Here is an 89029-nt window from a genome sequence, read left to right on the forward strand (position 1 = left end):
CGCCGCCGCGGCGAACTTCCTCAGCGGGGAGGCAGCCGCAGCGGTCGAGGCGGCGGCACCGCCGTCGGCGCAGTTCGCCGACGACGACAAGCTGACCTGGGGCCTGCAGGCCACCGGCGTCGGCAACTCGCCGCAGACCGGCGCCGGGGTCACGCTCTGCGTCCTCGACACCGGTCTCGACCTGCAGCACCCCGACTTCGCCGGACGGCAGATCGAGTCCCGTTCGTTCGTCCCGGGCGAGCAGGTGCAGGACGGCCAGGGCCACGGCACGCACACCGCGGGCACCTCCGGCGGTACCGCCACCCCGAGCTCCGGACGCCGCTACGGCATCGCGTCGCAGGCGAAGCTGCTGATCGGCAAGGTGCTGAGCGACCAGGGCTCCGGTTCGGACGCCCAGATCCTCGAGGGCATCGAGTGGGCGATCAGCAGCGGCGCGCAGGTCGTGTCGATGTCGCTGGGCGCCGACCTCAACGAGGTCTCCGCCGCCTACGAGAACGCCGGGCGCCGCGCGCTCGACGCCGGCACCCTGATCATCGCCGCGGCGGGCAACAACGCCAAGCGCTCCCAGGGCAACGTGGGCTTCGTCGGGGTCCCCGCGAACAGCCCGTCGGTCATGGCCGTCGCCGCCGTGGACTCGGCGCTGGCGATCGCCGACTTCTCCGCGGCCAGCTCCCAGGTCGAGGGCGGGCAGATCGACATCGCCGGGCCCGGCGTGGACGTGTACTCGTCCTGGCCGATGCCCGAGCGCACCAAGACGATCTCGGGTACGTCGATGGCGACCCCGCACGTCTCGGGCATCGCGGCGCTGTGGTCGGAGAAGACCGGGGCGAAGGGCCGCGACCTGTGGACCCAGCTGGTCCAGGCCGCGCAGCGCCTGCCGCTCCCCTCGGGCGACGTCGGTGCCGGCCTGGTCAAGGCGCCGGAGAACTGAGATGTCCGACGAGCGGGTGCTGGTCACCGTCGCCGACGGCGAGAAGATCGACGACGTCGTCGCCCGGCTGCGTGACGCCGGTGTGACGGTGGAGAAGGTGCTGTCCGGGGCCGGGGTGATCGTCGGGACGATCGCCCCCGGGATCCGCAGCACGATCGAGTCGCTGTCCGGGGTCGCCGGGATCGAGCAGGACCGCGAGGTCCGCCTCGACCCACCCGACGGCCCGCAGTAGCACCACCCGTTCCACCCCGTACGACGACGGAGCCCCGCCGATGCGCATCGGCGGGGCTCCGTCTCGTTCCTCGTTCCGGGCGGCCCCGCCGGCTGCCACTCTCAACCGGCGGGACCTGAACCGTGCGCCGCTCCCGGGCCCGGCGACGGCATGGTCGGGGTCTACCCGGCCGGTGCCGCTCTACACCGCGTCGCCGCCGTCGATTCGCTGATGCTGATTCGCTGATGTGGACTCGGCGAGGCCCTTCCCGGCACCGGCCCCGGCACGGGACCGGTCTCAGCGGTGCCCGTGGCAGGGCAGCCCCGCCGGGCGGCCCGCCCCACCGGTGTGGGTGCCGGGCCCCGGCCCCGCGACCGGCGCGGGCGCGGGGCGTGCGGTGCGGGCGCCCAGCACGACGTCGGGCAGCACCGCGCGCGGCGCGATCTCGAGGTACTCGCCGAACGGCGCGGCGCCGGGCTCGGCCGGGGCCACCACGAGCAGGTGGGTGCCCGCCTCCGGCGGGGCGACGGCGAAGTGGCCGCCGGCGTCGGTGACGGCGCGGTCGAGCTGCCGCCCGGCCCGGTCGACGAGCGTGACGGTCGCCGCCGCGGGCAGCCCGTCCGGGCCGCGCACGCGCCCGGACGCCGTCGCGCCGGCCTCGGGTTCGCTCCCGGCCGGGGTGACGAGCCCGAGCAGCGACTCCAGCTCGGCGGCCACCAGCCCGGCCTCGCGGGCCAGCGGGGCCAGCGGGTCACGGGCCCCGGCGAGCGTCACCACCAGCTCGACGACAGCCGTGTAGCTGCCCTCGGGAGGGCGCCGTCCGGCGGCGGCGTCGGTGAGCAGCTGCTCGAGCCGCGAGCATGCCGCGGTCAGCACCGCCGCGCCCGGCCCGCTGCCCGCGACGCCGATCCGTTCGGTGGCCCGGGCGAGCCTGCGGGCGTGCTCGGCCAGCGCGGTGAGCGTCGTCAGCCGCCGCACGTTGTCCGGGTCGGTGACCCCGGTCCGGGTGCGGGACAGCGGGCGGCCCAGCAGCAGCGCCTGGTACAGCGCCGCGTCGAGCGCGCGGGCGGCGGCGCGCAGGTCGTCACGGGGCTCGGCCGGGCGGCGCAGCGCGTGGTCGACCCCCTGCAGCAGCCCGGCGAGTGCGGTGAGCAGTCCACGCCGGGCCGCGTCGGCGGCGACCCGGGTGCGGGTGGGCAGGATCAGCGCCGACGCCAGGCAGCCGGCCAGGCCGCCGACGATCGTCTCCTCCAGCCGCAGCACCATCAGGTCCGGCGTGAAGCTGCCGAGCAGGGCGTACAGCTCACCCAGCAGCAGGGTCAGGAAGAAGATCATCAAGCTGTAGTAGAGCTTGAAGAAGTAGATCGCCCCGAAGATGCTGATCAGCACCACCGGCAGCACGACCTGCGGGGAGGTCCCCAGCAGCGGGACCAGCGGGATCGCCAGGAGCAGCCCGAGCATCGTCCCGCCGATGCGGTGCGCGGCCTTTCGCAGCGTCTCCGCGACCGTCGAGGTACCGGCGAACGCCAGGAACGCCGCGAGGACCGCCCAGTAGTAGCGCTGCTCGGACAGCGCGTCGCCCACGACGATGGCGACGGTCGTGGCAGCGGCGACCTGGACCGCCTGCCGGGTGGTCAGCGAGATCCGCAGCGGGCCCTTCGGCTGCTCCGGGACCTGCTCGCCGTCCTCGGCGGCGGCGCTCTCCGCGGGCGGCTGGTGGATCTTCATGACGGTGCCCGCCGAGCCGGGCAGACCGCCGCCGAACAGCTGCACGGCCGGGACGAAGCCGTCCTCGCCCTCCTCGGCCCCGCCGGACGCGGCGGCCGTCCACTCGCCACGGGCCTGGGTCAGCAGCAGCGCGTCGGCCGCGAGCCGCTGCAGCCCCGCCGGGGCGTCCCCGGGCCGGGAGCCGGCGAGGCGCTCGGCGTGCCGGGTGAGGTCGTCCCACCGGCCGGCACGCAGTGCGGTCAGCACCTCGCGGGCCTCCTCGGGCGAGGTGATCGCCGCGGCGGGGACGGTGCGGGTGAGCGCGGCGGCGACCAGCTCGGCGTCGAACACCGAGCGGCGGACGGTGCGCGCGGCCTCGTCACCGGTGACGGCGTCGGGAGCGCCCAGCTGGCCGTCGATGACCAGGGCGCATTCGTTGAGCCGGGCGAGCAGGCTGCGCAGCCGCGCCGTCGCGCGGTCGTGCTCGGTGCTGCCGGGCTCGGCGTCCATGATCCGCAGGACGGTGCCCGCGACCCCGGAGATCCGGGCCTCGAACGAGCGCAGCATCCGCGCCAGCACCCGGTGGTTGCGGACCGGCATCAGCAGCAGCGACAGCACCATCACCCAGACGACGGCGACGACCACGGCGATCGCGACCCCGCCCAGCTGGGCGATGTGCATGTTCAGGAACAGGGCGAAGAAGTAGCCCATGAACCCGGCCATGCCGGCGCCGAAGTAGCGCAGCCCGAAGCGGCGCAACCACACCGCGACGAACGCGACGACGACGAACATCGCCAGCGACAGCAGCCGGTTCGCGTCGACCAGCACCGCGACGAGCGAGCCCGCCAGCAGGAAGGGCGGGAGCAGGCACAGTGTCAGCGCCTGCCCGCGCCGGGTGGCGTCGAGAACGCCCAGCGTCGCGAGGATCGCGACGACGCCGCCGAGCATCATCGGAACCATCGCGCTCGGCAGGCCCATGAGATGCGCGACGAGGAACTCGACCAGCATCGCGGTGCCGATGGCGACGACGGAGCGGCCCGCGGTGCGCAGGCGGACCATGCCGGGGTCGGCGGCGACGAAGCGGTCCCGGGCACGACGCAGCCGCGCCGGGATCCGGCGGGCACGCTCGTCACCCGGAGCGGGCGGGGCGGGGGTGGCGGGGGCGCTCACCCGCGCCCTCGGACGGCCCCGCGCTCCCGGACGGCACTGATCAGCAGCAGATGTTGCACATGCTAACAATACCGTGCGTGATCCCCTCGCCTCCAGCCGCGGGTGCCGTCGGTCCGATCACCCCGGGACCGCCCGGTGATCACGAGCTGGGAAGGAATGCGGCCACCGTTGGCCGGATCCGCTCCCAACTCGTGATCACCGGGGCAGCCGCCGACGTTCCAGGGCGTGCCGGACCTGGGCGACGACGCGGGCCGGCGCGGTCTGCAGCTCGTGCCAGGTCACGCGCAGCACGATCCACCCCGCGGTGACCAGCTCGTTGCTCTTGCGGCGGTCGCGGCGGAAGCGTTCGACGTCGCTGTGCCACGCCCAGCCGTCGAACTCGATCGCGACGCGTTCGGCCGGGAAGGCGAGATCGAGGGTGAAGGCACCGAACGGGTGCCCGAGGACCCAGCCCGAGATCCGGGCGTCGCGCAGGAGCCGCACCAGCCGGCGCTCGGCGGTCGAGGCCGCCCGGTCCCCCGCCGCGACGAGCAGGGCGCGGACGGCCGGGGCGCCGCGGGCACCTGCCATCCGGCACCACGCCTCGTACACCGCGTCGAAGGTGACCCATCGCTGCAGGGCGCGGTCGAGGAACGCCGCGCCGTCGTCGAGGGCGGCCGCCGCCTCGAGCGCGGTCAACGGTCGCGCGGTGACTCCGACGCCGCGGACGAATGCGCGGTCGACCGGTGCGAGATCGCGGCGACGCACCCGTGTCCCGGGCCGGGCGCCGCGAGTCACGGGACGCGGAACGGTCACGTCGACCGTCATCGGCGGGACGTCGAGCATCCGGTGCCACCACGCCGCGGCCGCCCCGGACAGCACCGCTTCGTGCCCGGCCCACAACCAGGTGCCCCGGCAGCGGGCCGCCGTTCCGTACCGGTGGCCGCCACCGAGCAGGACTCCGGGATGTGGCGAGCGCCAACGGCCCTCGGCGATCCGCCTGCGCACCGTCCGCACGGAGAACCCGCAGCTCACCGCCTGCGCGACGGTGGCGATCCCGTCCTGTGCCCGCAGTACCGCGTCCAGCTCCGCGTCCCGGCCCATCCGCGGACAGTGCAGGTGCCGCGCCGCCACCACACCCGGTTCCGCCCGACCCGTCGCATCCGCGAACGGCCGGTGATCACGACTTCGGAGGGAATGCGGCCAACCGTGGCCGGATCTCCTCCGAATCCGTGATCACGGAGCCGACGGTCAGGTCGCGGAGTCGGCCAGGTCGTAGAGCCGGTGGGCCTCCTCGCCGAAGTGCGACTCGACGTTCGCGGCGGGGCCGCCGGTGATCGCGGCGGAGGTGACTCCGGTGACGAACCCGTTGCCGGAGCGCGCACCCGGCCCCGTCAGCCATGGCCCGCCGGACGCACCCGGGGTGAAGTCGCAGCCGACGCCGCTGGTGCCGTCCTCGAGGACGTCGGTGCGCCCGGAGCAGGTGCGCAGCGTCTCGCCGTCGTAGGGGGCCTCCGCGGGGTAGCCGAGCACCGTGACGTCGCGTTGCAGCGGGGACTCGAAGGCAATGCCCTCTGCCCCGACGACGTCCTGGATGCGCCGCCCGTCCCGGTCCGGGGAGATCCTCAGGAACGCGACGTCGTGGGTGGGGTCGACGTCGCGCAGACCGTCGTCGTCGGGCCGGGCGCCGGTGCCGGTGCGCCAGCCGCGCGGGACCCAGGCACCGTCGACACGCCAGACCCCCTCGGGTGCCGTGTGGTCACGGTAGCCGGGAGCGAACCGGGCGGTGCGGAGGTTGCCGTAGCGCCCGGCGGAGTAGACGCAGTGCGCCGCGGTCGCCACGACACTGCGCGACCGGGACGCGACGACGGTCGCGGTGCAGCCCCAGTCCCCCACGATCAGCAGGCCGACGGTGCGGGTGCCGCGCCCGCGGGCCGGCGGCGCCTTCGCCGGTGCCACGTCCGCCACCGCGACCCGCCCGGTCCCCGCAGTCCCGGCGGACGCGCTCGCCGGCGGCACCGCGACCAGCGAGAACAGCAGGACGAGCACCCCCGCCCAGCCCACACGTCCCCGACGACTCCGTACCGCTGCCACGCCTCGCCCGACCATGGCTCCCCCATCACCGCGTGCGGCCGCCCGGAACGGACGGCACCGGCACCCGCGGTCGCCCCGCATTCTGGATACCCCCTCCCGGGAGCCCTCGCAGCGTGCATCAGGGCGAATCCGTACGACCGATGAGATCCGGGCCCGGATCCGGTCACCACTGACACGACCATCCGAGGAGGTTTCCGATGACCGACACCACCGGGCACCGCGCCCCCGCCCTGCCGCCGATCGTCGACCGGGACACCTGGCAGGCCGAGCTCGACGAGCTGCGCCGCCGGGAGAAGGCCGCCACCCGCGAGCTCGACGCCGTCGCCGCGCAGCGCCGCCGCATGCCGGCCGTGGAGATGCCCGACTACGTCCTCGACGGCCCGGACGGCCCCGTGCACCTGTACGAGCTGTTCGGCGACGCCACCCAGCTGATCGTCTACAACCACATGTTCACGCCCGGGAACACCTGGCAGTGCGGCGGCTGCACCGGCTTCACCTCGCAGTTCACCCGGTTCGAGGGTCTCGCCGCGTTCGACGCCCGGTTCGTCGTCGTCACCCAGGGCCCGATCGACGAGGCGCTGGCCTACAAGCGCCGCGTCGGCAACCGGATGGACTGGTACTCCACCGCGCACAGCAGCTTCGGCAGCGACGTCGGCGCCCCGCCCGGCGGCGGATTCGCCGTCAACGTGTTCCTGCGCGACGGCGAGCGCGTCTACCGGACGTGGCACACCGACGGCCGTGGCACCGAGCAGCTGTCGTTCCTGTTCGGGCTGCTCGACACGCTGCCCTACGGCCGCCAGGAGGTCTGGCAGGACGTCCCCGACGGCTGGCCGCAGGGACCGACCTACTCCCGCTGGCTCGACTCGAAGGACATCGCCGCCGCCTACGGCGAGGAGCCGGGGGACGCCGTCACAGGAAGCTGACGTTCTGCGCCAGCGCCAGGTGCCCGGAGTAGTTGACCGTGGTCGTCGAGCGGCGCATGTAGGCCTTCCACGCGTCCGAGCCGGACTCGCGGCCGCCGCCGGTCTCCTTCTCCCCGCCGAACGCGCCGCCGATCTCCGCACCGGACGTGCCGATGTTGACGTTGGCGATGCCGCAGTCGGAGCCGTCGGCGGCCAGGAACCGCTCGGCCTCGGCCTGGTCGGTCGTGAACACCGACGACGACAGCCCCTGCGGCACGTCGTTCTGCAGGGCGATCGCCTCGTCGAAGTCGTCGTAGGTGAGCACGTAGAGGATCGGTGCGAACGTCTCCTCCCGGACGACGCCGGTCTGGCCGGGCATCCGGACCAGCGCCGGTTCGACGTACTCACCGGGCCCGTCGAGGCGTCGCCCGCCGGTGACGACCTCGCCGCCCTCGGCCCGGGCCCGGTCGAGTGCCGCGGTCATGGCGTCGGCGGCTGCGGCGTTCACCAGCGGTCCGACCAGGGTCTTCTCGTCGTAGGGGTCGCCGATCGGCAGCGACCGGTAGGCCGCGGCGATCCGGTCGACGAGCTCGTCGGCGACGTCGCGGTGCACGATCAGCCTGCGCAGCGTGGTGCAGCGCTGCCCCGCGGTGCCTGCGGCGGCGAACACGACGCCGCGCAGGGTCAGCTCCAGGTCCGCCGACGGCGTCACTATCGCGGCGTTGTTGCCGCCGAGCTCCAGCAGCGACCGGCCGAACCGAGCGGCGACCCGCGGCCCGACCTCGCGGCCCATCCGGGTCGATCCGGTGGCGGAGACGAGCGCGACCCGCGGGTCGTCGACCAGTGCCTCGCCGACGGCGCGGTCCCCGAGCAGCAGGTGGTGCAGCCCGCGCGGGGCGTCGACGGCCTCGATCGCGCGCTCCAGCAGCCGGGCCGCGGCGATCGACACCAGCGGCGTCGCCTCGGACGGCTTCCACAGCACCGGGTCCCCGCAGACCAGCGCGTTCGCGGTGTTCCACGCCCACACCGCGACCGGGAAGTTGAACGCCGAGATCACCCCGACGACGCCGAGCGGGTGCCAGGTCTCGGCGAGCCGGTGCCCGGGCCGCTCGGAGGCGATGGTGCGGCCGAACAGCTGCCGGGACTGCCCGACGGCCAGGTCACAGATGTCGATCATCTCCTGGACCTCGCCGAGCGCCTCGGAACCGATCTTCCCGGCCTCCAGGGTGACCAGGTCCGCGAGATCGGTCCGGTGCTCGCGCAGCAGGTCGCCGAAGACCCGGACCAGCTCGCCGCGCACCGGCGGCGGCGTGGTGCGCCAGGCCACGAACGCCTCCGCCGCGGCACCGACCGCACTGCTCACCTCGTCCGGGGTGGTGGCGCGCAACGAGAACAGCGCGTCACCGGTGACCGGGGTCCGGGCGGTCAGCCCCTCGCCCTCGGGCAGTACGGCCCCGACCCGCTCCAGGCTCACGCGGGCCCGCTCGCGCAGGTCGTCGCGGGTGGGCAGGCGCAGGGCGGTGTCGGTCATCGCGGGCTCCGTTCGTGACGGTGGGTCGGGCTGCCGGGTACGGCGGTTCCGATCCTGCCCGGTCCGCGCACCGGGGTCACTCCCGTGGCAGCGCTCCTTATAGTTGTCCGACGTGCGAGGAGCAGGAAGCAGCGTGGCCCGGGAGCTCGTGCGGTTCGCCCCGCACGACGGAGCCCACCGGGCGGCGATCCGGTGCGCGGTCTCGGCCGGGGTGCCGATGCTGGTGCTCCTGGCGACCGGCCGGCTGGACCTGGTCGGCGCCGCCGCGTTCGGCGCGTTCACCGCCATCTACGGGCGCAACCTCACCGTCCCGGGCCGCACCCTCGTCCAGGGCGTCTGCGCGACGATCCTGACGCTGTGCGTCGCCGTCGGCGTTTCGGTCGCGCACCTGCCGGGGCAGCCGTGGACGGGGCTGCTGATCCTGGCCGTCGTCGCCGGGCTGGTGACCGTGGCCGGGGAGACGGTCGGCTGGAAACCGGGCGGGCCGCTGTTCTTCGTGTTCGCCGCAGGCGCCTTCGTCGGGGCGCCGCCGATGCCGCCCGGTGAGGCGCTGGGCACCGTCGCGACGACCGCGGCGGTCGCGGCGTTCTCGGTGCTGGTCGGCAGTGCCGGTGCGGTGTTCGCCGCGCACGTGCGCGCCCGGCGGCCGCTGGTCGTCGCGGGCCCGCGGGCGGTGCTGGCGGCCGGGATGCCCACCGACATCCTGATCGCCTGCCTGGTCACGGTGCCGATCGCCGTCGGGCTCGGGGTGGAGCACACCTACTGGGCGCTGGTCGCCGCGGTCGTCCCGCTGTCGGTGCACGGCCGCCACGAGCGGGTCACCCGAGCGGTGCTGCGCGTCGCGGGGACCGCGGGCGGGCTCGTCGTCGCGGGCGGGCTGCTCGCGCTCGGCCTGCCGGTCTGGGGCGTGGCGGTGGTGGTCGTGGTTCTGCAGGCGTGCGCGGAGCTGTTCGTGCTGCGCAACTACGCCGCCGCGCTGCTGTTCATCACGCCGCTGGCGCTGCTGGTGAGCAACCTGGCCCATCCGCTGCCGCCGGTGGAGCTGCTGCTGGACCGCCTGGTCGCGACGGCCGTCGGCATCGTCGTCGCGCTGGTCGTGCTCGTGCTCCGCGACCGGTTCGACCGGCGCACCGACTCCCGCAACGGACGCAACGGCGACGAAACACCGGCGTAACCGCCGTCACAAGGACTGCTCCGGGCGTCAAAGCCAGTGCCCGCAGCGAAAAGCGCCACGGGGTCTCCTCCCGCCACTCTCGGTGCCTGACGCGCCACCCATCACGAGGCGGAGGAGCACCATGACCGCGACCTACGAGCCGGAGACGGCGGACGCCACCACGACCGTCCGCGGCGCCTGTCCGCAGGACTGCCCGGACACCTGCGCGATGCTGGTGACCGTCGACGGCGACGGCAAGGCCACCAAGGTGGCGGGCGACCCGGACCACCCGTACACCAACGGCGGCCTGTGCGTGAAGGTCAACAACTACCTGGACCGCGTCTACGACCCGGGCCGCGTGCTGTTCCCGATGCGCCGCACCGGCCCCAAGGGCAGCGGCCGGTTCGAGCGGATCTCCTGGGACGACGCCGTCGCCGAGATCGCCGCGAAGTTCACCGCGATCGCCGACGAGTACGGCCCCGAGGCGATCATGCCGGTGAGCTACCTGGGCACCCAGGGCATCCTCAACGGCCTCAACGTCGGCGACCCGTTCTTCGCCAAGCTCGGCGCGACGATCGCCGAGCGCACCTACTGCGACTCCGGCTCCTGCACCGCCTACGCCATGACGATCGGCGACACCGCGGGCGTGGACCCGGAGAGCCTGGTGCACTCCAAGTTCATCCTGATCTGGGCCTGCAACATCAAGAGCACCAACCTGCACCTCTGGCCCTACATCAAGAAGGCGAAGAAGAACGGCGCAAAGGTCGTCGTCGTCGACCCGATCCGCACCCGCACCGCTGTCTCGGCCGACCAGCACATCGCGCTGCGCCCCGGCACCGACGGCGCGCTCGCGCTGGCCATGGCGCACGTGATCATCGCCGAGGGACTCACCGACGACGACTACATCGCGAACTACACCGTCGGCTACGACGAGTTCGCCGAGCGCGTGTCCCGCTACACCCCGGAGTGGGCCGCGACCGAGACCGGCGTCCCGGCCGAGACGATCCGCACCCTGGCCCGCGAGTACGCAGGCGCCCAGCCGTCGGTGATCCGGATCGGGGTCGCCGTCGAGCGGCACGCCGGCGGCGGCCAGACGGTGCGCGCCCTGTCCTGCCTGCCCGGCCTGGTCGGCGCGTGGCGCAAGCCGGGCGGCGGGATCCTGCAGCTGCCGCTGTGGGCGTTCCCGGTGAACTGGCCCGCGTTCATGCACCCGGAGATGCTCACCCCGGGCACCCGCGTGGTGAACCAGTACCGGCTCGGCGCCGCGCTGTCCGGTGAGGACCTGCCCGAGGGGCCGCCGCTCAAGGGCGTGATGGTCTACAACTCCAACCCGGTCGTCACCACCCCGGACCAGGACCGGCTGGTCGAGCAGCTCAGCCGGGAGGACGTCTTCACCGTCGTCTCCGAGCAGTTCATGACCGACACCGCCGAGCTCGCCGACATCGTCCTGCCCGCGACGACGCAGCTCGAGCAGGACGACATCATGTTCTCCTGGGGCCACCTGTTCGTGACCTACAACCACCGCTCGATCGACCCGATCGGCGAGGCGGTCCCGAACACCGAGATGTTCCGGCGGCTGGCCGCCGCGATGGGCTACGACGACGACGTCTTCCAGCGCACCGACGAGGAGATGATCGCCGAGGCGTTCGACTGGTCCCACCCACACATGGAGGGGATCACCGTCGAGTCGCTGAAGGAGAAGGGCTGGCAGCGGCTCAACGTCCCAGCCCCGGAGGACTACGCGCCGCACGCCGAGGGCGGCTTCCCGACGCCGTCGGGCAAGGCCGAGTTCGTCTCCGCCGCGGCCGCGGGCGGCAACTTCGTCGTCCCGCTGTTCCGCCAGGGCTCCAACGACCACCAGCCCGGCCAGCCGGTCGACCCGCTGCCGCACTACATCGCGCCGCGCGAGTCCGCCGCGACCAACCCGGAGCTGTACGCCCGCTACCCGCTCAACCTGCTGACGCCGAAGTCGCACGCGTTCCTGAACTCCAGCTTCGGCAGCCACGACTTCCACCGCCGCGTCGCCGACGAGCACATGCTGATCCTGCACCCCGACGACGCGGCCTCCCGCGGCATTGCCGACGGCGCCCCGGTGCGCGTGTTCAACGACCGCGGCGAGTTCACCGTCGTGGCGTCGCTGCAGCAGACGGTGCCGACCGGCGTCGTCGTCAGCCCGATGGGCGGCTGGCGCAAGAACTCGAAGTCCGGCGCCACCCTCGCCGCGGTGAACCCCACCGTCTTCGGCGACCTGGGCAACGCGCCGACCTTCTCCGACACGCTCGTCGAGGTCGAGATCGCCTGACCCGCAGGCGACGGCGGCCCGGCCGGTGCTCCCCACCGGCCGGGCCGCCGCCACCGCCGCCCAGTGCGATCACCACGCAGTGCGATCCCGATGTGAGAGGACCGATTTCCCGTGGCATACGTGGTCACCGAAGCCTGTATCGACGTGATGGACCGAGCCTGCATGGAGGAGTGCCCGGTCGACTGCATCTACCCCGGGGACCGGATGGCCTACATCCACCCGGACGAGTGCGTCGACTGCGGAAAGTGCATGCCGGCATGCCCCAGTGAGGCCATCCACTGGGAGCACAAGATGCCCGACGACCTGCAGCCGTTCGTGTCCGCCAACGCCGAGTTCGTGTCCGAGCACGGCCTGGAGGGCGGCGGCGAAGACATCGACCCCGTCGGTGCCGACCATCCCATCGTCGCCCAGCGGAAGCCGGAGTGAGCGCCGTGAGTACCAGCGACCGGACCGACACGACCACCGAACTGCAGGCCGACCTCGTCGTCGTCGGCGCCGGGCCGTCCGGGCTCTACGCCACCTACTACGCCGGGTTCCGCGGTCTGAGCGTCGTCGTCATCGACGCGCTCGACCAGCTCGGCGGGCAGATGTCGGTGCTCTACCCGGAGAAGCCGGTGTTCGACGTCGCCGGGTTCCCGAAGGTCCGCGCCCAGGACCTCGTCGACTCGCTCGTCGAGCAGGCCGCGATCGCCGAGCCGACCTACCTGCTCGGCCAGCAGGCGTCGCTGCTGGAGGAGTTCGACGACGGCGTCGCCGTCACCACCGACAAGGGCGTGCGCGTCCGGGCCGGGGCGCTGCTGGTCACCGGCGGCATGGGCCGGTTCTCCCCGCGGCAGCTGCCGGCCGGGGGCGACTACGCCGGTCGCGGCCTGCGCTACGCCGTGCCGAAGCCCGCCGAGCTGGCGGGCAAGGACGTGCTGATCGTCGGCGGCGGCGACTCCGCGGTGGACTGGGCGCTGTGCCTGGAGCCGATCGCGTCGTCGGTCGCGCTGGTGCACCGGCGCGACGCGTTCCGCGCGCACGAGCGCAGCGTGGAGCAGCTGCGGGCGTCGTCGGTGGAGCTGCTCACCCCCTACGAGGTGCTCGACGTGCGCGGCGGCGACCGGGTCGCCGAGGTCGACCTCAAGGGCCCGGAGGACGTCGTCACCCGCAAGGTCGACGAGATCGTCGCCGCGCTCGGGTTCAAGGCGGACCTGTCGGCGCTCTCGGAGTGGGGCGTGGAGCTGAGCAAGCGCCACGTGGCCGTGGACCGCTCGATGCGGACCAACCTGCCGCGGGTGTTCGCCGCCGGGGACATCACCGACTTCGAGGGCAAGGTCCGGCTGATCTCGGTCGGGTTCGGCGAGGCCGCGCTCGCGGTGAACAACCTGGTCCCGCTGGTGCGCCCGGACCTCCCGGTGACGCCGGGGCACTCCAGCGACGCGGCGTGAACACCTCTCGTCCCCGGGGCCGTGCCGTGGATCGGCGCGGCCTCGGGCTCGATAGGAAAGACCATCGGCCGTTCGCCGCAGCAGCGGAATCCAGCGGGTGCGGTGGCCGTTCCACCGGGTGTAGACAGAGGTTCACGGGGCGGCCGTGACACCGGGAACCGGTACGATCGTCGCCCACCCGGACCAGCGCGGACGTCGGAGGAGGGAACCGATGGAGACGGCAGCCGTCGAGCACGCCGCCGACCACGCCTTCGGCCGCCTGTCCGCGTGCGGTCCCGACGCCGAGCGCTACGCCACCGCAGGCGAGGCGATGATCCGGTTCCCGAAGGCGCATCCGCGCTCGACCACCGTGGCGCGGGCCCGCGAGGAGTTCCGCGACGACCACGTGCACGCGCTGCTCGTCGTCGAGGACGGGATCCTGCTCGCCGTCGTCGAGCGGGGCGACCTGGAGGGCCGGCCCGGCTCGGACCCCGTCCTGGCGGCCGGGGCGATCGAGGGGCGCGCCATCTCCCCCGACGCGCACCTGCTCACCCAGCGCGACTACATGCAGGAGACCGGGCACCGCAGGCTCGCCGTCGTCGACGACGACCGGCAGCTGCTGGGGCTGTTGTGCCTCAAGCGGTCCGGTGCCGGGTTCTGCTCCGACGCCGGGGTCGCGGCCCGCGCCGCGGAGCGCGAGGAGCAGGTCCGCCGGGCCCTCACGCAGTGAAGTCCTCACGTCGGAGCAACACGAACGTGACGTGAACATGCCATGCTCAGGTATGGCTCTGGTCACGATCGACACCACCACCGTGGCCGAGTGCGACCGGCTGGACTTCTGGCGCGAGACCGTCTGCGACCAGTTCGTCGCGCTCGACGTCACGCCGTCCTCGGACTCCGGGCTGGTCACCGGCCGGGTCACCGCGGCGTCCGTCGCCGACACCCACCTGCGCCGCATCGCGTCGGTGCCGCATCGTTTCGAGCGGACGCCGAACCAGGTCCGCACCGCCGACGAGGGCTACCTGCAGGTCGCGCTGGCCCGCCGCGGCCGCACGCTGATCGTGCAGGACGGCCGCGAGGCGCTCATCGGCCCCGGCGAGTTCGCGCTCTACGACAGCGCGCGCCCCTTCACCTTCGTCACCACCGACGCGTTCGAGTACTCGGTGTGCCTGCACCCGAAGAGCGCGCTGCCGCTGTCCGCACCCGAGGTGGAGGCCGCCACCGCCGTCACCTTCGACGGCCGTCGTGGCGTCGGCGCGATGCTCCCGCCGCTGCTGTCCTCGCTCGACCGGGCCATCGGCGACGACCTGCCCGCCGCCGGGCAGGAGGCGGTCGCCCGCACGATCGGGGACCTGTTCGTCGCGCTGGTGCGCAGCCACGTGCCCGCGGCGCTGCCGGGCAACCTGCACGTCGGGCGGGCGCGCGCCTACATCCGCGAGCACATCGCCGACCGGGACCTCTGCCCGGCCGCTGTGGCCTCGGCCTGCGCGATCTCGGTCAGCTACCTGCACAAGCTGTTCGCCGCCGAGGAGACCTCGGTGGCCGCGGTGATCCGGGAGGAGCGGCTGCAGGGCGCCTGGGAGGACCTGCGCCGCCCGGAGCTCGCGCACCTGGGCGTCGGGACGATCGGCGCCCGCTGGGGCATGCCCGATCCGGCCGCGTTCAGCCGCGCGTTCCGGGCGCGGTTCGACCGCTCCCCCAGCGCGCACCGCGCCGAGACGTTCTGACGCGGCGCGTCCCGGGGTACCGGACCCCGCCGGTCAGCCGTGCGCCGCGCGCAGGCTCTCCCCCGCGCCGGGCTCCACGGAGCGGCGGACATCGGCCAGGGATCCGTGGAACAGCCCGCGCAGCGCCGCGATCACGTCGGCGGCCGCACCGTCCGGGTCGATGGCGTAGTAGCGGAAGCGGCCGGCCCGGCGCTCGGTGACCAGCCCGGCCAGGCGCAGCACCCGCAGGTGCGTCGACACCGCCGTCCGCCCGACGCTGCTGATCCGCTCGGCGAGCCCACCGGCGCTGAGCTCGTCGGCGTCCCCGAGCACGGCGAGGATCTCCCGCCGGACCGGGTCCGCGAGCGCGTCGAAGGCGAGATCGGCCGACTGGCCGCGCAGCCCGCTCATGTCAAGACCTGATGACACACGGGTGATCGTAGGGGTTGTGCGCGTCCGGCACCGCATCCGTGCCGGTGCTTCCGCTCACAACGACCCGCCGGCACGACGACCTCAGACCGCCGACGGCTGGGCCGCCGCGGCCTCATGGGTGTGCGCGTCGGTCTCCCCCGGGCCGAGCGGGTCGGGCAGCGCCTCCCACGCGTCGACACCCGCGGCGAGCTCGTCGTCGGTGAGCAGGCACGCGTCGAGCTCGGCGTACAGGGTGTCGCGGTCGATGCCCTGCCCGATGAACACCAGCTCCTGGCGGCAGTCCCCCGCCGCGTCGTCCCAGTTGCCGGTGATCGCGTCGCGGCGGTAGTCGTCGGGCCACAGCTCCTGCGGCAGGAACCGCCACCAGTGGCCGATGTAGCCGTGCCGGATCAGGTGCCCGGCCTGCTGGATCGTGCCGATCTCGGTGACCCGGGCGGCGTTCCAGAAGTATCCCTTGGCGCGCAGCAGGCGCCCGTTGGTCCACTCCCCGGTCAGGAACGCGTGCAGCCGCCCGGGGTGGAACGGCAGCCGGGCCCGGTAGACGTGCGAGCCGACGCCGTACTCCTCGGTCTCCGGGGTGTGGGTGCCGTTGAGCTCCTGCAGCCAGCCGGGTGCGGTCGCCGCCTTCTCCAGCGAGAACAGCCCGGTGTCGAGGATCCTGTCCAGCGGGGCGCGGCCCTCGGCGATCGGCACGATCTCGGCGACCGCGTTGAGCCGGCGCAGGATCGCGGTCAGCTCCTCGACCTGCGCGGGTGTCATCAGGTCGGTCTTGGAGATCAGGATGACGTCGGCGAACTCGGCCTGGTCGACGAGCAGGTCCGAGAGGTCCCGCCGGTCCTCCGGAGCCACAGGGTCGACCCGGGCATCCACCCGGTCGTCGACCCGGCTGCCCTCGCGGTAGTCGGTCAGGAAGTTGACCCCGTCGACGACGGTGACCATCGTGTCGAGCCGCGCGATGTCGTCGAGCGCGCCGCCCGCCGGGTCGATGAAGGTGAACGTCTCGGCCACCGGCAGCGGCTCGGAGATGCCGGAGGACTCGATGAGCAGGTAGTCGAAGCGGCCGTCGTGGGCGAGCCGGGTGATCTCGGCGAGCAGGTCCTCGCGCAGGGTGCAGCAGATGCAGCCGTTGGTCATCTCGACCAGGCGCTCCTCGGACCGGCTGAGCGCGACGTCGCGGGCGATGTCGGCACCGTCGATGTTGATCTCGCTCATGTCGTTGACGACGACGGCGACGCGGCGGCCGTCACGGTTGCTCAGCACGTGGTTGAGCAGCGTCGTCTTGCCGGCGCCGAGGAAGCCGGAGAGCACGGTGACGGGGAGCCGGGTGTCGGCCACGCGCGATTCGGTCATCGTCGGTCCTTTCGGCCCGTGGTGGGGCGGGCTGGTGCAGCGGGACGGGACGGCCCGGGTGGGCCCGCTCGCGGCGGGCCCACCCGGAGTGGGGTGCGGACGCTCAGACCGCCGGCTCGAGGTAGCCCTCGAACAGGTCGACCACCACGGCGCCGGCATCGGTGTCGTCGCCGAAGAGCTCCTCGCCCGCGAACTCGACGTGGTAGCTCGGCTCGGCACCGCCGTCGCTGCGGCCGTGGCCTGCGGCGTCCGGGAACGGCCAGGTCATCGCGGTGCGGTGCTGCACCGTCCCGACCTTGCCCCGGCAGAACGCGGGGTAACGGACGTGGCCTGCGAAGTGGTCGTCGCGGACCCGCACCTTGTCCCCCACCTCGAAGGTGATGGTGTGCTCGGGCGCCGGGCGGCCGGGCGAGACCGCGGGCAGCGCCAGCGGGAACGGCCCGCCCGCCATCGTCTCCAGCTCGTCCTGGGTCAGGACGCCCTTCTCCACCATCAGCGACGCCGCGCCGATGATGTAGCGCTCGTAGTACGGGGTCGTGAGGTAGACGCGCGGCTCGATCCGCTCGACCGAGTGCCGCACCTCGTCCAGGGTGAAGATCCCCTTGCTGACGCCGAGGAACAGCAGGCTGTAGCCCAGGTGCTCCCAGTCGTACTTGAAGGTGTCTCCGATCGGGCCGTTGGCCGTGTGCGGCACCTGTCCCCAGCCCTGCTTGCCTGCGAGGTCGTGTACGCCGTCCATCGTGGAGTCTCCGTTTCGGTTCGTGAGAGGGGGGCGGGTCAGGTGTTCGGGTGTTCGGCGACGACGTCGGCGGACGGGACCGCGACGCCGATCAGGCAGTCCTTGGTGACGATCCGGGCGAGCTGCTCGGCGCTCCAGCCCTCGGTGCCCTCGGGGCGCATCGGCAGGACCATGTAGCGGGTCTCCGCCGTGGTGTCCCAAACCTTGATCTCGGTGTCGGCGGGCAGCGTGGTGCCCAGCTCCTCGAGGACCTTGCGCGGCTCGCGGACGACGCGGGCGCGGTACTCGAAGCCCTTGTACCAGGTGGGCGGCAGGCCGAGGATCGGCCAGGCGGTGCAGGAACAGAGCGAGCAGACGATCACGTTCTTGACCGTCGGCGTGTCCTCCAGCGCGCGGATGTACTCGCCCTGCGGGCCCAGCCAGCCGTACTCGGCGACCGCGGCGGTCCCGTCCCCGAGGAGCTTGTCCCGGAACGCCGGGTCGGTCCAGGCCCTGGCGACGAGCTCGGCGCCGCGGCGCGGGCTGAAGTCCTCCTCGAAGGTCTTCTTCCAGCCCTCGTTGAAGCCGGGGTCGATGAGCCCCTTCGCGTCGAGGGCGTCGCGCAGGGCGAACGCCCGGTCGGCGACGGGTGCGGTGTCGGGCAGCCCGGTGCGGTTGGGCTGTGCGGCGATGGTCATGCGCGGTGCTCCTTCGTGGTGGTGCGGATGGGACGGAACGGGAGGGCTGCTCAGCCGGTGGTCGCGGCGAGCACCGGCGGGGCCGGGAAGCCGCCGACGGCCTGTTCGAACGCGTGCGCGACACGCAGCACGGTGGCGTCGTCGAAGCGACGGCCGGCGATCATCAGGCCGGTCGGCAGACCGCTGACGAGGCCGGCCGGGACGGTGCACGCCGGGTGGCCGCTGACGTCGAACGGCGCGCAGTTGCCGATCATGCCGAGCGCGGTGGGCAGGTAGGTCTCCAGCGGGGCGTCGAGACCGACCAGCTCCGGCGCGGTGTAGGGCAGGGTGGGCATGACCAGCACGTCGTAGCTGCTCAGCGCCTGGTCGTAGGCGGCACGCAGCTCGTAGGCGAGGTTGCGGGCCATCGCGTAGTAGGCGCCGCCGGCGTGCTCGAAGGTGTGGCGGCCGGACAGCCCGACGAGCTTGACGGTCTTGGACAGCTCGGCGCCGCGCTCGACCCGCTGCCGGGCGTAGTGGGTGATGAGCTCGGGGTCGTAGAGCCCCTGGTAGTTCATGCCGTAGGCGTTGCCGTCGAGCATCTGGACGGCCGCGCCCTCGGTGGCGATCACGTTCCAGACGGCGAGGCCGTCGAGGTGCCACGGGATCGACACCTGCTCGGCGGGCAGGCCCGCGTCCTGCAGGACACCGATCGCGGCGCGCACCGCGTCGTCCACGGCGGGGTCGCTCTCCGGGCGGCCGAACCCCTCGGCGACGACGCCGACCCGCAGCCCGCGCGCGGACCCGTCCAGCGCCGCGAGGTAGTCGACCGGCTCGGTCCCGGTGGGCTGGCGGGCGTCGAGCCCGTCGACACCGGCGAGCACGCCGAGCAGCAGCGCCGCGTCGGACACGGTGCGGGTGATCGGGCCGAGGTGGTCGATGGTCGCCTCGATCGGGAACGCGCCGGTGTAGGGCACCAGCCCGTGGGTGGGCTTGTGCCCCACCGCCCCGCAGAACGCGCTGGGGATCCGGATGGACCCGCCCTGGTCGCCGCCGACGGCCATGTCGACCGCACCGGAGGCGACGAGTGCACCGGCGCCGCTGGACGAGCCGCCGGAGACCCGGCCGGTGTCCCACGGGTTGCGCACCGGCGCGGGCCGGGAGGTGAAGCTGGCCCCGGAGAAGCAGAGGTCCTCGCAGACGGCCTTGCCGGTGATCGTCGCGCCTGCGTCGAGCACCCGGGTGGCGACGGTGGCGTCGCGCCGGGGGACGAACCCCTCGACGGTCGCCGAGCCGTTGGTCATCGGGACCCCGGCCAGGGAGATGTTGTCCTTCAGCGCCACCGTGCGCCCGGCCAGCGGCCCGTCGGCGGCGCCGGGGACCGAGGTGGTCACGTACCAGCCGCCGAGCGGGTTCTCGGTGGGCTCCGCCCAGGCGCGGTCCGGGGTCTCGGGCGCGGTGGCCCGGTACAGCTCGGCGACGCGCTCGGACGCGGCGAAGGTGGCCGCGACCGGTCCGGCGAACTCGTCGATCTCGCTCTCGGAGAGGCCGAAGGCGTAGTGCTCGTTCAGGGCCGCGAGCCGCTCGGCGTCGGGTGCCGGGACGGGCCGGTCGGTCGGATCGGGGACGGGCATCGGTGCTCCTCACATCCGGGATGGGAGGAAAGCTAGAAGCCGCGCCTAATTCATGTCAACAATGCTTGACGAGTTGACATGACCGTAACGAGATCGCCGCCGCGCCAGGACGCCGTGCTTCGGCGCACCCAGCCAGCAGACGACGAACACCGCGGTCAGGACCAGCACGATCAGCCCACCGGCGGCGAGGTCGAAGGCGAACGACAGGTACAGCCCGACGACCGAGCCGAGCGCCCCGATCGCCGGCGCGAGCAGCATCATCGTCTCGAGCCGGTCGGTCAGCAGCCGTGCCGTCGCCGCGGGAGTGATCAGCAGGGCGAGCACCAGGATGTTCCCCACCGCCTGCAGTGACATCACGATCGCCAGGGTGACCAGCACGTACAGCGCGGTGTTGAGCCGGAACACCGGCAGCCCGGATGCCGACGCGGTCTCCGGGTCGAGCCCGACCGCGACCAGGCGCGGGTGCAGCACCGCGGCCGCGGCGAGCACCAGCGCACCGATCACCACGACACCGGCGAGGTCGCCGTCGGAGATGCCCAGGATCGAGCCGAACAGGAACGACTCCAGCGAGCCGCCGTAGCCGGGCGTCGCACTGAGCACCACGATCCCGAGGCCGAACGCGGCGGCGAAGAACACCCCGATCACCGAGTCCTCGCCGAGGCGCCGGTTGCGGGCGAACACCGCGACGACCAGCGCCGTCGCGATCCCGGCGACGGCGCCGCCGATCGTGAGGTCCAGGCCGAGCGCGAACGCGATGGCGATGCCGGGAAACACCGAGTGCGAGACGGCGTCGCCGATGAAGGCCATGCCGCGCAGCACGACGTGGCAGCCGACCACCCCGCAGACCAGCCCGGACAGCAGCGCGACGAGCAGGGCGCGGCGCCAGAAGTCGAACTCCCACGGCCCGAGCACGACGTCGAACAGGTCGTTCACCGAGACTCTCCCGGGTCGCTCAGGGTCCGCAGCAGCTGCTGGGACCGGGTGACGCCGAACGCGCGCAGCCAGATCTCGGGGTCGGTGAGCCCGTCCGGCGGGGCGTCGGCGACGACGGTGCGGTTGAGCAGGCACAACCGGGTGCACATCTCGCTCGCGGCGGCCAGGTCGTGCGTGGTCGTGACCAGCGCGTTCCCCTCGCCCCGCAACCGTCCGAAGAGGTCGGTGAGCATCTCCTGGGTGGGTACGTCGAGGCCGGTGAACGGCTCGTCGAGCAGCAGCAACCGGGGCCGCAGCGCCAGCGCCCGGGCGACGAGCACCCGCTGGCGCTGCCCGCCGGAGAGCTCCCCCACCGGCCGGTTCGCCAGCGGGGTCATCGCGACGCGCTCCAGCGCCTCGGCGACGGCGGCCCGGTCGTCGGCCGAGGCGCGGCGCAGCCACCGGCGGCGGTGCACCGTCCCGGACAGCACCGCGGCGCGCACCGAGATCGGATAGTCCCAGGAGAACTCGTGGCGCTGCGGGACGTAGCCGACCGTCCCGCGACGACGCCCCGGGTCGGCTCCGTCGATCACGACCGACCCGCGAGTGGGCGCGACCAGGCCGAGCACCGACCGCAGCAGCGTGGTCTTGCCCGCGCCGTTGGGCCCGATCAGGCCGACGGTCTCGCCGTCGCCGACGGTCAGCTCGACGTCGTGCAGCACCTCGCGACCGCCGAGCTCGACGGTCAGGTCACGCACCTGCAGCACCGTGCTCACGAGGTCCCTCCTGCCCGGCGGCGGCGGACCAGCAGCACGGCGACGACCGCGGCGGCGAGCACGACCACCACGGCGACCACGATCGCCCAGGTCGGGAGACCGTCGTCGAAGGCGCTGGTGGGGTCGTCGTCGCCGACGTGCACCCGCAGCGTCGAGCGCGCCCCCGGCGACGACCCGTCGACCGGGGCCATCTCGACGTCGATCCGGTAGTCGCCGGGCTCGGAGAACGCCCAGTTGCCGTGCGCGTGCGTGCCCGGCTCGACGTCGAGCTCCTGGGGCAGCTCCTCCCGGCCGTCGAACAGCACCCGCGGGGTGCCGAAGTTGCCGCTGACGAACAGCGTGAACTCCCCCGGCCCGTCGACGTCGAGCACCCGCCAGGTGACGTCGTGCCCGGCCGCGGCGACGCCCGGGTCCTGGGTGTTCCAGCCCGGCCAGACGATGCCGGACTGCTGGGACTGCGGGAGCAGCCAGACCGGCGAGCCGGGCGTGCCGAGGAAGCCGAACCGCGGGTCGGCCGGCACCGCGGTCCGCGCGGTGTCGCGGGCCTGCAGGACGACGTGGTCGGCGTCGTGCCAGGCAGGCGGGTCCGCCGAGCCGTCCTCGATCTGCAGCCGCCAGGCGCCGTCGACGACCCGCGGGGCGAGGTCGACGTGGCCCTGGGAGATGACCGTGCGGTCATCGGTATCGGTCTCCGCGTACGCCGGGGTGGCTCCGGCCACGAGCACGCCTGCGGTCGCGAGGACCGCGAGGATCCGCCTCATCGCGCTGCACCCCCGAGGCATCGGGTGATCTCGTCGGCGTTGTGCCGCATCATGTCCGCGTAGGTCTGCACGTGGTCGTCGAAGGCGTCGCCGTAGACGGTGCAGATCCGGGCGCCCTGGTCGCTCGCGACCTGGCGCAGCACCGAGGCCCGCTGGATCAGGTTCGACTCCAGGAAGACCGCGGGCACGTGCAGGTCGTGGATGGTGGTGCTGAGCTTGCGGACGTCGTCGACGCTGGGTTCCTGGGCCGGGTTCGGCACCACGAAGCCGCCGACGGTCAGGCCGTAGGCGTCGGCGAAGTAGCCGAACGCGTCGTGCGTGGTGACCAGCCGGCGCCGGTCCGCGGGGATCGTGGCGACCCGGTCGCGGACGTAGCGGTCGAGGTCGTCGAGCTGCGTGCCGTAGGCCCGGGTGCGGTCGGAGTAGTAGCTCGCCCCGTCCGGGTCGGTGCGCGACAACGTGTCCCGGATGACCTGGGCGTAGGCGTCGGCGTTGTGCACGTCCTGCCACAGATGCGGGTCGATCTCGCCGTGCACGTGTTGCCCGAGCACCGCCTGCGGCAGCTGCAGGATCCTGGCCCCGGGGGCACCGAGGAACCCGAACTGCGGGTCGTCCGGCACGGTCTCCGCGGCGCGGGCGGGCACCTCGATCACAGCCTTGTCGGCGGGGACCACGGTCTGCTTCGTGCCGCCCTCGGCGTCGGCGAAGGCGTAGAGGCCGCCCTTGTCGAGATCGGTGGCCAGGTCGGCGTGACCGCGGTTCAGCACGGTCGCACCCGGCACCGCCTTCGCCGGGTCGACGCCGACGGCGAAGGTGAAGGTCTGCTTCCCGAGTTCCTTCGGCGGTGCGCCCTGGTTCCGCAGCTGCGATGCAAGCGTCACCTTGTAGACGCCGGGCTTCGTGAACGCCCAGTTCAGGTGGGTGTGCGCGGCCGGCGGGACGGTCGTGGCGTCGCGGTCGTCGAGGCCGTCGCCGGAGTCGAAGAAGATCTCCGGTGCGCCGAGCGACTCGGTCAGGTACCCGGCGAACCGGCCGGGCCCCTTCACGTCGGTGGCCGCGATCCGGATCTGCGACGTCCGGTCGGCGCCGAGCGCGTGGCCCTCGCCGCGGACCCGGAGACCCAGCCACAACACGTCGAGCCCGAGGTTCTCGACCAGCGGGATGACGTGCGCGCCGTAGGTCTCGGAGGACTCGGCGAGCGAGACGTTCGCGGCGTCGTCGCGAGAGTTGGCGTCGATCGCGGTGACCAGCGCCTGCGGCTCGAGCAGCAGGTGGTTGGTGAAGGTGACGTCGGCCTCGGCGACGCGACGGGCGTCGGACGGGCTCGGCTCGTAGGTGTGCGGGTCGGCGCCCGGCGGGACCAGCGAGCTGACCTCGACACGGTCGCCGCCGACGTTGCGCACGAGGTCGGCGATGATCCCGGTGGTGGTCACGACCTTCAGCGGACGGTCGGCGCCGGGCTGGGTCGCGGTCCCGCAGGAGGCGACCAGTCCGAGCGCGGCGACGGCGAGCAGCGCCGCCGGCCGCCGGAGCGGGGACAGAGGTCCCGGCATCGGTGTCCTTTCCTGACCGGAGATGATCCGGTCGGTGACGCGCCGCCGCGCGCCCACCCCGGTGCGGGGCGGACGCGCGGCGGCGGACGTGCGACTGCTCAGGAGCGGCGGCGGCGCAGCAGGACCGCGGCGGCGACGGCCGCGGCGACGACCAGCACCCCCACGACGACGGCGACGACCGTCCCCGTCGAGCCTCCGGCCGAGGCCTGGTCGGGGTTCGAGTCCGCGGTCTTCACGAACGGCACGGTGGCCTCACCGGTCGGCTTGCCTGCGGCGTCGAGGGCCTGGGCGCGGATCTCCGCGCCGCCCCAGTCGGCCGCGACCGGCGTCGACAGCTCCGGACCGTTCGCCCCCGGGATCGGCGCGAACGGGGTCTCCGAGGCCTTGCGCACCGACCACGCCCAGCCGCCGGGCGGCGGGGTGGCGCTGTTCGCGGTGGCGGTCAGGGTGTCGCCGGTGTCGTAGGTGTCGTCGCCACCGGAGACGGTGACCTCGGGCGGCGGTGCGCCCTCGAGGTGCAGCGTGGCCGGCGCGGACTCCGCGAGCGAGGCGTGGTCGGCGTTGAACAGCTTCACCGTCACCTCGGCGCCGTCCATGTCCGGCGTGATCGGCAGCTTCTGCTCGACGTCACGCGACTCCGGGATCCAGGTGAACTTGTTCTCGCCGCGCTTGCGCAGGTACCAGTGGTAGTGCTCGTCCGGGGTCTGCGGGTTCTGCGCGGAGGCGATCGTCGCCGTCTCACCCGGCCTGTAGGCCGGCTTGTCCGGTGTGACGGTCATCGTGGTCGACGGCGGCTTCGCCGCGACCCGCAGCGTCAGCGGCTCGGACTTCGCGGTCGGCGCGCCGTTCGGGCCGAGGACCTCGGCGTAGAGCTGGGCGCCGTCGAGGTCGCGGTCGGGCTTGTCCTCGTACTCCGCGGCGGTCTCCTCCGGCTGCACGACGAAGTCCGGGTCGACGGTGCGCTTGAGGTACCAGCGCAGCTTCGCGTTGTCCGGCACGGCCGTGCCCGCGGCGTTGACGATGATCGACTGGCCGACGAAGTACTCGCCGTCGACCTTGTCCGGGGTGAGCCCGACGCCCTTGGTCTGCTTGTGCGCTGCCGGGGTGGCGACCGGCTTGGTCGCGCCGCTCGCGCCCTCGGTGGGCCCGACGACGAACCGCACGGTCGCCTTGTCCGACACCGGCTTCCCGTCCGGCAGCTTGGCCTTGGCGGTGAAGGAGATGTCGTAGGTGCCCGGGGCGGTGAACACCCAGTTGGCGTGCTCGTGCCCGCCCGGCTCCAGCTTCTTCTCGGTGAACAGCGAGCCGGGGACGAACAGCCGGCTCGTCTTCTCCCCGGTGAGCCCGCCCGCGCCGGTGACGGCGAAACGCGGGTTCTTCGACGGGCCCGCGTAGGCGAAGCCGTCGAGGTCGAACGCGACGGTGCCGTTGATGTCCTTCTTCCCGATGCCTTCGGTGGACCAGCCGGGCCACACGACGTCGGGGTTCTGGGTCTGCGAGGTGATCCAGGCCGGGCTGCCCGCGGGGGCCAGGAACTCGTAGCCGGCCGGCAGGTCGACCTTCGAGCTCGGCGTCTCCGGGACGTGCAGGACGACCTTCTCCGGGTCGGTGACGCCCTGCGGGGTCTCGGTGCGCAGGGTGAACTTCCCGTTCTCCATGACCGGGTAGAGGGCGTCGACGTGCTGCCCGGCGCCCTCGACCTGACGACCGTCGGTCGCGGCGGGTGCGGGAGGTGCCGGGGGTGCGGGTGGCGCCGCGGCGGCGGTCGCGGGGGCGATCAGCCCGAGCACCGCGGTGAGGGCGACGGCCGAGCCGAGGCGGAGGACCCGACCGGGTGAGGCCGATGAGGCAGTGGTGGGCGACATGGCAACTCTCTGTCACGGCAAATGGAAACAGGAATCGTTACCACGTTTGCCGCTTCGCCCGGAAGATGCTGTGACGCACCTCTTTCATGCAGTTCGCGCGCTACGTACGGCTCATGGCGTTTCGTGCACAGCCGGAGGGTGATGCGTCGTGACCCGCGGTGGTCGTGGGGCGGCGCCGGCGGCCCACCGGACCAGCACGGCGGCCGCGATCCCGAGCGCGGTCAGCGACGCCGCCAGCCCGGTGGTCGCCGCCCCCAGCGACGTGACCAGCGTCAGCAGCCCGACGACGATCGTCGGGATCCCGGCGCCGAGGTAGTGGACGACGTAGGCGGTCGCGGTGATCCCCGCGGCCCGCTCCCCCACGGCCGCACCCTGGACGACGCCGTGCGCGCCGCCGTAGGCGAGGCCGTGCCCGAGCCCGGCGACGACGGCCGCGGACAGCGTCACCACCACCGACGCGGACGGTCCGGCCCCGAGCAGCACCAGCAGGCCGGTGACCAGGCAGCCGAGCCCGGCGAGCTGGGCGCGCACCGCACCGAGGCGGCTCAGTACGGCCTGCGCCGGCAACGCGGCCACGACGACGACCGCCGCGACCAGGCCGAGCACCGCCACCCCGGCGCCGGAGCCGCCACGGGTCAGGGCACTGGGGATCAGCCCGAGGAACAGCCCGACGACCGCCCAGGACACGAACCCGGCCGCCATCGCCGCGACGAACGCCGGCCGCCCGGTGCGCGGCAGGTCGACCGAGACCACCGGTGTCCGCCGTGCCGTCGGCGCGGTGGCCGTCGCCGCTGCGGATGCAGGGGCGGCCGACGGACCGAGGCGCAGGAACACGACGGCCAGGGCCAGCACGTGCAGCAGGTGCACGCTCGCGTACGGCGCGGGCAGCACCGCGGCGAGCAGCCCGGTCACGCCCGGCCCGGCCGCGGTGCCGAGCAGGAACACCAGCGCCCCGGCGGCCGCGAGCCGTCGACGGCGGGTCGTCATCCGCGCCTGCGCGAGCACCGCCATGCCCGCCCCGGTGGCCGCGCCCAGCGCGACGCCCTGCAGCACGCGTCCGGCGAGCAGCCAGGCCGGGTGCGCGCCGACGGCGAAGCACAGCGATCCGGCCGCGGCGAGCAGCAGGCCGCAGCGGACGAGCCGGGTGCGGCCGAGCCGGTCACCGAGCGGACCGAGCACCAGCAGCGCCGGGACGGCCGCCGCGGCGTAGGTCGCGTAGATCAGCGTCAGCGTGAGGTCGCCGAAGCCGAGCTGCTGCTGGTAGCCGGGGAACAGCGGGCTCGCCATGTTCGCGCCGAACGCGAGCAGCGCCAGCGCCGACGCCATGTCCCCCGGCCGATCGAGGATCGGCGCCGACGCGTGCTTGGACAAGGCGGGACGGCGGACGCGGCGCGGGGCAATGATCGTGGACACGTCGACACCGTGCGGGTGCCAACCGTACGAATCCAGCGGACGTTGTTTCCGATGATTATCGCGAGCTGTTACATATTCTTCCCTGGCTGCTCAGGCGGGGCGCGGCGACCACTTCGGACCGAACGGAGTGGTGCGGGGCACACGGGTCAGGGGCTCTCCAGGCGGCCGGCGAGCGTGCCGCAGACCTCGCGCAGCGCGTCGAGACCGGCCGCGACCGCGGGGTGGTGCTGGGCGCCGTCGCGGACCGCGGCGATCACCCGGCGCTGCGGGACCGGCGGGCGCCCGATCCGCAACCGCCGGGTGTCGTGCCGGGCGGGCACGTCGGCCAGCCGCGGCACCAGGGCGACGCCGAAGCCGAGCGCGACGAGTGCGGCGCCGGTGTCCCACTCGTCGGAGTAGTGGGCGATGTCGGGGGTGAACCCGGCGCCGGTGCAGGCGAGCATCACGAGCTGGTGGTAGGCGCGGCCGGGGCTGCTGCAGATCCACCGGTCGCCGGCCAGGTCGGTGAGCGTGATGTCGTCGCGGCCGATCAGCGGGTGGTCCGGGCCGACGAGCACGTCGAGCGGCTCGTCGTAGAGGGCCCGCTGGTCGAAGGCGGGGTCGGTGACCGGCGGGATGCTCTCGGTCGCCACGACCACGGCGATGTCGGCGTCGTCCGCGGCGAGCAGGTCGAACGCCCGACCCGGCTCGGTCTCGCGCAGGTGCAGCGTCAGCGCCGGGTGCGACTCACGCAGCCGAGCCAGGGTCTGCGGGACGACGGCCGCGGCGGCGGTGGAGAACGCGCAGAACCGCAGCGACCCGGTCGTCTCGCCGGGCCGGTGCGCGTCGAGCTCGGCGCGGGCCCGCTCCCACTGCGCCATCAGCGTCTCGCCGTGCACCAGCACGGTCCGCGCGGCCGGGGTGAGCCGGACGCGGCGGCCGTCGGGTTCGAGCAGCTCGACCCCGAGCTCACGGGCCAGCGTCTGCATCTGGTGCGACGCCGCGGACGGCGTCATCCGGCACACCTGCGCGGCCGCGGTGACCGTGCCGTGCCGGGCGATCGCCTGCAGCACCCGGAGCCGTCGATCGATCATCCGAAGAACGTACATGGTGATGAGCTGAACTCTTCGATAATCACGACTCGATGCGGCTACGGATCCCAGAGCTCGTCGAGACCGGCAGCCGGGACGCGGACAGCCGCGTCCAGCTTCTTCAGGCCCTTGGCGACGATTCGCCGAGCTGCTCCATCCAGCTTCCGGAAGTCCTCGCGGGCGTCCTCGCTCAGGGTGACCTTCGCCGTGCCCATCGGAACGGGTCTACTCCGCGTCCAGGCTGTCGGGGTCGATACCCGCCTCGGCGAGGACGTCGTCGAGCGAGAACCGCCGACCGCTGTCGGCAGCCGCGCGGACCAGCGCAATACTCAGAAGCCGCAGATCGTCCTCCAGCTCCTCGAGGCGCTGCAGCCGGTCCATGCTTTCCATGTCGACCAGGGCGGCGACTGCCTTGTTCTGCCGGAGGATCACCCGGGCCTCGCCATCTCGCTGCAGAGGCCGGCAAGGCAGGATCGCCGACGATGCCTGTGCAGAGGACCCCGTGAGCACCGACGAACCGTTCGAGGTCGAGTGCGCCACGAGCGGCACCACGGTCACTGTCGGCGCCGGTGAGAGCATCCTGACCGCCGTCGAGAACGCCGGGCTGAGCCCGGACTGGTCCTGCCGCCGCGGCGAGTGCGGCGCCTGCGAGGTACCGCTGCTGGCCGGGCGGGCCGAGCACCGCGACTCCATCCTCGACGACGAGGAGCGGGCCGCGAACACCGCGATCTTCCCGTGCGTCTCCCGCGCCGAGCACGGCTGCCCGAGACTGGTCCTCGGGCTCTGAGCTGCCCAGTCCTGTCAGATGCCCGGTGCGCGGCGACGGTCAGCGTGCCGTCCTCGCCGCGGCGCACGTCCCCTACCGATCGGGGTGTCCATGCGGCGCCGGTCGACCTAGGGCCGACATCGGTGCTCAGCCGGCAGACTCGTTCAGCCAGCCGCGCAGGCTGCCGCAGAACGCGGCGAAGAGTCGTCGACTCACTTGTGCCTGGGTCAGTCCGACCGTGTCGAGCAGATCGAAGATCTCGCGGGGGTCGAACAGGATGTTCCACAAGAACGCCCCTTGCTCGCCTGGCTCGGGGAGCCCCAGCTCCGCCGCGGCGGCGGCGATGGGCTGCTGTACCGCTTCGACCTGGACCGCGATGTGACGTGCCCCTGCGCGCAGGCGGGCCAGGTAGCCCTCGGCCGAGCGGGTGTGCACCATGGAGCGGCCGTGCACCACGACCAGGCGCACCCACTCCGCGCACACTGCCTCGAGCAATCTCAGGCCGGTGAGGTCGCTGCGGCGGCTGAAGGTCAGCAGGCGTAGCCCGACATCGAACCGGTAGACGGCGAGGATGTCGTCGACGGAGGCGAAGTGTCGATAGGCGGTGGCCACGGCGACTTCGGCGCGTTCGGCCACCTCGGTCATCTTCACGGCGGTGCCGCGTTCGCCGGCCAGGTCTGCCGCGGCTTCGATGAGCCGTCGCCGGTTGCGTTCGGTGTCGCTGCGCACGCCGCGCCGTGCCCCCCGTCCCTGACCTGTGTTGTCGGCGCGCACCCCGGACGGGACGCTGCGGCCGCCTGGTTCGCCACGGTACCGGCGCCCGCTGGTGGCCGGGCGGGCCGCCCGGCCACCAGCGGGAGGCTGTGAGTGGGTCACCGGCGCAGGTCGGCGAGCCCGTCGGCGAGTCGCTGCACCCCGGCGCGGATCGCGTCATCGGCGGCGGCGTAGGACAGTCGCAGGTGGAACTCGCCGTGCTCACCGAACTCGGATCCTGGGCGGACCGCGACGCCACGCTCACGCAGCTGTGTCACGACCTGGGCCGAGGGGAGGTCGAGGTCGTAGCGCGGGAACAGGTAGAACGCACCTTCGGGCACGCTCAGGGTCAGTCCGTCGATCGCAGCCAGGCCGTCGGACATGATCTCGCGGCGGCGGACGTAGGCCGCGCGCATGGCTGCGACGTCGTCGTCCGCTCCGTGCAGGGCGGCCAGTGCCGCGTCCTGTACCGCGGTGTTCATCGATCCGTTGACGGTGTTGTGGATCCGGGCGGCTGCTGCGATCAGTGGCTGTGGACCCCAGAGGTAACCGACACGCCATCCGGTCATGGCGTAGGTCTTGGAGAAGGTCTGGCAGTAGAGCGTGCGCTCGCGCAGGCCGGACACCTCGACCGCTGAGGTGAACGGTTCCGGGGTCCAGGTCAGGTCGGCGTAGGCCTCGTCGGACACGACGACGGTCTCGGTGCCCTCGAGCATCTGTGACAGCGCCTCCAGCTCGGCACGGGTGTGCACGATGCCGGTGGGGTTGCTCGGGTTGCAGAACACGAACACCGTGGCTCCGGGCAATGCCGCGGCGAGCCGGTCGAGGTCCCAGTGCAGGTCCGGGCCCAGCGGCACCGGAACCGGGACACCGCCGGCCATGCTGACCAGGTCGGCGTAGAGGGAGTAGGTCGGGTCCGGGAAGACGACCCGGTCGCCGGGGTTGACCAGCGACAGCAGTGCCGCGCCCAGACCGGCGGTGCCACCGTGTGTGATCAGGACGTCGGCCGGGGAGGCCTCGATGTGGGTGCGTGCTCCGATGCGGCGGGCCAGTTCCTCGCGCAGCGCGGGTTCGCCCAGCAGCGGGGAGTAGTGGGTGCGTCCGGTGCGTAGTGCCTGTTCGGCGGCACTGACGACCGCGGCGGGGGTGTCGAAGTCGGGTTCGCCCATCGCGAGCGAGACCAGGTCGCCCGAGGACTGGGGTTGCTGCACGCGGCGCGAGGCGGCCGCGATGCGGTTGACGGCGTCGGAGGGGGCGTCGGCGAACGACGGGGCGGTGGACGAAGCGGTACTGGTCGACATGCTCGGGTCTCCCGGGTCGGGGTGCTCAGGGATGGGTGGTCACGAGGTCGGTGCGCCCACTCCGCGGCTGATCTCGAGGTCGGTGGCGGTGTCGCGTTGGCGGGTCGGGGCGACGACGATCTCCTGCAGCACGACTCGTTGCGGCAGCACCACTGCGAGCCGGATGGCCTCGGCGACGTCCTCGGGCTGGACCATCGCGGCTCGCTCCTGCGGTTCCGGGGGCCGGGCGCGGTTGTCGAGGATGGGGGTGTCCGCCTCGCCCGGCAGGACGGTGATCGCGCGTAGGCCATCGTTGCGGAAGGTGTTGTGCAGGAAGGTCATGAAGTTGCGGACTCCGGCCTTGGCCGCGCCGTAGGCGGCACCGCCGAGCAGGTTGGGGTTGACCGCGGCCAGAGAGGAGACGGTGACGATGGTGCCGGTGCCGCGATCGAGCATGTCGGGCAGCACTGCCTGACAGAGCCGGAACACCGCATCGAGGTTGACGTCGAGGACTTCGCGCCATTCCTCGTGTGGCAGGTACTGCGGGTTCAGCACGGTCGATGCGCTGCCGGCGTTGTTGACCACGATGTCGATCGGGCCGTGTTCGGCGCGTACGCGCGCGAGCGTCGTGGTCAGCGCGACGTGGTCGGTGATGTCGATCGCGACCGCCGAGGCCGTTCCGCCGGCCGCGCGGATCTGCTCGGCGGCGGCCTCGATCGGTTCCGGGCGGCGCCCGACGAGCACGACGGCGGCGCCCTCGGCGGCCAGCAGCCGTGCGGTCTCGCGACCCATTCCGCTACCCGCGCCGGTAACCAGCGCCGTGCGCCCGGAGAGGGTGCCCACTACTCCTCCTCCTCCAAAATACGAATATCTTCGCAATTGAGACTACGTTCTCAATAGCTGTGGTGACAAGGGCCGGGCAGGCCGAGTGCGGCCCAGGCGTCGGCCGCAGCGCGTTCCAGAGCTCGCAGGCCGGTCTCCTGCTCGGCTGCGCGGTGCACGGCGGTGGCCCTGTCGACCCAGCGGAACCGCAGTGTCTGTCCCGGGCCGGCTTGGCCGAGCAGGGGCAGACTGGCCCGGGTGGCGACCCCCACGATCGGGTATCCAGCGGTCAGGGTGCGGTAGCGGCCCAGCACGATGAGCTCGTCGACGTGGGGGATCTCGAGGGCTCCGATGGGTACGCCGTGCGAGACGACTTCCGTGTCGTCGTCGGGATGTTTGACCGGTCCCTCGAGGCGCAGGCCGACATGATTCGAGCGGGGCGTCACGATGTAGGCCGAATCCGCTACCAGCTCGCGCAGACCGGGTACCGGCACGTCGTCGACCGCGACGACGTCGATCGGCGTTCCGGCGGGGGCCGGCGTCGGGACCGGTGGCCGCAGCAGGATCTGCCCGAAGTGGCCGTGGCGGAATCCGGTCCATGCCGACTGGACCCGTACTTCGTCACCCGAGGCGAGGACCTGGCCGAATCCCATCCGGGCGTCCGGTGCGACGCTGCCGAGGAAGCGCGGGGCCTCGATCCGGCCGTGGATCGCGAGGTAGGTCCGGGTGCCATGGTGCAGTGCATGCACACGAAGCTCGTGGCCGGCGGGGACCAGTACGGGGGTGCGGCAGCGTGTCGGCACACCGCCGACGGTGACGGTGGCGTCGGCGCCGGTCAGTGCGACCAGCACTTCCCGTTCGGGGACCACCGCCAGTCCCGGGCCGAGTGTCTCCAGTAGCGGCGCCCCACGGGGGTTGCCCACGAGCAGGTTTGCCACGGCTGCCGACTGCTGGTCGGCGGCCCCGCCGGTGGGGACGCCGAGGCGTTCGGAGTCGCGGCGTCCCAGGTCCTGATGGGTGGTGGCCCAGCCGGATCCGGTCACCTCGAGCGCGACGGTGATCACCGTGTGGCTCCCTCGGGCAGCAGGAAGGTGCCGGCGAGCGCGGCCGCGCCGGTGGTGTCGAGCGGCTCGAATCGTGCGGTGTCGCCGGGGGTGAAGGCGGCGGGGTCGGCGCGGGTGATGTCGACGATCGTGTGCGGTGTCGCCCCGATCACTCGCCATCCCGACGGCCCCGGGAAGGGTTGGATCACCGCACCGGTCCCGGCGACCATGACGGCTCCCGGTGCGACGTCGGTGCGCGGCTCTGCGCGCCGCCGGATCGGGCGGGGCACCTGCAGTCCGTCCATCATCGGGGCCATCGCTGCTGCGAGCAGCGCGATCGTGAACCGCGACCCGGTCACGGCCGCGACGAGGTCGTCGTTGGTGAGGCCGAGCTCCTCGGCCACCTCGTCGAGGTCGGGACCGGCCGAACCGCCGAACACCATCGGGATCACGAACTCTCGCGGTGTCTGTGTGGGGGCGATGGTGTCGTGGCCGGTCTCGGCGAGCAGTCGTACGGCCCAGCCCATGTGTTCGGGGCCGGTCATCAGCGGGTCGAAGCCGATCAGCAGAGATTCCAGACCGGCGACGATGTCGAGCACGCCGACCGGGCGCCGGGACAGCAGGAGTTCCCGGAGCCGGCGGACCGTGGTCCTGCGCGCGGCCGGGTCCGGGTCCGACGGTTCCACCATGACCGCCGCGTCCCCGTAAGGACGGACGCTCACGGTGGGGACCGGCCCCGTCTGGGCACCCGTTGTCATCTCGCCCTCTCGTCGTCCGCCGCTGCTGCGTCGCTCGTTGGTACTCAGCCCTCGAGCGCTGGTTGCGTCTTGTTCGCGAGCACCTCGACCAGCCCGGCTGCGCGTACGCCGGCAGCGTCGAGTGCAGCGCGCAGCGCACGGCCGTTGTCGAGCACCAGTGGGTGGTCGCCGTGCAGCAGCAGCACGTCGGCGTCGTGCCCGAGTGGGACGTCCTCGCCATCGACCGAGGTGACCGTGCCCTGGGTGACCACCTGCACCGCGCGGCGCCCGACCAGTTCCGGGTCGTGGATCAGACCGCCGGGGTGCGAGCGTGCGACAGGCATACCGTCGGCGCCGTAGCCGCGGTCGGCCAGGAACACGTAGCCGACCTTCAGGTCGCGCTTGCGGGCCTCCTCGGCGAGCACGCCGCGTTGGCACACGACGATGTAGTCGCGGTCGTAGGCCGCGACGGCGTCGGTGATCGCCCGGGCGTGCACCCGGTCGGTCTGGGCGATCGAGCCCATCCGGCCGTGGGGAGCGACGTGGCTGATCGTGCCGCCGTGGGCTCGGGCGAACGCGTCGAGGGCACCGATCTGGTAGAGCACGTCGGTGCGGATCTCCTCCTCGGTCGCCTCGATGAGTCGGCGTCCGAATCCGACGAGGTCGGGGTAGCCGGGGTGTGCCCCCAGCTCGATGCCGCGGGCCACGCACTCGGCGACCGTGCGATCGATGACGCGCGGGTCTCCGCCATGGAAACCGCAGGCGATGTTGGACGAGGTGACGTTGCTGTAGAGCGCTTCGTCGTCGCCGATCGTGTAGTTGCCGAAGCTCTCGCCGAGGTCGGCGACGACGGCCACCGTGGGTGGTGCCATGGATCTCTCCTCGCGGGGTGTGGAATCGGGCTCAGCTGACCTCGAGCGGGCGGCCCTTGGTCTCGCGAACGAACGACAGTGCCACCAGCGTGATGAGCGCTGCCACGATGGCGGCGTAGGCGGGGATCAGGTTGGAGCCGGTGGACCCGATCAGGGCGGTCATGACCAGCGGCGCACTGCCGCCGAAGATGATCGTCGAGATGCTGAAGCCGATGCTGTAGGCCGAGTAGCGCACGCTGGTCGGGAACATCTCCGCGAGGACGGTGTGGATGGTCGCTGCGTGCCCGGAGAACGCGATCGCCATGACCGTGGCGCCGATCGCGGCGAGCACGAACTGCCCGCTCGCGATGAGCAGGAACATCGGGTAGGCGAGCACGCCGCTGGCGATCGCGGACGCGTAGAGCACGGGCTTGCGACCGAGCCGGTCCGAGACCCGGGCGGCGAGTGGGATGCAGATGATGATCGCCACCAGGCTGATCGCGGTGACCAGGAGAGCCTGCAGCATCGTGAAGTTCACCCCGTCGCCGAGCGAGGTCTTCAAGTACGTCGGCATGTAGGTGAACAGCAGGTAGTAGCCGGGACCATTGAGTGCGGGCAGGAACACCGTCAGCAGGATCGCCAGCAGGTGGCGCCGGGAGGTGAACGCCTCCCGCAACGGGTTGGTCAAGGTCGTGTTCTGCTCGCGGGCGGCCTGGAAGACCGGGGTCTCCTCGAGCCGGCGGCGGATGTAGAAGCCGATGTAGCCCAGTGGCACAGCGAGCAGGAACGGGACGCGCCAGGCCCACGAGGTCATCGTCTCGTCACCGAGCACCACGATCAGGAACGCGGAGAACGCACTGCCGAACATCAGCGCCACGAACGAGCCGACGGCGACGAAGCTCATCCGGAAGTTCCGTTCGCCGTCGGGGGCGTACTCACCGACGAACGACATCGCGCCGGCGACCTCTCCACCGGCGGAGAAGCCCTGCAGCACCCGCAGCGCGAGCAGCAGGATCGGCGCCGCGATCCCGATGGTCTCGGTCGAGGGCAGCAGGCCGATCGCCGCGGTGGACGTCGAGATCAGCAGCAGCAGGATCGCCAGCAGGGTGCGGCGGCCGAGCCGGTCACCGAGGTATCCGCAGATGAGCCCGCCGAAGGGCCGGGCCACGAAGCTGACCAGGAAGCCGACATTGGCCAGGAACAGACTGCCGGCCTCGGCTCCACCGGCGAGGTTCACCGCCAGGTAGGTGACCAGCAGGCCGTAGATGCCGTAGTCGTACCACTCCACGAAGGAACCGATGGCGCCGGCGACGGTAGCCCGGCGGACCGTCCCCTCGTCGGGCCTGGTCACGCCGGTACTACCCGCGTCGACACGATCTGAGGTTGTCATGGGTGTTCACCTTCGAGATCGAGGGGTCCGTCGTTGGATCCCTACCGATGGATGGTGGTCCGTACGGCCGGTCGTCGCCCGTCCACGGAGCAGTACTGCGACTCTGTTCTCATCTGAGGCTATGGTCTCTTTTTTAGTCGGGTCAAGAGCGACGCCAACACCCACATGTAACGTCTCGGTTTCCAGGAGTCCGACCGTCGCCCGACCCATCATTCCCGGTCGGCACGCCGATCCGCCCACGAACTGGACTTGCCCGACGACCGACGAAGCGGCACCATCAGCCGCACAAATCTGAGAACACGGTCGCACTTCACTCGCGCTGGCCGACGCACGGCACCCTACGGAGGCATCGATGTCGAGTACGTCCCAGGACAACGTGCGGGTGGCACCCGCGTGGGCGCGCGTCGCACCCGAGGTGCTGCAACGGCTGGGTGCGCACAGCACTGCCAATCTCGGTGACGGCCTGGACCGGCTCAACATCGCCGACGGCGGCATCGCCCCGATCTGGCCCGGAGCCCGCGCGGTCGGTACGGCGCTGCCGGTGCTGACCGTGGCGGGAGACAACAAGGCCGTCATCGCCGCGCTGGACCACATCCGTCCCGGCGACCTGGTGGTGATCAATGCCCTGGGCCACGACGGACGTGCCATCCTCGGGGACAACCTCGCCCAGCGGTTCGCGGCGTTCGGGGCGACCGGCGCTGTCGTCGACGGCTACGTGCGCGACCGCGCGATCATCGAGGAGCTCGGCGTCCCGGTCTTCGCCCGCGGGCTGACCCCGGCCGGACCGTTCAAGAATGGGCCGGGCGCGATCGGTGAGCCCGTCGCGATCGGCGGAGTCGTGGTCCACCCGGGCGACCTCGTGGTGGCCGACGGCGACGGTGTCATCGTCATCCCGCCGCACCGGGTGGAGGAGGCGCTCACCGGGGTCGAGGCGATCGTCGCCCGCGAGGCCGCCCTCGACGCCGAGGTCGCCGGGCTGCGCGCACGGGCCGCCGGGTGAGCGGCCGACTGCGAGTCGCCGCCGCCGCCCCGATCGCCGCTGCTGATCGGGAGCGCATCGTGGCGCTCGAGCCACGGGTCGAGATCGTCGCCGATGACGCGTTGCTGCCGAGGATGCGCTGGCCCGCCGACTTCTCCGGCGACCCCGACCGGCGCCGGACACCGCAGCAGCAGCAGGCCTTCGAGGAGCTGCTCGACTCCGCCGACGCCCTCTACGGCATTCCTGATCTCGATCCGGGCGCGCTCGCGCGCACCGTGCGCGCCAACCCGCGCCTGCGGTGGGTGCACACCATGGCTGCCGGTGGCGGCGCGCAGGTCGCCGCGGCCGGGCTCGACGCCGCTGAACTCGACCGAGTCGTGTTCACCACCTCGGCCGGGGTGCATGGCGGCCCGCTCGCGGAGTTCGCGCTGTTCGGCGTGCTCGCCGGGGCCAAGCACCTGCCGCGGCTGTTGGATCAGCAGCGTAGGCGCGAGTGGTCCGGACGGTGGGCGATGGATCGAGTCGAGGGCTCGACCGTGCTCGTGTTGGGTCTCGGGGGGATCGGCCGTGTCGTTGCCGCCCGCCTCGCCGCGCTCGGCGTGACCGTCATCGGCACCAGCCGTAGCGGGGCGGGCACCCCCGACACCACCCGGGTCGTGTCACCCGACCAGCTGGCCGAGGTCGCCGGCTCGGTCGACGCCGTGGTGAACACCTTGCCCGGCACCACCGCCACCGTGGGTCTGCTCGGCTCCGAGGTGCTCGGCGCGCTTCGCCCTGGCGCCACCGTGGTCAATGTGGGCCGCGGCAGCGTGGTCGACGAGGCCGCGCTGCTCGCGGCGCTGGACTCGGGACGGGTCGGGTTCGCCGCGCTCGATGTGTTCGCCGTCGAGCCGCTGCCCGAGCACAGTCCACTGTGGCACCACGAGCGGGTCCTGGTGAGCCCGCACACCGCCGCGCTCGATCCCGGCGAGGAGCGGCGGATCGCCGAGCTGTTCGCCGGCAATGCGACCCGACTGCTCGACGGCGACGACCTGCTCAACCGGGTCGACACCGTCGAGTTCTACTGACCAGGAGCAGTACAGATGACTTCCCCATTCGATCTGACCGGCCGGATCGCGCTGGTCACCGGGTCCAGTCGCGGCATCGGCCTGGGTCTCGCCGAAGGGCTCGCCGAAGCCGGCGCCACGCTCGTGCTCAATGGCGTGGACACCGACCGGCTGGACAAGACCCGCGACGAGCTCGTGCGGCGCTTCGGCCCCGACCGGGTGCACGCCCGCCCCTTCGACATCCTCGACGAGGCCGCCGTCGCCGCGGCCGTGTCCTCGGTCGAGTCACAGGTAGGTCCGATCGACATCCTGGTCAACAACGCCGGGATCCAGCATCGCCAGCCGCTTCTCGATGTGAGCCTCGACGAGTGGCGCCGGGTGGTCGACGTCGATCTGACCGGTGCTTTCGTGGTGGGGCGCACGGTCGCCGCGGCGATGGTGCGCCGCGGTCGCGGCAAGATCGTCAACATCTGTTCGGTGCAGACCGATCTGGCCCGGCCCACGATCGGTCCCTACACCGCGGCCAAGGGCGGGTTGCGCAATCTCACCCGTGCGATGACCGCCGAATGGGCCCGACACGGCGTGCAGGCCAACGCTGTCGCGCCGGGCTACATCCATACCGAGATGACCCAGAAGCTGGTCGACGACCCGCAGTTCGACGGCTGGGTCCGGGGACGGACCCCGGCCGGGCGCTGGGGGACCGTCGCCGACGTCGTCGGACCCACGGTCTGGCTGTCCTCGGCGGCGTCGGACTTCGTCAACGGCCAGGTCGTGTTCGCCGACGGCGGCATGACCGTCGTCGTCTGAGCAACCCCAGCGCTCGATCGTCCAGGAGAGACATTCCATGAGCACCCGCTCCACCCCGGCGGTCGTCGCGCACGGCGCCGACGACCTGCGTGTCGAGAGTGTTCCGCTTCGCACACCCGGCTCGGATGAGGCCGTCGTCGCGGTCGCCTACGGCGGCATCTGCGGTTCGGATCTGCACTACTGGCGCCATGGTGCGGTGGGGCAGTCCGTACTGCGTGAGCCCATGGTCCTGGGGCACGAGATCGTCGGAATCGTGGCCGAGGCGGCGCCTGATGGCACCGGACCCTCTCGCGGTACTGCGGTCGCCGTGCATCCTGCGACGCGCGAATGCTCCGATGTCCGGTTCCCGCCCGACTCGCCGAACCTGTCTCCCGGTGTGCGATATCTGGGCTCGGCCGCGCGGGTACCGCACACCGACGGCGGGTTCGCCCGCCAGGTCGTGCTGCCGGTGTCCATGCTGCGCGAGCTCCCACCGGGTCTGGATCTGCGGCTGGCGGCGCTTGCCGAACCGGCGGCGGTGGCCTGGCATGCGGTCGGGCGCGCCGGTCCGCTGACCGGGCGGCGAGTGCTTGTCGTCGGTTCCGGGCCGATCGGCGCGCTCGCCGTCGCGGTCGCCCGCCGGGCCGGGGCCTCGGAGGTCGTCGCGACCGATCTGCACGAGACTCCGCTGCAGATCGCCCACATGGTCGGCGCGACACGAACGCTGTCGGCCACCGACACCGACGGGATCGCCGAGGTCGATGCCGATGTGGTGATCGAGTCCTCCGGTACCCATCGCGGGCTCGCGTCGGCGATCGCCGGGGCCACCCGGGGTGGCACCGTGGTGATGGTCGGACTGTTGCCCAACGGCGACCAGCCGGTGCCGGTCGCCTCGGCGATCACCCGCGAGCTGCGCCTGCTCGGCTCGTTCCGGTTCAACGACGAGATCGACGAGGTGGTGGCCGCCCTGGCCGACGGGACGTTGGCGGTCGGGCCGGTCGTGACGCACGTGTTCGGGCTCGACGAAACGCTGCACGCCTTCGCCGTCGCCGCTGACACCGCGACCTCGGGCAAGGTCCTGCTCGACCTGCGGGCGGACCAGGCCGCGCTCTGACCGGAACGACATCTGGCGCCCGCACCGATGCCGGCAGATCGGGACGTCGGTGTGGGACGTACCCGACGAGGCAGCCCGCGTTCTACGCGAGCTGGGCCGGACCACTCCGGGCCAGCGCGTTGTACGGCGAGTCGTAGAAGTGGTGCCACACCACGTAGGTCCGGTGGTTGCGGACCGCGGCGAGCTGGTCGAACCCGACCTGCCTGTCGACGACCGAGCGCAGCTGCGCCGCGGCCGCGCCGGACTGCTCGGCTTTGCCTGGGTGCCCGACGCGCAGTTCGAGCAGTCGAGGTAGCCGGGCGCCCGCCAGAGGAACCTCGGCGTCGGCGGCTTGGCCGCGGCCAGCCGGACCGGACCCGGTCCACCAGCCGGCGAAGACGTCGGCTCTGAGCTGCCCGGCCGCGAGGCACCCGGCCGGTGTGCGCCCGGCTCAGAGGCTCCGGTGCGCGGCGACGGTCAGCGTGCCGTCCTCGCCGCGGCGCACGTCCCCCTCGACCCGGTAGACCTCACGCAGCATCTGCGCCGTGATCACCTCGTCCGGGGTCCCGCTGGCGTGCACCGCGCCGTCGCACAGCACGATCGCCTCGTCGGCGAAGCGCGCGGCCAGCGTCAGGTCGTGCACCGTCACCAGCACCGCAGTGGACTGCTCGGCGGCCAGCTCGCGGACCAGGGTGAGTACCCGGAGCTGGTTGCGCAGGTCCAGGTTGGACACCGGCTCGTCGAGCAGCAGCACCTCCGGGCGCCGCACGACCGCCTGGGCCAGCGCGACGAGCTGGCGCTGCCCGCCGGACATGTTCCCGAGCGGGGTGGTGGCCAGGTCGTCGAGCCGCAGCCGCACCAGCGTGTCGGCGACCTCGGTGACGTCGTCCGGGCCACCGGCCCCGGCTCCGGGTCCGAGCCGGCGGGCCAGCAGCACCGCCTCGAACACGGTCAGCGAGCTGGCCGGCAGCGGCTCCTGCGGCAGGTAGAAGATCCCGCTGCGCCCGGCCACCGACCCGTCGATCCGGACGGTCCCGCGCGCCCGGTGCAGCCCGGCGATGCAGCGCAGCAGGGTGGACTTGCCCGCCGCGTTCGGCCCGACCACGGCTGTGACCTGCGAGGTCCGGACCTCGGGCAGGGTGACGTCGTGGAGCACGGGGCGCCCGCGGTAGCCGAACGACAGCCCCTCGACGCGCAGGGTCAGCTCCACAGCTGCCTCCGGCGGGACAGGATGAGCGCCAGGAACACCGGTACGCCGACGATCGAGGTCACGATCCCGACCGGGACGATCACCCCCGGCGCGATCAGTTTGCTGACCACCGACGCCCCGCACAGCAGCGTCGCGCCGCAGACCATCGAGCCGGGCAGGAAGTGGCGCTGGTCCTCGCCGAGCAGCATGCGGGCGGCGTGCGGCCCGACCAGCCCGACGAAGCCGATCGTCCCGGCGACCGACACCGCCGTCGCGGCCAGGATCGAGATCCCGAACAGCACGACCATCCGCAGCCGGTCCACCGGGACACCGAGCGACCGGGCCCGCTCGTCGCCGAGCCGGAACGCGGTCAGCGCCGGGCCGATCCGCAGCAGCGCCACCATCGCGACCAGCAGCACCGCGGCGAGCAGCGCCACGCTGGGCCACCCGGCGCGGCTCAGGCTGCCCAGCGTCCAGAACACGACCTGCTGCAGCTGGGCCTCGGAGGCGACGTACTGCATCAGCGACAGCAGCGCGGTGAACAGGAAGACCATCGCGATGCCGAGCAGCACCATCGTCTCGGTGCTCGGCCCGCGCAGCGCGCTGACCACGAGGATCGCGGTGCAGGCGAGCATCGCGAACACCCAAGCCGTGCCCGCCGTGCCGAGCACGTCACCGAACGGCAGCGCGCCCAGCCCGAGCACCAGGCTCAGCGCAGCACCGAAGCTCGCCGCCGCGGAGATCCCCAGTGTGTAGGGCTCGGCGAGCGGGTTGCCGAGGACCGTCTGCATCTCCGCGCCGGCGACGGCCAGCGAGGCACCGACGAGCAGCCCGCTCAGCGTCATCGGCAGCCGGATGTTCCAGACGATCTCCCGGTCGACCGGGGCGACGGTGCCCGGGTGCAGCAGCGCGGACACGACGTCGGTGATCGACATGCCGCCCCCGCCGACGGCGAGGTCGCCCAGGGTGGCCAGCACCCCGAGCACGACGAGCCCGGCCAGGACCAGCGTGCGGCGGCGCCGGACCGCGCGGTGCGCCGCACCGGCCGCCGAGGCCCGGCCGCCCGCGGAGACCGGGACGGCCACGTCGGCGCCGGTCACGGCAGCGGCGCCCAGAACGTGCCGGTGTCCTCGACCGGCAGGAACTTCTCGTGCAGCTCACGCATCGAGGCGTCCGGGTCGACGTCGCGGAACTGGTCGGGGTGCAGCCACTTCGCGAACCACTCCAGGGCCAGCGCGTTGTACGGCGAGTCGTAGAAGTGGTGCCACACGACGTAGGTGCGGTGGTTGCGCACCGCACCGAGCTGGTCGAACCCGACCTGCTTGTCGACGACCGAGCGCAGCTGCGCCGCGGCCGGGCCGGGCTGCTCGTCGTAGCCGAGCGGGACGAAGCTGCCCGGTTTGGCCTGGGTGCCGGGCGCCCAGTTCGCCCCGGTCGTCAGGACGACGGCGGGGTTGCGCGACAGCACCGCCTCCGGCGACAGCACGCCCTGTTTGCCGGGCAGCATCCCCTGCGCGATGTTGGCGCCACCGGCCGCGGTGACCAGCTGCCCGAGGTTGCTGGTGGTGAACGTGGCGCAGCAGTCGAGGTAGCCGGGCGCCCGCCAGAGGAACGTCGGCGTCGGCGGCGGCTTTGCCGCGGCCAGCCGGGACCGGACCCGGTCGACGATCCCGGTCCACCAGCCGGCGAAGGCGTCGGCCTCGCGCTCGTGCCCGGTGATCCGCCCCATCAGCTTCACGCTGGGCACGGTGTGCTGCAACGGGTCGACGAAGTAGTCGACGACGACGGTCGGCACCCCGGCGGCGGCGAGCCGCTCGACGATGTGCGCGTCCTGCGCGGCCTGGAAGTTCGCGGCGCTGACCACGAACACGTCGGGCCGCAGCTCGAGGGCCTGCTCGACGGAGAACGAGCCGTCGTAGACCTGCCCGGTCCTCGTCACCTGCGAGACCTGCGGGAACTTCTTCTCGTACCGGTGGAGGGTGTCCGGGTCGTTCTGGGCGAGGTCGTCGGGCCAGCCGACGACGCCGGCGACCGGGTCCTGCTTGTTCAGGAACGCGGTGGTGTAGAGCATCCGGGCGCCGTCGAGCAGGATGCGCTGGGACGGGGTGCGGACCTGCACGTGGCGGCCCAGGACGTCGACGACGTCGGTGGTCGGCCCGGCGGGAGCGGAGGAGTCGGGGGCGGCCGGTCCGCCGCACGCCGCGAGGGCGGTCAGCGCGACGGTGAGGCAGGCGAGGCGCGTCGCGAGACGCACCGAGCCGTTTTTAGGCATGGCTATCCATAGCAAGCGCCGATGCGCGTTGCAATGGATCTGCCCGGCTCAGTCCAGGCCGCCCCGCTGCACCAGCTGCCGGACGATCACGTTGCTCTGGATCTCGTTGGTGCCTTCCCCGACGATCATCAGCGGGGCGTCGCGGAAGTAGCGCTCGACGTCGAACTCGGTGGAGTAGCCGTAGCCGCCGTGCACCCGGATCGCGTTGAGCGCCACCTCCATCGCGGTCTCCGAGCAGAACAGCTTCGCCATCCCGGCCTCCATGTCCGAGCGGGAGCCGGAGTCGTAGGCGCGGGCGGCGTGCAGCAGCAGGCTGCGCGCCGCGGTGATCTTCGTGCCCATGTCGGACAACAGGTTCCCGACGGCCTGGTGCTTCCAGATCGGCTTGCCGAACGACTCGCGGTCCCGGGCGTAGCGCAGCGCGTCGTCGAACGCGGCCCGGGCGACGCCGGTGGCGCGGGCGGCGACCTGGATCCGGCCGATCTCGAGCCCGCGCATCATCTGCGCGAACCCCTCCCCCTCGACGCCGCCGAGCACGGCGTCGCCGGGGACGCGGGCGCCCTCGAACACCAGCTCGCAGGACTCGACACCCTTGTAGCCCAGCTTCGGCAGATCCTTGGAGACGGTGAACCCGGCCCGCGGGGTCTCGACGAGCAGCACGCTGATCCCCGAGTGCGCGGGCTCGGCGCGGGGGTCGGTCTTGCACAGCAGCGCGATCAGCCCGGCGCGGCGGGCGTTGCTGATCCAGGTCTTGGTCCCGTCGACCACGTAGTCCTCGCCGTCGCGGCGGGCGGTGGTACGCAGGGCCTGCAGGTCCGAGCCGCCGCCGGGCTCGGTGAGCGCCATCGTGGCGCGCAGCTCGCCGGTGGCCATCCGGGGCAGGTAGCGCTGCTTCTGCTCGTCGGTGCCGTAGGCGAGCAGCAGCTTCGCGACGACGGTGTGCCCGCCCATCGCCCCGGCCAGGCTCATCCAGCCGCGGGCGAGCTCCTCGGTGACCAGGGCGTAGCAGGGGGTGGAGACGGCGACGTCGCCGTACGGCTCGGGGATGGCGAGCCCGAACACCCCGAGCTGCTTCATCTGCTCGATGAGCTGCTCGGGGTAGGTGTTCGCGTGTTCGAGCTCGCGGGCGACGGGGCGGACCTCGTGGTCGACGAAGCCGGCGACGGTGTCGACGATCGCCCGTTCCTCGGTGTCGAGGACACCCTCGGCGACGTCCACCGGGTCAGGCCTCCCCGAGCTCGGCGAGCACGCCCTGGGCGATCCGGAAGGCGGTGTTGGCGTCGGGGACCCCGCAGTAGATCGCGGACTGCAGGATCAGCTCCTTGATCTCCTCGACCGTGACGCCGTTGCGCCGGGCGGCGCGCACGTGCATCGCCAGCTCCTCGTGGTGGCCGCGGGCGATCAGCGCGGTCAGCGTGATCAGCGAGCGGGCGCGGCGGTCCAGGCCGGGCCGGGTCCAGATGCCGCCCCAGGCGTAGTCGGTGATGAACTGCTGGAAGTCCGCGGTGAAGGCGGTGGCGTTCGCGGTGGCGCGGTCGACGTGCTCGTCGCCGAGGACCTCACGGCGCACGGCCGTGCCGGCGTCGCTCCGCGAGCCCGTGGCACCCGCGGCAGCCGGGCCCCCGGCGGCCCCGGTGGCGGCCGCACCCCCGGCCGCGGCACCGGCAGCCGTGGCAGATGCAGCAGCGGCCCCCGGTGCGGTGCCGGCGGGCGCGGGAGCCGGGCCGGCGCCGGGGCGCGGCCGCAGCGCGTGCTCGGTGATCAGGTCGGCGACCAGCTTCGGGGCCTCGATCGGGGCCAGGTGCGCGACGTCGCCGAGCACCTCCAGGCGCCCGTCGCGGACGCCGTCGGCGATCTCGGCCAGGGCCGACGGCGGCGTCGCCTGGTCCTGCTCCCCGGCGACGGCGAGCACCGGGTGGCCGATCGAGCCGAGCCGCTCGCGGACGTCGAACGCGGCGAGGGCCTCGCAGACGGCGACGTAGCCGGGGTCGGCGGTGTCGGCGAGCGCGTGCAGCAGCGCCGACCCCGCGGTCGGCTCGTGCTCGAGGAACCCGCGGGCGAACCAGCGCTCCGCCGAGACCGAGACCAGCGAGGACGTCCCGGACTGCAGCACGGCCGCGGCCCGCTCGGCCCACGACTCGGGGTTGCCGATCCGCGCGCCGGTGCACAGCAGGGTCGCGGTGAGCACCCGGTCCGGGGCGTCGAGCAGCAGCTGCAGGCCGACGGCGCCGCCGACGGAGTCACCGGCGTAGTGGAACGCGCCGCCGCCCTCGGAGTCGACGAGCGCGAGGACGTCGGCGGCCAGCGTCTCCACCCGGACCGCCTCGCCGTCGGCGGGCGGCAGGGTGTTGCCGTGCCCGGGCAGGTCCCAGGCGACGACCTGGAAGTGCTGCGCCAGGTACGGCGCGGCGGCCGACCACAGCGTGACCGCCGAGGTGCCCAGCGACGGGCCGAGCATGAGCAGCGGCTTGCCGGGCTCGCCACCGAGCCGGACGGCGTTGACGGTCATCGGGTGTCCTCCTGCAGGTAGGCGGGGTGACCGGCCGCGCGGGCCAGCGCCTCGTCGACGATCTCCGCCGCGAGGCCGGTGTAGGTCTCCCCCGGATCGTGCCCCGCCAGCGCCGCCATCGCCTGTTGCTCGGCGAGCAGCGTGTCGCCGGAATCGGCCAGCCGCCGGGCCATCACGTCGGGCCGGACGACGAGCACGTCGAGCAGCGCGGTGCTCTGCGCGGCCGCGACGACGGTGCGCCGCAGCAGGACCGCCAGGGTCGGCCACTCGGCGTGCCAGGCGCCGTCGGCACGCTCGTCGACCTGGTCGGCGGCGGCCAGGTGCAGGGTCGACGCGAGCCCGGGCGCGGCGAGCGCAGCCCGCCGGACCAGCACCGACAGCGTCGGGTTCGCCTTGTGCGGCATCGTCGACGAGCCGCCCGCGGAGCCGTCGACGACCTCGCCGACCTCGGCGCGGCCGAGCTGCAGGACGTCGCGGGCGATCCGCCCGAGGGCGTCGGTGACGGTGACCGCGGCGTCACCGAGGCGGGTGGTCGTGGTGCGGGTGGTGTGCCACGGCGGCACCGGGTCGAGGCCCAGTGCGGTCGCGAACGAGCGACGGACGTCACCGGCCCGCGACCCGGCCAGCTCGACGAGTGCGGCGTTCGTCCCGGCGGCCCCGCCGAGCTGCACGGGCCGGGCGATGGCGGCGAGGGCGGCGTCGGCGTCGAGGACGCCGTGCAGCCAGCCCGCGACCTTCGCCCCGAACGTCGTCGGCAGCGCCGGCTGGGTGAGGGTGCGCGCGACGGCCGGGGTGTCGCGGTGGGTGAACGCCAGCTCCGCGAGCCGCGTGACCTGGGCACCGAGCTCGGCGCGGATCGCGGCCACGGCGTCGCGGGCACAGAGCACGACTGCGGTGTCGAGCACGTCCTGGCTGGTCAGGCCGCGGTGCAGCCACGCCGACGGCGGGTCGGGTGCGCCGGCGCGCAGCGCGGCGACCAACGTCATGACCGGGGTCCCGCCGCTCTCGGCGGCGACCGCGATCCGTTCGGGGTCGACCGTCGCGGCGACGGCGGCGAGGTCGCAGGCGGCGGCCGCGGGCGCCACCCCGGTGCCGACGAGCGCGTCCAGCCAGGCCTGCTCGACGGCGACGAGCGCGCCGAACAGCGCGTCGTCGGTGAGCAGGTCCCCGGCGCGGTGGTCGCCGGGCCACCAGAGCGACGTCATCGCGCCGGGTGACCCGGGTAGGTGAGGAACACCGTCTCGGCGTCGCCGTCGTGGTCCTGCAGGCGGATGTCGAACCGCAGCCCGTCGTCGTCGGCGACGCAGACCAGGGTCTCGGCCCGCTCCCCCGCCGCGGTGAGCACGGCGTCGGTGGCGCCGGGTTCCAGGGGCAGGTAGGCGCGGGTGAACAGCCGGTCGAGCAGGCCGCGGGCGAACACGGTGACCGCGAAGAACGGCAGTCCGCCGTCGACGGAGCCGGGCGCGAGCGTGGTGAACGTGTAGCGCCCGGTGCGGTCGGTGCTCGCCCGGCCGAACCCGGTGAAGGTGTGGCCGTCGCGGCGCAGCGAGCCCTGCCGCCGCGGCACGCGGCCGTGCGGGTCGGCCTGCCAGATCTCGACGAGCGCGTCCTGCAGGGGGGCGCCGTCGCCGTCGCGGACGGTGCCGTGCAGGAACACCGCGCCGCCGGTGCCGGGGGCGACGAGGTCGCGGTCACCGGCGTAGGGCAGGGCGTAGTGGAAGAACGGTCCGACGGTCTGGCCCGGGGTCGGGGTGTGGGTGGGGGTGCTGGTCACCGGTCGGCCTCCGGGTCGGTGTCGGACTCGAGCGGGGTGCGGTGCGCCCCGGTGAGCACGATGTCCCACCGGTAGCCGGTCGACCACTCGTGCGTGGTCAGGCCGTGGTCGTAGGTGGCGACGAGCCGCTCGCGCGCCTTCGGGTCGGTGATCGCCTGGTAGATCGGGTCGAGCGCGAACAGCGGGTCGCCCGGGAAGTACATCTGGGTGACCAGGCGCTGGGTGAAGTCGGTGCCGAACAGCGAGAAGTGGATGTGCGCGGGCCGCCACGCGTTGTGGTGGTTCTTCCACGGGTACGGGCCGGGCTTGATCGTGACGAAGCGGTAGGTGCCGTCGTCGTCGGTGAGGCAGCGGCCGGTGCCGGTGAAGTGCGGGTCGAGCGGCGCGGGGTGCTGGTCGCGCTGGTGCACGTAGCGGCCTGCGGCGTTGGCCTGCCAGACCTCGACGAGCTGCCGGCGGACCGGGCGGCCCTGCCCGTCGACGACCCGGCCGGTGATCATCATGCGCTCGCCGATCGGCTCGCCGCGGCGCTGGACGGTCAGGTCGGCCTCGAGGGGGTCGACGTCGCGGGCACCGAAGCAGGGGGCCCACAGCTCGACGCCCTCCGGGTCGGCCTGCACCGGGTCCTTGGTGGGATGACGCAGCGCGCTGCTGCGGTACGGCGGGTAGGCCAGCCGCGGCCGGGTCTCCTCGCGGCCGCTGCGCTCGTAGTCGTGGGCGATCCGGGCGATGTCCGCCGAGATCGTCTCCTGGGTGGGGAGGCCGGGGTTCGGGACGTCGGCCACATCGGCTCCTTCTCGTCGTCGGGGACGCCACGGTGCGGTCCCTCGCCGTGCCGACGCTAGGCGAGCGCACCCCGCCCGGTCTGTACTCACATGTCACTGAGCGGAATAGACTCGTGGTATGGCGGGTGGATCGGCGCCGGGGGCGTCGCTGGTGGCGCGTGCGTTGCGGGTGCTGGCCGCGTTCGACGAGTCGCACCGCAGGCTGCGTCTGGTCGACCTGGCCGGGCGCGCGGACCTGACCCCGCCGACGACGTTGCGGATCGTCCGGCAGCTCGTCGACGCCGGTGCACTGGAGAAGCAGGACGACGGCACCTATGTGGTCGGCCGGCTGCTGTGGAACCTCGGCCTGCTGGCGCCGGCGCAGACCGGGCTGCGGGCGGTGGCGTCGCCGTTCCTGCAGGACCTGCAGGCCACGACGCGGGCGACGGTCCACCTCGCCGAGCGCGACGGCGACCGGGTGCTCTACCTGGACCGGCTGTCCGGGGTGGCGTCGGTGCCGGTGGTCAGCCGGGCGGGCAGCCGGCTGCCGTTGCACTGCACCGGGGTCGGGAAGGTGCTGCTGGCCCACGCACCGGCCGACGTGCAGGCGCGGGTGTTCGCCGACCTGTCGCGGGCCACCCCGTTCACGATCACCACGCCGGGGATCCTCACCGCCCAGCTCGCCAGGGTCCGCCGCGACGGCGTCGCGACGACGAGCGAGGAGATGACGCTCGGGGCGTGCTCGGTCGCCGTCCCGGTGCGCGACGCCGAGGGCGCGGTCGTGGCCGCCCTCGGGCTCGTCGTGGGGTCGCTGCGCCACCGCGGGCGGCTGGCGTCGGCGCTGACGATGGCGGCGAACGGGATCGCGCGCAGCCTGCGCTCCCCCGGCACGGGCGGGTTTCAGAACCCGATGGGCAGCCCGGCGTAGTTCTCGGCGAGACCGGTCGCCGCGGCGGTGCTGGAGGCGACCCACTCCAGCTGGGAGCGCTGCAGCTGCGCGTCGAACGGGTCCCCGGTGACGTGCAGCATCGTGGTCATCCACCAGGAGAAGTGCGTGCACCGCCAGACCCGGCGCAGTGCCCGCTCGGAGTAGGCGTCGGCGGCGCGCGGGTCCTTGTGCCGCAGCAGGTCCGCGAGCGCCGGGGCGAGGAGGGCGACGTCGGCGACGGCGAGGTTCAGCCCCTTCGCGCCGGTGGGCGGGACGATGTGCGCGGCGTCGCCTGCGAGGAACAGCCGTCCGTGGCGCATCGGCTGCTGCACGAACGAGCGCATCGGCAGCACCGACTTCCCGGTGATCGGCCCGGGGGTGAGTGTCCATCCGTGCTCGCCGTGCCCGAGCCGGGTCGCGAGCGCCTCCCAGATCCGATCGTCGGACCAGGTGGCGGCGTCGGTGCCGTTGGGAACCTGCAGGTAGAGCCGAGACACCGTGGGCGAGCGCATCGAGTGCAGCGCGAAGCCGTCCGGGTGCCAGGCGTAGATCAGCTCGTCGGTCGAGGGCGGCACGTCGGCGAGGATCCCGAGCCACGAGTACGGGTAGGTCCGCTCCCAGGTCGCGGGCTCCGGGACGGCCGTGCGGCAGGGCCCGAACGACCCGTCGCAGCCGACGACGACGTCGGCCTCCAGCCGTTCCGCGCGGCCGTCGGCGCGGGTGAAGGTGACCGACGGACGGACTGTGGCGGTGTCGATGGCGGTGTCGATGGCGCTGTCGATGGCGCTGTCGGTGTCGTGCACGGCGGTGCCGGTGACCTCGTAGACGATCTCCTGGCCGGCCGCGTCGCGGGCCCGGCCGAGGTCGCGGGTGACCTCGGTCTGGCCGTAGACGGTGACACTGCGTCCGACGAGGTCGACGAAGTCCAGGTGGTGCCGCGCGCCGGGCCACTGCAGGTACACCCCGCGGTGGACGTCGCCCTCGCGGTCGAGCCGCTCACCCAGCCCAGCCTCGCGCAGCAGGTCGACGGTGGACTGTTCCAGGATCCCGGCGCGGATGCGGGCCTCGACGTAGGCCCGCGAACGGGTCTCGACGATCACCGACTCGACGCCCGCGCGGTCGAGCAGGTGGGAGAGCAGGAGCCCGGCGGGGCCGGCGCCGACGATGGCGACCTGGGTGCGCATGGCGCGAGTGTGGCCGCCGGGGCGCGGCGGCCCCAGGATTTGGTGTCACTGAGTGGAAACATCCGGCCATGCGCGCCAAGAACATCGCCCCACCGGCGCTGCTGCGGCGACACCCCGCGCGTGCCGGGCGAGCCGGTGGTCACCCGCCCGGTAGCGTGCCGGAGTCATGACGGTCGTCCCCCCGCCCGGCCGCCGCGCCGCGGTCGTCGTCGCGCTGGCGGGCCTCGCGCTCGCATCCTGCGGCTCCCCCGCTCCCGCACCGGCCGCCGCTCCCCCGCCGCCGAGCAGCACGGCGCCCACTGCGGCACCGAGCGCCACCACGCAGTCCGCACCCGCTCCGGCGACCGTCCCGACCCGGGATGCGCAGCCCACGCCGGTCGCGGCATCGTGTGCATCCGTGTCCGGATTCCCGTGCGAGTGGCAGCCCCGCTTCGACGCCGTACGGCGCACCCTCGCCGAACGCACCGGTGCCCCCGGCTTCGCGGCGGTCTCGCTGACCGACCGGGTCACCGGCGCCACCTGGACCACCGGCGACGTCGACCGGCCCGGCTGGACCGCGTCGACGATCAAGCTGGCCATCGCCACCGACCTGCGTGAACGCGGCGGACTGACCGCGGCCGACCGCAGCGACATGGACGCGATGCTGCACTCGTCGGACAACAGCGCGACCGACCGACTGTGGAAGCGCCACGGCGGCGACGAGATGCTGGCGCGCTTCCGCGACCGCTACGGCATGCGCACCGTCGAGTTCCAGCCCGGCTTCACCACGAGCACCTACTGGGGCTACGTGAAGTGCTCGACCGCCGACCTGGCCGCGATGACCCGCTACGTGCTGGAGAAGACCTCCCCCGCGGACCGCGCCTACCTGACCGCCGCGATGCGCGGCGTCGCCGGGAACCAGCAGTGGGGCGTGTGGTCGGCGGGCCCGCAGCAGCGGCCCGGCACGAAGAACGGCTGGTCCCAGGAGCGGGACAGCTGGGGCGAGCACTGGGTGACCGCCTCGGTCGGGTTCGCCGGACCCGGTGAGCGCTACGTCGTCGCCGTCACCGACCAGCAGGCCGCACCGGGCTCGCTGGAGGGCGGCGTGCACACCGTCTCCGACGTCGTCGCGCAGCTGTTCGACCGGCCCGTTCCGGCGCCGGTCACCATGCCCGAGCCGGACTGAGCCCGCCCGCTACCGTCGTCGGCATGCCGCCCGAAGATCGTCGTGCCGAGCCCTCCCCGGACACGGTGGAGCTGGTCGCCGCACGGTTGAAGGAGCGGATCTACGCCGGCCTGACCGTGATGGCGGTGCTGGCCGGGCACGCGCTGTCCCACGCCCCGTCGCACCGGGCGACCGCGCTGACGGTGATCGGCACCTCGCTGGGCCTGTGGCTGGCGACGGTCGCCGCCGAGCAGCAGGCGCACCGGGTCGTGCACGGCAGCAGCAGCCGGTCGGAGGTCCTCCGCCAGTTCTACGTGACGTCCCCGCTGCTGACGGCGGCGATCGCCCCGCTGGTGCTGATCACGCTGTCCGCACTGGGCGCGTTCCCGCTGGAGGGGGCGCTGTGGGCCGCGGTCGGCATCGACGCGGCGTCGCTGTTCGGGTTCGGCGTGCTCTCCGGGCTGCGTATGCGGGCGCGCTGGTCGTTCGCACTGGTCAGCGGCCTGGTGAACCTCGGCATCGGGGCGTTCGTCGTCGCGGTGAAGGTGTGGGCCGGGCACTGAGCCCGGCTCAGGCCGCGGGCGGCGGGCCGACCTTGAACGCCACGTCGACGAAGTGGTCCAGCTTCTCGCCGTCCTCGGCACGCAGGAACACCGCGAGCATCCGCAGCAGGCACTCGGTCACCGCATCCGGGTCCGACGAGCTGTGCAGCAGCCGCCGCGCCGCCGGGTGATCGCCGGAACGCACCTGCTGGAACAGGCCGATCGCCTCGAGCCACGCGCCCTCGCGCGCCACCTGGTTCGCCGACACCGCAGATCCCACCTCTCGCCGTGCAGCCGTGAAGGTCGGCCACAACACTAAGTTCGGCACACCGAACTTTCAACCTTCGCCCTGCCGAAGTCGATGATCTACAGTGCCGCCACCACGTACACGACAGCTTGGAGGTACACCCGTGACGGAACGAGTGAGCGTGATCGTCGGCAGCCTGCGCCGGGGGTCCTACGCACGGAAGATCGCGCAGAATGTGCTGCCGATGTTCCCGCCGGAGTTCACCGCGGAGATCGTCGAGATCCGCGACCTCCCGCTCTACAACTTCGACTACGACGACCCGGAGGTCACCGACGTCGCGACCCCGCCGGAGTACACGCGGTTCCGGGAGACGATCAAGTCCTCGGCCGGGGTGCTGTTCGTGACCCCGGAGAACAACCGCACGATCCCGGCGTGCGTGAAGAACGCCGTCGACATCGGATCCAAGCCGAACTCCGACGTCGCCTGGAAGAACATCCCGGTCGGCATCATGAGCCACTCGATCGGCCGGATGGGCGGCTACAGCTCGCAGAAGAACCTGCGCCTGGCGCTGTCGTACTTCGACATGCCCACGCTCGGTCAGCCCGAGGTGTTCCTGTCGCAGTCGCGGACGCTCGTCGAGCCGGACGGCACGATCACGCAGGAGTCGACGGTGGAGTTCCTGCAGAGCTACGTCGACCGGTTCGCCGAGCTGATGACCAGCGAACTCGACGAGCGGGCGGGCGCACAGGCCTGAGCGCCCGCCGCCTGGCCGGTCCGCCCTCATCTGCGCGGCACCCGCTCTGCGCGCGGATCTGCTCCCGGCTCTGCTCACGGGGCAGTCGGCGTAGCGTCGATGCCGTGCGCGGCTACGGATTCCACCGGGTGGGCGGCCCGGAACAGCAGGGTGTCGTCGACGTCGCGGAGCCGGACCCCTCGGCCGGTGAGCTGCTCGTCGAGGTACGGGCCGCAGGCGTGAACCCCGGCGACTGGCGGGTCCGCAACGGCTCCTACGGCGTCGCGGGCCCGGCCGTGCTGGGCCGCGAGGTGGCGGGCACCGTGCTCGCGCTCGGCGAGGGCGTGACCGGGTTCGACGTCGGCGACGAGGTCTTCGGCGGCTGCCCCGGCATGCTCGGCGGGTGGGCGCCGCGGGCGCTGGTCACCGCGTCGTTCACCGCGCACCGCCCGGACGGCGTGACACCCGAGCAGGCCGCGGTGCTGCCCGTCGCCGCCGGGACCGCGCACGACTTCCTGAACGATGTCGATCTCCCGTCCGGCGCGACGCTGCTGGTCAACGGCGCCGGAGGTGGCGTCGGCATCCCGCTGGTGCAGCTGGCACGGGCGCGCGGCCTGCGCGTCGTCGGGACCGCGAGCCCGGCCAAGCACGCACTGCTGACCGAGCTCGGCGCCACCCCGGTGTCCTACGGCGACGGCGTCACCGACCGGATCCGCGCCGCCGCCCCGCACGGCGTCGACGGCGCCCTGGACCTCGTCGGTGGCGACGCGCTGCGGACGATCGCCGGCCTCGTACCGCGCGGAACGCTGTTCTCGATCGCGGACAAGCCGCTGGCCGCGGAGCTGGGCGGGCGCGACGTGACGCGGGACCGGAGCACTGCGGTCCTGGCGTCGCTCGCGGGGCTCGTGGCCGACGGGTCGCTCGACCCGCTGGTGCGGGTGGTGCTGCCGCTGGACGACGCCGGGGAGGCGTTGGGGTTGGTGGAGGGTGGGCACGTCACGGGGAAGGTGGTGCTGGTGCCGTGAGGTAACCGGCTCACCGATCGGGCGACACGCCGTCCGGCCGGCGACGTTGCCGGTGATCAGCACCATTCCCCCGCGACCGGTGCATGCTGCCTGAGCACATTCCTGAGGCAGGAGGACCGTGTCCGAACCGCTGCGCGCTGGTGCGCACGAGAGTCTGCGTACCCACGGCCTGGAGCACGCTCTCCGGCAGGTCAGCGGCGATCTTCAGCCTCAGTGGCAGCCCGTCGAGGACGCAGTCCAGCCCCGTGTGCTGTCCCGGCACATCGCGTCGGTGCTGGAGCACGCCCTTCACGATCGCTCTCCCCAGGAGCGAGTCGCCCTGGTCAACCGGCTGATCGAGGTCATCGAGCACTCGCCCGACGACGCGGTCACCGACCTCGACCAGCTCATTGCGCTCACCCGGCAGCTCGGGCCTGGTTTCTGGGAGGTCCAGCGGCCGATCACGCCCCTGTCGGATGCCGCCCTGCTCACCAATGCCTCCGGCGAGCCGCGGCTGCACAACGCCTTGCAGTCCGAGTTGTCCAGCGCCGATCACGTGGATCTGCTGTGCGCGTTCATCCGCTGGCACGGCATCCGGCTGCTCACCGACGAGCTGGATCTGTTGCACGAGCGCGGCGTCCCGTTCCGCGTCATCACCACGACGTACATGGGCGCCACCGAACAGCGGGCCGTCGACGAACTGGTTCGGCGGCACGGGGCTGAGATGAAGATCAGCTACGCGTCGGCGACGACGCGGCTGCACGCCAAGGCCTGGCTGTTCCGCCGGAACAGTGGTTTCGACACCGCCTTCGTCGGCAGCTCGAACCTGTCCCGATCAGCGCTGGTCGACGGCCTGGAGTGGAACGTCCGGCTGTCGTCGGTCGCGACGCCGGATCTGATTCGCAAGTTCACCTCGACGTTCGACACGTACTGGTCGGATCCCGACTTCGTGGCCTACCACCCCGATAGCCCCGACGACGCCGCGCGGCTGGCAGAAGCACTCGATCAGCGGCGCGACGACAGCACCCCGCTGACCGGCCTGGAGGTCCGGCCGTATCCGCACCAGGAACAGATCCTGGAAGCGCTCGAGACCGAGCGGACCGTGCACGACCGGCACCGCAATCTCGTCCTTGCCGCGACCGGAACGGGCAAGACGGTCGTCGCGGCGCTGGACTATCGGCGGCTCAAGGACTCCTGCCCACGGCTGCTGTTCGTCGCGCACCGGCGCGAGATCCTGGAGCAGTCACGGCGGACGTACCGGCACGTCCTCGCCGACGGAGCGTTCGGTGAGATCTATGTCGGTGGCGAACGGCCGCAGCGGTGGAATCATGTGTTCGCCAGCATTCAGTCCCTGGCTGCCTACGGCGTCGACAAGATCCCCGCCGACCACTTCGACGTCGTAGTCATTGACGAGTTCCATCACGCCGAGGCCCGCACCTACCGGCAGCTGCTTGACCACCTGCGTCCCACCGAGCTACTGGGCTTGACCGCTACTCCCGAACGGTCAGACGGCGCCGATGTCCGGCACCGCTACTTCGACGGCCGGGTGGCCGCCGAGCTGCGGCTCTGGGATGCGCTCTCGGCCGACCTGCTGGTGCCGTTCCACTACTTCGGCATCAGCGACGACGTCGACCTCACCGGAATCGAATGGCGCCGCGGCGGCTACGACATCGCGTCGCTGGCCAACCTCTACACCGGCAATGACGCGCGCGCTGCGAAGATCATCCGGGAGACACGGGAGAAGGTCACGGACGTCCGGAAGATGCGTGCGCTCGGCTTCTGCGTGTCCGTAGCGCACGCCGAGTACATGGCCCGGGTGTTCACTGCTGCGGGGATTCCCAGCGAAGCGGTGGTGGCTGAGACCGCGACCGAAGACCGCGGCGGTGCACTGCGCCGGCTGCGGGATCGCGACGTGAACTGCCTGTTCGCGGTCGACGTGTTCAACGAGGGCCTCGACGTCCCCGAGGTCGACACCATTCTGCTGCTCCGGCCCACGCAGAGCGCGACGATCTTCCTCCAGCAGCTCGGCCGCGGCCTGCGCCGAGCGCCCGGAAAAGCAGTGCTCACCGTGCTCGACTTCATCGGCCAGCACCGGCGCGAGTTCCGCTTCGACCTCCGCTTCCGCGTACTCACCGGGAGCTCCCGCAGCCGCCTCATCCGCGACGTCGAGGAAGGGTTCCCGTTCCTGCCCTCCGGTTCGGCGATGGTGCTCGACCCGGTCGCCGAGTCGATCGTTCTCGACAACATCAAGCGACGCGTCCGGCTGCCACAGGCCGCGCTGATCGCCGATGTTCGCTCGCACGGCGAGTCGGCGCTCGCGCGGTACCTGCGCGAATCGGGCAGCGAGCTCGCCGACGTCTACCGCAACAAGGGCTCCTGGACGGCGCTGCGGCGAGCAGCGAGGATGAACGTCGCACCACCGGGCCCGGGCGAGACGGAGCTGTTGCGCCGCCTGTCCATGCTCACCCATATCGACGATCGCGAGCGCGCGGAGACCTACACTGCCCTCGCCGATCCCGCCGGCCCCGCCTACGACGAACTCACCGAACGCGACCAGTGCCTGGCACGCATGCTGTTCTTCCAGCTGTGGCCCGGGCGCGGGGGCTTTGCCGACTACCAGGACGGATTCGACTTCCTCCGCCAGCACGAAGCGGTATGCGAGGAAATCCGGGAACTGATGGCCTACGGCCTGGACCAGGCCCGTCACCTCCCGAAACCACTCGGCGAGGGCCTGCAGAACGTGCCGATGTACAGCCACGCCCGGTACCGGCGGGAGGAAGTACTTGCCGCGCTGAACTGGGCGTCGCTGGACCGCAAAGCCAGTGGTCACGCCACCGGAGTCGTGTGGGCCCCCGAAACCCAGGTCGACGGGCTGTTCGTCAACCTGCGCAAGACGGAGCGCGACTTCTCCCCTACGACCATGTACCGCGACTTCGCGCTGCGTCCCGACCTCTTCCACTGGGAATCGCAGAACGCCGCGTCCCCCGAGACTGGGATGGGCTGGCGCTACCTCAACCACGGAGCGGAAGGGACGCACGTCGTCCTGTTCGTCCGCGACGCCCCGAAGGACGACATCGGCGAGGGTGCACCGTTCCTGTGCCTGGGAGCCTGCGATTACGTCGAGCACCAGGGCAGCAAGCCGATCGCGATCACCTGGAAGCTGCGGCGGGAGATGCCGGGCGAGACGTTCCGGGCGGCGAGCGTCGTCGCGTCGTAGGCGGCCTCACGCCGGATAGAAGAACTCGGCACTCAGCGATCACGGCTTCGCGTAGCTCCAGATGCAGCGCACGGCGCGCCACGAGATCAACCGGGCGACCGAACAGGCACGTGAGTTCGTCGCTGAGGTTCTCGATCTCCCAGCCGAGCCGGGCGTCGGACTGGAGTTCGTACAGCAGGTCGATGTCGCTCTGGGCAGAGTCCTCGCCGCGCGCAACGGAGCCGAACACCGCCAGCGTCGCGATGCCATAGCGGCGGCAGATCTGAGCCAGCCGGTCTGTATCGAACTGGCTCGCGTCCACCGGCGACAACGCCGCTGCTATCGGTCACGCCAGGTGAGCGGCGACAGGGTCACTGCCGCTTCCGCAACACGACGTGCTGTCTCGGTGTTCAACGCCTTGCGCCCCGAGTCGATCCACCCGTCGACCCGGTCGACGCCGACGTCGCGGTACTCCACGGCCTGCAGGATCATCTCGAGCTTGTCGGCGTCCCGAGCACACCGGGACTCCAGCGACTCCGCGCCCTCGTACTCGTCGACCGTCGCGCGCACCATGTCCTTCGAGTTCGCCGGAAGCGCCTCGGTCTGGTCCGCCGTGATGGCACGTGCGTCGGGCTTCACCAGGTACTGCTTGGCCGTCGGCGGCAGATCGCCCGTCCGCACCTCCTGGCTGTCGTGGAAGATCGCGAGCAGCGACGCGCGGCCGGGATCGGCTCTTTCCTCGGTGGCGATGAGAGCGGCCAGCTGCGCAACTCGGAGGCTGTGCTCAGCGACGGATTCAGGGTCCCTGACGCCGGCGTGCCACCAGCCGGCACGACGGAGGCGCTTCAGCACTCCGAGCTCGTAGCCGAATGCTGCGATAGCGACCGAATCATCCGGCATCTGCTCAGGTCTCCCTCATCCGTTCGCGAGGCGGACCGCGGCCGGCCCACGGTGCGCGGGGCCGTCCGCTCCATTCGCACCCTAACGGCATCAGCCCGACGCCTACCTGGTTCCCGCAGACACGCACCCCTGGACATGGGCCTGCACGCACCGCACCGCTGCTCACCCAGCCGGGAGCGCCGCCGGTGCTCGGCCGTGACCGAAGGTGTGCGCGTGGTGATCCTCGCGCAGCCGCACCTGCCCCGGACCGTAGAGCTTCTCCCGCATCGTCGGGCCCTCGTACTCGGTCCAGACAACGCCGCGGCGCTGCAGCTCCGGGACGACGAGCTCGGCGAAGTCGGCGATGTCCTGGTAGCGCACCGACTGCGCCAGGTTGAACCCGGCGACGCCGGTCTCGTCCATCCACGTGATCAACTGTTCGGCGATCGTCTGCGGTGAACCAACCAGGGTCGGCCCGGTCCCGCCGATGCCCAGGTAGTCGGCGATGTCGCGCGGAGTCCAGGTGCGGTCCGGATCCATCTTGGAGAACAGGTCGACGGCGTTCTGGCTGACGTTGGTCTGCACGTTCTCCAGCGGCACGTCCGGATCGAACTGTGACATGTCAAGGCCGGCCCAACCGCTGTACCTGGCCATGGCACCGGTCAAGCTGATGTGTCGGCGGTAGTCCTCGAACTTCGCCTGCGCCTCCTCGTCGGTTGGCGCGCACACGACGTTGAGCATCTGCAACACCTTGATGCTGTCGGCCTGTCGTCCGAACTGCACGGCCAGCTCCTGGAGGCCGTCCACCTGCCGCTTGAGCGCCGGGATCGTCAGCGCGTTGACGAAGACGCCCTCCGCCTCCTGCGCGGCGAGAGCGCGGCCCTTCGGCGAACCTCCGGCTTGGAAGATCACCGGCGTGCGCTGGGCCGACGGCTCTGTGAGGGCGAAGCCATCCACGTCGAAGTGCTTGCCGTGGTGTTTGATGTCGTGCACGCGGCTGGGGTCGACGTACACGCCGCTCTCCTTGTCGATGACGACAGCGTCGTCCTCCCAGGACTGCTCCCACAGCTTGTAGCAGACCTCGAGGTACTCGGCGGCGCGCTCGTAGCGCTCCTCGCGCAGGAGCTGCGCGCCGGTGCCTAGATTGCGGGCAGCACTGTCCGCATAGGAGGTCACGACGTTCCAGCCCATCCGGCCCTCGGTGAGCAGGTCGAGGGTCGCGAACTTGCGGGCCAGCGCGTACGGGTGCTCGTAGGCGGTCGAGCCGGTCAGCCCGAAGCAGAGGTTGTCGGTCACGGCCGCCATCGCCGAGACCACCGGGAACGGATCGTTGGCCGGGATCTGCGCGGCGTCGGCGAGGGCCGCGGCTGCGCTGCCCTCGTAGACGTCGTGATAGCCGTGGTTGTCGGCGAAGAAGATCCCGTCGAAGCAGGCGTCCTCGAGGAGCTTCGCGTAGTCCACCCAGTAGCGCAGGTTCTTGTAGCTCGACGCCCGGTCGGCCGGATGCCGCCACAGGCCGGACGAGAGATGGGCGGGACCCTGGAAGTCGAAAGCGAACAGACGCATACGGCGATCGGTCATCAGGCACTCCTTCGGTGCGTCCACGAGCAGCGGACGCGACGGGTCGACCGGCATTCGGTCGGAACAGGCCGGTGGCGCGGCGCCGCCGGGAGGACGTTCAGGCGGCGGAGCTCGCCCGGTAACCGCCGAGCTCGCCGCGATGGAAGACCAGCGGCTCGCCGTCGCCGGCCTCCAGGTGCAGCACGTCGGCGAGCACGATCACGTGGTCCCCACCGTCGAGCTCGTGGCGGATCGTGCAGTCGATCCAGGCGTGTGCGCCGTGGATACGCGGAGTCCCGTGCTCGGACGGCGACCACAGGATCGACGCGAACTTGTCCGGCTGCCGAGTCGAGAGCTCTTTGCACACCGCCACCTGGCCGGTGGCGAGGATGTTGGCGCACAGCCGCCCAGCCCCCCGGAGCTTCGGCCAGCTCGTCGACGACCGGTCGACGCTGAAGGTCACCATCGGCGGGTCGAGGGACAACGACTGAAAGGTCCCGACGACCAGCCCCACGGGCGGGCGAGTGGCCAGCGGAAGGGCGGACAGGGCCACCACCCCGGTAGGCAGATGCCCCAGGACGGTCCTGAACGTGGCGTGGTCGACGGGCTGCACTCGTACCTCCAACTTCGTGTCCCCGAACGACTCGGGCGCTGACCACCTTCTGCGACTGGGCCGCACCCTGGCAACGCTTCGGCGTTCACTATTCGAACGCTCTAGTCGTTTTATGTACGGTCATAGTCGACCCACTGCCGTCGCGACGTCAAGAGGCAGACCTCCGCAACCCAGCCGCAACGCACGGACAGGCCACCGACCTGGAGCGGAATCAGCACTTCTACGTGCGGCTGAGAGTCTGCGAGGCGAGCCGCCGAAGCGCCGCCACGACGGCGCGCGTCCGGCCGGTCGACCCTCTTGACGCTACGACTGGTTCAGACTAAGACTTTATGACTACTACGTTCGGATAGTGAACGCGAGCAGTTGTTGTCGACCGGCGCCGTCTCCCCGCAGCACGCGCATCGAACCCCGGAGGAGTGAGTCCATGGCCATCGCAGATGCGGTCGACGTCCTCACGCGAGCAGGCATCGTTCTCGTCGTCGACGACGAGAACCGCGAGAACGAGGGCGACCTGATCATGGCCGCCGAGCACGCCGACCTGAACTCGGTCGCGTTCTTCCTCGAGCACACGTCGGGCTTCCTCTGCGTCGCGATCGACGACGAGCAGGCCGCGCGACTCGAGCTCGGGATGATGGTTCCGGACAGCACGGAGGCGCAGGGCACGGCATTCCTGGTCAGCGTCGACCACCTGCCGTCGACGACAACAGGAATCAGCGCCGGCGACCGGTCATCAACCATCCGGGCACTGGCCGACCCTTCCTCCAGACCCGACGACTTCGCGCGGCCCGGGCACGTCATGCCGCTGCTCGCCCGGCCGGGCGGCGTACTCGAACGCCCTGGCCACACCGAGGCCGGCGTCGATCTCTGCCGGATGGCGGGCCTGTCGGGTGCCGCCCTGCTCTGCGAGATCGTCACGGCCGACCGTCGCTCGATGCGTCGCGGCGCGGAGCTCGCCGAGTTCGCGCGCGAACACCACATTCCGATCATCTCGATCGAGGAGCTACGGGCGTGGCGCCGCGCCCAGGAATCGGCGATCGTCCGAACAGGACAGAGCGCACTGCCCACGTCCGCCGGAGCGTTCGATGCGATCGCCTTCCGCGCCCCGGGCGACGACGTCGAGCACCTCGCCCTGGTTGCCGGCGACCCGGCCGGCTGCGCTCCCCTCGTCCGATTGCACAGCGAGTGCGTCACCGGCGACATCGCCGGGTCGTTGCGCTGCGACTGTGGCGACCAGCTCCGCGACGGACTCGCGACGATCGCTGCCGCCGGGTCCGGCGTGCTGATCTATCTACGTGGACACGAAGGACGCGGTATCGGCCTGGGAGCCAAGCTGCGCGCCTACCAGCTCCAGATGCACGAAGGCCTCGACACCGTGGATGCCAACCTCAGCCTCGGCTACCCGGTCGACGGCCGGGACTATGCGGCCGCCGCCGGCATCCTGCGAGATCTCGGGGTCCAGCACGTCCGACTGCTGACCAACAACCCGGAGAAGGTCGAGGCCCTGAAGAGCAACGGGATCGGTGTCGAGCGGGTGCCGCACGAGATCCTTCCCAACGATCACAGCGTCACATACCTGACTGCCAAGCGCGATCGGTTGGGCCACCTGCTCGAGCGCCTGGCGTAGCCTGCTCCCGACATCTCTCGAAGGCATCGCACCCGCCATCACCACAGAACAGGGCTTCTCAACCTCCGAAATCCGGTTATGTCGTTCACTATTCGGACGCCGCGTAGACTCCGGCCACGAACGCGACTGGAACCGCCGTCGGGGGGACCCCATGACCGAGACGACCGGAGCCGTCGGCACGACCGAGAGCGCCGAGCCGACCGACCTCGTCAACAAGTCGGTGGTGAAGGCGGCCCGGCTCCTTCGCGAGCTGGCCCGGCAGCCGGCCACAGGCGCCACGGCATCGACGCTGGCCAAGGCCGTCCGGATGTCACGTCCGACCGCGTTCCGGCTGCTGCACAGTCTCGAGCGCACCGGCCTCGTTGATCGGGTCAACAACCACTACGTCCTGGGCTGGGAGCTGACACGCCTGGGCCAGCTCGCCGTTCCGTTCGCCGGCCTCGCCGCCCGCGTCGAGCCCTACGTCGAGGAGCTCGCCGACGAGTTCAACGAGACGATCACCCTCTCCGCCGTCGGCAGCGGGAATCGGCTGGAGCTCGTGGCTGAGGCCGCCGGGTCGAGGCTCGTCGGCGCCGCGGGCCTGGAGGGAATGGTGGGGAAGCAGTACCCGCTGCACGCCAGCTCGAGCGGCAAGGTGCTGCTGGCCGAGTTGACCACGGACGACGTCACCCGGCTGCTGCCCGCCGAGCTCGAGGCCTTCACCTCCTCGACGATCACCGACAGGGACGACCTGTTCCGCGAGCTCGGCCACGTCCGCGAGCAGGGCTACGCGGTCATCGACAACGAGCTGGAGGACGGGCTGCTCGCCGTGTCCTGCCCAGTACGCGACAGCACTGGGGCACTCGCCGCCGTACTCAACCTGACCGCGCCGCGTTATCGCTTCGGCCGCGATCGGATCGCCCAGGCGGTCACGAGCATGCGGCGCACTGCCGACCGGCTCACCGCGGCGCTGTGGCCCGACGACCTGGACGGCTGACTGCCACGGGTCGATCGCCCGACGCCCGTCGCCGACTCCGACGCCGCCGGACCGAAGGCGGCCGCCCCGAGGGGCACACTCGTGACCGCCGGTGGCTACGAGGGCGCCCCTCGGGGCATCTGGCCGGGCCCGGCCAGATGCCCAGCCCGCGCGCCGCGGCCCGTGCTTCGGGTGCTCCCGGTCCGGCGCGCGCCGGATCAGCGCCCGTGGTTGTGCATCACATGCTTGGTGCGCGAGTAGTCGTCGAGTGCATAGATCGACAGGTCACGGCCGTAACCGGAGCCCTTGAACCCGCCCCAGGGCAGCTCGTTGGACAATGCCAGGTGCGAGTTCACCCAGACCGTGCCGAACTCGAGGCGGCCGGAGACGTCGTGGCTGCGGCGGGCGTTCTCGGTCCACACCGACGCGGCGAGACCGTAGACGGTGCTGTTGGCGCGGCGCACCGCCTCGTCCTCGTCGGAGAACGTCTCGACAGTCACGACCGGACCGAAGATCTCCTCACGGGCGCACTCGGCGCCCTCGGGCACGTCGACGAGCACCGTCGGCGGCACGAAGTAGCCCGAGCCCTCCGCCGGTGCGCCGCCCAGCGCAGCACGGACGCCATCGCGACGTGCGCGCTGCAGGTAGCCGGACACCCGGTCGTAGTGTGCCTTGGACACCAGCGGACCGATCTCGACGTCCTCCCCTGCTCCCGGTTCGCCGACGACGAGCGTCCCGGCCTCGCGCACCAGGTGCTCGACGAACCGGTCGGCCACCGACTGGTGCACCAGCACCCGGCAGCCCGCGCCGCACTCCTGCCCGGAGTTCCAGTAACCGCCTGCCCGCAAGGCCTCGGCGGCGCCGGCGAGATCGGCGTCGGCGAAGAGGATCACCGGGGCCTTCCCGCCGAGTTCCAGGTGGACCCGCTTGAGCGACTCCGAGGCCCCGCGAGCGACGGCCCGGCCGCTCGCGACCGAGCCCGTCAGCGCGATCATGTCGATGTCCGGGTGCTCGGACAGCCGTCCACCGACCTCGGGCCCGTAGCCGGTCACCACGTTCACCACACCGGGCGGCAGCAGGTCCGCCGTGAGCTCGGCGAAGCGCAGCGTCGTCAGCGGTGTCTGCTCCGACGGCTTGATCACCAGCGTGTTCCCGGCGGCCAGGATGGGCGCGAGTTTCCACGCCGCCATCATCAGCGGGTAGTTCCACGGCGTCACGACGCCGATCACACCGAGCGGCTCACGAATGATCACCGACAGGTGGTCCTCGACGTATTCCCCCGCGCCCTGTGTCGTGAACCCCCGCAGCGCCCCCGCCATGAACCGGAACGTGTCGACGGTGCCCGCGATGTCGTCCCGGGAGACCATCAGCGGCTTGCCGGTGTTCACCGACTCGAGGACCGCCAGGTCCTCGGCGTGCTCCTCGACCCGGTCGGCGACCCGGTGCATGATCTCCGAGCGCTCCTTCGGCACCTTCGCCGCCCACCCGGGCTGCGCGGCCCGGGCTGCGGCGACCGCCCGGTCGACGTCGCCGACGGTTCCCTCGGCCACCTCGGTGAAGGTGCGCTCACGACACGGGTCGACAACGCCGATCGTGCGCGACGACGAGCCCGGCACCGTCCGGCCGTCGACGAAATGGCCGCGGGCCGGGAGCAGCCGCTGCTCGAACAGGTCCCGTCCGCGGCGGACGGTCTCCGTGGGGATGGTCGTCATGGTGTCTCCTCCTCCGGTGGCCGGAACCCGGCCGGTGATGGGCGCTCCGGCGCCGGCGAGCAGGTCGGCGAGCCGGGCGCGCGAGGCGTCGTCGAGCGGGCGCAGCGGGCGGCGCGGCTCCCCCACCGGGACACCGACCAGGTCGAGACCGGCCTTGATCGCAGCGACGTAGTTGACGGTGTCGAGGAACCGGCAGACCGGGAACAACCGTGACCAGATGTCGCGCGCGCCCACCAGATCGCCCCGCAGGACCACGGCCTCGTACAGGTCGGTGCACTGCCGCGGCAGAACGCTCGCGAGACCCCAGACCGCGCCACGCGCCCCGGCCGCGAACGCCGACATCGTCAGCGAGTCCCAGCCGTTCAGCACCTCGCCGACGTCCGGGTCCTGCAGCAGCGCGGTGAACGACGTGAAGTCCCCGCCGGTGTCCTTGACCGAGCTGACTCCGCTGCGGCGTACCAGTTCTGAGAGCTGCTCGCCGGTCAGGTCGACCCCGGTCAATGCAGGCATGTGGTAGTACATGACCGGCACGTCGACGCTGTCGACGACAGCCCGCATGTGTGCGACGAGTTCTTCGAACGAGGGCCGCTCGTAGTACGGCGGGGCCACCATCACCCCAGCCGCACCGGCCTTGGCGGCGTGCGCGCTGAGATCGACCGTCTCGCTCGTGGTCAGCGCACCGGTCCCGGCGACGACCGGAACCCGGCCGCCGACCGCGGCGACGAACGCCTCGACCGCGATCCGGCGCTCGTCGGCGCCGAGCGCGGTGAACTCCCCGGTACTGCCGTTGACGACGACACCGCCCACCCCGCCGTCGACGACGAAGCGGGTCAGCCTGTCGACCGCCGTCTGGTCCACGGTGGACCCGTCGACAGTCAGCGGTGTCGGAGTGGCGGCGAGTACCCCGGCGAGGGGGCTTGTGGGCATGAAAGTGCTCCAATCCGTCGGGAGGTCTCGTGCGGTCACGCGGCGAGACGGGTCAGGGCCGGGTGAACCAGCGGTCGGTGACCGCCTGGTTCCGCTCGAGCCAGCGGGTGGCTCCGAGCTGCTCGTTTCCCTTGCCCGCCTGCTGGATCGCGAGCTCGAGCTCGTTGATCTGGTCGGTGGTCATCGCGAACTCACGCACCCAGGCCCCGACCTCGGGTTTCTTGACCGCCCAGCCCTTCGGGCTGATCGAGCGCAGGTGGTCGGGGGCTCCGTAGAGCCCCTCGGGGTCCTTCAGCACCTTCAGCGGCATGTCGGTGTAGGCCCAGTGCGGCTTCCACAGCGTCACCAGCACCGGCTTCTGCTGGGCGACCGCGGTGCGCAGCGACGCGAGCATCGCCGCGGTGCTGCTGGTCCGGAGCGTGAAGTCCTGCAGCCCGTAGCCGGGGATGACGCGTTCCTGGGTGGTGGTGGCCAGGCCGGACCCGGACTCGATGCCGACGATCTCGGAGTTGAACTCGGTCCGTTTGGCCTTGACGTCGGCGATCGTGTTCACGTCGGTCATGTAGGCGGGGACGGTCATGTTCAACGAGATGTTGTCGTTCCAGTCAGAGGTCAGGTCCAGCTTGTCGCCGGTCTTCTCCCAGTACTTCCGGTGTGTGGCCGGCAGGTTCGCACTGAAGAACAGGTCGGACTGCCCCCGTGAGACCGACTGGAACGCCGCCGACGCGCTGTCGAGGTGCTGCATGGTGACCGTGTAACCGCGCTGCTCGAGCATCTGCTTCCACAGGAACCCGGCGGCGATGCCCTCGTCCCACCCGTTGACCACGGAGATGGTGACGCGCTTCGGGTCGCTGGAGTAACCCGATCCGACGGTCGCGACATTGCCGCTGCAGCCGCTGAGGATCATGAGCACCGCCAGGACACAGGCGAGCACGGTCAGCCGCCGGCGCGGCGCCGTCACGGCGTCCCCGCCGCGGCGGTGGGCCGGGACTCCGACGCCGGGACCGCCGGCTCCGGCGCCACCGGACGCTTCCGGCGCCGGCGGCTGCGCTTCGGCCTGGCCAGAGCATTCGTCGTCCGGTCCAGGAAAATCGCCACCAGGACGACGGCGACGCCGCCCTCGAAGCCGGCTCCGACGTCGAGCTGACTGATGCCCTGCACGACGACGGAGCCGAGCCCGTCGGCGCCGACCATGCCTGCGATGACCACCATCGACAGCGACAGCATGATCACCTGGTTGACACCGGCCATGATCGACGGCAGCGCCAGCGGCAGCTGCACCTCGCGCAGGACCTGCCACGGCTTGGTTCCGAACGCCTCCGCGGCCTCCACGACCTCGGCGTCGACCTGCCGGATGCCGAGCTCGGTGAGCCGTACGGCCGGCGGCAACGCGAACAGCATCGTCGCGACGATGCCGGGCATGACCCCGATGCCGAAGAAGAAGACCGTGGGGATCAGGTAGACGAACACCGGCAGCGTCTGCATCAGGTCCAGCACCGGCCGGACAGCGACGCTGACCCGCCGGCTGCGGGCGGCCCACACCCCCAGCGGGACGCCGATGGCGACCGCGATCGCCGAGGCCACCAGCACGACGGCCAGCGACTGCATCGCTGGAGTCCACAGGTCGAGGGCAAGGATCACGAGGAACGCGAGCGCGGTGTAGGTCGGGAGCCCCCAGCGACGGCTCGCCCACCACGCGATACCGGCGAACGCCGCCACGAGCACCAGCGGATGCGGCGCGGTCAGCACGAACAACAGCGCATTGACCAGGGCCAGCATGACCGAGGCGATGACTTCGAAGAAGCCCGCCAGGTTCACGGTCAGCCAGTCGACGGCGGCGGTCACCGGGCTACCGAGATCGAGCAGCTTAGACATGCGCGAGCCCCGCCTTCTCCGACAGCGCGGCGAGCACCGCGGCGCGCGGAATGACGCCGACCAGGCGGCCGCCGACACCGGTCACGGCGAGCGGGACGGTGTGCCGGCCGATCAGGGGAAACAACGTGGACAGACAGGTGGCTTCGTCGACCGCGTCGAACTCATCGGTGATACACGGCGCGAGGGTGTCGGCGTTCATGCGGGCGGCACCGGCGAGATCGTCGAGAGTGGCGACACCGACGATGCTGCCGTCGTCGGCCAGCACGTAGAGCCCGCAGCCCTGGGCGCTGCTCACCCGCTTCAGCGCGTCGAGCGGGTGATCGCCTACGCAGGCGGTCACCAGCGGCTCGTGCATGACCGTCGAGGCGGTGAGCACACGCGAGCGGTCGACGTCGGAGACGAACTCCGCGACGTAGTCGTCGGCCGGTTCGCTCAGGATCGTCGACCCGCTGCCGATCTGGACGACGTGACCGTCGCGCATGACCATGATCCGGTCGCCGAGGCGCATCGCCTCGTTGAGGTCATGCGTGACGAACACGATCGTGCGCTGGCGCTCGTGTTGCAGAGTCAGCAGCAGGTCCTGCATCTCGCGGCGGATCAGTGGGTCCAGTGCGCTGAACGGTTCGTCCATGAGCAGCACCTCGGCGTCGGTGGCGAGTGCCCGCGCCAGCCCGACACGCTGGCGCATGCCACCGGAGAGCTCGTCGGGGTAGGCATCGCCCCACTCGTCCAGCCCGACGGTGGTGAGCGCGGCGTCCGCCCGCTCGTCCCGTTCCTGTGCGGAGATGCCGCGTACGTGTAGGCCGTACGCGGCGTTCTCGCGCACGGTGCGATGCGGGAACAGCGCGAAGTGCTGGAACACCATGTTGATCCGGCTGTTGCGCAAGTCGCGTAACTCGACCTCACCCAGTGCCGAGACGTCGACTCCATCGACGCGAACCGATCCCTCAGTCGGCTCGACGAGCCGGTTCAGCATGCGCAACAAGGTCGACTTGCCGGATCCGGAGAGGCCCATGATCACGAAGAACTCTCCGCACCCGACGGTGAAGCTGACATCATCGACCGCTTTCCGCTCGGTCGGTGACGACGTGAACCGCTTCCCGAGCCCGACGGCTTCGATCATCGGAGCACCTTCCTTCGAGCTTCTCGCCCCTTCGAACTTCTCGCCGTTCCGAGTGACCCCACCCGTGTCTCCTCCCGGGGCAGCCGCGGGCGGTCTCACAGCTCGCAGCACATCGTCATTGATGTTCACTTACTGAACGCTTCGTTCGGATATAAGTGAATCCTGTGCCGCCCCGGGTGGACCTGTCAAGAAGGTGCCCTGAGACGACCCGGGGCGTTCACACCGGCGCGACACGCACGTATCGCGAGGTCGCGGGCATGTCTCGGAGGAACCGGAGCCCTCGTGGACAGGCGAGAAGCCGAACGGCCCGCACCGGTGCCGGTGCGGGCCGTTCAGGATGCGATGACGTCGTCAGGACCCCAGCGCGAACCACGTCGTCTTGATCTCGGTGTACTGGTCGAAGGCCTCCAGGCCGTTGTCACGACCGCCGAATCCGGAGGTCTTGAACCCGCCGAACGGCGTGGTGATGTCGCCTTCGCCGTAGCAGTTCACCGTGACGGTCCCGGCGTCGACGGCGCGCGAGACGCGGTGCGCGCGCTCGAAGTCGTGGGTGAACACCGAGGCGGCGAGTCCGTAGGCGGAGTCGTTGGCGATGCGGACCGCCTCGGCCTCGGTGTCGAAGGTCAGCACGGCGACGACCGGCCCGAAGATCTCCTCGCGGGCGACGGCCATGTCGGGGGTGACGTCGTCGATGATCGTCGGCTCGACGAACCAGCCGCCGGTGCTCTCCAGCGTCCGGTTCCCGCCGGCGACGATCGTGGCGCCGGCCTCGCGGGCGCCGTCGACGTAGCGCAGGACCCGCTCGAGTGCGCTCGGCTCGATGAGCGGCCCGAGCTTGGTCGCACGGTCGCCCGGGTCGCCGACCGGCCACTCGGCGAGCTTGGCCTGCAGGGCGGCGACCAGCGCGTCGTGCGCGGCGGCCTCGACGAGGATCCGCGAGCCGGCGGTGCAGTTCTGGCCGTTGTTCCAGAACGCGGCGTTGGCCAGCTCGTCGGCGACGTGGTCGACGTCGCGCTCGACGGCGTCGGCGAACACGATCTGCGGGCTCTTCCCCCCGCACTCCAGCCCGACCGACTTGAGGTTGCTGTCCGCGGCGTAGCGCAGGAACTCGCGGCCGACCTCGGTCGAGCCGGTGAAGGCGACGACGTCGACGTCGTCGTGCAGGCCCAGCGCGCGGCCGGTCACCTCACCCGGCCCGGGCAGCACGCTGAACACGCCCGCCGGGACGCCGGCCTCGAGGGCGAGCTCGGCGATCCGCAGCGTCGACAGCGGCGCCTGCTCCGGCGGCTTCACGATCACCGAGTTGCCCGCGGACAGCGCGGGCCCGAGCTTCCAGCTGAGCATGGCGGCCGGGAAGTTCCACGGCAGCACCGCGGCGACGACACCGCGCGGCTGCCGGGTGATCAGCCCGACGGCGTCGGCGCCGGTCGGCGAGACCTTCCCGAACACCTTGTCCAGGCTCTCGGCGTACCAGCGCAGCGTCCCGACGACGTCGGGCAGGTCGAGGGTCTCGCAGTCGACGATCGGCTTGCCCGCGTTGACCGAGTCCAGGTACGCGATCTGCTCGAGGTTCTGCTCGACGAGGTCGGCGAAGCGCAGCATGACCGCCTTGCGCTCGGCCGGGGCCAGCCCGGACCACACCCCCTCGTCGAACGCGCGGCGGGCGGCGGCCACGGCCACGTCGACGTCCTCGACACCGGCCGCGGCGACGTGCGCGAGCACCTCACCGGTGGCCGGGTTGTAGGTCTCCAGCGTCTCGCCGGACGCGGCGTCGACGAACTTCCCGTCGATCAGCAGCTGGGTGGGGGTGGTCGGTTCCGACACGGCATGCCTCCTGGGGTCCGGCACTTTCTGGCACACCGGTGATCACCGCGCCAGGGCGGCGAGAGCGGGCCCACAGCGGCGGGCGTCGTCGGAAATCGGGGGTGGGTATCGGGTTCATACAGACGTTACGGACGGCGCGAAGCGACCGTGGAGCCGCTGTCTCCGTGGGGCCGCTCCTCAGAATCGATGAGCTGCCGTCCGTTGGGCTAACCGGAGTAGTCGACGCGGCGACACAGCGGGTGTCAGACCCGTCGCACAGCCTTCGAGGAGCACACCATGACCGCCCCGCAGCCGCCGTTCGCGCCGCAGGCACCCCACCACAACGCCTGGCAGCAGTTCCACGCCTGGCAGCAGCACCAGGCGCAGGTCGCCGCGGAGTCGTCCCGGCGGCTCGCCAACGCCGCCCTGTTCTGCGGGTTCCTCGGATTCTTCCTGTTCGGCATCGTGCTCGGGCCGGTGGCGTTCGCGCTCGGGCTGACCGCGTCGAACCGTCTGGCGGTCGGTCAGCCCGGCAAGACCGAGGCGTCCGTGGCGATGGTGTTCGGCGTGATCGACGTGGTCGCCTTCTTCGTGCTGGCAGCGATCATTCTCTGAGCGCTCAACCCCACACCAGCGAGCGGAGTTACTCGATGTCGTCATTCCCGTCCGTCGAGAACTGGGCGTTCGTGCGATGGCTGCGACGGCGGGGCGTCGTCATCGGCCTCAGTCTCGTCCTCGGCATCGCGCTCGTCGTTTCAGCACTTGCGATCGGAGCGGAGTCGTTGGATGGCTGGTCGCAGTCCGTGCTCATCGAGCTCGGCACCGCGGTGCTTCTGGTCGCGCCGCTGACGTGGGCCGAGGGCCGCATCCAGCGCTCGCTGGGGGAACTCGACGCAACGTTGAAGTCCTCGGTCTCCGGTCTGTCGGCAATCCGCAACATCCTGCCCGCGGGACATCGGCGCACCGCCATCTTCGACGACCTGTTGACCGCCGTGGTCGAGAGTGCCCGCGAAGGCGAGTTCCCGGTGAGCCAGATCAGGACGCTGCTCGACGGCGACGGTGAGAACCGAACCGTCGCCCTGGCTGCGATGGTCGGAAACCCCTCGCTGGCAGACGGATCAGCGATCCGTCGATCGATCCATCGTCCGGGCTCGGGCAACGAGCAGTTCTACGCCCTGCGCGCCGCCGAGGCCGCGTGGTCGACCCATCTCACCGCCGATCAGCGGAAACGCATCCTGGACGCGATCGCCGACGACCGCGTGCGCGACTGGATCGAGGGGGATCCGCCTCGTCAGAAGATCGCTGACCGGCTGCCGACGATGCCCGTCCAGACCTGATCCCGGACCGCCCGGGGTTGACTCCCCATCCATCCAGCACTAACTTTCCAACTAGAAAGTTGATGCAGATGGGAGAACACGATGTCCAGGACGCCCGAGCTCGACCAGGTCGCCGACGCCCGTCGCGCCCTCTCCAAGCACGCCGGCTACCCGACCGCCTACTGGGTCCTCACCACCGTCCTCCTGGCGGCGTTCGCCGGGATCCCGCTCTGGCTGCACCTGTTTCCGGCCGCAACTCCGTTCGTCCAGTGGTCCCCGCTCGTGATCGCCCTGGCCTCTGCGGCGTACAGCATCATCAAGCGCAACCGGTCCGGGGTGCAGCTGCCCCGCGCCGTCGGGGCCTACCCCAGCGCCCGCCCCTTCTGGCTCGCCTGCATGGTCCTGAGCATCGCGGGCTTCATCGCCACCAAGGTGCTGGTCGCCCACGACCAGATCGGGTTCGCCGTCGGCGTGCCGGTCGTCGTGGGGGTGGGAGTCCTCCTGAGCCAGCTCCGGATCCAGTCCCTCATCCGCTCCGACGTCGCCGGCGGTCGGGTGCAGCGGTGACGGCTGCCCGCCGCACCGGGACCGGAATGACCACGGACATGGACACGGGCGAGCGGCAGCCGGTCTTCGAGACCGGTCCGCGACTGGCGCTGTGCGCCCTGCTGCAGGGCGCCGACTGGGTCGAGTTCGCCACGGCACGCGACCTGGTCGGCGTCAGCGACTCCGCGATCTCCAAGCACAGCCGCACCCTCGAGGAGGCCGGCCTGCTCGAGATCCACAAGGGGTCGGTCGGGCGCAGGCCCCGCACCTGGCTGCGCCTGACACCGGACGGCCGCAGCGCCTTGAGCAGCCACCTGGCCTGGCTGACCACACTGCAGGCCTCCATCGACGACACCCCCGACGAGACCTGAGGCCGACGGCCGTCCACCGCGACGCATCCTTTTGCGTGGTCTTTAACACTGCTTTACCCGGGAACCCGCGTCGCCTTCACCGGCAAATCCCCTGGTGAGAGACACATCGAGGCCGCTCCCCCGCCGTCGTCGCTCCGAGTTCCCGGGTTGGACGGACCGGTCCGGTGTCGTACTGTCCGTTTTGCGAAGGGGAGTACTCCCGAACACGGCGTCGCCGTCATCACGGAGCCGGTACGAGCCGGTCCCGGTGGCGCCGGTCCTGCAGACGCGGGGCGGAGGAGACCTTCAGCGCCGAGATCTGCGCTGGAGGCCCCGCACATGAACGTCCCTCTCTGGGTATGGCTGGCGACGATCGCCGCCGTCATCGGCATGCTCGTGTTCGACTTCGTCGGGCACGCCCGCGACCCGCACGAGCCCACGCTGCGCGAGTCGGCCGTCTGGTCGATCGGCTACATCGCGATCGCGCTGCTGTTCGGCGTCGGTGTCGGCGTGTTCTCCGGCTGGGAGTTTGGCGGCGAGTACCTGGCCGGCTGGATGACCGAGAAGGCGCTGTCGGTCGACAACCTGTTCGTCTTCCTGCTGATCATGACCAGCTTCGCGGTACCGAAGGTGCACCAGCAGAAGGTGCTGCTGATCGGCATCGCGATCGCGATCGTCATGCGCGGCGCGTTCATCGCCGTCGGCGCGGTGATCATCGAGCAGTTCGCCGCGGTGTTCTACCTGTTCGCGATCATCCTGTTCTGGCTGGCCTGGTCCCAGATCAGGGAGGCCATGTCGTCGGACGAGCACGAGAGCGACGCCGGGGACAGCCGCCTGATCCGCATGGTGCGCAAGGTCCTGCCGACCTCGACCGAGTACGACGGCGCCAAGCTCACCACCCGCATCGACGGCAAGCGGCTGCTCACCCCGATGGCGCTGGTCATCGTGGCGATCGGGCTCACCGACCTGCTGTTCGCGTTCGACTCGATCCCCGCGATCTTCGGCCTGACCCAGGAGGCGTTCCTGGTGTTCACCGCCAACGCCTTCGCCCTCCTCGGCCTGCGCCAGCTCTACTTCCTCATCGGCGGCCTGCTCGAGCGCCTGATCTACCTGGCGCACGGCCTGTCGATCATCCTGGCGTTCATCGGCGTGAAGCTGACGCTGCACGCGCTGCACGAGAACAACGTGCCGTTCATCAACGACGGCCGGCCGCTGCCGGTGCCCGAGGTGCCGATCTGGCTGTCGCTGCTGGTCATCACGGGGACGATCGCCGTCGCCGCGGTGGCGAGCCTGGTGGTGTCGAAGCGCCGGGCCGCGGCCGCCGACGCCGAGGAGCACGACCGGGCCGGCGCCTGACCGGCGTCGCCGGCCGGTCTTCGTACCGCTCGGCCTCAGTGCCGCTCGGCCTCAGTGCCGCTCGGACGGCACGTCGCGATGCGCCCCGGGCACGTTCGTCGCCGCCCAGCTCGACAGGAGCGCGAGTGCGTCGGCGGACGGGCTCGCCGGTTCGGGGCTGTAGATCGTCAGCACGAGCCCGGGATCGGCGGGCAGCGGCATGGTCTCGTACCCGACGGTCAGCTCACCGACGACGGGATGCCGGAAGGTCTTGCTCCCGGTGTGGTGCAGGCGCACGTTGTGCCGGGCCCACCGCACCCGGAACTCCTCGCTGCGGGTGGACAGCTCGCCGACCAGGTCGCTGATGTCGCGGTCGTAGGGATCGCGGCCGGCGTCGGTACGCAGCAGGTTCACCGCGCTGTCGGCCATGGTGTCCCAGTCGGGGTAGAAGTCGCGGGCGCGCGGGTCGAGGAAGCAGAACCGCACGAAGTTCACCGGCACCGCCGGGTCCGGCCGGTCGGGATCGGGGAACAGCGGGCTGTAGAACGCGACGGCCGAGATGTTGGCGCACACCAGGTCGTGGCGCGGGTTGCGGACGAACGCCGGCACCGTCATGGCATCCACGACCCGCTGCAGCATCGGCCGGACGGCCGTCGTCCGCCGCGGACGGCGGCGCCTCGGGTCGGCCGCGACGTGACGGTGCAGGTCGAACAGGTGCGAGCGTTCGGCGTCGTCGAGCTGCAGGGCCCGTGCGATCGCGTCGAGCACTCCCTCGGAGACCCCGGACGCCTTGCCGCGCTCGAGCTGGACGTAGTAGTCGACCGACAGCCCGGCCAGCGTGGCGACCTCCTGACGCCGCAGCCCCGGGACCCGGCGCTTGGACGCGTCGTAGATCGGGAGCCCGACCCGGTCGGGGGTGATGCGGGCACGGCGCGAGGCCAGGAACTCGCCGAGCTCGGCGCGGTGGTCCCTGCGTTCGTCCATGCCACGACGGTACGACGAGCGCGCCGCCCGTGGCGGGTACCGGCGAGAGGGGTGCTGCCGGCACCCCGGTCGACCACGCCTCCCCCACCGCGCCGCAGCGGCGTTGCATCGATGCCATGACCGACGACGCGACGACCGTGCCGACCCCGCAGAGCACCGACGAGGCCACGGCCCGGGGCCGGCGACCGCGGCTGCCCCCGGCGGTGCACGTGATCGCGGCGGGCATCTTCCTGATGGGCACCACCGAGTTCATGATCGCCGGGCTGCTGCCCGAGGCGGCCGCCGGGCTCGGGGTGAGCGTGGCACAGGCCGGCCTGCTGGTCACCGCGTTCGCCGCCGGGATGATCGTCGGGCCGCCGGTCATGGCGCTGCTGACCTTGCGCCTGCCCGCCCGCGCGACGCTGGTGGCGGCACTGGCGGTGTTCGCCGCGGGGCACGTCGTCGCTGCGCTGGGTGAGTCGTTCTCGCTCGTCGTCGCGTCCCGGGTGGTGACGGCGCTGGCCACCGGCGCGTTCTGGGCGGTCGGCGCCGTCGTGGCGACCAGGGTCGCCGGCCCCGCGGCGAGCGCCCGGGCGCTGGCAGTGATGTCGGCCGGGCTGAGCCTGGCCGTCGTCGCCGGGGTCCCGCTGGGCACCTTCGCCGGGCAGCTCACCGGGTGGCGCGGACCGTTCTGGATCCTCGCCGCGCTCGCGCTCGTGGTGATCGTCGCGGTGCTGCGCGTCCTGCCCGCCACCCCGCCGACGACGTCAACGACCGCGCGGCCGGAGCCGTCGGTGCGCTCCGAGCTCGGTGCCCTGCGCCCCTGGCGGGTCTGGGCGGTGCTGGCGACGATGGTGCTCGCCCAGGCGGGGTTCCTCGGTGCCTACAGCTACATCACCCCGCTGCTGACCGACGCCGCCGGTGTGCCCGCCGCGCTCGTCCCGCTCGTGCTGGTCGGCTTCGGCCTCGGCGCGCTGCTGGGCACCGCGCTGGGCGGACGCTTCGGGGACCGGCGCCCGCTCGGCGTGATCGCCGTGGCGGTGACGGTGACCGCCGTGGTGCTGGCCGTGCTCGCGGCCGCGGCGACGGTCACCCCGCTGGTCGTGGCGCTGGTAGTGCTCGTCGGCGCGAGCGGGCTCGGGGCCAACCCGGTGCTGATCGCCCAGGCGCTGCGGCACGCCGGGCACGGTTCGACCCTCGCGTCGTCGATGGCCACCTCGGCATTCAATCTCGGGACCGCCGTGGGTGCCGGGGTAGCCGGGTCCACTCTGGACAGCTCGTGGGGGGTGAGTGGGCCGTCCGCGCTGGGGGCGGTGGTGACGGCGTCGGCGTTGGTGCCGGTCGTCGTGCTGGCCGCGAAGCGTCGGGCCCGGAACTGATCCGCCTGCGCATCCACCGGTGCGCTGCACCGCTCTACCCGGCCTTTTCCGCCATGTTCGCGACGTCGGCGGCGGACAGTCTGCGCAGCGGCGACCGCCACGCGTAGGCGAAACTGGCTGCCACCGCCACGGTCATGACCAGGAACGTGACCCGGACGCTGGTGTGATCGGCCAGAAGACCGCCCAGAGCCGCCCCGAGCGGCGAGCCGCCGTAGGCGATCATCCGTGCGGTGACGTTCACCCGGCCCTGCAGCCGGTCCGGGGTGAGCTGCTGGCGCAACGCGATGCCGTTGGTGATCACAAGTGTGGACGACATCCCCCACACCACGAGCAGCACGAGGCCGACCGGGAACGACGAGTTCACCGCGACCAGTACCAACAGGACCGACATGGCTGCCAGGCCGAGCAGGCTGACCCGGGGTGGGCTGAACCGCTTCGACAGGATCGGCAAGCAGACTCCGGCGAGCAGGCCACCGGCGGCGAGCGCGGTGAACAGCCAGCCGATGAACGGGCTGTCGTCGGCGAGCCCGAGCCGGCGGATCCCGTAGACCACGACCAGGCCGATGACCGCACCGCTGCTGACCGCGGACCCGAAACCGGCTGCGGTGAGCGGCCAGACCACCGGGTGGTCCCAGACGTAGCGCAGGCCTTCCCGGACGTCGGTGAGCAGGCTCGGGCGCGGGCCCGATCGTGTGCCGGTGCTGCTGAGCCGCCCGGGGACGGCGAGGATGGCCAGCGCCGACACCGTGTAGCACGCGCCGTCGATCCACAGGGCTCGATCCGGCCCGATCACCGCGATCAGCACTCCGGCGAGAGCGGTGGCCGCGATCTGCAGGACCTGGCTGGTCGTGACGAGCACGCTGTAGGCGCCGACGAGACGGTCTCGGCCGACGATCGCCGGCAGCGCGCCGAACAGTGCCGAGTCGTGCCAGACGAATGCGGTTCCGGTGGCCGCGGCGGCGAGGAACAGGTGTGCCGTCGACAGCGGCCCGAACGTCGTGGCGAAGGGGATACTCGCCATCGAGACCGCACTGACCAGATCGCCGGTCACCATGACCGCCCGCCGGTTCGCCCGGTCCGAGACCGCCCCGGCGACCAACCCGAACAGCAGATAGGGCGCCGCCTGCACGGTGACCAGCAGAGCCGTCAGCGAGGCCGACCCTGTTGTCTGGTAGGCCAGGACGGGCAGGACGACGAGCCGTACCTGACCACCGGCGATCGAGGCGGTCTGTGCGATCCACAGCAGCACGAAGCCCGGTTCGCGCCGGAGACCCGGCCCCTCGGATGCCGTGCCACGACTCATCCGCCGTAGACCTTCTTGGCGACGCTCTCGATGAGGGACACGATGTTCACCCCACCGCCGGTGATCTCCGAACCGGAGACCGGGTACACCGCGCCCCGCTGGACGGCCGGGCTACCGGCCATCATCCGGCCGACGGCCTCGGTCGTCTGCTGTGGATCCTCCGTGCCGCCGTGGACCACGAGGACCGCATCCGGGCGGCGCACCAGGATCTGCTCGGACGTGATCTCCGCGAAGTTGTCCTTCACGTCGGCGAACTCGTTGGTCATCCCGGCACCGGCCAGGATCGCGGCGTAGGGGCCGCCGCTGAGCGCATACAGCTTCCCGTCGTAGACCTGGACGAACGCCACCCGTGCCGGTGGCCGGGACCCGCGTACGGCGCCGGCCGCGGCCATCCGCTGCTTCAGCTCCCCCTCCAGCCGGGCGGCCCGCTCCGGCACACCGAAGATCGCTCCCAGTTGGCGGATGTCGTCGTAGACGACGTCGACGCCGGTCGGTGCCGCGGCGCCGACGCAGAAGCCGCCCATCACGTAGTCGCCTGCTCCGAGTGTCGTGAGGTCGTCCGCACTCGGTGTTCCCTGCTCCCCGGATACCTGGTTCTCGTCGGTGGTCAGTACCAGGTCGGGCCGCGCACCGAGAACCGTCTCCCGCGACGCCATGAAATCCGGGGACACCTCCTGCAGGTTCCGCGATTCGGGCGGCGGCGGGTACTGCTGCCCGGTGAGGTAGCCGAAAGCACGGTCCTGCACGCCCAGCGCAGCCAAGGTCGGCAGGGTCGACGCCGACCCCAGCAGAACCCGCTTCGGTGGTTCCGGAGCGGTGAAGTCGTGCCCGCAGCTGCGGTAGTGCACGGGATAGCCGGCCTCGGCGGCGGCGCCGTCGGGCGGAGCGGAGGCCGGAGCGGGGGAACCACAGGCCACCACGAGCGCCGAGACGACGGGGACCAGGGCGATCAGGCTGAGCCGCAGGTTCACGGGTTGTGCTCCTCGGAGACGGTGGTGTCGGGCTCGCGTCGATGTGCGGCGGTCCCGGCGAACTGCAGGCACGGCCGCCCCGTCAGCGGGTTGACGGTGCGGTGCGCGGTGACTCCGTAGACGTCGGCGACCAGCTCGGGGGTGAGTACGTCGCCGACCGGGCCATGGGCGACGACCCGCCCGCCGTCCAGGACGTAGAGGTCCTCGCAGTACGCCGCGGCCAGGTTCAGGTCGTGCAGCACCGCGACGACGGTCAGCGGAAGACCGTGCAGCAGGTCGAGCAGCTCGAGCTGGGCCGACACGTCGAGATGGTTCGTCGGCTCGTCGAGGAGCACGACCGGGGTCTGCTGGGCGAGAGCCCGAGCGAGCAGGACCCGCTGCCGCTCCCCGCCCGACAGCGTGCTGACCAGCCGTTCGCTGAATCCGCCGACCCCCGTACGAGCCATCGCACCCTCGACGATCTCGACGTCTCGCTCGGTGTCGCGGTCCAGCAGTCCCTTGTGCGGCACACGTCCCAGCTCGACGACCTCGCGCACGGTGAACTCGAACTCCGTGGGATCGTCCTGCAGCACCACCGCCGTACGCTGCGCCGCCTGCCGGGCACCGAGCTGCCAGACGTCGTCACCGTCCAGCAGCACCTGCCCGCCCGCGGGCCGGATCGACCGGTACACCGTCCGCAGCAACGTCGACTTGCCCGACCCGTTCGGGCCGATGAGCCCCACCATCGCGCCCGAGCCGGCGCGCAGCTCGGCATCGGTGACGATCCGCCGACCCGCCAGATCGACGCTGATGGCCCTCGCCTCGACACGCATCAGCCACTCCGCCGGGCAGGTCGCGAGGTCGCACGCAGCAACCACAGGAAGAAGGGCGCACCGATCGCCGCGGTGACGATCCCGATCGGGAGTTCGGCCGGAGCCCGCAGGGTCCGGGCTGCGACGTCGGCCAGCGGCAGTGAGACGGATCCGAGCAGCACCGACGTGACCAGTACCCGGCGGTGATCGGCACCCACCAGGAGACGGGCGACGTGGGGTACGACCAGACCGATGAACCCGATGCCGCCGGCGACCGCGACGACGCTGCCGGTGACCAACGCGGTCAACGCCATCAGCTGCAGCTGGAAGCGGCCCACGGCGATCCCCAGCGACGCCGCCAGATCCGTCCCGTTGACCAGGGTGTTGAGGCGCCTGCCGTTCAGGACCAGCCACGCGGTGCCCAGTGCGATGACCACGGCAGGAACCGCGAGATCCGCCCACCGGGCACCGGCCACACTGCCCAGGGTCCAGAACAGCACCCGTTGCACCTGGTTGGGAGCGGCGATCGTCTGCAGGAAGAAGGTGACGGACGAAACCAGGTAGCCGACCGCGACACCGGCGAGCACCAGACGCGCCGGCGGCCACTTGCCCTGCTGGCGCCCCAGCAGGAACACCACCGCGAACGCGAGCAACCCACCGGCGAACGCCGCGGCGGACAGTGAGAGGCCACCCACGGCAGCCGACCCCGCCACGATCACGGTGACCGCTCCGAGACCGGCTCCCGGAACGATCCCGATCAGATACGGGTCCCCCAGCGGGTTGCGCACCACGGTCTGGATCACCGCCCCGGCCACACTCAGCCCTGCCCCGGCAAGCATGGCGAGCACGGTGCGCGGCACCCGGACCGACCACACGATCTGATCGACGACCGGATCGGCACCGGCCACCGGGTCGGTGAGCCCCGTCCGGGTCGCGACGACCTGCCACACCGTCCCGACCGGCACCCCGACCGATCCGACCGACACCGACAGCGTCGCCGCGGCGACCGTGGCGACGAGCAGCACCGTGACGAGCACGGCGAAGCGGGGAGATCTCGAGAAGGGCGGCCCCGCGCTGGGGGCTCCCGGCCCGACGGACGTGTCCTCGGTCCGGGGTCGGAACACCGAGCGTCGTACCTGCCCGGCAGCTGATGGCGGCATGGATCCTCCGGTCAATGCGGTAGCCGCCGTGAAACTATCTCGGAAATCCCGAGGAATCATCCTTCCTGCGCACTCTTCTCAATCACTGGAATCCATTCACGCATACGGATTCCTGCATCTTTATTTTCGGAGTTCCGCGGGCGGGTCTCACAAGACACTCATTCGCATCCGACGACGAGAAGGAGGCCGCACTGCGGGCAGATTCAGTGCAGCTGCGAATGACGAATCCACGACCCCGCTCCGCCGCACCGACTGCACGAGACGATTCGCGCCATCCGTCCGATTCGGCTACGCCCGCAAGCGCACCGACCTCTGCCGAGGACCGGGCGGTTCGGAAGCACCCGTCGACCGGTCAGAGCCACCCGCGTTCGTACGCGCGGCGGGCGGCGTCGTGGCGGGTCGGGGTGCCGGTCTTCTGCATGGCACTCGAGAGGTAGTTGCGCACGGTGCCGTGGGCGAGGTGCAGGCGGTGGGCGATGTGCGCCACCGAGTAGCCCTCGCGGGTCTCGACGAGGGCCTCGATCTCGCGGTCGGTCAGCGGGCAGTCGTCGATCACCGACGCTTCGAGGACCTCGTGGGCGATCCAGCGGCGTCCGGCGCGGAGTTCGTGGATCACCCGGACGATGTCCTCGGGGTCGGCGCTCTTGCTCATGAAGCCCTGGACCCCGAGCTTGAGTGCGCGGCGCAGGACTCCCGGACGGGCGTGGCGGGTGAGCATGAGGACGGGCTGGTCGGGGTGGTGCTCACGGATGCGGGCGACGGCGTCGAGGCCGTTGGTTCCGGGCATCTCCAGGTCGATGACGAGTACGTCGGGACGGTGTTCGAGGGTCTCGCGCACCGCCTGGTCGCCGTCCTCGGCCTGGGCGACGACGGTGATGGTGCCGTCCAGGGGCAGCAGCGCCGCCATCGCGCTGCGCAGCAGCTTCTCGTCGTCGGCCAGCACGATGCGGGCGATCGCCGGTTCGGTCATCAGGTCCCCGCCCGCGTGTCGCGGTGGTCGCCGACGGCGGGGTCGTCGAGGTGGGCGGCGACGGTGAACGTCGTCTGCGTGGCGCTCACGTACAGGTTCCCACCGGCGGCGAGGATGCGGTCCCGCAGCTGGGCGAGTCCGCGCAGCTCGGGGTCCGGGCCCGCATCGGTGTCGAGGCCGTCGTTGGTGACCTCGATCCGGTTGTTCGACGCGGTGATGGCGACGGTGCGCGGGTGGGCGTGCCGGAGCAGGTTGGTCGTGGCCTCACGCAGCACCTGTGCCAGCAGCGGGTGGGCCGGGGCGTCGCCGAGGTCGTGCCGGATCTCGACCCGGATGCCTGCGGCCTCACCGAGATGGCGGGTGTTCTCCAGCTCGGCGGCCAGGTTGAGCTGCAGGCGCGCGTGGGCCAGCTCGCGGGTACCGGCGATGGCGTCGGTCGCGACTCCGCGGATCTCGGCGAGCTCGACGTCGGCCGCCGCTGTATCACCGTTGCGCACGAGCGCCTGCGCGTAGGCGGCCTTGAGCTTGATGACGTGCAGCGAGTGCCCGTGGATGTCGTGCAGGTCGCCGGCGAAGCGCATCCGCTCGTGGGCGATCGCCAGCTCACGCTCGGCCTCGCCGGCCCGTTCCAGGCGCCGGACGACGGTCCACGCGTGCTCGCTGACGACGATCACCCCGGCGACGAACAGTGTCCCCACCAGGGGCAGGAGAACGTACTGGCCGGCGAGAGACACCGTGGGCGGACGGGGCAGGAATGCCATGGCACCCGCAGCCGCGTTGAGCCCGGCCAGCACGACGACCCACCGCCATCGGTGCCGCAGACGCCTGGCCAGCAACATCGACCCGACGAGCGCGAAGGGCACGAAGGTGATCGGGCTGGCGGCGGTCAGGGCGGCCACGAGCCAGTTCACACCGGTGAAGGCCAGTGCGAACACCGATCTGCGCGGGTAGCCGTCCAGGCTCCACTCCCGCAGCACCCCGAGTGCCAGTACCAGTCCGACGGCGGCGATGAGCCCGTCCCACCAGGTGTTCGCCGTGAGTGCGACCCCGATGACGCACAGCGGTGCGATCGCAGCGAGCGCGGTGACCGTCGCGGTCCGCCGCACCCGCGAGGACACCGTGCCCGCACCCGCACCGAGGTCGCCCCCGGCCTCGGCCTCGGCTCCGGCCGGATCGGTCCCGGCACGATCGCCACCGATCGCCACGGTCCGAGCGGTACCGGTCCCTGTCACGGTTCTCCTGACGGTGTCGGTCACGACCGCGTCTGCTGCGGACGGCGCCGCGTGAGGACTCGTCCGGTCACGGTCTTACCGGCCAGCGCCCCGATGAGCGCGACCAGCGCCACCCACTGCAGGAACCGGTTCTGCAGGAAGAATCCGGTGATCGACTCCGGCAGCACGGTGAACAGCCCCGTGTCGTGGTGCAGCCCGAAGTAGGCGATCACCACGGTCACGGAGAGGACGGTGACGCCGGTGAGTGTCATGTCCAGCAGCTTGGTGTTCATGGTCGACAACGGTCCGGCACGCTCCTCGTCGACGGTAGTGACATGGCGTCATGTCCTCCGATGACTGCACGCCACTGTGCCACCGGTGCGGGGCGCACATGCAATGGGACGCGACACGGGACGGAGCCGCCGAGCGGCGACCTCCGTCCACTACCGACCCGAGGAGACGTCATGTTCCGCTCTCGCCTGCTGCCCGTCGCCCTGGGGGTGGTCTCGCTGACGGTGCTCGCAGCCTGCGGCGGGCCCGCACCGCCGGGGCCGGCCGCCGCGGCCGAGACCGCATCGTCATCGGCGCTCGCCGCGTTCCACGACCAGCAGATCACCTGGCAGCCGTGTGACTCCTACGCGACCTCGGCGACCGACCGACCCCTCTATGCGAGTGACCGGTTCGACTGCGCACGGGTCGAGGTACCACTGGACTACGCCGACCCCGACGGGCCCCGTGGGCAGGTCGCCCTGCTGCGGGCGAAGGCACGCGGCGAGAAGATCGGGTCCCTGCTGGTCAACCCCGGCGGGCCCGGCGCGTCGGGGGCCGGCTTCGTGGCCTCACTGGGCCCGGTCTGGGACAACACCCCGGTCGGGGAACGCTTCGACGTCATCGGGTTCGACCCGCGCGGAGTCGGCGCATCGACACCACGGGTCGACTGCTTCACCGACGCCGAGACCGACCGCAACGCACTGCCCTCGACCTACCTGTTCGACGTCGCCGACACCGGCCGGGCGCAGGACATCGCCCGTCGATGCACCCAGGGAAGCGGCGGAGTCGAGGAGCTGACCAGCGTCGGGAGCAGCAACGTCGTGCAGGACATGGACGTGCTGCGCGCCGCACTGGGCGAGCAGAAACTCAACTACCTCGGCTACAGCTACGGCAGCGAGCTCGGCGCGATGTACGCCCAGGCGTTCCCGCAGAACCTGCGCGCGATGGTCATCGACGGCGCCGTCGACCCGGACGAGACCGAGGCACAGTTCCGGCTGTCCCAGTTCACCGCCTGGCAGAAATCCTTCGACGATCTCGCCGCCACCTGCGCCACCGGCCCGGACTGTCCACTGGGCCCCGACCCGGCCCATGCGACCGAGGTCTTCCAGGACCTCACCCGTCCCCTGCTCGACCATCCCGCCCCCACCGCCGACGGCCGCACCCTGACCTACGGCGACATGGTGCAGGGCGTGAGCAGCTCGCTGTTCTCCCCCACGCAGCGACCGGCGATCCTGCAGGGCCTGCGGGAGCTCGCCGCCGGCCGCGGCGACACCCTGCTCGCCCTGCGCGACATCGCCCTCGGCCGCGGTGCCGACGGTCGATACGGCGGCGCGTCCCACATGGACGCCAACCTCGCCGTGCGTTGCATGGACAACCCCCGGCGCACCCCGGCCGAGCAGACCGAGCTGCGTGACCGGGCCCGCCGGGCGGCGCCGTTCCTCGACCCCGGCCGCCCCGGTGGACCGACCCACTACGAGTGCGAAGGGTGGCCCGAACCGCCCAGCCGGCCCAGCCCCTGGCTCCCCGACGCCGCCGGGGTACCGCCCACGCTGACGGTCTCCCTGACCGACGACCCGGGCACCCCCTACCAGGGCGGGGTGAACCTGGCCCGCCGCCTGGGAGGCAGCCTGCTCACCGTCGAGGCCGCCCAGCACGGCATCGCCCTCTACGGCGGCAACGCCTGCGTCGACCGGACTGTCACCGACTACCTCGTCGACCTCGCCACCCCGCCCCGGGACGCCCGCTGCGGCAGCAGCTGACCCGTCGGCGCCGTCCAGCACTTCGTCTCGTCCATGCGCGTTCAACGCCGCCGCCGGGTCGCACCTGCTGTTCGCCCAGGCCGGAGCGACCGTCCACACCGACGAACTCGTCTGTCGGCTGTGAGGACACGATTGCGAACCTCTGCAAAGCCGGATCGGCTTTCTCCAGGACAGGCCGAGAAACGATGATCTCGTACTTCTGACCGAGGTCGCCGCCGTGAGCCTCGACCTAGAGTGATCACCGTGCTCGGACGGCATCGTCGAAGCCCCTGACGAGCACCTCAGATTGCTTCGACACGGAAAGGGACACCTATGCGAAGGTTGCTCGTGGCGGCAGCTGCCCTTGTAAGTCTGGTTGCACCTGTTGGCCTGGCAGGGACCTCGGAAGCCGAACCGGAGGACACTCCTCGAGGAGCCCTCAACTGGGGAAAGTGCAGCCGGACCGACATCGTGCGAGGAGTCGAGTGCGGCGTGCTCACAGTCCCTCTGGACTGGTCCGAGCCGGACGGCGAGACGATGCCGCTGCGAGTCTACCGGCAGAAGAGCACTGCCTCGGAGAGCCGCGGAACGATCATCAACTTTCCGTCCGGCCCCGGCGAGAGCGGGGACATCGGCTTCGCGAGCCTGCGCGAGCAGATGCCTGACTACGATCTGGTGGCGATCGATCCGCGCGGCGTCGGCGACAGCGGTGAACTTTCCTGTCCGGCGAGCAACGTTCTCGACATCCCGCTGGTCCCGCCGACCGACGAGAAGGAATTCGCCGCCCTGCGGGCGGATCAGGAAGCGTTGTGGAGTGCATGCTCTACGGACCCGGCCGCGATCGCGAGCCACGCCGATGCCGTCAGCAACGCCCGTGACGCCGAGGCCTTCAGAGCCGCGCTAGGGGTGGATCGAGTCAATGTTTACGGATTCTCGTACGGAACATTGTACGCGGAACGCTATCTGGGAATGTTCGGCCGGCACGTCAACGGCTCCATCCTGGAAGGCGTGATGAATCCGGCGCAATCGCGACGCGAATTTGTCACGACGGCCGCCGCGAGCTCCCAGGCGCTCTTCGAACGATTCGCGAAGACGTGCGGGAGCGACGATGGGTGCGTACTGCATGACAAGGACATCCCCGCCGTCCTGCAGGCTGCAAAGCGCCAGGCCCGTGACGGTAAGGTACCCGGGACCTCCTACGGGCGGCCCTGGTCGGACGCGGCAGTGAGCCGGTACATGGATTCCGCGATGACATCAGATGTTCGTAAGGCTGCCGCCGACCTTCTGGAACTCTCTCGCGGACGCAATCCTATTTCGGATGAAGGGCCCGACGGTCAGCTCCCGGCTCGTGTGCCCTACGCGGATCTCCTGGTGTGCTCGGACTTCGACATGTCGGTGCGGACCGTCGAGCAGGCGCGGCTCGATCACGCGGCAATGCGGCGAGCAGCACCGGACATGGGATATTCGGCCAACTCTGCCCAGTACACGTCCATCTGTCTGGGCGGGCCGCAGCCCGCCGACGGGTCCATGGCTCCGGTAGCGTCCCGCAGTCCGGTACCCACCCTGTTGCTCAGCAACAGTCACGATCCCTCCACCCCCGTCGCCTGGGCGAACAGTGTCGAGCACCAGCTCGGCGCCGGTACCTACCACATCCGGACCGACAGGGCCGGCCACGGTGGAGCCCTGGAAGAACCCGCGGTCGTGCAGCAGGTCACCGACTACATGGACACGGTCAATCCTCGACGTCCGGAGGGCTGAGCCTTCGCCAATCGGGGTCGGCATCGACCCTGGTCGCCACAACGACCGCGCCCTCCGGCCGCAGGGCTACGGCACGAGCCGTCTGGTGCCCGACCAGCGGGAAGGTGCCGCCCGGCCGCGGGCGGTCGTCGACGGTCACACCTGCTCACCGCCGATCCACACCCGACGCCGGTTGCGGGTCGCACTGATGTCGGTCGTCGGGTCTCCGTCGACGAGCAGCAGGTCCGTCCGCAGTCCGGGCGCGATCCGGCCCCGGTCGTCGAGTCCGAACCACAGTGCTGGGAGCGCGGTGGCCGCGCGCAGCGCCTCGACCGGCGAGTATCCGGTCCCGACCAGGAGCTCCAGCTCGTGGTGCAGGGTGACACCGAGCGGGATGGAGAACGGCGGCGGCTCCGGACCATGTCATGCGCAGAAGCAGAGCACCGGCAGTGCGACAATGAGGTGTTCTCAGTAGTGGCGCGAGGGTCCATATGCGACACGCCGAGCCGGGGCAGATGCCGGGGACATAGGGCAGGGCCCCGGTAGAGGGAGTTGGTCCGACCAAAGATCAACACCGCTACAGAGGCCCTGCGTGTCCGATCCTGTCATCTACACCGGTGTGCTCCCGATCCGGGACTCCACCGCCCGCTACCTGTCCCGGCTACTGGACCAGGAGCGGCGGCGTCGCCGCACACGCCGGGGTCGCCGCGCGCTGACCCCGTACGCCCAGGCAGTGCTGGTGCTGCGCTGGCTGCTCGATGCCACCCGGACCGTGCGCCTGGCCACCGACAACGCGATCGGGGTGGCCACGGTCTACCGCTACCTGCACGAAGGCATCGACGTCCTCGCCGCGGCCGCCCCGGGCCTGCACGGTGCACTCCTGGCCGCCCGGGCCGCCGGCCACTCGCGGGTCCACCTCGACGGCACCCTGATCCCGACCCACCGCTGCCGCTCCTCGGGCCCCACCCCCGGGGTGGACCTGTGGTGGTCGGGCAAGCACCACCGCCACGGCGGCAACATCCAGATCATCACCGCCCCCGACGGATGGCCCCTGTGGACCTCCCCGGTCCGTCCCGGCCGCGAACACGACACGACCTGCGCCCGCACTCACCCCGACCTGCTCGACACCCTCACCCTCTGGACCAGCGACGACCGCGCCGTGCTCGCCGACCTGGGCTACGAAGGCGAAGCCGACCGGCTCACCGTCCCGCCCAAACGCCGCACCGGACACGGGCGAACGGTCGACCAGCGCACCGCAGCGCCCCTGCACTCAGCCACCCGCGCGATCGCCGAACGCGGCAACGCCCTGCTCAAGACCACCTTCAAAGCGCTGCAACAAGTCACCCTGTGCCCCTGGCGAGTCGGAGCAATCACCGCCGCCGCACTCGTCGTCCTCCACCTCGAGCACGACCGAACTACATGATCACCACTACTGAGAAAACCTCAGTGCCTACCTCGCTGCAGTGGCCGAACGGTCCGGGAATCGACCGAGTCAGCCGGTCAGCCCCCCACCTTTCCCCTGATTCATTTGAGGAGCACAAGGGCGGTGCCCGGGATCAGCTCTGGTTTCCGGTCGCCGCTACCCCGATGCCCATACCGATCATGATCAGGCCACCTGTTCCGCCTAGCCTCCGAAGGCGAGTCGGAGATGTCGCGAACCAGTCGCGCGCAGTACCCGCTGCGCTGGCCCACACGACGTCCATGGTCGAGGCGAGAAGACAGAACAGCAGACCCAGAACGAGCATCTGAGTTACAGGGCTACCAGCGGCCGGGTCGACGAACTGAGGCAGTATCGCTGCGAAGAAGACGATCGCCTTGGGATTGGTGAGCCCGACGACTACTCCCTCCCAGAACCCCCGCCGCCTACTAGGATGTTTCGTCGGATCGTTCAGCGCTTCGACAAGCTGGTGGCGGTGCCGGAAAGCCTGGCCTCCCAGCCAAATGAGATAGGCGGCACCCAAGTACCGCAGGACGGTCAGCGCGACTGCTAGACGCTCAATCAGCACCCCGACCCCGAAGGACACCGCGACGACGAACACCAAGACCCCTGCAAGGTTACCCGCGGCCGTGACCAGCGCCGCTCGCCGGCCCAAGGCTATCGCTCGCCCTAAAATGAAGAAGACACTCGGTCCCGGTATCATGACGAAGACAAGCGAGCCGAGCAAGAACGTGACGGTTGCGCTGGCTGTGGGCATCAGTCAAGGTTAGCCGCGTCCCGCCCACGACCCCGACCAGGGCAGCTTCACCGCAGCACTACGGATCACCCGCCGCACCATCGCCCACCCGGGCGCATTTCGTCCCTGCCCAGCACCACTCCGGCCAGGGACGACACTGGCAGGCGTTTCTGCACCGCCTACTCGCCCGTGTGGTGCCCCGCCGCCGTCACCGATCCGCACCTGTCAAGTGAGCGGCTCACGGCGCCTCGTCGACGACCGCCTCACGGTCCTCACGGTCGACGTCGGATCCGTCTGAATCCCGCTCGTCGGCGTCACCTTCGGCGGCGTGCCGGCGGGCGACCTCGTCGTCGGGTTCCTCGGCGCTGTCGCGGTACCGGACTTCGTCCAGCACCCGCCGGGCGTACTCCAGGTGATCGTTGGTCTCCTCCGCGTCCGGGACCCGGACCGAGTCC

At 71.7% G+C, this 89029-nt stretch carries 87 protein-coding genes (1 of these 87 only partly in view); 32 read left to right on the forward strand and 55 right to left on the reverse strand.

Annotated features, from left to right (window positions below; all coding sequences use genetic code 11):
- Positions 1–931, forward strand: partial view of a S8 family serine peptidase gene (locus ACLE50_RS07975; RefSeq protein WP_410942761.1) — the 3' portion only. The gene continues 347 nt to the left of window position 1, outside the view; 931 of the gene's 1278 nt are visible here — the last part of the coding sequence; the start codon falls outside the window, past its left edge; the stop codon is at positions 929–931.
- A 1-nt stretch (position 932) separates the two neighbouring features.
- Positions 933–1163: a hypothetical protein gene (locus tag ACLE50_RS07980; RefSeq protein ID WP_410942762.1), complete on the forward strand. Its 231-nt coding sequence runs from the start codon at positions 933–935 to the stop codon at positions 1161–1163.
- A 276-nt stretch (positions 1164–1439) separates the two neighbouring features.
- On the opposite strand, the gene ACLE50_RS07985 is transcribed toward ACLE50_RS07980, so the two are convergent.
- The 3 genes from ACLE50_RS07985 to ACLE50_RS07995 all read right to left on the reverse strand — a co-directional run bounded on the left by ACLE50_RS07985 (position 1440) and on the right by ACLE50_RS07995 (position 6047).
- Entirely contained in the window at positions 1440–4019 is a 2580-nt protein-coding gene (locus ACLE50_RS07985; RefSeq protein ID WP_410942763.1) for an FUSC family protein, read from the reverse strand.
- A 195-nt stretch (positions 4020–4214) separates the two neighbouring features.
- Positions 4215–5102 (reverse strand): DUF559 domain-containing protein, encoded by an 888-nt coding sequence (locus ACLE50_RS07990; protein WP_410942764.1) that lies wholly within the window; start codon positions 5100–5102, stop codon positions 4215–4217.
- Positions 5103–5249: 147 nt separating this feature from the next.
- Complete coding sequence (locus tag ACLE50_RS07995) at positions 5250–6047, reverse strand: trypsin-like serine peptidase (protein WP_410942765.1); 798 nt, start codon at positions 6045–6047, stop codon at positions 5250–5252.
- Positions 6048–6289: 242 nt separating this feature from the next.
- Between ACLE50_RS07995 and ACLE50_RS08000 the strand changes: the two genes are divergently transcribed.
- Entirely contained in the window at positions 6290–7015 is a 726-nt protein-coding gene (locus tag ACLE50_RS08000; RefSeq protein ID WP_410942766.1) for a DUF899 domain-containing protein, read from the forward strand.
- On the opposite strand, the gene amaB is transcribed toward ACLE50_RS08000, so the two are convergent.
- On the reverse strand, positions 7002–8525 hold the full coding sequence (gene amaB, locus ACLE50_RS08005) for an L-piperidine-6-carboxylate dehydrogenase (protein WP_410942767.1): 1524 nt from the start codon (positions 8523–8525) through the stop codon (positions 7002–7004). The two genes, ACLE50_RS08000 and amaB, sit on opposite strands and share 14 nt — an antisense overlap.
- 112 nt (positions 8526–8637) lie before the next feature.
- Here amaB and ACLE50_RS08010 point away from each other — a divergent pair, with 112 nt between their 5' ends.
- From ACLE50_RS08010 to ACLE50_RS08035, 6 genes are all read left to right on the forward strand, one after another.
- Positions 8638–9699 (forward strand): FUSC family protein, encoded by a 1062-nt coding sequence (locus tag ACLE50_RS08010; protein WP_410942768.1) that lies wholly within the window; start codon positions 8638–8640, stop codon positions 9697–9699.
- 121 nt (positions 9700–9820) lie between these two features.
- The gene (locus tag ACLE50_RS08015) at positions 9821–11980 is read left to right on the forward strand and encodes a molybdopterin-containing oxidoreductase family protein (protein WP_410942769.1); all 2160 of its coding nucleotides are present in this window, start codon (positions 9821–9823) and stop codon (positions 11978–11980) included.
- A 111-nt stretch (positions 11981–12091) separates the two neighbouring features.
- Entirely contained in the window at positions 12092–12406 is a 315-nt protein-coding gene (gene fdxA / locus ACLE50_RS08020) for a ferredoxin (RefSeq protein WP_410942770.1), read from the forward strand.
- Positions 12407–12411: 5 nt separating this feature from the next.
- Positions 12412–13410: an NAD(P)/FAD-dependent oxidoreductase gene (locus ACLE50_RS08025; RefSeq protein WP_410942771.1), complete on the forward strand. Its 999-nt coding sequence runs from the start codon at positions 12412–12414 to the stop codon at positions 13408–13410.
- 211 nt (positions 13411–13621) lie between these two features.
- The gene (locus ACLE50_RS08030) at positions 13622–14119 is read left to right on the forward strand and encodes a CBS domain-containing protein (protein ID WP_410942772.1); all 498 of its coding nucleotides are present in this window, start codon (positions 13622–13624) and stop codon (positions 14117–14119) included.
- A 52-nt stretch (positions 14120–14171) separates the two neighbouring features.
- Positions 14172–15116: an AraC-like ligand-binding domain-containing protein gene (locus tag ACLE50_RS08035; RefSeq protein ID WP_410942773.1), complete on the forward strand. Its 945-nt coding sequence runs from the start codon at positions 14172–14174 to the stop codon at positions 15114–15116.
- A gap of 33 nt (positions 15117–15149) precedes the next feature.
- Here the strand turns inward: ACLE50_RS08035 and ACLE50_RS08040 are convergent, their stop codons facing one another.
- The 14 genes from ACLE50_RS08040 to ACLE50_RS08105 all read right to left on the reverse strand — a co-directional run bounded on the left by ACLE50_RS08040 (position 15150) and on the right by ACLE50_RS08105 (position 28688).
- The gene (locus ACLE50_RS08040) at positions 15150–15506 is read right to left on the reverse strand and encodes an ArsR/SmtB family transcription factor (RefSeq protein WP_410942774.1); all 357 of its coding nucleotides are present in this window, start codon (positions 15504–15506) and stop codon (positions 15150–15152) included.
- Between the two features lie 102 nt (positions 15507–15608).
- Positions 15609–16877: a GTP-binding protein gene (locus tag ACLE50_RS08045; protein WP_410942775.1), complete on the reverse strand. Its 1269-nt coding sequence runs from the start codon at positions 16875–16877 to the stop codon at positions 15609–15611.
- 103 nt (positions 16878–16980) lie between these two features.
- A complete protein-coding gene (gene nthB / locus ACLE50_RS08050; protein ID WP_410942776.1) occupies positions 16981–17616 on the reverse strand; it encodes a nitrile hydratase subunit beta in 636 nt (211 codons plus the stop codon).
- A gap of 38 nt (positions 17617–17654) precedes the next feature.
- A complete protein-coding gene (nthA, locus tag ACLE50_RS08055) occupies positions 17655–18293 on the reverse strand; it encodes a nitrile hydratase subunit alpha (protein WP_410942777.1) in 639 nt (212 codons plus the stop codon).
- A gap of 50 nt (positions 18294–18343) precedes the next feature.
- Entirely contained in the window at positions 18344–19906 is a 1563-nt protein-coding gene (locus ACLE50_RS08060; protein WP_410942778.1) for an amidase, read from the reverse strand.
- A gap of 45 nt (positions 19907–19951) precedes the next feature.
- The gene (locus tag ACLE50_RS08065; RefSeq protein ID WP_410942779.1) at positions 19952–20839 is read right to left on the reverse strand and encodes an anchored repeat-type ABC transporter permease subunit; all 888 of its coding nucleotides are present in this window, start codon (positions 20837–20839) and stop codon (positions 19952–19954) included.
- Complete coding sequence (locus tag ACLE50_RS08070) at positions 20836–21594, reverse strand: anchored repeat-type ABC transporter ATP-binding subunit (RefSeq protein WP_410942780.1); 759 nt, start codon at positions 21592–21594, stop codon at positions 20836–20838. Before ACLE50_RS08070 ends, ACLE50_RS08065 begins: the two co-directional genes overlap by 4 nt.
- A complete protein-coding gene (locus tag ACLE50_RS08075; RefSeq protein WP_410942781.1) occupies positions 21591–22355 on the reverse strand; it encodes a choice-of-anchor M domain-containing protein in 765 nt (254 codons plus the stop codon). The genes ACLE50_RS08070 and ACLE50_RS08075 overlap by 4 nt, the downstream gene beginning before the upstream one ends.
- The gene (locus ACLE50_RS08080; RefSeq protein WP_410942782.1) at positions 22352–23908 is read right to left on the reverse strand and encodes an anchored repeat ABC transporter, substrate-binding protein; all 1557 of its coding nucleotides are present in this window, start codon (positions 23906–23908) and stop codon (positions 22352–22354) included. Before ACLE50_RS08080 ends, ACLE50_RS08075 begins: the two co-directional genes overlap by 4 nt.
- Positions 23909–24006: 98 nt before the next feature.
- Positions 24007–25773 (reverse strand): choice-of-anchor M domain-containing protein, encoded by a 1767-nt coding sequence (locus ACLE50_RS08085; protein WP_410942783.1) that lies wholly within the window; start codon positions 25771–25773, stop codon positions 24007–24009.
- A gap of 111 nt (positions 25774–25884) precedes the next feature.
- Positions 25885–27186 carry an MFS transporter gene (locus ACLE50_RS08090; RefSeq protein WP_410942784.1) on the reverse strand — a complete coding sequence of 434 codons (1302 nt, stop codon included), beginning with the start codon at positions 27184–27186 and terminating at the stop codon, positions 25885–25887.
- 146 nt (positions 27187–27332) lie between these two features.
- Positions 27333–28259 (reverse strand): LysR family transcriptional regulator, encoded by a 927-nt coding sequence (locus tag ACLE50_RS08095; RefSeq protein WP_410942785.1) that lies wholly within the window; start codon positions 28257–28259, stop codon positions 27333–27335.
- A 56-nt stretch (positions 28260–28315) separates the two neighbouring features.
- Entirely contained in the window at positions 28316–28471 is a 156-nt protein-coding gene (locus ACLE50_RS08100; protein WP_410942786.1) for a hypothetical protein, read from the reverse strand.
- Between the two features lie 10 nt (positions 28472–28481).
- Positions 28482–28688, reverse strand: a complete 207-nt coding sequence (locus tag ACLE50_RS08105; RefSeq protein ID WP_410942787.1) for a hypothetical protein — start codon at positions 28686–28688, stop codon at positions 28482–28484.
- A 70-nt stretch (positions 28689–28758) separates the two neighbouring features.
- Between ACLE50_RS08105 and ACLE50_RS08110 the strand changes: the two genes are divergently transcribed.
- Positions 28759–29043: a 2Fe-2S iron-sulfur cluster-binding protein gene (locus ACLE50_RS08110; protein WP_410942788.1), complete on the forward strand. Its 285-nt coding sequence runs from the start codon at positions 28759–28761 to the stop codon at positions 29041–29043.
- A gap of 126 nt (positions 29044–29169) precedes the next feature.
- On the opposite strand, the gene ACLE50_RS08115 is transcribed toward ACLE50_RS08110, so the two are convergent.
- The 7 genes from ACLE50_RS08115 to ACLE50_RS08145 form a co-directional block, all read right to left on the reverse strand.
- Positions 29170–29751 carry a TetR/AcrR family transcriptional regulator gene (locus tag ACLE50_RS08115; RefSeq protein ID WP_410942789.1) on the reverse strand — a complete coding sequence of 194 codons (582 nt, stop codon included), beginning with the start codon at positions 29749–29751 and terminating at the stop codon, positions 29170–29172.
- A gap of 143 nt (positions 29752–29894) precedes the next feature.
- On the reverse strand, positions 29895–31076 hold the full coding sequence (locus tag ACLE50_RS08120; protein ID WP_410942790.1) for a pyridoxal phosphate-dependent aminotransferase: 1182 nt from the start codon (positions 31074–31076) through the stop codon (positions 29895–29897).
- 39 nt (positions 31077–31115) lie between these two features.
- Positions 31116–31898, reverse strand: a complete 783-nt coding sequence (locus tag ACLE50_RS08125; protein ID WP_410942791.1) for an SDR family oxidoreductase — start codon at positions 31896–31898, stop codon at positions 31116–31118.
- A 50-nt stretch (positions 31899–31948) separates the two neighbouring features.
- Complete coding sequence (locus ACLE50_RS08130; protein WP_410942792.1) at positions 31949–32941, reverse strand: 5-oxoprolinase subunit C family protein; 993 nt, start codon at positions 32939–32941, stop codon at positions 31949–31951.
- Positions 32938–33678, reverse strand: a complete 741-nt coding sequence (locus ACLE50_RS08135) for a carboxyltransferase domain-containing protein (RefSeq protein WP_410942793.1) — start codon at positions 33676–33678, stop codon at positions 32938–32940. Before ACLE50_RS08135 ends, ACLE50_RS08130 begins: the two co-directional genes overlap by 4 nt.
- Before the next feature lie 44 nt (positions 33679–33722).
- Positions 33723–34529, reverse strand: a complete 807-nt coding sequence (locus tag ACLE50_RS08140; RefSeq protein ID WP_410942794.1) for a 5-oxoprolinase subunit PxpA — start codon at positions 34527–34529, stop codon at positions 33723–33725.
- A gap of 31 nt (positions 34530–34560) precedes the next feature.
- Positions 34561–35859 (reverse strand): MFS transporter, encoded by a 1299-nt coding sequence (locus tag ACLE50_RS08145; RefSeq protein ID WP_410942795.1) that lies wholly within the window; start codon positions 35857–35859, stop codon positions 34561–34563.
- A 391-nt stretch (positions 35860–36250) separates the two neighbouring features.
- On the opposite strand from ACLE50_RS08145, the gene ACLE50_RS08150 reads away from it, so the two are divergent.
- The 5 genes from ACLE50_RS08150 (at position 36251) to ACLE50_RS08170 (ending at position 40118) form a co-directional block, all read left to right on the forward strand.
- Positions 36251–36898 carry an RraA family protein gene (locus ACLE50_RS08150; RefSeq protein WP_410942796.1) on the forward strand — a complete coding sequence of 216 codons (648 nt, stop codon included), beginning with the start codon at positions 36251–36253 and terminating at the stop codon, positions 36896–36898.
- 59 nt (positions 36899–36957) lie between these two features.
- Positions 36958–37944 (forward strand): D-2-hydroxyacid dehydrogenase, encoded by a 987-nt coding sequence (locus ACLE50_RS08155; RefSeq protein WP_410942797.1) that lies wholly within the window; start codon positions 36958–36960, stop codon positions 37942–37944.
- Between the two features lie 15 nt (positions 37945–37959).
- Positions 37960–38730, forward strand: a complete 771-nt coding sequence (locus ACLE50_RS08160) for an SDR family oxidoreductase (protein ID WP_410942798.1) — start codon at positions 37960–37962, stop codon at positions 38728–38730.
- A gap of 37 nt (positions 38731–38767) precedes the next feature.
- Complete coding sequence (locus ACLE50_RS08165; RefSeq protein WP_410942799.1) at positions 38768–39823, forward strand: zinc-binding dehydrogenase; 1056 nt, start codon at positions 38768–38770, stop codon at positions 39821–39823.
- 163 nt (positions 39824–39986) lie between these two features.
- Positions 39987–40118: a hypothetical protein gene (locus tag ACLE50_RS08170; protein ID WP_410942800.1), complete on the forward strand. Its 132-nt coding sequence runs from the start codon at positions 39987–39989 to the stop codon at positions 40116–40118.
- Positions 40119–40253: 135 nt separating this feature from the next.
- Here the strand turns inward: ACLE50_RS08170 and ACLE50_RS08175 are convergent, their stop codons facing one another.
- From ACLE50_RS08175 to pcaH, 8 genes are all read right to left on the reverse strand, one after another.
- The gene (locus tag ACLE50_RS08175; RefSeq protein WP_410942801.1) at positions 40254–41012 is read right to left on the reverse strand and encodes an ABC transporter ATP-binding protein; all 759 of its coding nucleotides are present in this window, start codon (positions 41010–41012) and stop codon (positions 40254–40256) included.
- Positions 41003–42091: a FecCD family ABC transporter permease gene (locus ACLE50_RS08180; protein ID WP_410942802.1), complete on the reverse strand. Its 1089-nt coding sequence runs from the start codon at positions 42089–42091 to the stop codon at positions 41003–41005. Before ACLE50_RS08180 ends, ACLE50_RS08175 begins: the two co-directional genes overlap by 10 nt.
- Positions 42088–43245, reverse strand: a complete 1158-nt coding sequence (locus ACLE50_RS08185) for an ABC transporter substrate-binding protein (RefSeq protein ID WP_410942803.1) — start codon at positions 43243–43245, stop codon at positions 42088–42090. The genes ACLE50_RS08180 and ACLE50_RS08185 overlap by 4 nt, the downstream gene beginning before the upstream one ends.
- A gap of 66 nt (positions 43246–43311) precedes the next feature.
- Positions 43312–44481 carry an acyl-CoA dehydrogenase family protein gene (locus ACLE50_RS08190; protein WP_410942804.1) on the reverse strand — a complete coding sequence of 390 codons (1170 nt, stop codon included), beginning with the start codon at positions 44479–44481 and terminating at the stop codon, positions 43312–43314.
- A gap of 4 nt (positions 44482–44485) precedes the next feature.
- Positions 44486–45772 (reverse strand): bifunctional 3-oxoadipate enol-lactonase/4-carboxymuconolactone decarboxylase PcaDC, encoded by a 1287-nt coding sequence (gene pcaDC / locus ACLE50_RS22330; protein ID WP_458788549.1) that lies wholly within the window; start codon positions 45770–45772, stop codon positions 44486–44488.
- The gene (locus ACLE50_RS08205) at positions 45769–46977 is read right to left on the reverse strand and encodes a lyase family protein (protein ID WP_410942805.1); all 1209 of its coding nucleotides are present in this window, start codon (positions 46975–46977) and stop codon (positions 45769–45771) included. The genes pcaDC and ACLE50_RS08205 overlap by 4 nt, the downstream gene beginning before the upstream one ends.
- Positions 46974–47546 carry a protocatechuate 3,4-dioxygenase subunit alpha gene (pcaG, locus tag ACLE50_RS08210; protein WP_410942806.1) on the reverse strand — a complete coding sequence of 191 codons (573 nt, stop codon included), beginning with the start codon at positions 47544–47546 and terminating at the stop codon, positions 46974–46976. Before pcaG ends, ACLE50_RS08205 begins: the two co-directional genes overlap by 4 nt.
- Positions 47543–48331, reverse strand: a complete 789-nt coding sequence (pcaH, locus tag ACLE50_RS08215; RefSeq protein ID WP_410942807.1) for a protocatechuate 3,4-dioxygenase subunit beta — start codon at positions 48329–48331, stop codon at positions 47543–47545. Before pcaH ends, pcaG begins: the two co-directional genes overlap by 4 nt.
- Positions 48332–48449: 118 nt before the next feature.
- On the opposite strand from pcaH, the gene ACLE50_RS08220 reads away from it, so the two are divergent.
- The gene (locus tag ACLE50_RS08220; protein ID WP_410942808.1) at positions 48450–49238 is read left to right on the forward strand and encodes an IclR family transcriptional regulator; all 789 of its coding nucleotides are present in this window, start codon (positions 48450–48452) and stop codon (positions 49236–49238) included.
- On the opposite strand, the gene ACLE50_RS08225 is transcribed toward ACLE50_RS08220, so the two are convergent.
- Positions 49211–50422 (reverse strand): 4-hydroxybenzoate 3-monooxygenase, encoded by a 1212-nt coding sequence (locus tag ACLE50_RS08225; protein ID WP_410942809.1) that lies wholly within the window; start codon positions 50420–50422, stop codon positions 49211–49213. The genes ACLE50_RS08220 and ACLE50_RS08225 overlap by 28 nt on opposite strands.
- 397 nt (positions 50423–50819) lie before the next feature.
- On the opposite strand from ACLE50_RS08225, the gene ACLE50_RS08230 reads away from it, so the two are divergent.
- The gene (locus tag ACLE50_RS08230) at positions 50820–51587 is read left to right on the forward strand and encodes a serine hydrolase (protein ID WP_410942810.1); all 768 of its coding nucleotides are present in this window, start codon (positions 50820–50822) and stop codon (positions 51585–51587) included.
- Between the two features lie 23 nt (positions 51588–51610).
- Positions 51611–52129, forward strand: a complete 519-nt coding sequence (locus ACLE50_RS08235; protein ID WP_410942811.1) for a hypothetical protein — start codon at positions 51611–51613, stop codon at positions 52127–52129.
- Positions 52130–52136: 7 nt separating this feature from the next.
- Here the strand turns inward: ACLE50_RS08235 and ACLE50_RS08240 are convergent, their stop codons facing one another.
- On the reverse strand, positions 52137–52376 hold the full coding sequence (locus ACLE50_RS08240) for a hypothetical protein (protein ID WP_410942812.1): 240 nt from the start codon (positions 52374–52376) through the stop codon (positions 52137–52139).
- 142 nt (positions 52377–52518) lie between these two features.
- Here ACLE50_RS08240 and ACLE50_RS08245 point away from each other — a divergent pair, with 142 nt between their 5' ends.
- The 3 genes from ACLE50_RS08245 (at position 52519) to ACLE50_RS08255 (ending at position 57309) form a co-directional block, all read left to right on the forward strand.
- Entirely contained in the window at positions 52519–53109 is a 591-nt protein-coding gene (locus ACLE50_RS08245; protein WP_410942813.1) for an NADPH-dependent FMN reductase, read from the forward strand.
- A gap of 104 nt (positions 53110–53213) precedes the next feature.
- Complete coding sequence (locus tag ACLE50_RS08250) at positions 53214–54113, forward strand: NADP-dependent oxidoreductase (protein WP_410942814.1); 900 nt, start codon at positions 53214–53216, stop codon at positions 54111–54113.
- Between the two features lie 118 nt (positions 54114–54231).
- Positions 54232–57309: a DUF3427 domain-containing protein gene (locus ACLE50_RS08255; protein WP_410942815.1), complete on the forward strand. Its 3078-nt coding sequence runs from the start codon at positions 54232–54234 to the stop codon at positions 57307–57309.
- On the opposite strand, the gene ACLE50_RS08260 is transcribed toward ACLE50_RS08255, so the two are convergent.
- The 4 genes from ACLE50_RS08260 to ACLE50_RS08275 all read right to left on the reverse strand — a co-directional run bounded on the left by ACLE50_RS08260 (position 57242) and on the right by ACLE50_RS08275 (position 60340).
- Complete coding sequence (locus tag ACLE50_RS08260) at positions 57242–57610, reverse strand: nucleotidyltransferase family protein (protein WP_410942816.1); 369 nt, start codon at positions 57608–57610, stop codon at positions 57242–57244. The genes ACLE50_RS08255 and ACLE50_RS08260 overlap by 68 nt on opposite strands.
- Before the next feature lie 17 nt (positions 57611–57627).
- Entirely contained in the window at positions 57628–58188 is a 561-nt protein-coding gene (locus tag ACLE50_RS08265) for an HD domain-containing protein (RefSeq protein WP_410942817.1), read from the reverse strand.
- Between the two features lie 162 nt (positions 58189–58350).
- Complete coding sequence (locus tag ACLE50_RS08270) at positions 58351–59802, reverse strand: LLM class flavin-dependent oxidoreductase (RefSeq protein WP_410942818.1); 1452 nt, start codon at positions 59800–59802, stop codon at positions 58351–58353.
- A gap of 43 nt (positions 59803–59845) precedes the next feature.
- On the reverse strand, positions 59846–60340 hold the full coding sequence (locus ACLE50_RS08275; protein WP_410942819.1) for a flavin reductase family protein: 495 nt from the start codon (positions 60338–60340) through the stop codon (positions 59846–59848).
- A gap of 424 nt (positions 60341–60764) precedes the next feature.
- On the opposite strand from ACLE50_RS08275, the gene ribA reads away from it, so the two are divergent.
- Both ribA and ACLE50_RS08285 read left to right on the forward strand, forming a co-directional pair.
- Positions 60765–61964, forward strand: coding sequence for a GTP cyclohydrolase II (ribA, locus tag ACLE50_RS08280; protein WP_410942820.1), 1200 nt, complete (start codon positions 60765–60767; stop codon positions 61962–61964).
- A 151-nt stretch (positions 61965–62115) separates the two neighbouring features.
- Positions 62116–62940, forward strand: coding sequence for an IclR family transcriptional regulator (locus ACLE50_RS08285; protein ID WP_410942821.1), 825 nt, complete (start codon positions 62116–62118; stop codon positions 62938–62940).
- A 197-nt stretch (positions 62941–63137) separates the two neighbouring features.
- Here the strand turns inward: ACLE50_RS08285 and ACLE50_RS08290 are convergent, their stop codons facing one another.
- The 5 genes from ACLE50_RS08290 to ACLE50_RS08310 form a co-directional block, all read right to left on the reverse strand.
- A complete protein-coding gene (locus tag ACLE50_RS08290; RefSeq protein WP_410942822.1) occupies positions 63138–65558 on the reverse strand; it encodes an aldehyde dehydrogenase family protein in 2421 nt (806 codons plus the stop codon).
- A 52-nt stretch (positions 65559–65610) separates the two neighbouring features.
- Positions 65611–66519 (reverse strand): glycine betaine ABC transporter substrate-binding protein, encoded by a 909-nt coding sequence (locus tag ACLE50_RS08295; protein WP_410942823.1) that lies wholly within the window; start codon positions 66517–66519, stop codon positions 65611–65613.
- On the reverse strand, positions 66516–67433 hold the full coding sequence (locus ACLE50_RS08300; protein ID WP_410942824.1) for an ABC transporter permease: 918 nt from the start codon (positions 67431–67433) through the stop codon (positions 66516–66518). The genes ACLE50_RS08295 and ACLE50_RS08300 overlap by 4 nt, the downstream gene beginning before the upstream one ends.
- Complete coding sequence (locus tag ACLE50_RS08305) at positions 67426–68556, reverse strand: quaternary amine ABC transporter ATP-binding protein (RefSeq protein ID WP_410942825.1); 1131 nt, start codon at positions 68554–68556, stop codon at positions 67426–67428. The genes ACLE50_RS08300 and ACLE50_RS08305 overlap by 8 nt, the downstream gene beginning before the upstream one ends.
- A 351-nt stretch (positions 68557–68907) precedes the next feature.
- Positions 68908–70380: an aldehyde dehydrogenase gene (locus ACLE50_RS08310; RefSeq protein ID WP_410942826.1), complete on the reverse strand. Its 1473-nt coding sequence runs from the start codon at positions 70378–70380 to the stop codon at positions 68908–68910.
- A gap of 276 nt (positions 70381–70656) precedes the next feature.
- Here ACLE50_RS08310 and ACLE50_RS08315 point away from each other — a divergent pair, with 276 nt between their 5' ends.
- From ACLE50_RS08315 to ACLE50_RS08335, 5 genes are all read left to right on the forward strand, one after another.
- A complete protein-coding gene (locus ACLE50_RS08315) occupies positions 70657–70974 on the forward strand; it encodes a hypothetical protein (RefSeq protein ID WP_410942827.1) in 318 nt (105 codons plus the stop codon).
- Positions 70975–71009: 35 nt separating this feature from the next.
- Positions 71010–71696: a hypothetical protein gene (locus tag ACLE50_RS08320; RefSeq protein WP_410942828.1), complete on the forward strand. Its 687-nt coding sequence runs from the start codon at positions 71010–71012 to the stop codon at positions 71694–71696.
- Between the two features lie 81 nt (positions 71697–71777).
- On the forward strand, positions 71778–72242 hold the full coding sequence (locus ACLE50_RS08325) for a hypothetical protein (protein ID WP_410942829.1): 465 nt from the start codon (positions 71778–71780) through the stop codon (positions 72240–72242).
- A 38-nt stretch (positions 72243–72280) separates the two neighbouring features.
- Complete coding sequence (locus tag ACLE50_RS08330) at positions 72281–72592, forward strand: winged helix-turn-helix domain-containing protein (RefSeq protein ID WP_410942830.1); 312 nt, start codon at positions 72281–72283, stop codon at positions 72590–72592.
- Positions 72593–72910: 318 nt separating this feature from the next.
- Complete coding sequence (locus ACLE50_RS08335) at positions 72911–73927, forward strand: TerC family protein (RefSeq protein WP_410942831.1); 1017 nt, start codon at positions 72911–72913, stop codon at positions 73925–73927.
- A gap of 51 nt (positions 73928–73978) precedes the next feature.
- Here ACLE50_RS08335 and ACLE50_RS08340 read toward each other — a convergent pair whose 3' ends face one another.
- Positions 73979–74890, reverse strand: a complete 912-nt coding sequence (locus ACLE50_RS08340) for a helix-turn-helix transcriptional regulator (protein ID WP_410942832.1) — start codon at positions 74888–74890, stop codon at positions 73979–73981.
- Positions 74891–75006: 116 nt separating this feature from the next.
- On the opposite strand from ACLE50_RS08340, the gene ACLE50_RS08345 reads away from it, so the two are divergent.
- Positions 75007–76248: an MFS transporter gene (locus tag ACLE50_RS08345; RefSeq protein ID WP_410942833.1), complete on the forward strand. Its 1242-nt coding sequence runs from the start codon at positions 75007–75009 to the stop codon at positions 76246–76248.
- A gap of 34 nt (positions 76249–76282) precedes the next feature.
- Here the strand turns inward: ACLE50_RS08345 and ACLE50_RS08350 are convergent, their stop codons facing one another.
- The 7 genes from ACLE50_RS08350 to ACLE50_RS08380 form a co-directional block, all read right to left on the reverse strand.
- Positions 76283–77551, reverse strand: coding sequence for an MFS transporter (locus ACLE50_RS08350; RefSeq protein ID WP_410942834.1), 1269 nt, complete (start codon positions 77549–77551; stop codon positions 76283–76285).
- On the reverse strand, positions 77548–78522 hold the full coding sequence (locus ACLE50_RS08355; protein ID WP_410942835.1) for an ABC transporter substrate-binding protein: 975 nt from the start codon (positions 78520–78522) through the stop codon (positions 77548–77550). Before ACLE50_RS08355 ends, ACLE50_RS08350 begins: the two co-directional genes overlap by 4 nt.
- A complete protein-coding gene (locus tag ACLE50_RS08360) occupies positions 78519–79334 on the reverse strand; it encodes an ABC transporter ATP-binding protein (RefSeq protein WP_410942836.1) in 816 nt (271 codons plus the stop codon). The genes ACLE50_RS08355 and ACLE50_RS08360 overlap by 4 nt, the downstream gene beginning before the upstream one ends.
- On the reverse strand, positions 79334–80350 hold the full coding sequence (locus ACLE50_RS08365; protein ID WP_410942837.1) for a FecCD family ABC transporter permease: 1017 nt from the start codon (positions 80348–80350) through the stop codon (positions 79334–79336). The genes ACLE50_RS08360 and ACLE50_RS08365 overlap by 1 nt, the downstream gene beginning before the upstream one ends.
- A gap of 475 nt (positions 80351–80825) precedes the next feature.
- Complete coding sequence (locus tag ACLE50_RS08370) at positions 80826–81428, reverse strand: response regulator transcription factor (RefSeq protein ID WP_410942865.1); 603 nt, start codon at positions 81426–81428, stop codon at positions 80826–80828.
- 14 nt (positions 81429–81442) lie between these two features.
- Positions 81443–82648, reverse strand: coding sequence for a sensor histidine kinase (locus tag ACLE50_RS08375; RefSeq protein ID WP_410942838.1), 1206 nt, complete (start codon positions 82646–82648; stop codon positions 81443–81445).
- Positions 82649–82695: 47 nt separating this feature from the next.
- The gene (locus ACLE50_RS08380; protein ID WP_410942839.1) at positions 82696–82947 is read right to left on the reverse strand and encodes a hypothetical protein; all 252 of its coding nucleotides are present in this window, start codon (positions 82945–82947) and stop codon (positions 82696–82698) included.
- 171 nt (positions 82948–83118) lie between these two features.
- Here ACLE50_RS08380 and ACLE50_RS08385 point away from each other — a divergent pair, with 171 nt between their 5' ends.
- A complete protein-coding gene (locus tag ACLE50_RS08385; RefSeq protein ID WP_410942840.1) occupies positions 83119–84684 on the forward strand; it encodes an alpha/beta hydrolase in 1566 nt (521 codons plus the stop codon).
- Positions 84685–85155: 471 nt separating this feature from the next.
- The gene (locus ACLE50_RS08390; RefSeq protein WP_410942841.1) at positions 85156–86421 is read left to right on the forward strand and encodes an alpha/beta fold hydrolase; all 1266 of its coding nucleotides are present in this window, start codon (positions 85156–85158) and stop codon (positions 86419–86421) included.
- Positions 86422–86556: 135 nt separating this feature from the next.
- Here ACLE50_RS08390 and ACLE50_RS08395 read toward each other — a convergent pair whose 3' ends face one another.
- Positions 86557–86796, reverse strand: coding sequence for an amidohydrolase family protein (locus ACLE50_RS08395; RefSeq protein ID WP_410942866.1), 240 nt, complete (start codon positions 86794–86796; stop codon positions 86557–86559).
- Positions 86797–87019: 223 nt separating this feature from the next.
- Here ACLE50_RS08395 and ACLE50_RS08400 point away from each other — a divergent pair, with 223 nt between their 5' ends.
- Positions 87020–87823, forward strand: a complete 804-nt coding sequence (locus tag ACLE50_RS08400) for an HARBI1 family protein (RefSeq protein WP_410942867.1) — start codon at positions 87020–87022, stop codon at positions 87821–87823.
- Positions 87824–87956: 133 nt separating this feature from the next.
- Here the strand turns inward: ACLE50_RS08400 and ACLE50_RS08405 are convergent, their stop codons facing one another.
- Together ACLE50_RS08405 and ACLE50_RS08410 are read right to left on the reverse strand one after the other, a co-directional pair.
- Positions 87957–88595, reverse strand: a complete 639-nt coding sequence (locus tag ACLE50_RS08405; protein ID WP_410942842.1) for a LysE family translocator — start codon at positions 88593–88595, stop codon at positions 87957–87959.
- Positions 88596–88812: 217 nt separating this feature from the next.
- Positions 88813–89029 (reverse strand): hypothetical protein (locus ACLE50_RS08410; protein ID WP_410942843.1); only part of this gene is annotated, 217 nt, incomplete at its 5' end.

The sequence above is a fragment of the Pseudonocardia phyllosphaerae genome, from assembly GCF_046546475.1.
Lineage (GTDB): Bacteria > Actinomycetota > Actinomycetes > Mycobacteriales > Pseudonocardiaceae > Pseudonocardia > Pseudonocardia phyllosphaerae.

Coding starts and splice junctions, on each gene's coding strand:
- ACLE50_RS07980 (WP_410942762.1), top strand. CDS start 933: ATGTCCGACGAGCGGGTGCTGGTCACCGTCGCCGACGGCGAGAAGATC.
- ACLE50_RS07990 (WP_410942764.1), bottom strand. CDS start 5,102: ATGGGCCGGGACGCGGAGCTGGACGCGGTACTGCGGGCACAGGACGGG.
- ACLE50_RS08000 (WP_410942766.1), top strand. CDS start 6,290: ATGACCGACACCACCGGGCACCGCGCCCCCGCCCTGCCGCCGATCGTC.
- amaB (WP_410942767.1), bottom strand. CDS start 8,525: ATGACCGACACCGCCCTGCGCCTGCCCACCCGCGACGACCTGCGCGAG.
- ACLE50_RS08015 (WP_410942769.1), top strand. CDS start 9,821: ATGACCGCGACCTACGAGCCGGAGACGGCGGACGCCACCACGACCGTC.
- ACLE50_RS08030 (WP_410942772.1), top strand. CDS start 13,622: ATGGAGACGGCAGCCGTCGAGCACGCCGCCGACCACGCCTTCGGCCGC.
- ACLE50_RS08035 (WP_410942773.1), top strand. CDS start 14,172: ATGGCTCTGGTCACGATCGACACCACCACCGTGGCCGAGTGCGACCGG.
- ACLE50_RS08040 (WP_410942774.1), bottom strand. CDS start 15,506: ATGAGCGGGCTGCGCGGCCAGTCGGCCGATCTCGCCTTCGACGCGCTC.
- ACLE50_RS08045 (WP_410942775.1), bottom strand. CDS start 16,877: ATGACCGAATCGCGCGTGGCCGACACCCGGCTCCCCGTCACCGTGCTC.
- nthB (WP_410942776.1), bottom strand. CDS start 17,616: ATGGACGGCGTACACGACCTCGCAGGCAAGCAGGGCTGGGGACAGGTG.
- nthA (WP_410942777.1), bottom strand. CDS start 18,293: ATGACCATCGCCGCACAGCCCAACCGCACCGGGCTGCCCGACACCGCA.
- ACLE50_RS08060 (WP_410942778.1), bottom strand. CDS start 19,906: ATGCCCGTCCCCGATCCGACCGACCGGCCCGTCCCGGCACCCGACGCC.
- ACLE50_RS08075 (WP_410942781.1), bottom strand. CDS start 22,355: ATGAGGCGGATCCTCGCGGTCCTCGCGACCGCAGGCGTGCTCGTGGCC.
- ACLE50_RS08080 (WP_410942782.1), bottom strand. CDS start 23,908: ATGCCGGGACCTCTGTCCCCGCTCCGGCGGCCGGCGGCGCTGCTCGCC.
- ACLE50_RS08085 (WP_410942783.1), bottom strand. CDS start 25,773: ATGTCGCCCACCACTGCCTCATCGGCCTCACCCGGTCGGGTCCTCCGC.
- ACLE50_RS08095 (WP_410942785.1), bottom strand. CDS start 28,259: ATGATCGATCGACGGCTCCGGGTGCTGCAGGCGATCGCCCGGCACGGC.
- ACLE50_RS08100 (WP_410942786.1), bottom strand. CDS start 28,471: ATGGGCACGGCGAAGGTCACCCTGAGCGAGGACGCCCGCGAGGACTTC.
- ACLE50_RS08120 (WP_410942790.1), bottom strand. CDS start 31,076: ATGTCGACCAGTACCGCTTCGTCCACCGCCCCGTCGTTCGCCGACGCC.
- ACLE50_RS08135 (WP_410942793.1), bottom strand. CDS start 33,678: ATGACAACGGGTGCCCAGACGGGGCCGGTCCCCACCGTGAGCGTCCGT.
- ACLE50_RS08140 (WP_410942794.1), bottom strand. CDS start 34,529: ATGGCACCACCCACGGTGGCCGTCGTCGCCGACCTCGGCGAGAGCTTC.
- ACLE50_RS08150 (WP_410942796.1), top strand. CDS start 36,251: ATGTCGAGTACGTCCCAGGACAACGTGCGGGTGGCACCCGCGTGGGCG.
- ACLE50_RS08160 (WP_410942798.1), top strand. CDS start 37,960: ATGACTTCCCCATTCGATCTGACCGGCCGGATCGCGCTGGTCACCGGG.
- ACLE50_RS08165 (WP_410942799.1), top strand. CDS start 38,768: ATGAGCACCCGCTCCACCCCGGCGGTCGTCGCGCACGGCGCCGACGAC.
- pcaDC (WP_458788549.1), bottom strand. CDS start 45,772: ATGACCGTCAACGCCGTCCGGCTCGGTGGCGAGCCCGGCAAGCCGCTG.
- ACLE50_RS08205 (WP_410942805.1), bottom strand. CDS start 46,977: ATGACGTCGCTCTGGTGGCCCGGCGACCACCGCGCCGGGGACCTGCTC.
- ACLE50_RS08220 (WP_410942808.1), top strand. CDS start 48,450: ATGGCGGGTGGATCGGCGCCGGGGGCGTCGCTGGTGGCGCGTGCGTTG.
- ACLE50_RS08225 (WP_410942809.1), bottom strand. CDS start 50,422: ATGCGCACCCAGGTCGCCATCGTCGGCGCCGGCCCCGCCGGGCTCCTG.
- ACLE50_RS08235 (WP_410942811.1), top strand. CDS start 51,611: ATGCCGCCCGAAGATCGTCGTGCCGAGCCCTCCCCGGACACGGTGGAG.
- ACLE50_RS08265 (WP_410942817.1), bottom strand. CDS start 58,188: ATGCCGGATGATTCGGTCGCTATCGCAGCATTCGGCTACGAGCTCGGA.
- ACLE50_RS08270 (WP_410942818.1), bottom strand. CDS start 59,802: ATGCCGGTCGACCCGTCGCGTCCGCTGCTCGTGGACGCACCGAAGGAG.
- ribA (WP_410942820.1), top strand. CDS start 60,765: ATGGCCATCGCAGATGCGGTCGACGTCCTCACGCGAGCAGGCATCGTT.
- ACLE50_RS08285 (WP_410942821.1), top strand. CDS start 62,116: ATGACCGAGACGACCGGAGCCGTCGGCACGACCGAGAGCGCCGAGCCG.
- ACLE50_RS08290 (WP_410942822.1), bottom strand. CDS start 65,558: ATGCCCACAAGCCCCCTCGCCGGGGTACTCGCCGCCACTCCGACACCG.
- ACLE50_RS08300 (WP_410942824.1), bottom strand. CDS start 67,433: ATGTCTAAGCTGCTCGATCTCGGTAGCCCGGTGACCGCCGCCGTCGAC.
- ACLE50_RS08305 (WP_410942825.1), bottom strand. CDS start 68,556: ATGATCGAAGCCGTCGGGCTCGGGAAGCGGTTCACGTCGTCACCGACC.
- ACLE50_RS08315 (WP_410942827.1), top strand. CDS start 70,657: ATGACCGCCCCGCAGCCGCCGTTCGCGCCGCAGGCACCCCACCACAAC.
- ACLE50_RS08320 (WP_410942828.1), top strand. CDS start 71,010: ATGTCGTCATTCCCGTCCGTCGAGAACTGGGCGTTCGTGCGATGGCTG.
- ACLE50_RS08325 (WP_410942829.1), top strand. CDS start 71,778: ATGTCCAGGACGCCCGAGCTCGACCAGGTCGCCGACGCCCGTCGCGCC.
- ACLE50_RS08330 (WP_410942830.1), top strand. CDS start 72,281: ATGGACACGGGCGAGCGGCAGCCGGTCTTCGAGACCGGTCCGCGACTG.
- ACLE50_RS08335 (WP_410942831.1), top strand. CDS start 72,911: ATGAACGTCCCTCTCTGGGTATGGCTGGCGACGATCGCCGCCGTCATC.
- ACLE50_RS08340 (WP_410942832.1), bottom strand. CDS start 74,890: ATGGACGAACGCAGGGACCACCGCGCCGAGCTCGGCGAGTTCCTGGCC.
- ACLE50_RS08345 (WP_410942833.1), top strand. CDS start 75,007: ATGACCGACGACGCGACGACCGTGCCGACCCCGCAGAGCACCGACGAG.
- ACLE50_RS08350 (WP_410942834.1), bottom strand. CDS start 77,551: ATGAGTCGTGGCACGGCATCCGAGGGGCCGGGTCTCCGGCGCGAACCG.
- ACLE50_RS08360 (WP_410942836.1), bottom strand. CDS start 79,334: ATGCGTGTCGAGGCGAGGGCCATCAGCGTCGATCTGGCGGGTCGGCGG.
- ACLE50_RS08380 (WP_410942839.1), bottom strand. CDS start 82,947: ATGAACACCAAGCTGCTGGACATGACACTCACCGGCGTCACCGTCCTC.
- ACLE50_RS08385 (WP_410942840.1), top strand. CDS start 83,119: ATGTTCCGCTCTCGCCTGCTGCCCGTCGCCCTGGGGGTGGTCTCGCTG.
- ACLE50_RS08405 (WP_410942842.1), bottom strand. CDS start 88,595: ATGCCCACAGCCAGCGCAACCGTCACGTTCTTGCTCGGCTCGCTTGTC.